Source organism: Tissierella carlieri, from assembly GCF_018917285.1.
Taxonomy (GTDB): Bacteria; Bacillota; Clostridia; order Tissierellales; family Tissierellaceae; genus Tissierella; species Tissierella carlieri.
In genome coordinates this window covers 1-115,343 of the sequence record NZ_JAHLOH010000045.1, presented here as the reverse complement: position 1 = coordinate 115,343, position 115,343 = coordinate 1, and the positions used below count along the sequence as shown (strand labels likewise).

Below are 115,343 nucleotides of genomic sequence, written 5' to 3'. Positions count from 1 at the left end.
CTTTAGATGAAAATGCTGGTGGCCCTGTTAAAGATTTAGGTGTTGCAGCAATACTTAATAAAAATGGTGATGTTGTAATTAAGGAAGCTGATATTACTGAGAATGTATCATTCTTAGAATATAAGTCTAAAGACGGTATTACTGTAGGGTTATTAGCAGCAAGAGCTAGTGATGGTACAGTTCGCACAGCTCTTAATACTTGTCAGGTATGTAATGGAAGTCCTTATGCTTATTTTGTTCAACAGGACGATCAAATACAATGTGAAAATTGTGGGAATATCTATAGTTTAGATATGATAGAGCAGGAACGTGGTGGTTGTAATCCAATTCCTATAATGGTTGAGGAAAAAACTGTGACTGGTACAGAAATTATAATACCTGCAGCTTTTCTTGAAGAAAATGCAGCTATATTTGAGAATTGGAAGAAGTTCTAATGAATAGCAACAAAATAAAGTTATTAATTGAAGGAATGACTTGCTCTCATTGTGAAATGACAATAGAAAAGAAGCTTATAAGTATGAAAGGTATTTTCAATGTAAAAGCAAGCTATGCAAAATGCGAAGTAAATATTGATTATGATAAAGACATCATAAGTATTAAAGAAATAAGGAAAGCTATAAACACGTTAGATTATAAGGTGGTTGATTTTACGAGAAAGAATCAATTTGCTAGTAATACACAGCCACTTTATATCTTGATTATAATACTTAGTGTTTATTTTATACTGAATCATTTTCAATTGTTAAATGTTACAAATTATTTTCCTCAAATACAGAGCAGTATGGGTTATAGTATGCTTTTTGTAATTGGCTTACTTACTTCACTTCATTGTGTAGCAATGTGTGGTGGGATAAATCTAGCACAGAGTCTACATTCAGCTGAAAACAGTAGATCTGTAATAAATTCAAATTTATTATACAATTTGGGTCGTGTAGTGTCTTATACTGTTATTGGGGGCATTGTTGGTGGCATAGGCTCTGTGATAAGTCTTGAAGGAAGTTTTCGTGGAGCTGTAGTCATAATTGCAGGTATATTTATGATAATCATGGGGTTTAATATGCTTAATATATTCCCATGGTTAAGATATATCAATATCAAGGTTCCAAGATTTCTAAGTAAAAGGATAAACAGTAAAAAAGCAAAAGAAAAATCATCTTTTTATATTGGATTACTAAATGGACTAATGCCTTGTGGTCCATTACAGAGCATGCAACTTTATGCATTGTCTACTGGCAGTATTGTTGCAGGTTCTTATTCAATGTTTTTATTTAGTTTAGGTACTGTTCCTTTGATGTTTATACTAGGCACTATAAGTAGTAAGTTAAATAAGAAATTTACTGATAAGATGCTTTCAATCTGTGCAATGTTAGTAGTGGTATTAGGCGTAGGTATGATAAATAATGGATTAAGTCTTTCAGGAGTATTAATTCCTCAAATTCAAACAGTTGAATCAGTAGAAAACACTGCCCAAATTGAGGGAGAATATCAAACTATAACAACAGTATTAGACTTTGGTAGATATCAACCTATAATAGTTAAAGCTGGCATACCAGTAAAATGGATCATAAAAGCAGAAACGGGGAAAGTTAACGGTTGTAATAATGAGATAATAATCCCTGAATTTGATTTAGAGATAAAATTAAATGAAGGAGATAATTTAATAGAATTTATACCTACTGAAACAGGCCAATATGGATACAGTTGCTGGATGGGTATGATACGTAGTTATATTACTGTTATAGAATGAAAAAATTGGAGATATAAATATGAAATGTTGTAGTGGAGACAAGGATAATCAAGGAGCTAAAGCGCATAGTCCTATAAAACATATGTCACATATTGTTGTGATAAAAAAGAAAATGAAACCAATGATATATTAAATTAAGATAAATATACTGAATTGATTTCTGCATCTAATATGTTTTCACTAATATTAAAATAGTCACTTCTTGAATGTTACACTCTAGAAGTGTTTTTTTGATTAAACATAAAAATATAGTTAATAATAAAAAAGTATTGACAAAGTGATATTTCTGAAATATTATATATACACCCCCAGGGGGGGAGGGGGGAGTGAATGCTGATCAAAAAAAAGCAGTACAGTCCCTTAAAACTGCTAAAGGGCAAATAGAAGCAACTATCAAGATGATTGGGGATGGCCGCTACTGTGTAGATGTATCTAATCAAATACTAGCAGCACATTCGATTTTAAAGAAAGCAGATTTATTAATAATTAGGCAGCATTTAAATCACTGTGTTCGAGAAGCCTTTGAAAAGGATAAGGGTGATGAGAAGATGAATGAAGTTATGCGTCTTTTATCTAAAATTATGGGTAAATAAAGTAATTGCAATAAAGGAGGGAATAAGCAAATGACAAATAAAACATTAAAAGTAGAAGGTATGACTTGCGCATCATGTGCGAAAGCTGTAGAAAGAGCAACTAGGAAGTTAGAAGGAGTATCAGAAGCTAATGTTAATCTTGCAACTGAAAAATTAAGTATAAGCTTTGATGAAAACTCTGTCTCTGTAGGAGAAATCCAGAAAGCTGTAGAAAAAGCAGGTTATAAGGCAATATTAGATGCTGTAACTAAAACAATGAAAATAGAAGGGATGACATGTGCATCATGTGTGAAAGCTGTAGAAAGGGCAGTAAGGAAACTAGATGGTGTTACTGAAGTCAATGTTAACCTAGCAACTGAGAGACTGACAATAAGCTATGAACCATCATCCGTAAAGATATCGGATATAAAAAGGTCAGTAGAAAAAACTGGGTACAAGGCTATAGAGGAAGAAGTTTCAGTTGACACTGATAAGGAAAGAAAAGAAAAAGAGATAAAATCACTATGGAAAAAGTTTATTATATCTGCAATATTCACTGTTCCTTTACTTTATATTGCAATGGGACATATGCTAGGTCTTCCATTGCCTATGTTTTTACATCCTAATATGAATCCTGTTAACTTTGCTTTAACTCAACTTGTTTTAACAATACCAGTTGTTATAGCAGGATATAGATATTACACTATAGGTATTAAAACTTTGATAAAGGGCAGCCCTAATATGGATTCATTAATAGCCATTGGAACAGGCGCAGCTGTTGTGTATGGTATATTTGCAACATATATGATTATTGGTGGGGAACATAGCTATGCAATGGATCTTTACTTTGAGTCTGCAGCAGTTATATTAACATTGATAACACTAGGTAAATATTTAGAGGCAGTTTCTAAAGGTAAAACATCTGAAGCAATTAAGAAATTAATGGGTCTAGCACCTAAAACAGCAATGATAATAAAAGACGGAAAAGAAGTAGAGATTTCCATAGATGAAGTTGAAGTTGAAGATATAATAGTAGTTAAACCAGGTGAAAAGATGCCTGTTGATGGGGTTGTAGTAGAAGGTACTACATCTGTAGATGAATCAATGCTTACAGGAGAGAGTATTCCAGTTGAAAAGCACATTGGAGATCCAGTCATTGGTGCAAGTATAAATAAAAATGGTTCTATCAGATATAAGGCGACAAAAGTTGGTAAGGATACAGCATTAGCTCAAATAATAAAATTAGTTGAAGATGCTCAGGGCTCAAAAGCACCTATAGCAAAAATGGCTGATGTTATATCTGGATATTTCGTTCCGATAGTTATAGTATTATCAATAATATCAGGTTTAGCATGGTACTTTATAGGTGGAGAATCAGCAACATTTGCATTGACAATATTTATAGCCGTTTTAGTTATTGCTTGCCCTTGTGCACTAGGCTTAGCTACACCAACAGCGATTATGGTTGGTACTGGTAAGGGAGCTGAAAATGGAGTATTAATTAAAAGTGGTACTGCATTGGAAACTGCTTACCAAATTCAAACAATAGTATTCGATAAGACTGGTACAATTACTGAAGGTAAGCCAAAGGTTACCGACGTAATTTCAGTAGAAGGTTTATCAGAGAAAGAATTATTACAATTAACAGCTTCAGCTGAAAAAGGTTCGGAGCATCCTCTTGGTGAAGCCATTGTTAAGGGTGCTGAAGAAAAAGGATTAGAATTTAAGAAGGTAGATTCCTTCAATGCTATACCTGGACATGGAATTGAAGTAACTATCGAAGGAAAGAATATTTTAGCTGGTAACAGAAAACTAATGATTGAAAGAAATATATCCTTAGAAAACCTTGAAGACTCTTCTGATAAGTTAGCTGGAGAAGGTAAGACACCTATGTATATAGCAATTGACAATAAGATTGCTGGTATAATAGCTGTTGCTGATACAGTTAAAGAGAACAGTAAAAGAGCTATAGAATTACTTCATAAGATGGGTATTCAGGTAGCTATGATTACTGGTGATAATAGAAGAACTGCAGAAGCAATAGCAAAGCAAGTAGGTATTGATATAGTACTTGCAGAAGTCTTACCAGAGGATAAGGCTAATGAAGTTAAAAAACTTCAAGCAGAGGGTAAAAAAGTAGCCATGGTTGGTGATGGTATCAATGATGCACCAGCATTAGCTCAAGCTGATATTGGTATAGCAATTGGATCTGGTACAGATGTAGCGATGGAGTCAGCTGATATAGTTCTAATGAGAAGTGATTTAATGGATGTACCAACTGCAATACAATTAAGTAAGAGTACAATAAGAAATATTAAGCAAAACTTATTCTGGGCTTTTGCGTATAATACTTTAGGAATACCAATAGCAATGGGTGTATTACACTTATTTGGGGGGCCATTATTAAACCCAATGTTTGCAGGAGCTGCAATGAGTTTAAGTTCAGTATCTGTATTGACAAATGCATTAAGATTAAAGAAGTTTAAACCAGTTAGGTAGTAATATATGCAAAGCAGATTTTATATAAATACAAAATAAAAATTAAGGGGAGATAATAATATGAAAAAGAAGATATTAATAGAAGGTATGAGCTGTCATAATTGCGTACATCATGTAACAGAAACTTTAAGTGAATTAATTGGAGTCTCAAATGTTAGTGTAAAATTAGAAGAAAAATATGCATTAGCTGATATTGATAGCAATGTAAAGGATGAAGATATCAAAGCAGCTGTAAGTGAAGCTGGTTATGAAATTGTTGGAATAGAAGTGATGTAATGAAGAATATAATAAAAAGGTGGCTTGAAAAAATATAAGCTGCAAATAAGGACAATTTTGGTTCACAACCATTGGATTGTTGTACAGTAGGTAGAGATAAGAAGAACGTCAAACCTATGAAAATGACACAAAATAGAAAGTAAACTATATGGCTACAGAAATTCAGCTTGAGTTTCTGTAGTATTTTTATTTAACAGGAAAACTAGAACTTTCCCATTAAATAAAAATAGGAGTATGATATATTCATAGGCTCCTTCCTTTATTGTGTGTCCAGCATGATGGTAAAATTAATTGGTGAAAGTTATATAAACTGTATCCTCGCCTAAATTGGCTACATAAGCATATTTACTATCAGATGAAATCCTAAAACCATGAGGGTCCTTTCCAGTTGCAAGATTATTAATTAGTTTATAGGTCTTTGCATCAATTATCGATATATTATTATCTTGATAATTAGTAACTAAAACATACTCTCCATCTTCAGTAAATACTATATGAGCAGGATGGCTACCTACCTCTACCTCTTTAATAAATTCTCCTCCTCTAAATTTATAGCTTCTATATCATCAACTATTTATCAGATAGTTGTGGCAATACTTACTCTCTATTGTGTGAATTGCTACACCTAAACCTACAAGCTATATTCTTTAGAATTTGTAATATTATGCTTTTATATAAATAATATTAAACTACTTTGTAAAATCTGAAGTGGCATGAATATTGCATAAATGATATATAAGGATTAATAATAAGTGATAGTAATAACTTATTATATTTGAAAGGAGAAATACGATTATGATAAAAGTGAAAGTATGCAGTCATTGTAAAACACAGGCTTGTGATTTGGGTAAAGGAGTAGATATTTTTGAAGAGTTCAAACAATACGAAGATTTATTAAGTGAAAAAGAAATAGAATTGGATATAAAAGAATGTGTCTGCTTAGGTCATTGTAAAGGTCCAGTAGTTAGAGTTAATGGGGAGATTTACATAGAGGTAGATTCGGATAAAGTAGAAGCTATATTAAATCAAATGATAAAATAACTAAGGTTATTAATATGACTAAAAGCAAAGCAATTAATGAAAAAATTGAAGGGAAGTGTTATTATGGGATGTTGTGGTGGAGGCAATCACCAAAATAATAGAAAAGTGAAGGAATGGGGAAACGAAGATTGCCAAAATAATTCTAGTGTAAGATCAAATCCTATATTAATAATAGTAGGATTGCTACTTTTGGGATTAGCTATTTATAAATTTGTAATTTAATATATTTAACTGCAAACAAAAACTAATTAAATGGGAGGGAAGATATGCATTTTTTAAATCAGTATGCTTATGGTTTATGGGGAGTAGTCCTACTTAATATCTTAATGTTCGGATGGTTTATTTATTTAGCATTCAAGCCTCAAACAAAAAAAGAATGGAGAACCTTAGGTGTTTTTACCTCATTTATGGTAGCATTGTTCGCTGAAATGTTTGGATTCCCTCTTACAATATACATATTAACCTCAATACTAGGTGATAAGTATCCAGTATTAGATCCTTTTACTCATTTAAATGGACACTTATGGGTAGCTTTTGCGAGGGGTTCTAAGATTGTATATTCAATATCGCATCCGTTAAGCAATATTTTCATCTTCACAGGTATTGCAATTATTGCAATAGGATGGAAGGGTATACATGGGGGTAATGGTAAGCTAGTAACTAGTGGAATTTATAAGTATGTAAACATCCCCAATATAGTGGTTTTATGGTAATAATATTAGGATTTCTTATTCAATGGCCTACAATAATAACAATGATGATGGCACCTGCCTTAATAATTATGTATCTAAGACTATCTAAACAGGAAGAAAAAATTATGATGGTGGAGTTTGGGGATAGATATTTAGAATATATGAATATAGTACCAAGATTTATACCTGCTATAAGGAGAATGCATTATGAAAAAGAAAATCATAATTGAAGGTATTAACTCCAGTTACTGCATAACACATGTAATTGAGATTTTGAAGAGTGTTTAATGGTATAAGTTGTGTAAGAGATCAACCCACACCTTTATGGAACGATATAGTTAAGTTAAACATATATTATATTGAGAAACTATTTATTATAAAAGGTAGAGGTGATTAATAATGGAAATAAATATGGATATGGAAATGATGATGCAATATCATCATGATTTATATAGATTTCATAGCTCTCTAGCAAATAAACATTATGAAATTTCACAAATAGAAATGCAAATTGCAGATGCAAACTATCAAATGTATATGCATATGATGGAGCAAATGCAGAAACAAAATCATAGATGTTCCAATATTAATTAGTTAAGATAAGGTATTTAGGTATCCAAAGATACGTACCATATTCTTAAGTGTCGTACTGTATATTTACATTATTACTATTTAAGAGTGAGAAGTCTATGGTGGAGAATTATGTGGTGTGTAAGAAAAATCATGATTTATTAGATAAGAAAACAGAGGATTGACTATGAGGTTATATCCTCTGCTTCTTTATTTATAATATGAAAATATCTAGTGTAAATAATCCATAGACATATGGGCTTCATCAATAGAGAGTGCTCTTTCAATCTCTATTTGTACATCATAAGAAATAGTATTATCGCAACCAATAATCCATCCATGCATAAAAGGTGGTTTAGGTTCTTGTTGAGGTATAGGTTTTATTGATTCAATGTAGTGCTTAATAACTTCAGGCAGATTATTAGGGTCTACAGATAAAATTGGTGTATGCTTTCCTAGATGACCAAATGGGGCACTAGAAGCACTATCATAAGGACTATAAATAGATGTGAAAGTAAAAGCATGGCCATCCCTATAATTTCTTCCCCATCCAAATTGACCATTAGGGCTTTTATATTTAGCAAAGTTAACAGAAACTTCATAAGGGGTAGAACCAGAAATACGATCTACGAACTTCACATTTAATTTTCGAATTTCTTCCTCAACTTTTTCGGAGATTGTATTAGTGCTACCTACAATAAAAACATTAGGATTTTCTGTACTCTGAATTACTGCACCTGTAAACCATGGTAATTGGTTTTTATCTGAAAATAAAATAACATCTCCAGAATGGGCAGCATAAGCGCAGGTGGATAGTCCTTCTCTATAATCCTCTCCAGAGATAACCATAATATTTGGTGGATATTTTAGATATTCAGCAACTCTAGCAGCTGTTTCATAAAAATTACCGCCACCTATTCTTTTGGTTCTTAATCCTAACATGTTGAGTTGCTCTTCAATAAAGTAGGGAAATTCACCAACAATAAAGACCTTTACACCATCGACACCAGTAGGGTTTAATTTAAATATCTGCTCTACTGTTAAAGGATCCAAATAAGTTTTAGGAGTATAGAGTATAGGTGCATTTCTAGGAAAATGAATAAGAGGTGTAGCAGCAAAAGCGTCTTGCCATTTTTCTTCTGCAACAAGGATAATAGCATTTGGAGGTTTGTCTGCATAAACAATATTAGATACTTTTATAGCATTTTCATTTGGAGTACAGCCACAAATTCTTACTGTATTTAAAGTTTTTTTAATTCTACAATTTTCCAATGTCAATCACTCCTATTAAAAATTTTTTTACTACATTTTATTCGTATCTATTTTAAAGGTTCCCTAAATAAACTAATAACCTATATTGAAAAATATTTGTTATTGTAGTATGTTAACTAATAATGATAAAATAATATTTGTATTAATAAAAAATTATATGAGGCGATAAATAGTATGATAAATAAGAAAATCTTTAAGGACAAATATTTTTGGATAATATCATCTTTAATTGTGGTAATCACATTTTTTCATTATTCAAACCTAATGGCAGAATGGGAAATTCATATTTTTTACAGAAAATTATACTATATTCCAATTATTCTATCGTCTTTTAGATATAGACTAAAGGGAGGACTCATTTCTTCTATTATTGTTTCAATATTATATGCACCCCATTTATCAATATTTAGGACTGGAATAAGTATAACATTATTAAATCAATATCTAGAGATTGCTTTATTCTTAACCATAGGTTTTATTACTGGAAAGCTCGTAGAACTCGATTATGAGAAACAGAAATCCCTTGAAAACAAGGTTATTGAGATCACAAAGCTACAGAACTACACTAAAAATATTGTAGATAGTATAAATAGTGGTGTATTATCTACAGATCCAAATTTTATAATTACCTCTATTAATAAAGAGGTAGAAAAAATTTTTGGAGAAAAAGATTTGGAAGGCGTTAATATAACGAGAATACTTAAAGACAAGAATATAATTGATATATTAAACCAAGCAAAAATACAAAAAATTCACTTTTCTGATATAAAAACGGAAATTAAGGTAGGAGATGAAGAAAAATATCTTGCTTTAACTATATCTCCTTTATTTAATATATTAGATAAAGTTCAAGGGTTAGTAATAATTATTCAAGATAAATCCAGAGAAAAATATCTAGAAGCCCAAACAGTGAGGACCGATAGGCTAGTTGCAATAGGAGAACTTGCATCAGGAATAGCTCATGAAATAAGAAATCCAATGGGTATAATAAAAACTATAAGCCAAACTCTAAAAGAAGAAAAAGGAGATAAAGATTTAGTTGAAGGACTTGAAATAATTATAAAGGAAGTAGATAGAGCAAATAAAGTCATAGATGGCCTTTTAAACTTTGCACGACCTATTGAAAATGAAATGAAAGAAATATCTTTAAGTGAATTATTGAAGGAAGTAGTTTTAATAACTGATAAGTACTTGAGTAAACAGAATATCAGTATGGAGCTTAATATAAATGAAGATACAAATATAATTGCAGATAAAGAAAAGCTAAAGCAAGTTTTTATTAATATAATTTTTAATGGAGTGCAGTCTATGAGTAGTGGTGGAACAATAACTATTAACACAGAAATAATAGATAATGGAGTGAATATTAGTTTTATAGATACAGGAATAGGAATAAAGAAAGAGAATTTAGAAAAGATATTTAATCCTTTTTTTACAACGAAGGAAAAAGGAGTAGGATTAGGTCTAAGTGTATCACATCGGATAATCCAAGATCATAATGGATATATAACTATTGATAGTACAGAATCAAAAGGTACTCAAATAGACATTTATTTGCCAATGAGCTAGGGAGTTGATAAAAAGTGAAAAATAAAATTCTAATAGCAGATGATGAGCCTAATATGATTTGGGCCTTAAAAAGAGCATTAAATAAAGAAGGATATGAGGTAATGAGTGTTGAAAATGGAGAGGAAGCTATTGAAATTTTCAAAAAACAAGAACCTGACTTAGTCATACTAGATCTTAAGATGCCTAAAATTGATGGAATGGATGCCCTTAGAATGATTAAAGAAATAAGCCCTAAAATGCCTGTAATTATGATAACTGCTCATGGATCAACTAAAGTAGCTGTTGAAGCAATGAAGGTAGGGGCATTGGATTATATTTCTAAACCCTTTGATATAGAAGAACTTAGAATGATAATCAGAAAGGCTTTAGAATATAAAAATTTAAACGATGAAGTAAAGTATTTAAGAGGAAAACTTAAAGAGGAAAGCTCAAAGATAATTTATCAAAGCAAAATTATGGACGATTTGCTGAAAATGGTATATAAGGTTGCTCCAACAGATGCAACAGTCCTTATACTAGCCGAAAGTGGTACAGGAAAGGAACTTATAGCAAATGCAATTCATGAATTTAGTAATAGAGAAAAAGGTCCCTTAGTTAAGATAAATTGTGGTGCACTTCCGGAGAATCTCCTAGAATCTGAGTTGTTTGGTTATGAAAAAGGAGCATTTACTGGAGCGATTTCTAGGAAAAAGGGAAAATTTGAATTAGCTCAAGGAGGTACAATATTTCTTGATGAAATAGGAGAAATAAGTGAAGCTATGCAGATAAAGCTTTTAAGAGTGTTGCAAGAAAAGGAGCTTCAGAGAGTTGGAGGAGAAGAAACAATAAAAGGTGACTTTAGAGTAATTGCAGCAACTCATAGGAATTTAAGAGAAATGGTAGATAATGAAGAGTTTAGAGAGGATTTATATTATAGATTAAATGTAATTCCTATTCATATTCCAGCCCTCAGGGAGAGGAAAGAGGATATTCCACTTTTAGTTGATTATTTTATTGAAAAATATTCTGAACAAATGGGAAAATCAAAGATGAATATAAATAAATCTGCATTAGAAAGAATGATGAATTATGAATGGAAAGGTAATATAAGAGAACTACAAAACATAATTGAAAGATGTGTTATATTATCCTATGGACATGAAATAACAGAAGATATTCTACCAAATGATATTAGAAGCATATCATATGTTGTGGACCCAAACTTCGTCTTACCAGAAGAAGGAGTGTTACTTGAAGAAGTAGAAAAAAAATTAATTATTCAAGCTTTAGAAAGAACGGGATTTAATCAAACAAAGTCGGCTAAGTTATTAGGTATAACAAGACATACTTTAATATATAGACTAGAAAAGCATAATATAGATATAAAGCAAAATTAAATTTACAATATTTTATAAGAACATCATAGACTTAAATAAGATAATATATAAACTTTAAAAAATGTATTATGTAGTAGGACTTATTTCAAATAAGCTCATGGGGAAATTAAATACTAAAGTGTGTAATGGTGAAATAAGTATAGGAGGATAATAAAGAAATAGATGTGGGAATTGGGACAATTAAAAAGCAAAAGGTGTAGCATATGCTACATCTTTTGCTTTTTGTAATTGTTTTTACCTGTTTTCAATATTGGCATGACAATTGCAATATTAAAAATTAAGAATAAATAAAATTAGCAGGAGGGCTAAATAATGAAAAAATTAATTAAAAAGTGGTTAAAAAAGCTAGAGGAAGCTAATAAGGAGAGTTTTGGTTCAGAACCATTGGATTGCTGTAAACTAGGCAAAAAAGCGAATACAGTACAAACAAGTAAAAAAACATCTCAGTAAAATTAGAGCTGATTATTTTTCAGTATCAAGGAAGTGGTCAATTTGAAATTGATGCTATATATAATACTATCAAGTATTATTTATTTAATTGTTAAGAAAGAAGAAAAATCACATGTAAATAGTAGAGATGAGAAATGTAGGAACTGTGGGATGAAAATAAATACTGATTTCTTATATTGTCCATATTGCAAGGAAGAGATTAAGAAAGTATGTGAGTGCTGCGGAAGATTAATAGATATAGATTGGAGATACTGCCCATTTTGTGAAAACAATGAACAAAATACAGAAATAATTAAGATTATTGGAGGTAAAAAGTGAAAAAAACAATTATTATAATATTTTTAGTAGCAATACTAATTTTTTCAAGTATAGTAATGGTTATTGGAAGTAAAGAAAATAATAGATACGATAATAGGGATATAAAAACAGAAAAAAAAGAGAATGTAGATTTAGATAAGCCCCAAGATAATGAAGAAGACGAAAATATAAATTTAGAAGAAGCTCAATTAACTGAAGAAAGTTTAATGAGGATTGATAGTCAGAATGGAATAGACGTGGCAGTGGTTTTCAATAATTTATTAGAAGATGATAAAGACTATATTGTATTTAAAGTTATGGTAAATAATCATAGAGTTGATTTGGAAAATATAAAATATGCAGAGCTTTCAAAGTTAAGGGTAAGCGATGGTACTGTAATTGATGAAGGCTTTCAATGGAAATTAGAAGGTGGAGGAGGACATCATATTTCTGGATATCTAAAGCTTCCAAAAACTTATGATGGAAATGATGTAATTAATGATAATGTTGATAATATTCAACTAGAAATAGAAGGAATAGGAGATGCTAGAAAGCTAACTTTTAAATGGGATAAGGATGTAATAGATTCTTATAACAATGGAGGTAGATAGTATGAAAAACAGACTTAAAATTATTACAATATTGCTAGTAGCCATAGCCATTTTATATGCATATCCACAGATGAAAAATGAAAATGAATATTTAGCATATATACCAAATGCAGGAGATGGAACTATATCTATTATTGATGTTTCAATAAATAAATTAATAGATGAAATAAAGATAGGAAATTCAGTATCCCATGGTATAGCAGTATCTTCTGATGGAAGCAAAATATATACTGGTAATATTGAAGATGGTAAGGTGTTTATTATAGATGTTAATAGTAAAGAAATTTTGAAAACAATAGATACTGGAAGAAACCTTCATGGAATAGATATTACTCCTGATGGAAAGTACTTATTCACTGCGAGTGGAGATTTGCAGGAGGGAGAAGAGTTTGATTATATCAATATTATAGACACGAAAGAGGATAAAATAATTAAAAGCATACGATCTAATGGTAAAAGTCCTTCTCATATAGATTTTACTAAAGATAGTAAGCTAGCATTTGTAAATAATGTAATGTCAGGGAATGTAAGCGTGGTAGATATAGAAAAGTTTGAAATAATATCGACCATCGATGTTGGACTAATTCCAAATGAGTCAGAGCTTTCACCAGATGACAAATATCTATACGTGGCTAATGTTCAAGATGGTACTATATCTGTTGTCGATGTAAAGGAAGGGAAAGAGATAGACAAGATAAAAGTAGGAGAGGGAACTCACGGTGTAGCTGTATCAAATGATGGAAAGTATGTATGGACTACAAATATGTACTCAAAAGATGTAAGTGTTATAGATATAGAAAATAGTAAAGTAATTAAAACAATAGAAACAGGTGGACAGGCTAATCATATTTCTGTATTGCCTAATAGTGACTTAGTCTATGTTTCAAATCTTGAATCAGAAGATATATCAGCTATTGATATGAAAAAATATGAAGTAATCAACACAATAAAAATAGGTAAGAAACCTCATGAAATAGAATTTGTAAGACTTAAATAAGATAAAAACTATACTTATAAAATATGGAGGTAGAAATTATGAAGAATGATAGACATGAACAAGGACATGGCAAACATATGCTTTTAATGTTACTTGGTTGCCTAATTCCTATAATGATAATTGCAGGATTAAGATACTTTAATATTGGAGGTCAATTTTTATCAAAACTTCCGATTTTCTTAATGTTTCTTATATGTCCTTTAATGCATATATTCATGATGAAGGGTATGATGGGACATGGCAATAAAAGTTGTCATGGAGGAATAGATAAAGAAAATAACAATGAACTAAAAGGATCTGATGAATAGAGTGGAGGGTATTATGTTAAAAGCAAGGAAGAAAGTTTTGTTTACACTTATAGGTATATTTATATTGTCAACATCTTTATTTATATATGAAATATTGGTTACACGACTTTTCTCTACTATGTTGTTGAAACACCTAGTATTTTTTACAATATCACTAGCTATTTTAGGTATAGGTGTTGGTGGATTTATTGTATATAAGTCAAAAGAAAAATTTCAATATGAGAATCTCTCTATACTATTAGGGCTGTTATATATTGGAGCTGTTGTCATGATTTATAAATTACCATATATTGAAATGCTTGCATTTTATATTTTGGTGTCAAGTCTACCTTTTGTTATAGGTGGGATGATTTTATCATTAGTCTTTCTAAAGAATAATAAGATAAGCAATAAGCTATATTTTGCAGATTTATTAGGTTCTACATTAGGGAGTATTCTGATAATTCCTTTGATGAATAGTTTTGGTTTTATAAAAACATTATTTATCATAAGTTCATTAGCTTTAATATCTAGTCTAATGTTTTCTTTAAGTTCTAATCTTAAAAAGAATAGGACAGTAATAATAGGAATTTTAGCTATGATAATAGCATTGATATTTGAAGGAAGTTTCTTAGATAGTTTGGAACTTAATTTTACGGCATATTTTACAAGTCCAATAACAGTGATAGACCATTTAAATAAGAAAAAAGATTCAGAAGTAAAAGTTCTTTATACAAAATGGGATTCTATTTCGAGAACAGATGTAGTAGATGGAAGTCAATACGAAAAGGTTATTATAACAGATGGTGGTGCAAGTGCACCAATGTTAAAATTTGATGGAGATCTAGAGAAAGTAGGATACTTAAGAGGTGAAATCGAATTTCTTCCATTTTCAATTGGGAACAATGATGATACGCTGATAATCGGATCTGGAGGTGGAAAAGATATTTTATTAGCACTTCTAGGTGGTAGCAAAAATATAGATGCAGTAGAGATAAATCCTTCAACAGTAGATGCTGCTAATAAATTTAAAGATTTCAATGGAGATATTTACAACCAAAAAGGAGTAAATGCATACATTGATGATGGGAGAAACTTTATAGAGAAAACAGATAAGAAATATAATAATATATATTTATCTATGGTAATGACCAATTCAGTTAATAATGGTGGACTTAGTATGTCTGAAAACTATATTTATACGAAAGAAGCATATGGAACTTATTTTGAACATCTAAAGGACGATGGATATTTAAGTTTTATGTTTCATGATGCCCAAGATATGTTTAAAGGAATTAATACTGGAATAGAAGTATTACTAGACATGGGGATTAAAAGGGAAGATATCCCAAATCACTTTGTTGTAGTTAATAATATTACATTAGATAAGGCTGAAGAACATAAAAATTATATAGATATGCCTATAGTAGTGTTTAAAAAACAGCCTTTCACAATTGAAGAAATACAAAATATTAATAATAGTACTAAGATACAAAATAGAGTGGTAGAAAACATACCACAAACAGTATATAGAGATGAATATTATAGATATAGTAAAGGAGAAATTGAATTATCAGATATTTATAAGGGAATACCATTTAATACAGTACCTTCAATAGATAATAAGCCATTCTTCTTTGACTATGGTAAAGGAATACCTCTAACTTTATTAACACTACTGGCTATAATGGTTTTAGCATCATGGATAATATATAAAAGGATTAGAGAAAGCGAAATTTACAAATCATCCCTTTACTTTGGAGCAATTGGTTTAGGTTTTATGCTAATAGAGATACCACTTATACAAAAGAGCATGTTGTTTTTAGGGAATCCTACTAAATCTTTTAGCTATATATTATTTTCTCTATTATTGAGCTGTGGAATAGGTAGCTACTTTAGCAACAAAAAAATATTTAATATTAAAATTAAACATAGACAGATAATATTTGTGATAATTCCTATTTTGACTATATTATTACAGATGGTTATACCACTTATGATAGATAAGTATAGGATAATAGAAGATAGTTTCAAACTATTAATATTAGCTGGATTGTTGTTCCCATTGGGTTTTTTCTTAGGAATGGCCTTCCCAAAAGGAATTACCAAATTAAATTTAAATAAACAAGAAAAACACATACCACTAATGTGGGGAATAAATGGAATAATGTCCGTCACAGGATCAGTACTAGCATTAATAATATCCATGAAAGTTGGTTTTACTGCTGCAAACTTAGCTGGAGGATTAGTATATTTAAGTATTTTTATTTTTGACTATTAAAAAAGGAAGAGACCTAGAGGAAGGATGACTTTATGAAAACAATATTAAACATAAGCCACTATTCCATAAATGTGTTTGGATTATTTATTGCAATAGGAATAATAGTTGGATACCTAATTACAATGAAAGAGGCTAAAAGAAAAGAGTTTTCTACAGATACTATTTCTGATTTGATCTTTTATGTAATCATATTTGGGATAATAGGAGCAAGGCTTTACTATGTATTAGTATTTAATCTAGATTATTATTTAAATAATCCAAATAAAATAATAGCAATTTGGGATGGAGGACTCTCAATACAAGGTGCATTAATTGGAGGGGGAATTGCAGCATTAGTATATTCTAGAAGAAAAGAGATAAACCTCTGGAGGGCAGCTGATATTATGGGCCCAGGAACAATATTAGGACAAGCCATAGGAAGGGTTGGATGTGATGTATTTGGAATTGCAATGAAAAACAAGTATTTCTGGGGAGTACTAAGAGGTAGTGAACTATTACATCCTGCTCAAATGTATGAATCAGTATTGAATTATATTTTGTTCGGTATATTATGGGCTCGAAGAAAGTCTGTTAAGTATGATGGACAACTATTTTTCACATATTTGATAGGATTTTCAATTAACAGATTTATAGTAGAGTTCTTCAGAGCTAACCCTATCTTTATAAAACCATTAACAGTTGCTCATGCAACTAGCGTTATATTGATAATAATATCAATTATCGCCTTAAGAATTTTGAAGAAGAAGGGCAACAATTCTGATAATATAAATGAAACTAGAATATTTAGTATCAATGTTGGAGAAATAGCAATAATTTTATCCATGATTATAGTTTCATTATTTCTTTATTACAATTGGATATGGAGGTAAAAATGGATAGTTAGTAATAGTCATAACTATAACTTCCTTTTATATTGATAGTGATAATAATACAGGCTAGAAAAAATAACAATGAGATAGATGTCGGTATATATATCTTTATTATCGACTATACTCACTAAGATGAAAATAACGAAAATGCTCTAGGATAAACTCCTAGAGCATTTCTATACATAAAGATATTTTCATAATTATCCTAACCTAGGATACTTTTCTTACTCATTTGCCTTTAAGCCCATTAATTAAACATCTTTTCATGTCATCAATATATTTTCTTAGTCTAGAGCAGTCAATTCATCAGCGACCTCAGTATTTCTTTTCTGCATATCCCTAATTTTATAAAGCTCAATTAATTTCTTTAATTCTTCCTGGCTTTCAGGAGATAGTTTATCTATTTCTTCAAACATTTTATTTGATGTAACATATTCTTCAGGTTTTTTTATGGAAAACCTAGAAGAATTTTTAATGTCAGTTCTTCCAAGAAGGTAATCTACGGAAACATTAAAGAAATCAACGAGTCTATTTATCATTTCAATATCTGGTATTCTTTTACCCAGTTCGTATTGAGATAAAGATTAGCTAGTAATATTTAATTTTTTAGCTAATTCCACTTGAGTAAGTTCTTTTTCTTCCCTAAGTTCTCTAAGTATATTTCCGAATTTCATAAGTATCCCTCTTTTAACATTTTGTTTATTCTAAATATAACATAACATACATATTTGGTATTATCTTTAAACAAAAAGACTAAAAAACGTTAATAAAAGCTTAACTTAAACAATGTATTTAAGTTATAATAATAGTATAACTCAACAAAGTGTTTAAAATGAATGAGGTAGATAATGTGAATATATTAAAAGAAACAAGGGAACAAAATAAATTAACTCAAACTGAAATGGCTAATAAACTTGATATTTCAGTACAAAGATATAATTCTTACGAGAGAAAGATATGATAGTATAAATGTAAAGAAAAATAATAATGAAAAGAGAGTTTATATAGGCATAGTTTTTCAGATTAACAATATAAAGTATTTTGCACCATTAGCTTCCCCTAGACCTAAGCATAGTAAAATGAAAGATAATATTGACTTTATTAAAATTAATAATGGTGAACATGGAGCAATCAACTTAAATAATATAATCCCAGTAGTTAATGAAGGAATAATTAATTACAATATTAATAAAGAGCCTAACATTACATATCGTAATTTATTATATCAACAAGTAGGGTTTATAAATAAAAATACAGAGAGAATAATTAATAATGCTAATAAACTTTATGAGAAGGTTACAAAATATAATACTTTTTTTAAATTCACGTTGTGCAAATTTCAAACTACTAGAAGAAAAATGCTTGGAATATCCAGTTTGTTTAGAAACACTTAAAGAAGTAGCAACTACTATAGATGAAGAGCTAGAGCAATAAATCTTTCATTACATAAGGAGAGAATATAATATGAAAGACTTATAGTTGATAGAAAAATAAATTGATGAAATTGAAAAATTGAGAGATTACTCAATTGGAGATTATATTAAAAACTTACCAGAGCCTAAAAAAAGATTAGTTATGAAGCAATATGAAAAAGAAAGCACTATTAGGCAGTGGAAGGCTATAGCAAATGAGAAATATTAATGAATTATACAGTTGAAAAATTATAATATGAAATAGAGATAGAAGAAGAGGAGCTAGAATTGTAGCTTCTTTTTTATTATAAAGGGGGAATTTGAATGAAAGAGTATACTATGAATTATTCAAATAACACTAAAAAGAATTTAGATGTAAAGGTTAAAATTAATAATGAACCTTCATTATTAGTAATTAGAAAGTTTTCTAGCTCTCTAAACCAAATTATTAATAATAATGAAAAGGAACGTATAGCTGATATTGCAAAGGTAAACTAATTTAGTGTTGGATGATAAGGTGGTGATGTAATAAAAACTGGCTCGATTAAACTTAAAGGTTTTTATATAAAATTTGTGGCTATTTATATCAGAAAATCAAGAGGAGATCTAGAGAAAGATCTTAAAAAACATAAATTAGTGTTAATAGATATATGTAAAAAAATGCTTGGAAATATGTATTATATGAAGAAGTTGAGTCAGGTGAAAGCATCAGTGTGCGGCCTGTGATGCAAAGATTGCTTAATGAATAATAAATGAGGTTTATGATGCTGTTTTAGTTATAGATATAGATAGACTAGGTAGAGGAGATATGGGTGATCAGGACACCATAAAGAAAGCTTTCGCTAAATCGGATACTCTAGTAATAACCGAAAATGAGATATATAATTTAAATGATGATAATGATGAATTCATATGAAATAGCTTATAAGCTAAGCAAAAAGCAGATACCAGATCCTAGAGGGGGAATATGGTATGGTACTACAGAATTTGAAGTATTACCTAAATCTGAATGGGTTATAGTTAATAACTGTCATGAAGCTGTTAAAACACAAGTAGAACATGAGAAAATACTTATATTTTTAAATAGATTAAAAAGAACAAAAAGATCTGTAGGAAAGAAACTTCCATTTACAGGTCTTATTAAGTGTGGAAAATGTAATCATACATTATCAATTATAGAAAGAAAAGATAGAAAAGGAACTTTAACAATTCAAACATGTTGGTACAAGGACGAATTTGGTAATAAGTGTGGTAATAGTGGTGGATTATTACAACTTATATATGATGTAGTGAATCGAGAATTAGAGAATTATGAAATTAAGATTCAGAACGAAGTTGATAAAGATGCTGATGCCGAAATAAATGAGATAACTAATATGATTAGCACTTATGAGAGTACAATAAAGTTAAAGCTTAATTCAATTACAAGGATACGGCAAGCATATGAAGCAGAAGCGTATACCTTAGACGAGTATAAAATAAGAAAAAAAACTGTTACTAAAGAAATTCATTTACTAGAAGATGAACTGAAGGTTTTAAAATATAGGTTGAAACATGCAAAAAGCTTAACTAATCAGCAGAGAATGAATTTAATTTATGAGTTTAAAAAGATTATTAAAAGTGAGAATCTTACCTATGAAGAGCAAAACGAATTATATAAATCAATTATAGAATCAATAGTTTGGAAAAGAGAAGGAGATAATATAGAAATAGAAGTTAACTTTATCTAGACAAACATTCCTTCATACATTACCTTATGAATGGGTATAATAAGAAAAATATTCTGAAGGGAGAGTGATGAAATGCCAAATACAGATTTTGTACCTAATAGATTGATCAATGAAAAATCTCCTTATCTTTTACAACATGCTTATAATCCAGTAGACTGGTATCCGTGGAATAAGGAAGCATTAGAAAAGGCTAAGGATGAAAATAAACCTATTTTTTTATCTATTGGGTACTCCTGATAGTGGTTAAAGAGAGCCACATGCCATTGGTGTCATTCCGATTACTATAACCGATAAAATCATTTTATTTCATAACATGTAATATTGGGAATGGTTTATTATATTTATATAAATTCTGATATTAATAAATCTTTGTAGCAAAAAAACTTTTTAATTAATATTAAATCATTAAACAGATTTACTTCATGTTTATAAATAGGAAATATACTCATATTTTGTTGTAATATTATAGGTATTATTGTATAATTCTAAGTAAATGGAAAATTTTGGATAACAATAAAAAATTGAAGATATTTTTGCTTAAAAATATAAAAACTTTGAAATTCAGAAGTTTTGCAAAAACTATAACATACTATATTTAAGGGGGGACATAGATGAAGACCGTGACACTAGACTCATTAATTCCACGGGAAGATTTTGAGATTATATCTACATTGGGGAGTAGTGGAAATACGCGAAATAAAGCCACTTTATCTATTGAGGATTTAAAGTATAACTCATTTTTCTTCTCAGCATTACGAAAACCAATATTTCAGCGTGAAACAAATGAGTGGAATACAGAAAAGGTATGTTCAATGATAGAAAGCTTTGTTAATGGAGAGTTAGTCCCAGCTATTATTTTGTGGAGAAATCAAGGTGGGTATATATTTGTAATAGATGGTGCTCATAGGTTAAGTAGTTTGAGTGCATGGATAAATGATGATTATGGGGATGGAAGTATTTCTTTAAGCTATTTTGGAAATTATATTTCACCTGAGCAGAAAGAAATAGCTCAAAAAACAAGAGATGTAGTAAATAAAACTATAGGTTCCTTTAAAGAAATATTGGAAATTAGTATGAATTGTATTATGGAAAATGATTCAAAGAAAAAAGAAATAGCTAAAAATCTAGGAGCCTTGGCATTACAATTACAATGGGTAGAAGGTGATGCTAATAAAGCAGAAGATTCTTTTTTAAAAATAAATCAATCTGCAACTAAGATAAGTGATGCTGAATTGGAATTAATAAAAAATAGAGAGAAAGCTTATGCAATTGCAGCTAGAGCTATAGTAAGAGCTGGTAAGGGATATCAGTATTGGTCAAAGTTTAGTGAATCAGGTCAGAATAAAATTTTAACATATTGTAAGAAAATTCATATGATTATGTTTGGTGAAGGAAAAAGTAATGCTGATGATATTAATTCACTAACTATTGGTGGACTGCAATCATCAAATTTGACACTTGATGTTGTAACACAAACAGTAAAAATATGTAATAATATAGATAGAATAGAAGATGCAAAAAAGGGAACTGAAGAAAATGTTGAGGAGTGTTTAAGAAATACATTATTGATTTTACAATATATTAATTCTAAAGAACTGTTTTCATTAGGAATTCATCCATTTATTTATTTTTACTCTGACATAGGAAAACATAAAGTGGCATCATATTATGGCTTTTTATTATTTATGAAAGAATTAATTGTGAAGAAGCAAATTAATTTATTTGTTAGCACACGAGGAATATTCGAACAAGTAATATATCAATATAGTTTTCTTGTTCAGCAAATTGTTAGGAAAAATAGGCAATCTAAAAGAGCCTATACACCAATAAAAGATTATTTTTTAGAAATAATGAACATAATAAAAGAAAATCCTTATTTTTCAGCTGAGGAAGTTGTAATGAAATTAAGGGAATCAGATAACTTTAAATATTTACAAATAGAAATAGTTGATAATGAAGTTGTTTCTGTAAAAAGTAATTTTTCAAGAGGAAAAAAACAACAAATTAAACTTAAAACGTTTGTTTCAACACTAGCTAAATGTCCTATTTGTAAAGGTTATATGGATAGCAAATCCATATCGGTTGATCATATACAACGAAAACAAGATGGTGGAAGTAATGCATTAGCGAATGGTCAAGTAACACACTTATATTGTAATACTACATATAAAAATTAGGTATGAACTAAATAATAGTATTGCTAATATAAATTTGATATTGAGGACTGTTGTATAACTAATTAAGTAGTTAGTTGTGTAGCAGTCTATTCTTTTTTAGATATAATAATCTAAAAGCAATATAGAAAGAATATAACAGTATAACTAGCCCAAGCAGAGTACTTAATCAGAAAAATGAAAAAAGCCTTTATCTTTTATAAAATGCATGCAAATCTATATAATGATGCCAGTGAAATGAGGAGGTTTTTAGAAAATAAAAAACGGAGGATAAACGAATCCTTATATCTATTAGGTATTTCTAACTATAAATATTTGTTATAATTTATAGGAAACCACAAGATTTAATCCTGCAGTTTTTCTTCCATCAAAATGCTATTCTAGTTTTAAAAAATTATGTGGATGAATGAGATATAGAGATTCATTTTTATAAAGAATAAATCAAAGTATTTTATTTTTTCTACTTGCCTATTATAAGGTTATAGTAGATTTAGTGAATAACTTTTATTGCTAGGTTAGAAAAGCATGTTGGGAACGGAGGAAACTTGATGAGAAAATTATTTAAAAAGGCAAAAGATTTCAATACACATAAACTTTATGAAATAAATGAATTTGTATTTGATGCAGATATAAAGAGAAATTTGAAAAAGCAAATAAAAAAATATAGAGATAAATTCGAACCACAATTTGATGAAAGTAACATAACGAATGATACTAGTATGATGCTTACGATGAAACCATTGATTGAAGAGCTTAAGTTTTACTATAATAATGACCTTTGTTTAGCAGTAGGAACAAGTCTTTCAATCGCTAAATTGAATAGATTTAATTTACGCACTTACTCATATTATTATGAAAATTCGTTATTTAGAATAGCATGTGCTTGGGAATATATTTTCATTGTGTTAAATGAATTCCTTCAAACAGGATTAGTTGTTGGTCGAGACCTTAAAGAGTGGATTGAGGAAGTTGCATATTATAAAATTGATTTTGTAGAATGCTATAATGGCTATAAGGTTATAACAACTAGATTGCCAGAAGAGACTATAGATGAAATAAGACCTAGAATTAAAAATAAGACAAAACTTTTCAATATATCGCATAAAAAAGATAGTAATTCATTTCTTAAAGCGTATAAGAAACAGTTTTCTAAGAATGATATGTTTCAGCAAATAATTGATACCTATAAGTCTGAAGAAGTAAAAGAAATATTCCAATTAAGGCATGAAGTTGTACATAGGAGACCATTAGGAGCAAAATTTTCAATTGCACCACTAGATTTTATACTAGGACAAGGTGTGAAGTGTAATCCTAATGGATGGAGCGATATTATAAGATTACCTGATTTATTAGAAAAAAATATTTATGCTCTTAAGTTTGCAATACAAAATTTGGTCAATATTATTTTTAACAATGATGTTCCAAAAAGTAAAGGTGGTAAGGACATAACCTTTTATGTTTATAAAGTTAGTTGTGTAAAATGTGAAAAAATATTTTTAATTAATGAATTAAAAGCAGATTGTTTTTTAAGTAAAAAGTTACTACTACTATGCCCGTTTTGTGGTGAGACAGATACTCAGATTGGCGACAGGCATGAGGTCCACGACAGATATTATTTTTCAAATATTAGAGAGTACAACGAAGACTTGTTTAAACATTGGTATTCTAAGATTGAAGATTTAGATAATAATGAACCAAATAATGAAGTAAATGAAGATGAAATACAGAATAAGTAAGTGACATGTTCGTGAAGTAGTAGAAGCAATTGCAAAAAAATTATTTTCTAGGTATTGCCGCGATGTATCGATCAACATGGAGCAAATTATCCAGAATGTGCCTTAATGATAGCAACAGACGAAAAATTCTTAAAGTATGCGTTAAAGGAAGTCAAGATGGTAGATAAGAATTAGCATAACCATATATGAAGAGTAGAGGTTATTATAGTGCGCCTGATATATGACTATCTAGACATAATTTAAAACCGTAATTAGATTTGTTCAATTTAAAGACATAGAAATAAGCAAACTGCTAAGAGTCTATTTGGCTATTTAATAGGAATTATAGAATCATTAATAAGTGGTAGTAGATAGAATGCTATGTACGGACATTAACCGACTTACAGACATTTGAAATAAATAGCTTAAGAGTATTAGGGGTTAGCTTGTAAATTATTTCTTTTATTTTCAGTTTATGATTAAAATTATCTGTTGGGCTAGCTATATTTAGAACAATAAAAAGGTTTAAGATTATTGGGGAGGGAAAATAGATTTAGGTTGAGAAGAAGCTCAGAAATACTGCCAGTCTTTTTTAGACAAACACTCGAAAACATGGATTTAGATGAGTTTCCAGACTCTTGTTTTCTAAAAAACTTTCCTAGGGGATGCTGTAGTGATACTTGTGATCTTCTATCAAAGTTTTACGCTTCTAATGGAATAAAAACATTTTATGTTTGGGGTATGTATGAGGAACGAACTCACGCATGGCTTAAATATGAAGACTATATTATTGATATTACAGCAGATCAATTTTTAGATGTAAATGAGAAAGTTATTGTAACAAAAGATAAGGGATGGCATTCTAAATTTAAGAATCAAATTGAAAGGCATCATGATTTTGAGAACTTTAATACATATAATAAAAGCAGGCTAGGATAGATTTATAAAAATATTATTCATAGAGTTTCTAATAATATGGATTATAAATTAGGAGTTAAATAGTTCATAAGTGATGAATAGATGTTCAGCGATGATTTAATAAATGAGCTATTTAGGAATTACATTATATATAAGAACTGTATATTATCCAGCAGTGATGAAAAATATTTAAGGAATGTTGATACGCCGTCTTGATATATGTTGTTATTTAGCTAAGGTAAAAAGGATATTTTATATCGGTAATAATTCTATAAGTATGTCAAAGAATTTTTTCGTGAAGGCAAAATACAAAAGGATCTAGAGATATCACAGATAACTTTGGCATTATATCAAAGCAAATATTAAATTGAAGAAATTTCACTCATTCTAGAGCTATGCGAAAACTAATATTAGCTAATATTATAGATACCATTTTGGGGTAACTTGGAAAATAAAATGGATGATTTTAGAAAAGGAGCGTTAACTCAGTGGAGTATTAGTGAGTTGGAATATTCTTTTAGTCTACAAATCACAATGAAAAAAGCCTACCAATCAAAGACTCATCACTTATTTGAATTTTATTATTGCTATAAGCTAAATCCCAAATTAGCAATATACTAGATTGCAGAGTTTTAGTTATAGTTTATGATGTTTATTTTCTATAGATTTAATTGAACACATGAAGTTAATTGGTATAGGTAATTTTAAAATAATTCACAGTTTCTTATGTTGCAGTACATTTTGGTATAAAGACATTTTTCCAACTAACAAATATTATGTGGAAAATAGGAACAATTATATAGGTGAATTTGATAAAAGAAATACTCTGAAAAGTAAATGTACTGAAGCTATTAATTAGAGCAAGAGGTTTTAGTGATTAATGTATTATGAAGGTAGTTTTTATAAGGTAACGAACATATAGAAGAGAAGGGGAAATATTTATGGGAAGAAAGTTAAGGAAAGCATTGTTTAATAGTAAAGAAATTAAAATAGAAGAAGCCTCCGAAGATATGAGAGGAAATTTGAAATGCCATATATGTAATGTGGAGTTAACCTATGTAAAAGGATATAAGAAAGAAATTAATGAGAAGACTTACTACATTAATCCTTATTTTAGGTTAAAAAGCAAGGAGAATGATCATTTATTAGAGTGTAAATATAATACAGAAGGTTGTTTGACAATAATGGCAAAAGAATCTAGTGACAAAATATTAGAGGATTTAGGATTAGGCAAATTTAATTTTAGACTTCATTTAATTTCAGAAAGCTTACGAGAAACTGGAAAAGCTGGGATCAAAGAAAACGGCTTGGGAGAAGATAGCACTAGTCAGAAATCAAAAGAAAAGGAATATAAGAAAAAAGAAGAGAGACTAGATTCTTATTTGTCAACTATGAAAAAAATAATGGAATTAAGGAATGCTTTAGAAGAAAATAAGGATATCAGTTCCAAAGTAACTTTAGAATTTTATAATAGTACTCTAAATAAAAAACAAAAAATTAATTGGAATAATTTTTATTACGAGATAGATGATTATGGTGCTTGCTACTTATATGTTAAAAACAAAAGACCTCAACATCCAATTTGTATAGCTGGGAAGATAAGAAGTATAACAGAACCAAAACCTGAGTATGACTTTTATTCAATAAAGCTTGAATCTCCAAAACCTGTGCAAGAAGAAGGGGCTTATAAAGTACCAGCAATAGAAATAAAAGTCCAAAATAAGAAATTAAATGATATGATCAGGAATCAAGTAGGAAAAAATATTTTAATTTACTGTAACTTCTGGGCATTAGAGCCGCAGACTTGGAAAGAAGATAAGTACTATTTTTTAAATATCAAAGGAAGTTTAGTTCATAAAAATCAAATTCTAATATTTGAAGAAAAAGATATTGAATAGGCGGTTCTGAAGAATTAATAACTGCATGAAGCTAATAGATACTTTTAGCTTCTAGTGTAAAGTTTTGTGGCAATTGTTATGGAAATGGACAAGAATATTAACATGAAAAGTAATAAAGTTAATGTTGTACACGAGAATTGATAAGGATAATATAAAAATCAAAATTGAATATAGGTGAAAAATGAAAGATTACTAACTAATTATAGTAATCTTTTTTATTTAGGATATAATACATAGAAATACAATATGAAAGGTGGTGGTATTATGGCTAAAGATAAAATACCTAATCGATTGATTGATGAAAAGTCTCCTTATTTATTACAACATGCTTATAATCCAGTTAACTGGTATCCTTGGATACCAGAAGCATTTGAAAAGTCCCAAAATGAGGATAAACCAATATTTCTTTCGATTGGGTATTCCTAGATATAAATACTTGTTGCCATTGGTGCCATGTAATGAATCGCGAATCATTCCAAGACGAAGAAGTTGCAGAAGTACTAAATAAATACTTTATTTCAATAAAAGTAGACAGAGAAGAAAGACCAGATATTGATAAGGTATATATGACATTTTCTAAAGCCATGACTGGATCTGGTGGATGGCCACTTAATATATTAGCAACACCAGAAGGAAAACCTTTTTTTGTAGGGACATATTTTCCTAAGAGAACTAGAAGCAGGATGACAGGGATAATTGATTTGCTTAATAAAATCAATAGACTATGGAAAAATGATAAAGATAAGGTATTGGAAGAATCAGAATATATCTTAGAAGAAGTAAAGAAAAGATATCTAGTAAATGAAACAGGAAATATAAAAGAGACAGTGAATAATGATGCAAAAGAGGGATTAATAAGAATATTTGATGAAAAAAATGGTGGATTTGGGTCTTATCCCAAATTCCCTATGCCACAATATCTATGGTTTCTCTTAGAACATAGTAGAAAAAATAACGATAGAGAAGCTTTGAAAATAACAGAGATTACTCTAGAAAAAATGTATAAAGGAGGCATTTTTGACCATATAGGATACGGCTTCTATAGATATTCTGTAGATGAAAAATGGTTAATACCTCATTTTGAAAAAATGCTCTATGACAATGCACTATTAGGAATTGTCTATACAAGAGCATATGAGATAACCGGAAAATCATTATATAAACAAGTGGCAGAAAAGATATATGCTTTTGTAATAAGAGATATGTCATCTATAGAAGGAGGATTTTATTCAGCGTTAGATGCAGAATCAGAAGGAGAAGAGGGAAAGTTTTATATATTTGGCTATGATGAAGTATTAAACGTTTTGGGAGAGGAGATAGGAGAATTATATTCTAAGTACTATGATATTACAGAAGAAGGAAATTTTGAAGGCTACAATAATCCTAATCTAATTTTACATGATTTGAATGAGATATCAGAGTCAGATAGATCAAATCTTGATAAAGCTAATAAGATACTCTTCGAATACAGAAATAAAAGAATTAAACCCCATAGAGATGAAAAAATACTAACTTCATGGAATGGTTTAATGATAGCTAGTCTGGCATATGCAGCTCAAATATTTAATAATGAAGGTTATTATAAAATAGCTAGAAAATCAGCAGATTTCATAATAGCAAATTCCATGGATAAAGAAGGCCATTTATTATCGACTTATATAAATGGAGAAGGCTATAATGTTGGTTTTTTAGAAGACTATTCATTCTTTATATATGGATTACTTGAGCTATTTGAAGCAACAAATGATAATAAATATTTAGACCTAGGGATAAGATTAACTGAGGATATGATAAAACTCTTCGAAGATACGAAAGATGGAGGATTATTTTTCTATAGCAATATATCAGAACAGTTAATAATGCGACCAAAGGATGTTTATGATGGTGCTATACCATCTGGTAATTCCTTGGCTATAATGAGTTTATTTAAACTATACGATTTAACTAAAGAAGAAAAATATAAAAAGATTGCCAATAAAATATTCTATGCCTTTGGAGACGATATAAACAATAATCCACTTTCACACCTATATTCAGTAATTGCAATAGAATAAAGATAGAAATCAAGGGAGATAAGAAGTCTGCAAAAAATTCTTATCTCCAAATTTCATATAATTCCTAATGAGTTTAAAAATACAATTAGCAGAAGTAGTGGTGAAATATATTTTAAAACAAAGTAATAGATAGTAATAGTTTTTGAGTTGTTTAATTTATGATTATTTGATAACTCATCTAATACACTGTCTTTATTAACAAAATAACCAACAAAAATTGCTATTAAGAGTCCTCCAACTGGTAGAATAATATTAGATGATATATAGTCAAATAAATCAAAAAAGTTCTTTCCAAAGATCGTTACATGCCCCAAAATACTACTAGGATGTACAGTTAGGGCACCTACTATAAACGTAGATAATGATACAATAATAACTGAATATTTCCTTTTAATATTCCATTTCTCTGTAATAAAGGCAATAGGAACTTCTGCCATTGATAAAGAAGCAGTAGTAGCTGCAATGGATGCCAGAATAAAAAAAGCAATAATTAGTATATTTCCAAAAGGGATATGTGAAAACACTAAAGGTATAGTATTAAATAATAGACTAGGTCCTGAATTTGGTTTCATTCCAAAAGTGAATACTACTGGAAATATTGCAACTCCAGCTAACAGAGAGACAAATGTATCTGATAATGCAACTTTAGCAGATGTATGAATTAAATTATTATCTTCTGTAAAATAACTTCCATAAGTTATCATGGTTCCCATCCCAAGAGAGAGCTTAAAGAATGCCAAACCTAGTGCAGAAAGAATAACGGATGGATTTATTTTTGAAAAGTCTATTTTAAATAGAAAGTTAAAACCTGCTTTAGCTCCTGGTAATGTTAGGGCTCTTATACAAGAGATTATTAGGAGAATAAATAACACAGGCATAAGAGTCTTTGTTATTCTTTCAATTCCATTTTTGACTCCACCAATTAATATTAGTGCAACAACTAAAATAGAAATTCCTTGCCATATAATAGGAGAATATAGACTTTCAGTAGTAGTTAAGAATTGATTCTCTACTATACTTGTTGCTTGCTCAAAAGAAAAATTAGAAAGATTTGAAAAAGCACCATTTATAGCTTTAAATACATATGAATATACCCATCCAGCAACCGCACTATAATAGAACATAATCAAAAATGCAGCAGCTACTCCAAAATAGCCAATGATTTTCCATTTTGGGTTTGCCTTAAGTTTAGTGAAGGCAGAGACTGCATTACTTCTAGATTTTCGTCCTATATAAAATTCAGATACCATTATTGGCATACCAACTAATAATATGGATAAAAAATAAATTAATACAAAGGCTCCGCCACCGTTTTCCCCTACAAGGTAAGGAAATTTCCAAATATTACCTAATCCTACTGCTGAGCCAAGTGTTGCAAAAAATACTGCTAATCCGGATGAAAATGTTTCTCGTTTTTTATTTGTGGAGACTGATTCGTTATTTGGTTTTTTCATCTTTAGTTCCTCCTGTATGAGTTTTGCCAATAGTACATTTGATATAAGGAATATTGTAATATTAATCTTAACTTACGTCAATAATTAAATTTTACCTAATTACTTAGATAAAGCATCATTTAAATAAAGTTGTGGTAAAATTTAATGGATTTAAATCTTATAATCAATAATACTTGACACCATAAGTTCACTAGCCTATTATATATAATAAAGTGATAAAGAAAGAAAGAAGGGGAACAAATGATAAATAAAATACCTACTAGAGAGGAAGCTTTAGAATTATTTAAAAAATATAATAAATCGGATAGTCTGCTTCGTCATGCTTTAGCAGTTGAAGGAACAATGAAGCATTTTGCTGAAATTTTCAATGAGCCAGATGTAGAGAAATGGACCATAGTAGGCCTTATTCATGACTTAGACTATGAAATGTATCCAGAAGAACATTGTATAAAGGTGCAAGAAATTCTCAAGGAAGAAGGATATCCAGAGGATTATATAAGAGCAGTAGCAAGCCATGGATTTGGAATATGCTGTGATATACAACCTGTTGAAAAAATGGAAAAGGTATTATATGCTATTGATGAACTTACTGGACTTATTACAGCAGTAGCACTTCTTCGTCCTAGTAGATCTGTATTAGATTTAGAGCCAAAGTCTGTAAAGAAAAAATGGAAAGATAAAGCCTTTGCGTCAGGAGTAGATAGATCTGTCATTGAAAAAGGTATAGAGATGCTAGGGATGGAAAGAGATGATGTAATTAGAGAAACTATCCTCGCTATGAGAAAAGTGGCGGAAGAAATAGGCTTAAAAGGAGAACTATAAATTTAAAAACCCAGTATTTACTGGGTTTTATTATGCTATAATTAGGGTAACAAATAGTATAAAGAAATATATAATAAGGAGACAGTATATGATAAGAGATTTAAAGGATAAGAAAACTAATATACACCCAGAAGCATTTATTGCTGAGACAGCAGATGTTTTAGGAGATGTAACTATAGGCGAAGGAAGTAGTATGTGGTATGGAGCAGTGGCACGTGGGGATATGAGCTATATAACCATTGGGAAATTCACCAATATACAAGATAATGCTACAGTACATGTGGATACCAATACTCCTTGTGAAATCGGAGATTATACCACTATAGGACATAATGCAGTAGTTCATGGCTGTAAGGTAGGCAATAATTGTTTAATTGGAATGGGATCAATAATTCTTAATGGGGCTGTCATTGGCGATAATTGTATAATAGCGGCCGGAGCATTGATTACGGAGGGAGCAGTTATACCATCTAATTCTTTAGTAATGGGTTCACCAGGAAAGGTTAGAAGGGAAGTAAGTAAAGAAGAAATAGAGACAGTAAAATATAATGCAACTAGATACGAAGAATTATGGAGAAATGAACATTTATAATAATATATTTATATTAAAGGATATATTGACTAAGAAATTTCTTGGTCAATATATCCTTTTTAATTTATTCAATTGATAATTTGTGACTGAGTTAGACCTTTTATCCTTTTTCTCGGTTCTATGATTTGTGAAATATGAATAACATATATCACAATAATTTTTTCTTAATCATTCTAATAAAATCAAGGGGGGATAATATGTTAACCAATCCAGTACTATTATCAGTATTAGTTATGACTATCTTATGTTTATTAAAGCTGAATGTATTAATCGCACTTATTCTAGCTGCTTTAACAGGCGGTGTATTATCAGGTATGTCATTAGGAGATACTATAGCTACTCTAATTGGTGGTATGGGTGGTAATGCGGAAACTGCATTATCTTATATATTACTTGGAGCCTTAGCAGTAGCCATTGGTAAGACAGGAGTTGCAGATATATTAGCTAGAAAAATAGGAAAAATGGTTGAAGGGAGAAGATCGATATTTGTACTGTTAATAGCCGGTGTAGCTTGTTTCTCACAAAATCTAATTCCAGTCCATATAGCTTTTATTCCAATACTAATACCACCATTAATTTCTGTTATGAATAAATTGAAAATTGATAGAAGGGCTGTAGCATCAGCATTGACATTTGGCCTCAAGGCTCCTTATGTAATGCTTCCAGTAGGTTTTGGACTTATATTTCATAATATAATAAGAGACGCTCTAATAGATAATGGTATGAATGTGGAAACAAATATGGTTTGGAAGTCAATGTTACTTCCTGGCATAGGTATGATAATAGGATTATTTCTTGCAGTATTAATAGTCTACAGAAAGCCGAGAGAATATAAAGATATTAAATTAGCTAAACTAGATATCAAGCATGTTCAAAATAAGGGGATGTCGAAGGAGCATATAGGAGCTTTAATTGGGGCAATTGCAGCCTTTGCTATACAAATTATAACAAAGTCACTTCCACTTGGTGCTATAGCAGGTCTAGCAATAATGATGGCATTTGGTGCGTTTAAATGGAAGGAGCTTGATGAAATGCTAAACGGTGGCATTTCACTAATGGGATTTATTGCCTTTGTAATGTTAGTTGCTTCTGGATATGGTGCAGTTATTAGAGCTACTGGAGGGGTAGAATCTTTAGTAGAAGCTGCAGCAGGTATGATGGGGGGAAGCAAAGCCATAGCAGCGTTTATAATGTTATTCATTGGCCTAATAATTACCATGGGTATTGGGACTTCTTTTGGAACAGTTCCAATAATAGCTGCAATATTTGTTCCACTATGTATGACTTTAGGATTTAGTCCTGCCGCAACTATTTGCTTAGTAGGTACAGCTGGCGCATTGGGAGATGCAGGATCTCCAGCTTCTGATAGTACATTAGGACCTACGGCTGGATTAAATGTAGATGGACAGCATGACCATATTTGGGATACCTGTGTTCCTACGTTTATTCATTATAATATCTCATTATTGATATTTGGAACTATAGCAGCATTAATACTTTAATATGACTAAGGGGGCAGGTTAACTGTCTCCTTTGCAATTATGGGAGGAATGGTTATGAAGAAGATAGTTTTGGATGGAGATAGCTTAAACTTAGATGAGTTTATAAATATTGTAGGTTTAATTATAAACTTTACTTATGGTTTTGGAAATTGTCGTAACTAGTGATGGATGAGATAATATATAAAGATATTAATCTTTGTGAAGACATGATAAAAACCCATATTTAGATAGAAATAATAGAACAAAGAATAGGAATGTTAAATAACTAATTTAATTAAATAGTTATTAATAGATTTTATATGTTATAATATTATTTAAATTTTATATAAGAAAGGAATCGTTATATATGAATAGTTTTCCAACAATAGATGAGGTTCATCAGATCCTTGACGATATAGCAGAAGAATTACCAAAGGAGTTCTTCAATAAACTTAATGAGGGTATAATCCTTTTACCAGAATATAAACTTCATCCTGAGAGTAGAGATAAAGATAAATTATATGTTATGGGAGAATATATCAATAGCATAACAGGTAGAAGGATTGCAATCTACTATGGTTCTTTTGAAAAGGTTTGTTATGGACTCTCTAGAAAAGAATTATATGATAAGTTACAGGATACTCTATTACATGAATTCACTCACCATCTGGAATCCTTAGCAGGAGAAAAGGGATTGGAAATAAAGGATGCAGAAGATATGAGGAAATATAGGGGAAAGGAATAGGGTACATATTATAGAGAGATTTCATATATGAAATTTCTCTATAGGCGGAATAAGTTATGATTATATTTATAAACATATAAATTAAAGATGTCGATTAATATTGATGTTGTGGAATTAAAAAATCTTCTTAATTTATAGAAATGATAGTTGGTTAAAGGTACTTAATTAAAAACCCCTAGAATATTAACTATTCTAGGGGTAAAATATTTACTATTTTATAACGATATTTTCAGCTTGAAGACCTTTTTGTCCTTGAGCTACGTCAAATTCTACTTCTTGGCCTTCTTCTAAAGCCTTGAAACCTTCTTTTTGGATTTGTGAGAAGTGAGCAAAAACATCATTTCCGTCTTCTCCTGTAATAAATCCAAATCCTTTTTCTGCATTAAACCATTTTACTGTACCCTTCATAATGTGTACCTCCAAATTTTATTTCTTAAACTACTGTAATAAATTAATAATAAAATTTCTACACATGTATGCAAACTGCGAGTACCTATGGAAATATATATTATGTTACTTTTTACATTTAATTTAAGTTCCTATTAAGCATAGCATAACTGTTAACTAATAGCAAGGTATATTTAATAAATAAATATTACATCATCTATTGCTACTACAAAGGCATCTACAATACTATCAAAGTATATTGAAGTAGCTGAGATTTCCAAATGTAAAAGAAAGGCCCCATTAGGCATCTTTTCTACTTCATAGCTTTTTTAGCAAATTCAGTAGTTACTATTTTGTTATAATCAGCTCTTTTATCTAGTTCTCCTGCTAATTCCATTATGTCCATCATATGATTTAATCCATCTTCTGTAATGATTAAATCTGGTTTCCAAGAATCTTGATCTCTATACCTTTCTATTAAAGTTTTTAGAATTTCTTTATCAGTATCTGGGAATTGTGGCATTACGGCATTTGCAATTTCTTCACTACTATGTTCTTGAACCCAAACCATGCCCTTATATAGAGCATTTGTAAATTTTTGAATTATTTCTGGATTCTTTTCGATGTATTCTTTGGTTGCTGAGTAGCAGGTATATGGAATATATCCTCCTTCTTTACCTATAGAAGCTACTACATATCCTCTACCTTCTTTTTCTAATGTAGCTGCTACAGGTTCAAATAATGTTACATAGTCACCTTCTCCACCAACAAAAGCTCCCGCCATTACATCAAATTGTATGTCTGTCCTAATTTCAACATCTTTATCTAGTTCTAGACCATGGCTTTTTATTACATATTCCAAAGTCATTTCAGGCATGCCACCTTTTCTGCCGCCGATTACAGTTTTGCCTTTTAATTTATCAAATGTAAAATTATCATCTTTTTCTCTGCCTACTAAAAAAGAACCATCTCTTTGTGTCAATTGTGCAAAGTTAATTACATAATTATCTCTTCCTTGATTGTACACATATACAGATGCTTCAGGTCCCATAAATCCTATTTCTGCCTCATTACTTAACAATGCAGCCATAACTTTATCTGCACCTTTTCCGTTTATTAATTCGATCTTTAGCCCTTCTTCTTCAAAGAAGCCTTGAGTTATAGCTACATATTGTGGTGTATAGAATAGAGAGTGAGTTACCTCAACTAACCTAATATTTTTTAATTCGGCTTCTTTTTTACATCCAGTTAATCCTAATGAGAGTATTAGTACTAGGATTAAAATAAAGGAAATCCTTTTAAAAAGCCCTACCATCCTATCCCTCCTTACATAATATGGGTATACGAAACTATGATTTAATGTTATAATATTCTAAAATATAGTAAAGGTTACAAATTAGTTGTTAAAGGGGGAGTCGTATGAATATACCAAATATGTTAACGATTTTAAGAATATTACTTATTCCAGTTTATTTATATTTCTTTTATTCTAGTTTTCAAAAAAATATTTTATTTGCAGGACTGATATTTATTTTAGCTGGAATTTCTGATGTATTAGATGGATATATTGCAAGAAAGTATGATATGAGTACTAAACTCGGCATAGTGTTAGATCCTATTGCAGATAAATTGATGACATTTACCATTCTAATTAGTTTTACGACAAAGGGTATAATTCCAAGTTGGATATTGATTGCATTAGGAGTTAAGGAAATAATGATGATTTTGGGTGGAGCTATATTATATTTATTTAAAGGAAAACAGGTGATGCCTTCCAATAAATACGGTAAAATTGCAACCTTGTCCTTTTATGCAGCTACATTATCTATAGTGTTTAAATTTCCTGAATTAATTTCTACAGTTTTATTTTCTTTAACTGTAGCTTTAAATATTATTGCTTTTATCAATTATTTGATTATTTTTATGAAAGTGGAGCACAATACAGGTAATGATATAGTTGACAAATAAAAAATATGTATATATAATTAAATCAATAATTTTAGATTTGCTTTGATAAAGAGGAGTAGGTAAATACCCTATACAGAGAAAGGATTCTAGGCTGAGAGATCTTAAGTTAAGTATTTACTGAAGGTAGCTTTTGAGCATTCAAGCTGAAACTAAGTAAGCTTGAAGGGTTAAACCCTTATATTTATTTAAGAGCCATGGATATTTCCATGGAATTAAGGTGGTACCGCGAATTACCCTTCGTCCTTACAATTGTAAAGATGAAGGGTTTATTTATTGTCATTCTGAAATACTTCAAATTGTTTTTTAGGAAGCATTTTAGTGGTAGAACCCTATGTTTTAAGAGTTTTAATTGTGAATTGTGAATTGTGCATTGTAAATTGTGAATTGAATGAAGGAGGAGATAAAAATGTTAGAAAATTTACCAAAAACGTATAATCCTAAAGACTTTGAAGATAGACTTTATAAGTATTGGAATGATAATAATCATTTTGTAGCTCATGTTGATAAAACTAAGAAGCCATATACCATAATGATGCCGCCGCCAAATGTAACAGGTAGCCTTCATATGGGTCATGCACTAAATAATACTATTCAAGATGTTTTAACTAGATGGAAGAGAATGGAAGGATATTCTGCACTTTGGCTGCCTGGTACAGACCATGCTAGTATATCAACTGAAGCGAAGGTAGTAGAAAAAATTAAGAAGGAAGGAAAATCTAAGGAAGAATTAGGACGTGAAGGATTCTTAGAAGAGGCTTGGGATTGGACCCATAAATATGGAAGTACAATCAAAAATCAGCTAAAGAAGTTAGGAGTTTCCTGTGATTGGACTAGGGATAGATTTACTTTAGATGAAGGTCTTAGCAAAGCGGTAGAAGAAGTATTTATTAGATTATACGAGAAGGGTCTAATATATAGAGGAGATAGAATAATCAACTGGTGTCCTAACTGTAAGACAGCAATATCAGATGCAGAGGTGGAGCATGAAGATTCACAGGGACATATATGGCATATTAGATATCCTATTAAGGACAGTAATGAATATATAGTTATAGCAACTACTAGACCAGAGACTATGTTAGGAGACTTGGCTATTGCTGTTAATCCAGAGGATGAAAGGTATAAGGATGTAATAGGAAAGACTGCTATTCTACCCCTAATGAATAGAGAGATACCAATAATTGCCGATGACTACGTAGAAATGGAATTTGGTACAGGAGCAGTTAAAATTACTCCATCTCATGATCCTAACGACTTTGAAGTAGGAGAGAGACATGGACTTGGTCAGTATATAATAATGAATGAAGATGGAACTATTAGTCCTAATGGTGGAATATACGAAGGATTAGAAAGGTATGAAGCTAGAAAGAAAATAGTTGCTGATTTAGAATCGCAAGGATATTTAGTAGAGACTAAGGAGCATCAAAATGCAGTAGGACATTGTGAAAGATGTACTACAATAGTAGAACCCCTTATTTCTAAACAATGGTTTGTAAAAATGGAGCCATTGGCTAAACCGGCTTTAGAAGCATATAAGAATGGAGAAGTAAACTTTATACCTGAAAGATTTGGAAAGATTTATACTAATTGGCTAGAAGGCATTAGAGATTGGTGTATTTCCAGACAGTTATGGTGGGGGCATAGACTACCAGTATACTATTGTGATGAGTGTGGAGAAATTATAGTATCTAGAACTAAACCAGAGAAATGTACTAAATGTAACAGTGCTCACTTGCATCAAGATACAGATACTTTAGATACTTGGTTTTCATCAGCTTTGTGGCCTTTCTCAACTCTTGGATGGCCTGAGAAGACAGAGGACTTAGAATATTTCTTCCCTACAGATGTACTAATTACAGGATATGATATTATATTCTTCTGGGTAGTTAGAATGGTGTTCTCAAGTATTGAGCAGATGGGAGAAGTTCCATTTAAAGATGTATTCTTGACGGGACTAGTTCGTGATTCTCAAGGAAGGAAGATGAGTAAATCTCTAGGTAATGGTATAGATCCATTGGAGATAATCGATGAATATGGTGCAGATGCTCTAAGATTCACCTTAGTTACAGGAAATTCTCCAGGAAATGATATGAGATTCTACACCGAGAGAGTAGAAGCTAATAGAAACTTTGCTAATAAGCTGTGGAATGCTACTAGATTTGTCCTTATGAATCTTGAAGAAGATGTAGCTAAGGAAGAATTAAGCTTAGATAGTTTAGAGGAAGAAGATAAATGGATATTGTCTAGATTAAATTCTGTAATTAAAGAAGCCACAGAAAATCTAGATAAATATGAAATAGGTATGGCTGCACAGAAAATATATGATTTTATTTGGGATGAATACTGTGACTGGTATATTGAAATGGTTAAATCAAGATTATATGGAGAAAATAAATCTAGTAAACAAACAGCTGAGCAGGTTCTATTATTTGTTTTAAAAGATATATTGAAGCTACTTCATCCATTTATGCCATTCATTACTGAAGAGATTTGGCAGCACTTACCAGGTAATGATAAACCATTGATTTTAAGCTCTTGGCCAGTATATAAGGACGAGCTAAATTTCCCTGAATCAGAAGAGGCTATTGAGTTTATTAAGTCAGGAATAAAGGGTATAAGAAATGCTAGAGCCGAAATGAATATAGTACCCTCTAAAAAATCTACACAAATATTTGTAACAAAAGATGAAAAGATAAAGAATATTATTAATTATGGTCAAAGATATTTCTTAAATCTTGCATCCGCTGAAGAAATAGAAATAAGAGGTACGAAAGATGGCATAGGTGAAGATAATATTTCAGTAGTATTGGATAGATGTGAGGTGTTTTTACCTTTAAAAGATTTAATTGATTTTGAGAAGGAAATAGAAAGATTAGAAAAGGAAAAAGAAAAACTTGAAGGTGAGATAAAGAGAGTAGTAGGGAAATTATCTAATGAGGGCTTTGTAAAGAAAGCTCCTGAAAAAGTAGTAGCTGAAGAAAAAGAAAAACAAAAGAAATATGAAGAAATGCTTGAAAAGGTAATGGAGCGACTTGAAAGTATAAAAACTAATAGATAAAGTGGGGGGTAAAATGAAGTATCAAGAGGCTTTAGAATATATTAACGACAAGAATAAATATGGATCAAGACTTGGACTAGATTCAATAGGTAAGCTTTTGAGTCTCTTAGGAAATCCTCAAGAAGGATTAAAATATATTCATGTGGGTGGAACAAATGGAAAAGGTTCCACCTCCTCCTATCTAGCTCATGCACTAGAAGCTGGAGGATATAATGTAGGTTTATTTACTTCACCTTATATAGAACGATTTAATGAACGGATTCAAATAAATGGACAAGACATACCAGATAAAACCCTTGGAAGGATAACCGGCCTTATTAAAGAAAAGGCTGATATAATGGTAGAAGAAGGCTTTGAGCACCCTACTACTTTTGAGATAGTTACTGCCATAGGCTTTATGTACTTTAAAGAGGAAAATGCAGACTATATAGTGTTAGAAGTAGGATTAGGTGGTAGATATGATTCTACTAATATCATTTCTTCACCATTAGCATCAGTTATCACAACTATAGATTATGACCATATAGATGTTTTAGGTGATACTTTAGATAAGATTGCTTATCAGAAAGCTGGTATAATAAAGAAAAATAGTATAGTAGTTTCCTATCCACAGGAAGAAGAGGCTTTGAAGGTTATAAAAGAAGTATCAGATGAGATGAAAGCAGAGCTTCATCTATGTCCAATGGAGAATATTAAAGTAAAAGAGATTTCTGATGCTGGAGCTTGTTTTGATTTTCATTATGGAGAGGTGAATATGAAAGATATTAATATCTCCATGTTAGGTGAATATCAGATATACAATGCTACTTTAGCCTTGACAACTTTATTGATTTTAAAGGAGAAAGGATTCGTAGATATTTCTGAAGAACAGATAAGGGAAGGCTTAGTAAAGACCAAATGGCCTGGTAGACTTGAAGTTATGAAGAAAAACCCTATATTTTTAATTGATGGAGCTCATAATGTACAAGGTATTGCTCAATTAAAGAAAGCTATTAGTCTATTTAAGTATAATAAGTTGATTTTAGGTGTAGGAATATTAAAGGATAAGGATTCTTCCCATATGGTTGAATTATTAGCTCCTATTGCAGATAAAATTGTAGTTACAGAAGTTAATATGCCTAGGAAACTAGATGCAGAGGATTTGGCAAAAGAGATAGCTAAATATAATGAAAATGTTTTTATAGAAAAGGATATAAAAAAGGCTATAGAAAAAACTTTAGAATTATCAGAGAAAGACGATATGATAGTATTTGGCGGTTCTTTATATTTAATTGGAGAAGTAAGAACTTTAATAAAACTACTGTAGCTTAGGCTCAGTAGTTTTTTAGATTTCACCAATATATCACTTACTGCATAAATTACTTATATACAGGGGGTGATGTGTTGACTTTCCATAAAATATTAGTAGCTAATACTGGTGAAGACAGCTTAACATTGAAAGACGGCTATAATTTTAAAACTATTTTTCTATCTAAACTTATAGAGGAAAAAGAAGATAATTCAACTCAAGAAAATAATCAGCTGGGACCATATGACATAGATATAGGAGAAGAAGGATATATATATATCGCAAACTCTTACGATAACTCTATTATGAAATTAGATATAGAAAACATAAAATTATTAGAATTTATTAAAGTAGGAAGAAATCCTACCTGTATAAAGAGATTTAAAGGTAAAATTTATGTTGCTAATAGCGATTCTAATTCCATATCGATTATTGATGAAAATACATTTTCCTTAATAGAAGATATATCTGTAGGGGAGAGACCTACAGATATTCAAATAGATGAAGATAGTCTAAAAGTCTTTATTGCAAATGGAAACTGCTATACAATAAATGTTTTAGACTTAAATAATGAAAAGATTTCATCAATAACATTAAGTAAACAGCCAGTAAAAATGGCCATAGAAGATAAAAGATTATTTGTTTTATCTTATATTAATAATGGAGTTACTAATTACAGCAATTTATCAGAACTAGAAATAGAAGACTATAAGACCATGATGAGTATAGATCTAAAAGGAATTTTTGCTAATTTCGTTAAAATAAAAGGAAAGGAAGTGTTTTACCTCTCTAATGTAGAAGATGGATATATTTATAGAGTATTTATCGATAATGAAGTAAACATTTCTAAAATTTACTTAGGTGGGATGCCAAACAATATTAAATGGGACGGAAAAACAAAGCTCTATATATCAAATATATTAAATGATGATTTAACTATAATAGATGAGTCAAACAATCAAATAATAGAGAATATTAGAGTAGGAAAAGAACCTAACGGGATTCTCCTACTCTAATGGAGTTGTTTTTTCATTTGTAAGTATGTTAATTATATTTTGATATATAAATTCTGGATTTTCTTTCCATCTATTGCAAATTAAATCAACCTGTTTTTTTGTTGCCACATCTAAGTATAAACTAAATAGGGTATCTTCATTTTCCATTAATTTTAAGTTTACTACGTATTGATTATTTTCTTTTTCAAAGTAATCAGCAACCACTTGAGTTTCAATTTTATTTTTCTTTTCAATTCTATTAAATTCTTTGTTCAATTCTTCTTTTATTTTATTTGGAATTCTATCTTCAAAATATGATAAAGCTATTTCACCTTTTTCTAAGATAGAATATACCTCCTTGGAATTTTTGTTTATTATTTCTATAAAATTAGACTCAACTAATTCACTTAAGTATTGTTGAACTAGGAAAAAATTCATATAATTTTTTTCTAAGACAAATTCAGTTATTTCAGTATTAGTGAAGACAGTAGCAGCTGATTTTATTAAATATAGTAAAAGTAATTTGTTTTGTGCTAACTCTTCAGTGTTTTCAATAAACATTATTTAACACCTCTTTTCATGTATTACATCCTTAATATTATATCATAATAAATAAGTATGGTAAATATTCACATAAACTTAGTGTTTTCAATAGTTAATCAAAATCAGTGAGAAATATTATTTAGGAATAAAATTTATAATTGATTTAATCTTCTAAATTCATCTCTAGCTTTATTTTGTAATAATTTTATTTTATTCATAAGATTTTCTTTTATGATATTGTAAAGAGAAATATTATGATTAAATAATATTTTTATTCTTTTTAAATAAGTATTGAATAAAAATCTAAAGTGAATTTGACTAGACGAATACTATGTTAATTACGGATATGATACGAATAAGATACAAATGTGATACCTTTTGATTTAAAATAGGTGATATTATGATATTGTGATAATATGTTTTAAATTCAAGAAATCTATTACAATTAAATTAATATTAGGAATTCACTAAGAGAATGATACGAATATGATACCTTTTGAGTGAAAATAGATGATACTATAATATCATGAAGTTATGTATCAAGTTTAAAAAATGCAATACAACTAAATATAGAATAGATTTATATCTAGCTCAGATAAATTTAAGTCAATGGAATGTCCCGTTGACTTATTTTATTACATTTAGATAGATATTATCATAAAAAGGAGGTGAAAAGATGAATGATAAATTAGATAGTCATAGAATAATTTTATTTGGACTGTTTTCTAGAGATCCCCCAAAGGATAATGAGAGGTGATTAATTTATATTTGAAAAATAGTTTTTCTACGATATAAAGAATATCTTTATAATGATAGAGCTTAGGTTCAGACACTTGAGGAGTTGAGTTTATGAAATTAACAGATATAAAAAGAGCTATTGACTCTATTCTAAAGGATAGTTTTTCAACAATTGAAATATATTCTACTAACACTAAAGAAGGTCTTAATAGACCTTATTTTTTTGTTGAAATTTCATCTATTATTAGAGAGAGACTTAACAGAGCCCACTATCATAGAAAAGTAACAGTGCTAATTCGATATTTTCCAAATAATGAAGAAGAATTAGAGAACCTAGAAATCCAAGAGCAATTGGAAGAATTATTTGGACAAGCTCTAAGGATAAAAGATAGGGTGATTACCTTAGATAGTGTAGAAGGACAAATAGTTGACGGTACTTTACAGTTTAAATTTGATATAAGTTATATTGATAGCTTAGAGGTGGATAAAATTTATGGATATGAAGATGCAGAATTAATGCAAAATCTTATATTAGAGGAGGAATGATTTATGGGTTTACCAGAGGTAATTATTGAATTTAGAACGAGAGGCACAAGTGCTATACAAAGAAGTTCTAAGGGTGTTGTAGCAATGATTTTAAAGGACGCTACAGGAAATTTTGATACTAAAATATATAAGTCTATAGAAGAAGTAGAGTCTGCTGATTGGACTTCTAAAAATAAAGACTATATAGATAAGGTATTTATGGGTACTCCAACAAAAATTATTATAGAGAGAGTTGGACTGGAGTCTACTGATTATAATTCAGCATTAGCAAGGCTAAAGAATAAAAAATGGAATTATTTAACCATTCCAGAGATAGACAATGCAGATGTACAAAATATTTCAACTTGGATTAAAACACAAAGAAATGTAAATAAAAAAACATTTAAAGCTGTATTAGCTAATAGTGTGGCTGATGATGAAGGGATTATAAACTTTACAACAAATGATATTGAAGTAAGTGGAACTAATTATACAACTTCTCAATATTCAGCAAGATTAGCAGGGATATTTGCAGGTATGTCATTGGATAGGAGTTCAACTTATTATGCTCTAAATGAAGTGACTAGTATTAAAGAACATGAAGATCCTGATGCCGATATTGATGCAGGACAGCTAATTTTAATTAATGATGGTGAAAAAATTAAGATAGGAAGAGGAGTAAACTCATTAACTACAACTACTGCAACCAAGGGTGAAGAGTTTAAGAAAATAAAAATAGTTGATGCAATAGATTTAATGAGAGATGACATTAGAGATACATTTGAAAAACATTATGTAGGTAAGGTTAATAATATTTACGACAATAAAATATTATTTTTAGCTGCTGTTAATGCTTATTTCAAGGAATTAGAAAGGGATAATATATTAGACCCTACCTATGGAAATATTGCAGAAATTAATATAGATGCTCAAAGAAATTACTTGCTAGGTAAGGGATATACAACAGTAGATGGCAGAAGTGTTGAAGATATGACTGAGCAGGAGATTAAAGAAGCTAATACTGGAAGTAAGGTATTTGCAAAAGCTAGTATTAAATTTGTAGATACTATGGAAGATTTAGAATTTTATATTTATATGTAAAGGAGAGATTTAGATGGCTAATAAAGTACCTGGATATAGACAAATAGCAGGAAGTTGGGGACAAATTTGGTGGGATGGAGAATTAGTGTTTGAAGTGGAATCATTTGAGGCAAAAATTACTGCTGAAAGAGAAGATGTATATCAAGCTGGTAGTTTAGATACAGATTCTAAAATGACTGGATTAAAAGGAGAAGGATCTTTTAAGGTAAAGCATGTATTCTCTAGAGGAGTTCTTAAATTGCTAAAGGCTTGGAAGGAAGGACGAGATGTAAGGAGTCAGCTGATAGGAAAATTAGCAGATCCTGATGCTTACGGTTCTGAAAGATGTGTAATTAACAATGTATGGTTTAATGAATTAACTCTAATGCAATTTGAAATGAAACAAAAATTAGAAAGGGAATTTCCTTTTGGATTCACTCCTTCAGATGTGGATTTTCCTGATAGAATAGAGGTGAAATAATATGAATAAGAATAAAGCTAAGAAAGTGACATTACAAGATTTAATAGCTAGAGCAGAACAAAGAAAGCTAGATAAGAAGGAATTAAGACAATTATATATAAAATCTTTAGATGCTACTATTACTATTATGAAGCCTGATAGATCATTGGTTTTAGATTCTATGAATATGGAAGATGAATCTGATGGAGATAGACATTTAATTTATAATTGTGTAGTAGAACCATCTCTAAAAGATCCAGAGTTGCATAAGGCGTATAAAGTAGTGTCTCCTATGGATATAGTAGATGAAATATTTGATCCCGGTGAAGTTGCTAATATTTCTAAAGAAATAGTAAGAATGGCAGGATATATTGATAGTGTTGAAGTGGTGAAAAACATAAAAAACTAATAAATGCTTCCTCTGAATTGTATATGATACACCATTACATTCAGAGGGGGCACAAAATTAATGATTTATTAGAATTGAGCAATGTTGAAAAAATGTTTTTCATTGCTAGTATGAATTTAGATATTGAAGAAAGAAATAGTATTATTTCATGATGACAAATTAGAGACCAATTAGGGTCTCTAATTTATTATCGAAAAGGTAGGTGATAAGATGGCTAGAAAAAATTATATGGAGACCGTATTAACTGTTAAAGATAATGTAAGTGCTACATTAAAAATAATTAAAAAAGAGCAAGAAGATTTCAGAAAAGATGTTGAGAAAACCAAAAAATCTATTGAGAGTACAAAAAAAACTCTTGAAAAAACCTATAATAAAAAGTATCAGATTAGATTAAACAATACAGCTGCTACAAAGAAAATTAATAGTTTAAAGAAATCATTAGCACCATTTAGGAATAAACTTGTTACTGCCATGGTTTATAAAGATATGGCTACATCAAAAATAGAATCTGCCAAGAATAAGTTGGAAGAGACTAAGGGCAAGTTAAAAGAGATCAATAATAAGTTGAAAAATTTTAGTAAGCAAATATTTTCACCAGTTGTAAAAATCAAAGATAAAACTGCTGGATTCTTCTCTAATATGAAAAAGGGTTTCTCAAAATTAAAAACCTTTTCAGGAAATGAAAGTATTAATAAAATCCTTAGTTCAGGTGCTGAACTTGAAAAACAACAAATATCAATGAAACATTTAATTGGAATTAACAATCAGGACCTAGATGAAAGTGGAGTTCAAAAAGTAACTGATGATTTTATGAAACAATTAAGAGACAATGCTAAGATTACTCCATTTTCATCTACAGAAGTAGTCGAAGCAGGGAGTAAAGCTTTAGAACTTACTGGGGGAAATACATCAGAAGCTATGTCACTTGTAAAGATAGCAGAGGATATGGCTTCTCTTAATCCTGGGAAAGACATTAATATGGCTATTGAAGCACTGGCAGATGCCAAGAATGGAGATGTATCAAAATTAAAGGAATTTAATGCAAAAGTATCGGCTGAGGAACTTCAAGAGCTGGGACTTATGGGAGTTGTAGATAAAAAACTTAAATCTCAATTTGAAGGCGGAACTGCTACGTTATCAAAATCTGCTAGTGGTATGTGGTCTACTATGACTGGTGTTGTTGATTCTACATTACAAGATTTAGGTCTTAAGGTAATAGAAAGTCTTCTTCCACATCTTGAAAAATTGGTAGATTGGATGAATGCATCTGGTCCTACAATTGATATATGGGTAGGGCATATCTCAACTGGTATAGGGTGGGTAATAGATAAAGTTGGTTTGTTTCTTGGAAAAGTACTGGAATATTTACCTATGGCAGGAGAAGTTGTAGGTAGTGTAGTAGGATGGATAACTGATAAATTTGGTTGGTTAGGTGAAAAAATATTTAATCTTAACATTGATTGGGTTGGTGCATGGGAAGGTATCAAGAGTGTAATGGGGACTGCCTGGGAGTTTATAGAACCTATATTATCTTTAATCTCAGAAGGTGTTAGATTGCTTTGGGAAGCTTTTGAATGGGCTTTCCCTGGAATACAAAGTGTAGTAGAAACTGTATGGAGCATTGTAAAACCTATACTAGAGGGATTAGGAACTGTAATTGGATGGATAGGAGATGGAATTGGAAAGCTAGCTGATTGGATCGGCGGTGAAAGAGAACCAAAATCACAAGAAAGATTGGATAGAGATAGGAGATTTAGGGAGGGAGTAAGAAGTAGACATTTCAATGGTATTGAAAGAGTCCCATATAATAACTATAATGCAATTTTGCATAAAGACGAAGCAGTTATTCCAGCTCGCAATAATCCATATATAGGAAATGGAAAGGTTAACAATCCAATAAACATAAATATAAATGGAGTAAATAAGTCAACAAACGAGATAGTAAATGAATTGGTGCCACAATTAAAATTAGCACTATCGAATATGTAGGAGGGTGATTTGATGGATATATTTATTAGTGTAAATAATAGAGAACAAGTAATCAAATTACCTGTTCTGCCTAAAGAATTTAAAATACAATCTAATATGAATAATCAAAGCTATGATACTATTTCAATAGGAGAAATAAAACTTATAGGATTGTCTTCCTTAAAGTCTATTTCTCTAAGCTCTTTTTTCCCAAACCAAGAATATTCCTTTATTAGAGATAAGACCTATAAATCTTGGGATTATGTAGAAATGATTGAAGATTGGAAAGAAAGAAGGATACCTATAAGGCTGATTATTACTGATACTCCAATTAATATGGCTTGCACTATTGAAAGTTTTGAATATGGAGAGCAAGATGGTTCTGGCGATGTTTATTATACATTGTCTTTAAGTGAATTTAAGTTTATTAAGCTGGAGAAGAGGAGTGTATAATATGGGCCATGAACTTTGGTGTGTTAATGGTAGCAGTATGACAAATATAACTCCTCTTGTAGGTTCTATAACATGGAGAAGTAATATAAATGAGTTAGGAGAACAGCTTGATTTTGATATTGCTCTTAATGATGATAGGTATTTTCCAAAAAGTCCGATAGATTTAGGTTCACTAATCATATTAAAAAATGGAGAAAAGGAAGTAAATAGGACTATAGTTGTTACCGAAAATAAAACTGGCAGAGGTTCAATTCCCTACAATTGCTTTGATTATGCCTTTTACTTGAATAAATCTGAAGAGACTTATCAGTTCAATAAAATGAATTCTAATGCAGCAATAAATGAGGTTTTGGCAAGAGCAGGAGTACCTGTTGGTGGAGTGGACATACCCAGTATATTATTAACTAAGATATATGCTGATAAAGTTCACAGTGAGGTTATAAAAGACATTCTTGATTTAGTAGAAAAAGAAACTGACGTAAAGTGCAGGATAGAGATGAAGGAAGGAAGATTATTTATTTTTAAGCAAAATGATAAAATAATTAATCCTATTTTTAAACTAGCGACTAATTTACCTTATGAGTCGGCTACTAATGCAATAAGTAATCCTTCTAGAAAAAGAACTATAGAAGAAATGAAAAACTCCATTAAAGTAATTATAAATAATGAAGATAAAATTAGATTAATCGATACTGTTCAAAATAGTGAATTAATAAACCAATATGGATTACTGCAAAAATTAGTGCAAATCGATAAGGAAAACATTAGTGAAGCAAAGGTTGTTGCGCAGAATATGTTAAAGGATTTAGGAAAGGTATTTGAAGAAAATAGCATAACTATACCAGGACATGATGATATAAGAGCAGGAAGACTAATTGAAATAGAAGAACCTTTAACTGGTATGAAAGGTAAGTATTTGATAGAAAATGCCAATCATACTGTAACTAATGGAATACATTTATGTAGTGTCAATCTAGGGGTGATATAGTGGAAGGAATAAGTGAGTTAGCTAAAATGTTTAAAGAAAGAGAATCAATAAAATATATGGGACCTATAGTTGGGACTGTATTATCTCAGCCTCCTGAAATAAAAATCCAGATAGATAAGAATATAATACTCGATAAAGGTAATCTTGTTGTAGGGGCTAGTATTCTAAAGGAATATAAAAGAAAGATAATTATAGAAGGTGAGAAGATTAAATTTAATCAAAGCAATCCTCCAACATATATTGGAACTACAGATATTATCAATGATGGAGGGATGGGTGCTTCAAGTCATACTCATAAGATAGTAGATATAAATATAAATACTCCTGTAAGAATTGAAGCCACCAAAGAATCTTCATATATTGAAACAACAGATACTATAAAGGAAGGGGATAAAGTAATATTAATTCCTTCACAAGATGAACAAATATATTTTCTTATTGACTGGGCGGTGAGATTATGATATTTCCTAAAATAACTGAATTAGAATTACCAAAACAAGATTCTAATATAATAAAGGATTTGGGTAAGACTTTCTTATATGATTTCCAAAAAAGAGAATTTATACTAAAGGATGGTAAGTCTATAGAAGCAGTAGGAAAAAAAGGCATTGAAATATGGATTGAAAAAGTCCTTAGAACTCAAAAAAATAGATGGAAAATTTATGATGAGGTGGATTATGGGATTACTATAGAAGATTTAATTGTGGGACACAGCTATCCTAAAAGTTTTCTTGAGAGTGAACTAAAGAGAGAAATAACACAAGAAGTATTGAAACATCCTAGAATAGAAAGTCTTACGAATTGGGATTTTATAAGAGTAAATGATAAATTAAGAGTTATATTTACTGTAAATTTATATGATGGTGATTTTATAAAGCAGGAGGTGAGCTTTTAACATGGAAAGTGTAAAAGAAATACACAATAGGATGCTTGAAAATATAAACAAAGAATACGATAGGAGCGAAGGCTCTTTTTTTTATGATGCTACAAAGCCTGCCGCTATAGAGTTTCAAAAGAAAGATAAAGAAATAAAAGAAGTTGAAAACAAACTAGATATAGAGAACCTATCAGGAGAAGACTTAGAAAGGTTTGTTAACCAAAGGACTGGCATAGAAAGAAAGTCAGCAACAAAGGGAACTATAACTGTAGTCATAAGCGGTTCTCAAGGTTCTAGCATTAAAAAGGGTGATTTAGTTGGTAGTGATACAGTAAATTTTGTGTTGCTTGAAAATAAAGTGATTGGAGAAAATGGAGTAATAAGTGCATTAGCTGAATGTGAGGTAGTTGGAACTATAGGGAATGTACCAGCAGGAGCTATAAAGCATTTTCCAATAACTATTTCAGGATTAACTTCTGTAACTAATACTGAAGTGGTTATGAATGGATATGATGATGAAAGTGATTATGATCTAAGGCAAAGGTATTATGAAAAGATTCGTACTCCTTCAACATCAGGAAACAAATATCATTACCTCAATTGGACAAAAGAGGTCGTTGGTGTTGGAGAGGCTAGGGTCTTTCCTCTATGGCAAGGCGATAATACTGTAAAAATAGTAGTAATAGACTCAAATAAGCAACCAGCTAGCACAGATTTAATTCAAGAAGTACAAAAATATATTGATCCAGAGATAACAGGTCTTGGGGAAGGTCAGGCACCTATAGGTGCTTTCTGCACTGTAGCATCTGCAAAGAGAAAAGATATTAATATATTAGTTACAATTACTAAAGATATGAGCAATTCTCTAGAAGAAATTAAATCTAATATAAGTGAAAGCATAGTTAACTATCTCAAAGAAATAGCATTTAAAAAGAATTTAGTCAGTTATGCACAAATAGGGTCTTTAATATTGGATGTAGAAGGAGTATCGGATTATACAGATTTAAGAGTAAATGAAGGTATTGAAAATATATTAGTAGAAAATGAAGAAGTGGCGATATTAGGCGAGGTGGTAATAAGTGAGTAAAATGCTAAAGTATTTACCGCCATATGAGAGAGAATCCAAAGTATTTCAGGAGATTATGAAAGCTGAGGAGATTGAACTTGAGAAGATTCATACTGAGATAAAAGATTTAGAAAGACAATTTTTTATCGACACTGCAACTTGGGGATTAGCTATATATGAAAAAGAGTTAAAGCTACCAATTAGACCAAATAAATCATTAGAAGAACGTAGAAGTATTATAAAAGCTAAGATGAGGGGCATGGGTAAGGTAGATGCTGAAATGATAAAGGCTATAGTTGAAGCATTTACTAAAAGTAGTGTAGAGGTTACCTTTGATGGTAGAATCAATATTATATTTAACAATGAAAAAGTAATACAGTTAAATATAAGTGATATGTTTAATGCAATAGATGAGGTAAAGCCAGCACATTTGGATTATGATTTCACAAGTAAATATTCAAAAGAACTAAAACTTCAAACTAAATATAAAGAATATCGAGTTCCATATCTAATATGTGGGACTTTTTTATGTGGAACTAAACCTTATGTTCAAAATGAAGGAGTTAGCTTTAAGACTAGATTAGATGTAAATACAAATAAAACAAATACTTCTCAAAGATACCTTATGACAGGAACATTTAAAAGTGGGGAGGCGAAACTATGATTACTCCAGAAGGAATACGAGAAATAGCACAATCAATTTTGGATTTAGTTGATTATGCAGAAGTACAAATGAAAGCGGAAGCTGAGCAGCTACAGTTATATAGGACATCAATAGATGTGGATACACTTAAAGTATTTATAATGCTAGATGATACTGTAGTGGGAGATATACAAAATATAAAGCTAATAGGTAGAAGTGGAAAGGTACTACTAGAGAACCCTCAAGAGATAGTTAAAAATGAAACTAAGGGACTTCTAGTAGTATTTTCTATTAAAGTTATGGAGGTGGCAGAATGACAAATATATATGAAAAGCAAATATGGATTGACCATATAACAGAAAGACCAGGCACTTTTAGAGAAGTTCAAAATACTGATGGTTCTATAACCCATATTCCAGATGAAGGAAATATACTAGAAGAGGGTAGTCCATTTAGTGCCAATAGGATGAATTATATAGAAAATGGTATCTATAACGTTAGTCGACAAAGTAATATAAACAAAGATAATATAACTAGTCTTATGATAGAGGTTGCAATTCTTAAAGGTAATGCATTAAATGGCATAGGCCATAACATGTTTATAGTTAATTTTGTTAATTTGGATAGTGTTGAGTTGGTTCATGGGGTTTACGATGAGGTAGGAAAAAGGTTGGTGATATAGATGGGTTGGGAAGAAGTGTTCCGTGAGAAAGTTTCAGTTTACCAAAATTTCTATGATATATCTTTATATATAGAAGTAAAAGGGCTAAATATTGGTTATGTTGAGATATCATCTTATAACGGTTGGAGTAGAAGGGTACCAAATATGAAAGAAGGAGGAGAGTATAGGGCTCGCTATATTGAAGGTACCATAGATGTAGTAACAGCTTCAGTAATAAATAATGGGCAGAGCATTAAAAAATATGCAACTGTGTATGAAAACGATAAAGGTAATAGGATAGAGGCTAATGGCTATGTAATCGTAGAGGAATACAATATACCACCAAAATATCCACCTTCAGCACCTTCTAGCATAACAGTGCCCACAGCAATAAAAGGTGGAGAAAGTATTAATATATCATGGGGTACAGGTTCAGGAGCAACTAGTTATTATTTATCAAGAAGCGTAAATGGTGAAGCATACTCACAGATATATAGTGGAAGTAGTAGAAGTTATACTGATGAAATTGCTAAGAGCTGGAACACTGTAGTCTATAGAGTCAGAGCATATAATAGTGATGGCTTTAGTGGCTATACTACATCACCTACAAGAACAATAATCAACAATACTTCACCTATTATTTCAGGACAAGATAGCAATTTAGGAGATAAAAACCTAGGATTCGTAATTTCATATCAAGTAGATGATTCGGATGCAGGAGATAGTCTGATAGTAACAGAAAAACTAAATGGAGCTACAATTAAAACTATCAACGGAGCACCTAGAAAGCAAGGTTTAGAAATAGAAATCACAAATGAAACTTTATACTCTTTAGAGCTAAATGGTGAAAATACTATAGAAATAAAAGTAGATGACCAAAAAGGCGGTATAGCCTACCGAAGATACACATTCAGAAGAACAAATACAGCTCCTATCATAGATGGTCAAGATGAAGACTTAGGACAAAAATTAGAACCATTTTCAATAGATTTTTCTGCATCTGATAATGAAGGCAATGAAATTACAGTAAAAACATACTTAGATGGAATCAAGAAAGAGGAATACCAGGTTGAAGATAGAGCAACAAATACATTCACTATATCTAGCGAGGATTGGTATAAGCTAGGAATAGGTACTCATTCAATTAAAATCGAAGCTATAGATGAACATGGAGCAACAGCAATAAGAAATTACACTTTCACTAGATATGATGATAAAATCCAATTCACATTAAAAAATCCAATTGAAACAGATATTACAGCTACAAAGATACTTGTAACCCCAACTTGGGTCATACCTATAGGTGCTACAGTAAAAGTAGAAGTTTGTAACAATGGATATGATGAAGTATCGACATGGGAGGATATAACTTCTCAAGTTAGCACTGGTAAACACTATATATTCACTAATGATGTAAAAACAGCTGATAAATGGGGAATAAATATAAGATTTACTATAGAAAAAGGAACTGCAATAGAAGAATGTGTTATTCATGGATTTGGAGGTGCTTTTGAATAATGATTGAAATAATTAATAAAAAACCTCTTAGAGAAATAAAAGAGGAAAAAGAAATGCAGAAAAATGAAATACAAGCGGATATATTTGAAGTAGTGGCTTGTTTGTATGAAGAAGTAGAGAAACTTAGATCTGAGGTTGTAGAGTTAAGAACTAAAGTAAAGATGATAGAGTGATAATAAATAGTGATAGTAAAATAATACATGGTTTCTATATAAGGGGTTTTGGTTGAAAAAGGAAGAATTCTATTATACCTTTTCCTATTTATATTTAATATATAACCTTCCTTTGCGAAACTAAGACTTATATCTAAGAATTTAAGATTAGAGGTTAATGCTAATATAGACAAAGTATATTATAATATTACATTTAAAAGTAGGGAGGCGAAACTATGATTACTTCAGAGGGAATACAAGAAATAGCACAATCAATTTTGGATTTAGTTGATTATGTAGAGGTACAAATGAAAGCGGAAGCTGAGCAGCTACAGTTATATAGGACATCAATAGATGTGGATACACTTAAAGTATTTATAATGCTAGATGATACTGTAGTGGGAGATATACAAAATATAAAGTTAATAGGTAAAAGTGGAAAGGTACTACTAGAGAATCCTCAAGAGATAATTAAGAATGCTGCTAAGGGACTTCTAGTAGTATTTTCTATTAAAGTTATGGAGGTGGCAGAATGACAAATATATATGAAAAGCAGGAATGGATTGATCATATAGTAGAAAGGCCAGGTACATTTAGAGAGATACAAAATTCAGATGGTTCTATAACCCATGTTCCAGAGGAAGGAAATATATTAGAAGAAGGTAGTCCATTTAGTGCCAATAGAATGAATCATATAGAAGATGGTATCTATAACGTCAGTCGACAAGCTAATATAAACAAAGATAATATAACTAGCCTTATAATAGAGGTTGCAATTCTTAAAGGTAATGCATTAAATGGCATAGGCCATAATATGTTTATAGTTAATTTTGTTAATTTAGATAGTGTTGAGTTGGTTCATGGGGTTTATGATGAAGCTATGAAAAGGTTGGTGATATAATGGCTTGGGTAAGTATTGGTTCAAGATTCGTCTACACGTGGGGAGGAAGGGTATTAAAGCTTTCTACAGTCATCAATAATAATAAAATAGCAGCACATATGGAATACGTAACAGGGGGGACTGACCCCGAAGCGCGTGAAACTGAGACGAATTATTACGATTATTATGCAGGCACTTTATATAAAGCAGATTTTGTTTGGGACGAAAAGAACGCAGATGGTTATCTTCATCTTCTAAAATATATTCCAGAGCCTCCAAGTATACCATCATCGATTTCAGTACCATCTACAATAAAAGGTGGAGAAATTATCAATATTTCATGGGGAAGCAGCTCAGGAGCGTCTAGTTATTACTTAGAAAGAAGTGTCAACGGTGGTAGTTGGGCTTCAATCTATAGTGGAGGTACTAGAAGTTATACAGATACTATTAGCAAGAGTTGGAATACAGTAGCCTATAGGGTTAGAGCATACAATAGTGATGGCTTTAGTGGCTATACCACATCACCTACAAGAACAGTGATAAATAATACTCCACCTACAATAAGTGGTTCAGATAGCAATTTAGGAGATAAAAACCTAGGATTCGTAATTTCATATCAAGTTGATGATGCAGATGTTTCTGATACTCTAATCGTAACAGAAAAACTAAATGGCTCTACAATTAAAACTATCAACGGAGCACCTAGAAAGCAAAACTTAGAAACAGAAATCACAAACGAAACTTTATTCTCTCTACCCCTTAACAGTGAAAATACTGTAGAAATAAAAGTAGACGACCAAAAAGGCGGCATAGCATATAGAAGATACACATTCAGAAGAACAAATACAGCCCCTATTATAGATGGCCAAGATGAAGACTTAGGGCAAAAATCAGAGTCATTTAGTATAGACTTTTCCGTAACAGATAATGAAGGCAATACAATAACAGTAAAAACATATCTAGATGGAATCAAGAAAGAAGAATATCAAGTTGAAGATGGAGCAACAAATACATTTACTATCTCTAGCGATGATTGGTACAAGCTAGGAATAGGTAATCATTCAATCAAAATTGAAGCTATAGACGAACATGGGGCTACAGCAATAAGAAACTACACCTTTACTAGATATGACGATAAAATCAAATTCACATTAAAAAATCCTATTGAAACAGATATGGCAGCTACAAAAATATTAGTTACTCCAACTTGGGTTATACCTATAGGTGCTAATGCAAAGGTAGAAGTTTGTAACAATGGATATGATGAAGTATCAACATGGGAGGATATAACTTCTCAAGTTAGCACTGGTAAACACTATATATTCACTAATGATGTAAAAACAGCTGACAAATGGGGCATAGATATAAGATTTACTATAGAAAAAGGAACTGCAACAGAGGAATGTATTATCTATGGATTTGGAGGTGCTTTTGAATAATGATTGAAATAATTAATAAAAAACCTCTTAGTGAAATTAAAGAGGAAAAAGAAATGCAGAAAAATGAATTTCAAGCAGATATATTTGAAGTAGTAGCTCATTTATATGAAGAGGTAGAAGAATTAAGAGCAAAAATACAAATTTTAGAAGGTGGTGCAAAATAATGATAGTAAAAGAGTATATGATTCCTGTTTATGGACTCTTAGTCAAAACTGGGAAAAGAGAAATAGAAAACCTTCCAAAGGTTTATCAAATTTCAGTGGCTGAATATTTATCTGCACAAGCCTAAAAAAATAATATAAAAATATAGAGAAGGGCTTTTCTTTTGCCCTTCTTTTTATCTACATAATTTAAGTTGATTTTATTGTATTTAAGTGGTAATAAAAATATTTTTAAATTTTAATCTTATGACTCATAATAAATAAAGAAGTGGAATTCCACTTCTTTATTTATTATGCTATTCCAAAGTTATTTTCCTGCAAGTTGGTTTTGAGCAGACTCAACTAATCTTTTTACCATGTATCCGCCTACATATCCATTTTGTCTTGAAGTCAAATTACCTTTATCCATGCTGTCATAATTTGACATACCTAGTTCGTTTGCTATTTCTAATTTCATTTGGTTTAAGGCTGCTCTAGCTTCTGGAACAACTATTCTGTTATTATTGTTATTAGCCATTTGACAAACCTCCTTTTTCAACAACTTAATTTGTTGTTGTAATATTAATATAACCTTTCAACCAATATTTATTCTGGAAATTAATTTTAAATTGTATAAATATAGTCAGTTTAGTCAATAATCATAATTTGATTTTGTTTTATGCTTATTCTGTTGTATAATTATCATAAATAATAAAATAGACAGAGGGCGAAAATATGAAACCAAAGAAAAAAATTATATTTATTTTATCTTGTTTTTTGCTACTAACTTTTACCGCATGTGAAAAAAATAGGAATAAGGATAATATGGTAGTGAATACCCCTACAGACTCTATAGTTGGGGATGATGTAGAAGAAACAAAAGAGGAAGAAATAAAAGATCAAAAAGAATTAATAGATTTATCTTTAAAGCCTAATGAAGCTGGAGAAGTGATGATTCTTATGTACCATAATATTGGTGAAGAGGAAGCTGAGTGGACAAGAACACCTGATAACTTCAGAAAAGATTTATTGACACTTTATGAGAAAGGATATAGGCCTGTAAGTTTAAAAGATTTTGTAAATAATGCTATGGATGTAGAAGCAGGCATGACACCAGTAGTAATTACTTTCGATGATGGAAATGAAAATAATTTTAGAATGATAAAGAATGATAAAGGTGAAGATATTATAGATCCTAATTCAGCTATTGGAATATTGGAGGCTTTTAAAGAGGAATATCCAGATTTTAAATCAACTGCAACTTTTTTTGTGTTTGGAACTAATGTTTTTCGACAGCCAGAATTTTTAGAGTATAAACTAAATTATTTAATAGAAAATGGATATGATATTGGAAATCATACTATTGATCATAGAGGAATGAAAAAAATAGATGATAAAGATGTGATACAGGAAGTTATAGCCAAACAAGTAAGTAATATAAATAAGATATTATCAGGATACAAAGTGAACACTTATGCACTTTGTTACGGAGAAAGACCAACAGATAAGGAACTAGAGAAATACCTAGAGAAAGGAAGTTTTGACAGTACAAGCTACGAAAATATTGCCATCTTAAATGTAGGGTGGAATCCAGCACAGTCACCAGTATCTAGTAAATTTAACCCTTTATCATTACCTAGAATTAGAGCATCTGAAATAAAGGTAGATAATGTTGGAATATATAATTGGTTAGATTACTTTGATAACAATCCGGAAAAAAGATATATTTCAGATGGAATTAAGGAAATAATTACTGTGCCTAAAGTTTTGGAGGAAACAATAAATTTGGAAAGTTTAGATAGTAAAGAATTATATATTTATGGAGAATAGAGATAAAGATCCTTCGTTTTACGAGGGATTTTTTCTATTTATAATCAACAATTATTTTCTATTGTAATATAAATTTTATTTTAGAATAAATTATATTATATAAGCATTTGGAGGTGATGTTATAATGAGAAAAACTTATTATAGGAATGATATTAATATTACAGTTAGATTATTAATCGTCCTATGTATAGCATTAGTATTTTTGGTGTATGTTTCTGTTAAGACTACAGGAAATATTGCAGCTGTATTTTCACCAACTAAGGAATTACCCATATATAGTGTAGAAACACCAGAAAAGAAAATAGCCATAAGCTTTGATGCTGCTTGGGGAAATGAATACACCAATGATATATTGGATACACTAGACAAATATAAGGTGAAAAGTACATTTTTCTTAGTAGGATTTTGGGCAGATAAATATCCAGAAGACGTAAAAGAGATAGCCAAAAGAGGTCATGATGTAGGAAACCATTCAACTACTCATCCAAATATGCCACAATTAAGTCCAGAGAAAATGGCAGAAGAATTAAATACAACAGGACAGAAGATTGAAGAATTAATTGGTAAGAAACCAACATTATTTAGACCACCATTTGGTGATTATAATGATAGCCTTATCCGTACTTGTAGAGAAAATGGTTATTATGTAATTCAATGGGACGTTGATTCCCTAGATTGGAAAGAACTAGGTGTGCAGCCAGTAGTTGATAGAGTAACAAGAAATGTAAGAAATGGTTCCATTGTATTGTTTCATAATAATGCAAAATATATTAAAGAATATTTGCCTTTAGTTATAGAACGATTACAAGAAAGTGGATATGAAATAGTACCAATTTCTGAACTAATATATAAGGAAAACTTTATGATGGATAATACTGGAAGACAGATTCAAGTAAAATAGATAATGATTTGAGGGGATATGGTGGAACAACAAATGATAATTATTGGAATAGTAGAGAACTCTAAGGACAGAATAACTTTTAAATTATTAAAAGAGATTTTCACCATGTCTGGTTATAAAATCTACTATGAAAATAAGCTTGAAAGTATGGCAGTATTAAATAAAGGAAATACCAATATGATCATAATCGATATAAAATCTAATTTAATATCTTCTATAGAAAATATTGGATTTCACTTTAATATACTTATCCATACTTTCTTAAATCCTAGAGATTATGAGAATTCTAAACTAAAGAAATTATTTAGTGAATCGGAATATATAATCATAAACTGCGATGAAGAAAGATGGACTTATCTTTTGAATGATAATATTAAACCAATAGTAATAACCTATGGATTTAATAACAAAGCAACTATTAATCCTTCTAGTTATAATATTCACGACTTAATAGAAACTAATATATGCTTTCAAAGAGAAATAAAAAGAATAGATAATACTATGATTGAGCCCTTTGAATTACCTATAAAAATTTATTCGAGAGAAAAACTAGATATTTACTCAGTTATATCAACTATTACCTGTGGATTACTTCTTGGAGTAGATAAATTTTCTATAAATACTTTTATGAATTTTAATACTCATATGGTTGAAGAAAAAAGTAACTGCAAAAAATAATTGAAAAAATTTTAACAAATTTTGCAAAAAAAGAAGGATTTTTTAAAAATTTGTCTAATAATAGATATATACGAAAGATAACTTTGCTATATCTATTATTTTTTGTTTTTGTTCATATTATTTTCATTAGTAGAATATATTAGATATAGATTAAAAAACATAGGAATAGAGGGGGACAATAGCAATGATTGATAAGATTATGGATACAAATGGTGTAAGGTTAGTTGGTAAAGTGGCAAGTGAAAAGATTTTTAGTCATGAGATGTATGGAGAAGGGTTTTATAGTATTGATTTAGAAGTACCTAGATTAAGTGATTCAATAGACTTGTTACCTGTTACAATTTCAGAGAGGCTTATGGTAGATATGGATCTATCTATTGGTCAATATGTTATAATAGAAGGACAACTTAGGTCCTATAATAGATATATTGACAACAGCAATAGATTAGTTTTAACCATATTTGCAAAGGATATTTATATACCAAATGAAGAAGAATTAATAGAAACCTTGAGAAAGCCTAATGAAATTTATTTAGATGGGTATATATGTAAAAAACCAATCTATAGAACTACACCTTTTGGCAGAGAGATAACTGATATTTTAATAGCTGTGAATAGGTCCTATAATAAATCAGATTATATACCTTGTATTGCTTGGGGAAGAAATGCAAGATTTTGTGAGAAGATGTTAATAGGGGACCATATTAGACTTTGGGGTAGAATTCAAAGCAGAGAATATCAGAAAAAACTTTCTACAGGTGAAGTTGAGAGAAAGATTGCATTTGAGGTATCGGTGTCAAAACTAGAATATGTTGAAAATGATAATAATAGATTGGTGGTATATGAACAGGAAGGATAAGATAATTTATGGATACAAAAATGATATTTAGTGCTATAATATTGATAATATTAATAAGTATTCAATATACGCTTAATCTTATATTAAGGGAGATTAGGGATATTAGAAAGATGCTAATTAAAAATCCAAATGATGTTAACTTAAGAGAGAGGAGAGAATAAGCTTGGAAGGCAGCAAAAGAGAAAGAACCCTTTATAGTAGAGAGAGTATAAGCACTAGAGTTAAAGAATTAGGAGAAATTATATCTGAGGAATATAAAGACAAGAATTTGTTAGTTGTATCATTGTTAAGAGGTAGTTTTATTTTTGCTTCAGATTTAGTTAGGGAATTATCTATACCAGTTGAGATTGATTTTATGACAACTGCTAGTTATGGACATGATGAAGTATCATCAGGAAACGTAGAAATTGTACATGATATTAGAGCAGATGTAGAAGGAAAAGATGTTTTAATAGTAGATGATATTATTGATTCTGGATATACTTTAAAGAAGGTAAAGGAAATTTTAAGTTTAAAAAAGCCAAATTCTGTTAAGATATGTGTAATGTTGGATAAGCCTAGTAGAAGGAAAGTAGACTTGGAGCCAGATTTTGTAGGGTTTAGCATACCGGATGTTTTCATTGTAGGCTATGGGCTTAATTATGGTGATCACTACAGAAATATACCTTACATTTTTACATTTGATTAAAAATTCACCTACAGGAATTATTCTGTAGGTGAATTTATTGTCATTAAATATAAATAAAAGGAGAAAAAATATGGAACGTTTCAAAAAATCGCGTATTTTACAAGTTAATGTATTATATTTATCACTTGGGCTTTTATTATTCTTTCTGGGCTCTATAGTTCAAAGTAAAGAGATATATTCTGGATTACTTATTACAGAATATATAATAATACTTTTGCCTAATCTAATCTATTTAAAACTAACAGGAATACCTTTGAAACAGTCTTTGAGACTTAATAAGATTAGCCTAAAACAAGCATGGTATATTATTTGGATTACAATTTTTTCATATCCGGTAGCAATATTTTTAAATACTCTAGTAATAACTATTTTAAGTTTTTTCGGAGAAATGGTACCAAGTTCAGTTCCTATACCTGAGAATTTAGGATTATATTTTTTAAGTATTTTTATTATAGCTTTGTCACCTGGTATATGTGAAGAAATAATGTTTAGGGGGACAATAATGAATGCTTATGAAGATATAGGAAAAAAGAAGGCAATATTATTTTCTGCAATATTATTTGGCCTTTTTCATTTAAATCTTCAAAATTTTGCAGGACCAACATTTTTGGGACTAATTTTTGGTATAATTGTCTATAAAACTAATTCCATATACTCCTCTATTCTTGGGCATACACTAAACAATGGGCTAGCTATGACTATTGGATATTTTGGGATGAAGGAACAAAGCCAAGCCATAGATGTGCCAGCATATGAAATACCTTATCAGACTCAAATGCTAATCCTATTAGCAGTGCTTAGTATATTTGCTATATGTTCTTTAATTATCCTTATAAAATTGATTAAAAAGTTACCTAAAGGTGAGGGAGGAATACAACAGGATATACAACCAAGGGAAACAAATATTCTTCATTATATCCCAATAATAGGTATTATTATTTTATTTATAATAATAAATATTAAATATTTATTTCTTTAAGAATAATTAGAGGGGTTCTTCCTAATAATAGAGCTAGGAGGGATGATATATGAAGAAGAATAAGAAGAAAGATATAATTGAAACTTTAGAGGATAAGTTAAAATATGAGATAGCTGAGGAATTGGGATTAACACAGAAAATCAAAGAAGTAGGTTGGGCTGGATTAACTGCTAAGGAATCTGGTAGAATAGGCGGATTAATGACTGTAAGAAAAAGAGAAATGAATAAGAAATCTGAGTAATTAGTAAAAGGGGGAATAGTTATGGATATCTACAATAAGTTTGCTAGTATCTATGATGAATTAATGATGGACTTTAACTATGAAGATTGGTTTAATTATATAGAAGACATATTTAAGAAATATAATAAGACGCCTAGGAAGATTATTGAAATGGCTTGTGGGACAGGAAACCTTTCTTATTATTTAGCAAGGAAAGGTTATAATTTAACTTGTTTTGACTTATCAGAAAATATGCTGTCTCAAGCTTATGGAAAGCTTAGAAAGTTTAAAAATGTAAAGCTAATAAAGCAGAATATGATTGATTTTAATTTTAAAGAATCTTTTGACTCTATTATTTCCATATGTGATAGTATAAACTATATTACTAGAAAAGAAGATTTACTTCAAACTTTTAAAAATGTCTGGAATCATTTAGAAGACGATGGTATATTTATATTTGATATAAACTCTTTTTATAAACTAAAATATATTATAGGAAATAATACCTTTGTAGAAGATAGAGAAGATGTATTCTATACTTGGCAGAATTATTATGATGAGAATAAAAATATTTGTGAATTCTACTTAACTTTCTTCTTTAGTGAAGACGGGGAAATATATGAAAGGTTTGATGAGGAACATAAAGAAAGAGCTTATAAATTAGATGAAATAGTAGAACTACTTAAAAAAGCAGGATTTAGAGATGTAGATTATTTTCAAGCATTTCAGTTTGAAAAACCAGTAGAAAAAACTGAGAGGATAAACTTTGTAGCAATAAAATGATAAATATAGGTTTCAGGAGTGATTAGGATGAAAGATTATTTAATAAGAGGTATAGATAAAACAGGAGATATTCGAATATTTGTAGCGACTACAACAAACATGGTTGAGGAGGCAAGAAATAATCATAATACATCACCTACAGCTACAGCAGCGTTAGGAAGGGCTTTAACAGCTGGATCTATGATGGGTGTGATGATGAAAAATGAAAAAGACAGACTTACATTAAAAATTTCTGGAGATGGACCTATTGGCACTATTATGATAGTAGCCAATAATAAGGTTGAGATTAAAGGATATGTAGACCATCCTTATGCAGATGTACCTAGTAGAGACGATGGAAAGTTAGATGTAGGTAGACTTGTAGGGTCTAATGGTACTATTACTACTATTATGGACTTAGGACTAAAAGAGCCTTATATAGGACAGGCTAATTTAGTATCAGGAGAAATTGCGGAAGATTTGGCAACGTATTATGTAATATCAGAGCAGCAGCCATCTGCTATTGGTCTAGGAGTATTAGTTGACAAAGATATATCAGTTAAAGCAGCAGGTGGATATATAATTCAATTATTACCTGATGTATCAGATGAAGATATAACTAAAATTGAGGAAGCAATATCAAAAACACCTCCAATATCCTCTTTAATAGATAAAGGGTTAACACCAGAAGATATAATGTATGAATTGCTAAGAGAATTTGAAATGGAAATATTAGATAGAGTAGATATTAATTATAAATGTGATTGCTCTAGGGAAAGGATAGAAGAGGTGCTTCTTAGCATAGGAAAAAAAGAAATAGAGGCTATGATTGAAGAAGATGGAGAAGGAGAAGTAGTATGTCATTTCTGCAATACAAAATATCATTTTTCAAAAGAAGAATTAGAAAAATTAATAGTTGACAAATAGAGGAAATTCATATATACTAGATATTGTTCTGTTTGCCAAGGCAAACGTGATGCTCAGATAGTTCAATCGGTATAAGCAGGGCACCAAAACGGCGAATTTCTGTTTTGTGTGCATCGCTTAATCCTTGATTGGTATATCTGGTCGGAGAAGTAAATAACTTTTGCCAACAAAGTAAAGCATGATGCCCGGATAGCTCAGTCGGTATAAGTAGAGAGCCAAAATCGTCATTTTCGATTTTGTGCGAATCACTTAATCCTTGATTAGTAGATCTATGCGAAGTAACAGAACTAATTCTGTCAATAAGGCAGAATACAATGCCCGGATAGCTCAGTCGGTAGAGCAGTAGACTGAAAATCTACGTGTCGCTGGTTCGATTCCGGCTCCGGGCACCAATATGTTCTAGGCAAATAAGCAATGATTGCTAATAGAAATTGAATTATAATATTTAATCAAAAAATAAAATTAAGTATTGACATTTTCTGTGAATCTATGCTATTATAATAAGGCAGCGAAACATGCTAGAATGTAAGATTGTACTAGATAATATGCGGAAATGGCTCAGTGGTAGAGCATCGCCTTGCCAAGGCGAGGGTCGCGAGTTCGAATCTCGTTTTCCGCTCCATAATGAGTAGCCCTAATTAATTAGGGCTATATATATGGCGCCATAGCCAAGTGGTAAGGCAGAGGTCTGCAAAACCTTTACTCCCCAGTTCAAATCTGGGTGGCGCCTCCAAAAACACATACTTGTAGGACTTAGGAAAACGGACGAAAATTAAAAAACGTCCAAAAACTGTCCAACATGAAAAAAATAAGCTCCCTGATCAGAGGGAGATTATTTGTATAAAGATCGTTTTTTAGAATCTATCGCTTGATTAAATAGTTGAGCAGTAGATTTTTTTATTTCTTCAGTAACGTGGATATAAATATCATCTGTAGTTGATACTCTTGAATGTCTTAGTCTTTTAGATATTTCTTGACTATCAGCTCTAGCTCCATAAACAATAGTTGCGTGGGAATGTCTGAGTCCATGGAAAGTAATCCTATCTATCCTTTTCTCCTCTGAAAATTGTTTGGCAAACCTTGTAAAAGCTTTTGAAATATAAGTAGATCTAAGCGGCCTACCATCTGGCCAAGAACATAACCATCTTTTAATGTTATAGTTTCTTTAGACATTTTTAGATAGAGTTCATTTATTATTTTAGTATTTAATTTATCAAGCCTAACTTTTCCTAAATTTGCTTTTATACAGCCTTTGTACCTCTTAACTGTATTATAAGTCTTCTTACCATCGATAAACGTTTCAAACTAATCATCTAAGAATGAAGAGAAGGCTATATTTCCTTTTGCACTTAAATTTCCTTCCTCAACTAAAGAGCAATAGGAGTGAGGAGGATGGTCAATTGATTTATATAAACACTTTGGTAAAAGAAAGAAGGAAATCAAGAGATGTACAGCATAGCAAATGTGTTTTATGAGATGGGGACGAAGGAAGAAAAAAAGATTTATACAAGTGAAAAACAAAGAAATAATCGGGGACAAGCCCCGACTAGTGTGATAATTTAACATTTTTTACCAAAGAAGCCACCAAGTAAATCATCACCACAGAAAATAATTACTAGTAATAGAAAGAAGAATAGCAGTGAACTATCATTCTTACCACAACCTCTGTCTCTATCACAATCTTTTCTACCGCCTATGAATTCATCCATAAAGATACCCCCTATTTAATATTCGGTTTAAGTAAAGAACCTAATACTAACATATGAAAAGTAGTGATGAAGTGTTATTAATTAATAAATTAAAAGAAGGAGATACGGATGAAAGCATTAAAGCTATGGAAAAAGCTAATTACAGGGACATTACTTAAAGAATATATAGCAAATAATATTTTGAAATAATGAGAATATCTATAGCTTACCACAAAGGAGATGTATTTGAAGAAATAATAAACATATCAAACAAAGTATATAAAAGAAAAGGAATAGCATTGGTATAGAAGGTAGCTATACCAATGAAACCAATTCGAAGAGGAAAACAAATGGTATCAGCTGACCATAAAGAAAAAAATATGTTGAATTTTATTGGATTATACAAAGGAATACCTATAGCTTTTGATGCTAAAGAAGCAAAGGAAGAGACAAGATTTCCTTTAAGTAATATCCAACCACATCAAATGGAATTTATAGAAAATTGGTACAAGCATAGAAGAATATAAGGAGCATGAAGATACAATAAAAATTATATATGAGAATAAAAATCATAAGGACCATGAGGATAGAAGGCATAAGGATAAATGCACCTATAGAGTAGAGGATATTATTCCCGCACAGGTAAAGAAAAGACTATATGAGATGGTGAGCTAAAGGCAGGAGATAAATATGAAGAAAATAAGATGTAGTAAATGTGGCAAGTTATTACTTTGGGCAGAAGGCAAAGGCGAAATAATATGTAAGAGATGCAAGACTAAGAAGAAATATGATACCGATAGTTGATATCAATAGCTTATAAAATAAGCATTTTTCCACATACTATTAAAGATGATTTTTAATAAAACAATAAATAGGAGAGTGTTAAGAGTGGGTAATAAAATAGTGGAAGGATTATCGGCAATGACAGCAACATCACAGGAAGTAACTCCAGATATATTGTTAATGGATTTTACAATTGTTAATGCTTGCTTAGTTGGAAGCCCTGATGATAAAGAAAATGAATGGATAATTGTAGATACAGGTCTTGAAAACTCAGCAGATTTTATATTGCAATGTGTTGAGAAAAGGTTTGGTAAGAATAGTCGACCACAAGCAATTATTCTTACTCATGGACATTTTGACCATGTTGGATCAGCTATTAAATTATCCGAATTATGGGATGTTCCAGTATATATCCATGAATTAGAAATACCCTATGTAACAGGAAAAAAGGATTATCCTTTAGGGGACCCTACTGTGGATGAAGGTCTAGTGGCAAAAATGTCACCAACATTTCCACATACAAGTATCGATTTAGGTTTTCGTGCTGTAGCTCTTCCTACCGATGGTAGTGTACCTGGTATCACTGGCTGGAAGTGGATACACACACCAGGTCATACTGAAGGGCATGTCTCATTATTCCATGAAAAAGATCGTATACTTATTGTTGGAGATGCTTTTTGTACGACAAAACAAGAATCTTTATCATCTGTAATAACACATAGAGAACAAATAAGTGGTCCTCCAAAATATTTAACAACCGATTGGGAGGCGGCAGAAAATTCAGTAAGAATTCTTGCGGATTTAAAACCTTCATTGGCAATAGCAAGCCACGGAAAACCTATTGAAGGTGAAGAACTTATACAACACCTAGAAGTATTAGTAAAGGATTTTGATACAATTGCTAAACCTGAACAAGGTCGTTTTGTAACTAAGCAATAGCTAATAAGAGAAAACATACAATAAATATTATATACTTTATACATTATACATTAAATTAAAAAGATAGAGGCTCTAGAAGCCCAAGGAGAAATTAAATCCTTGAGCTTTTTTTAGGGGGAGGACATGCAGGATATACAGAGAGAATTAAATAATCTTAGAAGTGAACTTAATAAAGAGCAATTATCACAGTTTAAATATCTAAAAAGTAAAATAGAAATATTAAAAAACAGATATCAGATTTAGATTGTACCTACACAAAAGACAATGTAAAAGGATCTGATAATGAACTTCTTTATATAGGGTGAAAGTTTACAATTGCAGGGTACGATTATGAAACTTATTACAATAAACTAGATAGATTTCAGATAAAGCTTAATATAAGAGTAGAGGAAACTAATATAGTATTATAGAAATCTATTCCAAAACCATGTGTTAAAATTAAATAAGGATTTACATTAAATCTCACCAGTTCCCCGGTGGGGTTTTTTTATAATCTAAACAGATATACTCATAAATAATAATAATTTAAACAATGAGGTAAGAATATGAATTCTAAAGAGTATATAATTTATAAATGTTTAAATTGTGATAGAAGTTTCGTCCTTCTTGCTAGTGAAGTAAATCATGATGAGAATGAATCAAAATATATAACTTGTCCCTCTATCGTGGAAAATATAGAAAGATTATAGTTACTGATGCGTATGACGCTATAAAGGAATGTATGGATAACAGTGTATATGTCAGAGAAGGTAGAAGGATGAGGTGGAATAAGATAACAGTACTGTTTATTTTAATTGTATATAGGGTATTTTAAATACAAGATAATTAAAATAAACAGTAGAGGAGTTGACATTATGGGATATCTTGCATGGATAATATTGGGTGCACTATCTGGTTGGATAGCAAGTATGATAATGGGTAAAAACTCACAGATGGGTGCTATTGCAAATATTATAGTTGGTATTATAGGTGCTTTTATAGGAGGATTTGTATTTAGAGTAATAGGAGCATCTGGTGTTACGGGATTAAATTTATGGAGTGTAATAGTGTCTGTAGTTGGGGCTTGCATATTATTATTTATAACTAATAAGATTAAAAGGTAATTTATATTTTAAAAGAAACCTATAATCAGGTTTCTTTTTTTACATAACATCACATGTCAAAAATTTATCGCAGAATAAATGTTTCTTTCTACTAAATGTCAAAAATAGTATAAGAAGTAGTAAAGAGTGTTTATTGCATCCATAGCATTAAGTTATGGAAAGAGAATATGGTGAGAGGTCTCATTGAGAATGAATTACACCCTAGATGTTAGATAAAAAGCTAATATTTGGAGGTGTGCTTTTCATTTCTATATTAAACAGTAAAGAGACCTTCCTAGAGGATCTCTTTATATATTGGAATATGTTTTTATCAAGAGAAAATGGGTGATAAGCTGTTAGCAAAGCATGTCTAACGCTTAATACTATTATATTAAATTAATTAAAAAAGGTGAAATAAATATTTATTATTTAGAATGAAAGTTAATTTTACAAGTGAATTGCAGAGGAAAATAGAATAAAAAAATAAAAAGCTTTGGAGTATTCCAAGGCTTTTAAAAGACCAAAATAGTAGTCACATTTTATCAGTTTCTACTCTTACAAAAAATTAGATTTTATCTAATAATATTTTTAGTTTCTTTTGAAACTGCATAAATTTGTTCTAATGGTTCATCATATGCATTATACCAACCATTTCGAATGGCCATATCTGATAACTGAAAATGACCATTTATACCAGCAGTTAATTGACTTGATAACATTTGTCTTAGTTCTGGATTTGTAGTCTCAACCAAAGCAGCAGACAACATCCCTACGCCAGCTTTAGAAGATGCAAGCATATTTAATGCAATATCCCTATCGTTCATATTATTATCATTACCTCCCATAAAGTTTTCTAGCCATGACATAATAGCTCCTCCTATTCCATATCAATGTTATTAACAAAATTATGCATTTCTTCTATACTAGCTTTTTTAGAATTTAAAGCATTCGTTAAAAAACTCTTTAATTCTGGATTTTCAACCATAGGAAGACTTGCATTAATGTTTTTATATCCTAGAATTGAGTTGCTCATCAACTCACGTAATTGTATAGTTTCATGTGGTGCTAGTGTTTTTCTATCACTCATTATTTTCACCTCCTGATAATATGATTTGCAAAATTCAAATATTTATGTAAAAGAGGGTGATACTATTATTATTATTAGATACTTTCTATACCAACAGATGCTAATTAATTGATAAATATATGATTATATTAATTTGCTTAAATTTGGTGATATAAATGTTTAGTATGCAGAGTAAAATTTAATTTCGCAAACCAATCATAGAAAATTAAAGGTATTAAACTAGGAGTTAGAGCAAAACCTAAATTGTTACATAAAAATTTAATAAATAAAAGTAACATAATTTCAGGGACAACATATATAGTTATTGAGGGAGGAATTATATATGACTGAAATCAAAAGAGACATTTATAGTGATAATTTGTATAGATATGATTATGATGAAATAGAAGAGGAATTTATTGATCAAAATATAGACGAAGATGGACTTTGTCAACAATTTGCGAATATATTAAATGCTTCTATATTAACCTCAGAAGAGGATCTATGTGTAGTAACATTTGATAGAAATATTGAAGCTGAAATCGCAGGAAGACCTACAAGGAGTCCTTTGGCATTAGCAGCATTGTTTTCTTTTGAATCTATGGATAACAGAGGTAGAACATTAAATTTAGGAGAAACAGTAATACTTCAGAGAGAAATAAATCCTTTTATAACTGCTTTAAGGGAAAGAGGAATTGAAGTAACTGCTTTGCATAATCATTGGTTATTTGATAGACCAAGACTATTTTATATTCACTTCCTTTCTATAGAAGATCCAATAAACTTTGCAAGGAAAGTTGCCGAGGCTCTTCGAATATTGAGAGATTAAATTTAGATCAGGATTGATTCCTGATCTTTCTATATTTATAGTAGCACTTGTACAAATTCATAATATACTAATATTGGGAAAAAAATTCCCGATACAAAATAAGGAAGACGAAATCAATGGATTACGAACAAATGGCTAGCAGAAAACCAATATGCAACGATCCAATTATGATAGGTGCAACATGTGTAGCTCAAATAGATGGAAGATTTTTCTTGCTTATAGAAATAGACGTTATGGGTAATGAAAGAGAAGAAGTAATAATATTTGAAATAACAGCAGCACAAGCAGCATTAATAGCATCAGGAGTAATGCGTTGTCAAATAGTTAATACAATCCCTACAGGAAGAGAAGTAAATCTTATTTGTGTGTTTGTAGTAGGTCAGAATGCATTCTTAGTGTTTAATGTTGAAAATGCAACTGATCGTCTAGTTTTAGTTAGAGTACCTTTGTGCACTATCATTTAATATAATAAATAATTACGCCTATAGAGCGATTAGACCAGAATTAATTTTCTGGTCTTTTTTATTTACACAAAAAAGAGACCTTCGAAAAGGTCTCTGCATATATCGAATACGATAGTCTTTATTATTAGCAAAGGAAGAAGGGTAACACAGCTGAGTGCAAAGAAAAAAGAGATACCCAATATCATTATATTCAATTAATTAAATTGTGTGAGACAAACATAAAAAATAAATCAATTTTTATTTGAAAAAATTCAAAAAAGAAGGATTTTCTTAAACAAATATTTGATTATAATAAGTAAAATCTAATGTAAAAGGTGATAAATAATGGTAGAGAACCTATTATTTATAGCTAGAGATTTATTACGTTCTTTAGACATTATGGAATTTACAGAAGATAAAAAAGATTATATAGCTTATGTAGCATCAAGAGTTATGGCTGTTTTGTCAATTGAGTTAGAGAAAGGCATAGTAATAGAACAGGATATTATTGGTCCTATTTTTTTGTAATAAAAGATAACCGTTCAATTTAATAATTACCTTTAGTTTATATCATAATTAATCTTAAATCTAAAAATAAAAAATATTGAAAAATAGAGGATGGCATTGGTCTTGCGATAGTAAAATTTTATATATCGGAAGCCTTTAAGTATCTGCAAAACCTTTACTCCCCAGCTCAAAATAGTATTTAGTATAAAAAAGAATCGGGCACAAGTCTCGATTCTTTTTTATGTTGAGTTTAGAAGAAATCGCAGTTACAGAATATAATCACTAATAGTAGAAAGAAGAATAATAATGAGCTATTGTTTTCACATTCTCTTCCGCCTAATAAATCTGACATAAAAGCACCTCCCATTTAAATTATAATTGGGGAAAGTAAAGGGTGTAATAATAGAATATGAGGGATAGTGAAAAAAGGTTAATTATATTTTTAAGGAGATATTATCTGGCAAAATTGAAAAGGTGATAGAGCCAATTAAAAATGAATTAGTTTTAGGCTGAATTTAAGCTTAATTATGTTGAAGATGGAAAAAGGATAGGAACTGTTATACACAGAATATGTCTAATTTATCATTAAAGGTAAATAATTAAAGGCAATTTGCTTTATAATTACATACAAGACAAATTGCCAGTATAATTTATCTAACCTATAGGATTTTCAATTAAGGTAGCAAATATAACTTCATGGAAATGACCATCATCCATTGTAGTTCTAGCTGTAACAAGATGAACATGTTTTCCGCCTCCTACAGGAATAGCGGGACCAGTTTCGGTTGCAAGCTCATGGTGATGATTTATAAAGAAATCAGTGTTTGTAAATAATCCATGCTTATGATTTCCACCTTGTATTGGGATAACTTCACTTGTAACTCCTGCAAATCTGTGATTATGACGATCTTCACCTTGTTCAGCTAATCTAGTACTACCTAAAAATTCATGAACATGAGTTTGACTACCTTCTTCTTCGGGAGGGCAACGATTAAAATTTTCAGTATCAAAATATTCATAGGATTCTATACTTGTAATATCCATTAGGAGCACATCCTTATTTATAATTTGTAAATGTATATACACAAGCAATGTTTATTAGGCTTGTATATAGTTCACATTACATTATATTAAAGCGTAGGTATATTTGATACAGAAAAATAAAATCTAAATATGGAGATATAAAGTAAGTATAGTCGATGGAATTTTAAAACTTTATGGATGATAAGCATACTATTGATGAAAATAGTTTATACGTTATAGTTTGAACAAAATATAATATCACTATTAAAATATCAAAAGAATAGTGTTCTTTAAAAAATAAATAGTATGACATTTAAACCATCTTAATCACTCATAAACTTGTATTTAAGTTAATAACATATAAATATAGCTATTAATTATAGGGGGTATCTTGATGGGATATTATGTTAGTGTAGAGACAGATGTAAAAGTTTATGTAGAAGATCTTAATCCAGAGGGTTATAAGACCATAGTTTTTTTACATGGTTGGCCTGGAAGTCATGAATTATTTGAATATCAATTTGATCAACTTCCTAAAAGAGGATATAGATGTATTGGAATAGATCAAAGGGGATTTGGTAAGTCGGATAAACCGTGGAGAGGATATGACTATAATCGGTTAGCCGATGATGTTAGATGTGTAGTTGAAACTCTTAAATTACATGATTTTATACTTGCGGGTCATTCAACAGGCGGAGCAATTGCTATTAGATATATGTCTAGACATAATGGATATGGAGTATCTAAACTTGCTCTTTTTGCAGCAGCGGCTCCAAGTCTTATAAAACTTCCTAATTTTCCTTATGGTATAGATAAAGAAACTGTAATTAAAATTATTGAGGGAACATATAATGATAGGCCTAAAATGTTGAGTGATTTTTGTGATATATTTTTCTTTCAGTATATAACTCAGCCTTTCTCTTACTGGTTCTTACAATTAGGGTTACAAGCAGCAGGATGGTCAACCGCAGCTATTGCAAATACTTGGCTAAATGAAGAGTTGTTTTATGATTTGGGAACAATAAATGTCCCAACACTGATTATTCATGGTATACACGATAAAGTCGTTCCATTTGAATTAGGTGAGGTACAAGAGAGAAGCATTAAAAATGCCAGACTTATACCATTTCAATATAGTGGGCATGGATCATTCTATGATCAGAAAGATAAATTTAATGAAGAATTGATGAATTTCATTGAGGAATAAAGTTTTTAAGATAGAGCTTACTAAATAGAAGAGTTAGAAGTAGACAGTTTATTTTAGTGCCGTATTATTCATAAAAGAATTTTACGGTATTTTTATTCTACTTATGTTAGATAACTATTGAAGGTGCGAAGACATTGTGTTGAAAATTGATTAATATTATATCTATAAAGCAAGAATTTCTATACTATATAAAATATAACTAATATGCTATAATCTCTTTGTAAGTAAGTCGTCATAGTAAAATTAGGACATATTCACTTTTGATATGCCTTATTATAATTTCAATAAATACAAATGGTTTAAATCTAAAGATGCTGCAAGGAGGGGTTAGATGTCACAAAGAGGATTATATTCATATAACTTTAATGGTAGTGAACGTATAGAGTTTAGATTAATCACGACCAAAGATTCGATTGAAGAATTAACTCAGCTTCTTAATAAATCTTATAAGATTTTAGCTGATATGGGTCTTAAATATGTAGCAGCTACACAGGACGATAGTGTAACATTAAACAGAGTGAGAAATGCCTACAAATGTTATATAGGTATATATCAGAATAGAATTGCTTCAACAATATCTCTTTATAGTCCAGAACACTCGGATAAAAGTAGTTGGTATAGTAAAGAGTTTGTGGCCAAGATTGGACAGTTTGCAGTTGCGACTGAATTACAAAAATACGGAATTGGTGGTAGAATGATGGACATTGTTGAAGAAGAGGCTAGAAAAATAAATAATGTGAGAGAGATTGCGTTGGATACTGCTGAAACGGCATATCATTTAATTGATTTTTATAGAAAAAGAGAGTACAGATATATAGAAACTATTGAATGGGGTGCAACAAATTATAAGAGTGTAGTATTAAGCAAGAAATTATATTCTTATTAAATACATATATATTAAAACTAAATAATCATTGTTTAGGAACTAATTATACGATATTTTACTAACATTATAAATCTTATATTGACTAGATTAAATATAGACTAAAAGTTCTAGAAATTCAAGGAAATAAAAAACCTTGAATTTTTCTTTTTTAAAAGTTCTTTCTCTAATATTAATAGGAGAAATCTGTTATACATTGTAATGTAATCGAAAATGTAAATGTCAAAGAGATGGTTAGTAATAAAGATATGGCATTAGCAAAATATATTTAAGATAGCATAATTCGGATTTAAACATATTCTATAAATAAGGGAATAAAAACAGTTAGCTTTGTGGTATTAAGAGAGATTAAGATGACATCAGATCTGGTAAAATTAGTCTTTATTACTAATCTAGAGGACAATGAGATGAATTAGTTTTAGAACTAGCAAAAGGAATACTAAATTATCTGGGAGTTAAGTATGTTAAAGATGAAAAATATCTAATTTTAAATAGGGTTATATGGCAAAGATGTTGAAGGAGCCTTATGAAAGACAAAGTTACTTATATTCCTGCTGGATTTTAAAAAAGAGGATATAAGGCAGGGTGGAATGATGGCAAATTGATTATTAATCATAAGGAGGTCTAACGAATTGATGAACTTAGACATATTAATAAATTTTGCAGGATTAGTGGCTGCGGTAAGTTTAATTGTTCAGTTTACTAAATCTATAGTAAAGAGGAAATTTGGAGATTCTATGGTAAGGATATATGCTCTAGTGATATCCTTAATATTAACCTTTATATTCGCTAGGTCTGGTGGAAGCATAGAAGGAATAACTCTTACTATTATAAATTCAATATTAATCACTATAACAAGTATGGGAGCCTATGAAATGATAGTAGATCCAAAAGCAGAGAAGAGCAAATAGTTATATTGATTAGATTCTAGAATAAAATCTAGAGTCTTTTTTCTGCTTTTAAATCTATTTTAATATGTTTAATAATAAAGAATATTATATAATAGTTAAGTGCAAAAATATAAATCAAGTATTTTACTGAATTTAAAACTAGATATTATTCGATAGAGTGTTATGTTTAAGGTTTATGTAGAGGTGGAAGATATTTATTTCTTAGTTCAAATCTTTATGCATCATATATGTCATTTTAGAATCAAAGATTCTAGATTTGTTATAATCTATTAGAAAGTTTTATTTTCTAAGTTAAACTTTCTGTAAACGAATTCCAAAAACTTCATAAAATTTATAAATGTTTTAAGTAGAAATCTTTTTTATATTTAAATTGAGGTGATGAGATGAATCCTTTTATTCCCCCAAAATCAGCTAATGTAGCCATAGTAGATGGCAGAATAGATAAAGAAATAGAAAATAACTTAAAAAGACTAGGTTTGAAAATAATTAAAACTATAAAATGCCATGAGGTTCATGAAAGTATTGCGTATCATCCAGATATAGTAATTCATCCAATAAATCACAATACTTTGATTATCGCACCTAATGTTTTTGAGTATTATGAAGAAATGTTAAGTAATATGGGTATTAAATTAATTAAAGGAGAAAAATATTTAGATAGTAAATATCCAGAAGATATAGCATATAATGTAGGAAGACTTATAGGAGCAGCTATTCATAATTTCAAATATACTGATGAAGTTTTAAAGTATCATTTAAAAAAGGAAAATATTGATTTTATAAATGTAAATCAAGGATATACAAAATGTTCTTTAGCTATAGTGGGAGAAGATTCAGCTATTACTGCCGATTACCCTATGTATGAAAAGCTAAGAGATTTTGGCTACAAAGTTTTGCTAATTCAGTCAGGATATGTATCCTTAGAAGGACAAAAATATGGATTTATTGGCGGAACAAATGGAAGTTTATACAATGGAAAATCTATTATATCGGGAAGTTTAAATGGACATCCTAATAAAGATGAAATTTTAAATTTTTTCATAAAAAATAATACAAATTTAATTTTTTTATCGAAAAAAAATATATTAGATATTGGTACTATAATTACTCTATATTGCCATTAAAGTAAGTCTTTATATTGTATATGTCTACTCTCTAGGTACATACTAGTAAAAGAAGGGAGTGATACAATGCAAACTATAAAAATTGGTGGAAATGTAAATAAAGACGAAGTAAAAAATTTAATAAATAGGTATTTCTCCAATTCTAAGGTAAATGTTCAAGAGGAAGACTATGAAGAAAGATATGAATTTTCGCTTTCTTTGGGAACTAAAAAAAACTTAGAAGATATTGCGTTTTATAGGGCTGTTGCTAATTTAGTGCAAGATATTATTTTAGAAATATATATTAAACCAATAATTATGAATAGAGTAGTGAAAATATGCGATGATTATTCGTCTAGTGATAAAGAGGGAATAGTTACCTCAACACATTTAGCAATATTGAACGAGAATTATTATATAAAAGAAAAGAACATGGTTAATGAAGAAATACTTAATCATTTAATAGAAAATAATAGTATTTTAATAGATGGATTTATGAACTTTAGATTAAGAAGATTCATATATATAGTAGATATTTCTGTAGAAAAAGCAATAGGTCAGTTTGAGATAGAAAGAGAGTATCTGGAGTTTTTGAGTATGCTCCAATATTTTGTTGATATACAGGAACCTAAATATGAATTAGTTAATGTTATTATTAAAGAAAACGATTATTTTTTACTAGATAAGGATAATAATATAATTGAAAATGGTTTGTTAGAATATGCGCCAGATGATCAGTGGTATGAAGATATAAGTAAAGCTGACCTTTTAGTCAGCTCGTTGATAGTTCTCTCTCCTATAAAATTAGTGTTGCATGTTGAGGAAGGTAAAGAGAAAGAATTGGTCAATGTGATTTCTCAAGTTTTTAGGGATAAAGTACAGTTTTGTGATGGATGTGATACTTGTAATTTAAAAGCCAAACTGAAAAAGGGCAAGTGAGGAGAAGTTGATTAAATCAGCTTCTTTTTTATTCAATAAGAGATTGGAAAATATTAGATTCTTTTATTTAAACATCCTTGGAAATTATTAATATATCTGTTATTATAATATAAAATGATACATAAGGAGGTATAATATGAGTAAAGATATAGTGAAACCATCGATTTTACCAGGTTTTATGGAATTAACGCCAACAGATCAAATATTATTTAATAAAATGCTAGATACAATTAGACAAAACTATGAAAAATTTGGTTTTCTTCCTATAGATACTCCTGTAATAGAAAAAACAGAGGTACTTCTGGCTAAAGGTGGAGGAGAAACAGAAAAGCAAATATATAGATTTGAAAAAGGAAGTACAGATATGTCCTTGAGATTTGACTTAACTGTACCTTTGGCTAGATATGTTGCACAACATTATTCTGAATTAAGTTTCCCGTTTAGAAGATATCATATTGGCAAAGTATATAGGGGAGAAAGAAACCAAAAAGGTAGGTTTAGAGAGTTCTATCAGTGTGATATAGATATTGTAGGAAATGGAACCCTAGATATAATTAATGATGCTGAAATACCTTCTCTTATTTATTCCACATTTAGAGATTTAGGTTTTGATTCCTTTACAATAAAAATAAATAATAGAAAAATGCTAAAAGGATTTTTTAATAGCTTAGATATAGAAGATTCTACTTTTGTTCTTAGAGCTATAGATAAATTAGATAAAATAGGAATGGCAGAAGTAGAAAAGGAATTGGAAAGTCTGGGTATTACAAATCACAATATAAGGAGAACCAAAGAATTTCTTAGTATAAAAGGTTCCAACAACGATATAATAGGAAATCTTGAGGCTTTAAAAATAGATGATGAGACATTTAAAGAGGGACTAGAAGAATTATCTACAGTAATAAAATATATTGATTTATTTGGAGTGCCTGAGAAAAATTATAGAATTGATTTAACTATGGTAAGGGGATTGGATTATTATACTGGAACTGTATATGAAACCATATTAGATGATTATCCTTCACTTGGGAGTATTTGTGGAGGTGGAAGATATGAGAATCTAGCAGAATATTATACTAAGCAGAAACTTCCCGGAGTTGGAATGTCTATTGGTTTAACTAGATTATTTTATCAGTTAAGAGAAGCTAAAATAATTGAAGCAACAGAGAAATCTCTTACTAAGGCATTAATTATACCTATGGATAGTTTTGTGGAGAAAGGTGTTGAAACCGTCAATGAATTGAGAGGAGAAGGTATATATGCTCAGATTTATCTAGAATCAGGAAAGATAGGAAAAATATTTAACTATGCAGATAAGTTAAATATCCCATATGTAATAGTAATAGGACAAGAGGAAGCTGAGAATAATACTTATTCCCTTAGAGATATGAAAACAGGGGAACAAAAAAATATTTCTTTGGAAGAAGTAATTAAGTGTTTAAAATAAAATAATAATGGTATAAATATGAATAATTACTTGACAGATAGATAGAATGATGGTAAAATGTAAGTTACTTTAATAATATAGGTGACGATGGGAAGAGTAATATATTATTTCCTTTTAGAGAGAGAGGATCGTGGCTGTAAGTCTTCTTATGAGAAAGATATATGAAAACTACCCCTGAACCGAGTCTGAATAAAAGACTTCCGCTTATTAGCGTTATTTAAATTGAGAAGTAATTAGGGTGGAACCACGAAACTTAGCCTTTCGTCCCTACATAGAGATATGTAGGGATGGAAGGCTTTTTTTATGACCTAACACAACGAACGTTAGGTCCTGACGGACACCACTGAATAATACCCTACGGGGTAGAATAAGGTTGTGAGTTGATGTAGATCAAACGCACCTACGCTGTCCGTTTTGTCTACAATTCGCTATGCTCATTGGACAAAAAGGCAACGAACGTCAACCTTAATATAGAATTTATCATTAGGAGTGTCCGCTAGGACCAAATTCATGCGAATGATAATGAGCCCTAAAGGACTACTGAATTATACCCTGCGGGGCGAATTAAGGTAGCAAATGAATTTGTGCAGTGAAACTGCGGGAAATGACTTAATTTGCATGGTAGATAATGTTTTCAATTTTGAAATTAAATAATAGGAGGTTAGATTATGGAAAGGATAAAGATTACACTACCTGATGGTGCTGTTAGAGAATATGACAAAGGTGTGTCTGTATACGATGTTACTAGAGATATATCTGAAGGTTTAGCAAGGGTTGCCCTTGGAGCGGTTGTGAATGGAGATACAAAAGGAATGCAAGAAATTATCAATGAAGATTCTACTTTTAAGGTAGTCAAGTTTGAAGATAAGGAAGGAAAGGCTATATTTTGGCATACATCAGCTCATATTATGGCTCTTGCGGTACAAAAACTTTTCCCAGGGGTTAAATTTGCTATAGGTCCTGCAATAGACAACGGATTCTATTATGATTTTGATACAGAGCATAGATTCACTCCGGAGGATTTAGAGAAGATTGAAGAAGAAATGGCCAAGATAGTTAAGGAAGGTCATATCCTTGAAAGATATGTAATGCCAAGAAACGAAGCCCTTGAGTATTTTAAGGAAAAAGGAGAAGAATATAAGGTTGATTTAATTGAACATTTTCCTGAAGACGAAGAGATATCCTTCTATAAATTAGGAGAATTTACTGATCTTTGTGCTGGACCTCACTTATATGATACAAAGAAGGTTAAAGCTGTTAAGCTTTTAAGTATTGCAGGTGCTTACTGGCGTGGTGATGAAAAGAATAAAATGCTTCAAAGAATTTATGGAACAACTTATGAAAAGAAAAAAGATTTAGAAGAATACCTTCAAATGTTAGAGGAAGCTAAGAAAAGAGATCATAGAAAACTAGGTAAAGAATTAGATTTATTTAGTATTCACGAAGAGGGACCTGGATTCCCATTCTTCCATCCAAAAGGAATGGCATTAAGAAATATCTTAGAAAATTTCTGGAGAGAAGAGCATACTAGAGCTGGATATGATGAGATTAAAACACCTTTGATATTGAACGAAAGACTATGGCATCAATCAGGTCACTGGGATCACTATAAGGAAAATATGTATTTTACAAATATAGATGATGGGGATTATGCTATTAAACCAATGAACTGTCCTGGATCTATTTTAGTATATAAATCTAAGATGTATAGCTATAGAGATTTGCCTCTAAGATGGGGAGAACTTGGATTAGTTCATAGGCATGAGCTTTCAGGAGCTCTACATGGATTAATGAGAGTTAGATCATTTACTCAAGATGATGCTCATTTATTTGTATTACCATCTCAAATAAAAGAAGAATTGATTAATATAATAAATTTAGCAGATCATATGTACAATATATTTGGATTTAAATATCATGTAGAGTTATCCACTAGACCTGAGAATTCTATGGGAACTGAAGAACAGTGGGAGATAGCAACAAATGGTCTAAGAGAAGCGTTAAAGGAAAAAGGAATAGACTATATATTAAATGAAGGTGATGGTGCTTTCTATGGACCGAAGATAGACTTCCATTTAGAGGATGCAATAGGTAGGACTTGGCAATGTGGTACTATACAGCTAGATTTCCAAATGCCAGAGAAATTTGATATGAGTTATGTGGATAAAGATAATGAAAAGAAAAGACCAGTCATGATTCATAGAACTATATATGGTAGTATGGAAAGATTTATGGGAATACTTATAGAGCATTTTGCAGGTAAATTCCCAGTATGGCTTGCACCAGTACAGGCGATTATTCTTCCTATATCAGATAAATTCAATGAATACGCTTATGAAATTAAGAAGGAAATGGCAGATAAGGGTATTAGAGTTGAATTAGATGATAGAGCCGAAAAGATAGGATATAAGATTAGAGAAGCTCAATTGCAGCAAATACCTTATATGTTAGTAGTAGGTGAAAAGGAAGTAGAAGAAAAATTAGTTTCTGTAAGAAAGAGAGACGAAGGAGATAAAGGCCAAATCAAAGTTGAAGATTTTATTTGCCAAGTAATTGAAGAAGTAAAAGAAAAGAAGAAGTAATATCATATCTCTTATATAAAAGTCATATGTTATGAGGAAACTGACAATGACACTTGTTCATTTAGAAACATGAAGAAACAGGAGAACAAAGAGTATTTTGTCAGAAGGAGTAATCGAGTGTCTGGGAAAGCTACTTGACAAATAGTTATCCTAAGTGTAAAAGCTAATTTAATATTATAGGTATTGATGAGAAGAGTAATATATTATTTCCTTTAAGAGAGAGAAGATCGTGGCTGCAAGTCTTCTTATGAGAAAGATATATGAAGACTGCCTCTGAACCGAGTCTGAATAAAGGACTTCCGCTTATTAGCGTTATTTAAATTGAGAAGTAATTAGGGTGGAACCACGAAACTTAGCCTTTCGTCCCTACATAGAGATATGTAGAGATGGAAGGCTTTTTTTATGACCTAGAACAACGAACATTAGTGAGTTGATGTAGGTCAAACGCAATAGGAACCCAATTTATACGAGCGAGGCAAGTAAATAAATTGGTGTTCGAAACTGCGTAAAACAACAAAACCAAATCTGCAGGCAAATAGTGTTTTCAATTATGAATTGTGTAAGTGGTCTATGGCTATTAATTAAATAATAGGAGGTTAGATTATGGAAAGGATTAAGATTATATTACCTGACGGTGTGGTTAAAGAATATGACAAAGGAGTATCTGTATATGATGTTACTAAGGATATATCTGAAGGCTTAGCAAGGGTTGCCCTTGGAGCGGTTGTAAATGGAGATACAAAAGGAATGCAGGAAATTATCAATGAAGATTCTACTTTTAGGGTAGTTAAGTTTGAAGATAAGGAAGGAAAGGCCATATTTTGGCGTACATCGGCTCATATAATGGCATTAGCAGTAAAAAGATTATTTCCTGAGGTAAATCTAGCCATTGGGTCAGTTAATGAAGATGGTTTTTACTACGACTTTGATAAAAAAGGGTCATTTAATAAAGAAGACCTTACAGAGATCGAAGAAGAAATGAAAAGAATAGTTAAAGAAGGTCATGATTTAAAGCGGTATGAGTTGAAACAGCAAGAAGCTTTAATGAAAATTGAAAGTTTGGGTGAATCATATAAGGCTGAGTTTATAAACGATCTACAGAAAGGCGAATTAATTTCCATATGTGTTTTAGGTGAATTAACAGATATATGTATAGGGGCACAACTTATAGATGTCAAACCAATAAAAGCAATAAAGGTTATGCAAGTAGCTGGTGCTTATTGGCGTGGCAATGAGAATAACAAAATGCTTACCAGAATATATGGCATTGCCTTTCCTAAACCTAAGGATCTTAATGATTATTTAAATATGATTGAAGAAGCGAAAAAACGGAACCATGTAAAATTAGGTAGAGAACTGGGACTCTTCATGCAATCGGAAGTAGTAGGTCAAGGCCTACCGCTCATAAAACCGAAAGGAACTTTGATTATAAAGCTTTTACAGCGTTGGATAGAAGACTTGGAAACTGAATGGGGATATAGACAGACTATGACTCCATACATGAGTAAGTCAGCGTTGTATAAGATATCTGGACATTGGGATCACTATCGAGAAGGTATGTTCCATATAGGAAATCCAGATTCTGAGGATGTACTGTCTTTACGGCCTATGACTTGCCCTTTCCAGTTTACTATTTATAATGACGATCAACACTCCTATCGGGAATTACCAATAAGATATTCTGAAACATCTACATTATTTAGGAATGAATCTTCTGGTGAAATGCATGGACTAACAAGAGTCAGGCAGTTCACAATATCTGAAGCTCATCTCATTGTGCGTCCAGACCAACTAGAAGAAGAGTTCAAAGGAGTTATGGAATTACAGCAATACATCATGAAAGTACTGGGCGTTGAAGATGACATTACTTATAGATTCTCTAAACGTGATCCTAAGAATAAGGATAAATATATTGATAATGATGAGGCATGGGATGAAACTGAGCAACAGATGAAAAAGATTCTAGATTGTCTTTCTATTGAATATTCTGAAGCTGAAGGTGAAGCAGCTTTTTATGGCCCAAAACTTGATATACAATGTCGTAATGTTTGGGGAAAAGAAGATACCATAATTACAAATCAAATAGACTTCTCTCTGCCTGAAAGATTTGATATGTATTATGTTGATAAAGATGGGCAAAAAAAACGTCCATATATCATACACAGAACTTCAATTGGATGTTACGAAAGAACTCTGGCAACTTTGATTGAAAAATATTCTGGTGCATTTCCATTTTGGCTGGCTCCAATACAAATAAAGGTGCTTCCAATTTCTGATAGATTCAATGAATATGCTGAAAACATAAGTAGTGTCTTAAAAGAAAGTGGTCTTAGGGTGGAGATTGATTATCGACCAGAAAAAATAAATTATAAAATTAGAGAAACTAGATTAGAAAAAATTCCATATTTTGTAGTCGTGGGACAAAAAGAAGAAAATGAAAATACTGTCGCAGTAACTTCAAGAGAGAATGGTAATGAAGGTCCATGGGACTTAGATATGTTTACAAAGAGATTGGTCAATGAGAATTATATCAAATATAATTACCATAAGAAAACTGACATTAAGTAATTATTTATAGTGAGAAGTGGATTGTGAGGCCGTGTCTGTAAACGAGTAAAGCCTTTTGTAGCATAGATGGTAATAACCACAAAAGGCTTTATTTTACAGTTCACCTATTATCTAGTTTGTTTACAGTTTGAAGGAAGAGTTGTAACTTTTCCTTTTTAATTGGTTTCAGTTGCACAGGGTAATGGCTTTTTATAAAGTCTAAAGATATTATCTAATTCATCACTATTTATTGTTTCTTTTTCCAATAGGTTATTAGCAATATAGTGGAGTAAATACTTATTTTCGTCTATAATTCGGAGTGCTTCAGTATATCTCTCATCGGTAATTTTTTTGATCTCAATCCTAATTATATCAGAATTATATCTCATAAAAGTTTCATCTAAGGCCATGGTGCCTAAATTACTCATACCATAGCTACATACCATTTCTCTAGCTATATCTGTTGCCTTATTTAAATCATCCTTGGCTCCTGTAGTAATCTCTTTAAATATCAATTCTTCAGCAGCCCTGCCAGCCAATAAACAAGTGATTTTATTTTTTAACTCTGATTGGGTTAGCAAATATCTTTCTTCATCTGGAAATTTAAGTACATAGCCTAAAGCCTGACCTCTTGGAACGATTGATATCTTTTGAACTATATCAGTCTCGAGAACTTTAGCAACTAAAGCATGACCTGCTTCATGTATTGCTACAGTTTCTTTCTCTTTTCTCAGAACTGTAGGATTTTTCACCTCTAGCCCTGCTAAAACTCTTTCAATAGCGGCATCAAATTCATTGATAGATATAATCGTTTTATTTTTTCTAACTGCGATGATTGCTGCTTCATTGGCGATATTAGCTAACTGTGCTCCAGATAATCCAGTGGTTTTTCTTGCGATTGTTTTAATATCGATGGATTTATCGAGGGGTTTGTTTTTAGTATGAACTTCTAATATTTGTTCCCTGGCTCGTATATTAGGATTCCCTACAAATATATGTCTATCAAATCTACCAGGTCGAAGAAGAGCTTCATCTAATAAATCTAATCTATTTGTAGCACCTATTACTATGACGGTTTCATCAGTATTAAATCCATCCATTTCCACCAGAAGCTGATTTAGAGTTTGATCCTTCTCATTGTTAGATTCTAGATTTCTTCTTGCACCTATGGCATCTATTTCATCTATGAAAATAATGCTTGGGGCTTCTTTTTTAGCTCTTTCAAAAAGTGTTCGAACTCTTTTAGCACCAACTCCTACATATTTTTCTACGAATTCAGATCCGGATGCATAGAGAAAGGTTGAATTCGTTTCTCCTGCTACTGCCTTAGCTAGTAAGGTCTTACCAGTACCGGGTGGTCCATGAAATAAAATACCTTTAGGTATCTTGGCTCCCATCTTTCTGTATTTCATAGAATTATTGATAAAGTCTATGGTCTCTTGCAGCTCTTCTTTTATTTCTTCCAATCCTGCTACATCCTTAAAAGATACATCAGATTTATCTTTGTCTCTTCCTGTATCTTTTTCAATAGATAAAACAGAGGGGACCAGCTGAGGTTTTGTATCTGTTTTGCTATAGAGAATAAATAGGACTAGAGTGATTACCCAGACTGCTAATCTATCTCCAATTCTAAAGGATGAAAAGCTTTTAGTCGGGAAAAAACCATCATAGATAAGTAAAAAGGATGCAATCAGCCCTAATACTAAAAATAGAAATATTATTTTTTTCTTTTTCAATTTATCCCCACCTTATTTATTTTTCTAAAAATAGTGTAACCATTTAATTCAATTTCTATAAAAGAAAATATTAAAGTTGTAGGAAAATAACAACAAAGGTATAATAATGATAGATAGGAAAGGAGAGGTGATTAAATGAATTACATTAACTTAATTGATGGATATAAGGAAGAAATTGTTAAATCAACTCAAGAAATTATTAGGATCAAAAGTGTGGAAGAAGAAGCTAAACCAAATATGCCGTTTGGTGAAGGACCATATAAAGCTTTAGAGTATGCATTGAAAATATCTAAGGAAATGGGATTTGAAACTAAAAATTTAGAAGGTTATGCTGGATATGCAGAATTTGGAGAAGGCAATGAAACTGTAGGTGTTTTAGTCCACCTTGATGTTGTACCTGAGGGTGAAGGTTGGACTTATCTTCCATATAGCGGAGAAATCCATGATGATAAAATATTCGGTAGAGGCACAGCTGATGATAAAGGACCGGCTATAGCTACACTCTATGCTATGAAAGCTTTAAAAGAATCTGGTTTAACTTTAAATAGAAAGATTAGAATAATATTTGGAACTAATGAGGAAACAGGATGGGGTTGCATGGACTATTATTTTAAACATGAAAACCCCCCAACAATGGCTTTTACTCCAGACGCAGACTTTCCTGTAATCCATGGTGAAAAGGGAATAATAGTATTTAATTTAGAGCAAAAATTAAATTCAAATAGCTGCTGTGGAATTAAACTCGTAGAATTAAAAGGTGGAAATGCACCTAATATGGTGCCAGATCATGCAGAAATTATTTTAGAAATTGAAGAGCCAGAAGCTTTCTATAATAAATATAGGTCTTATATAAAAGATAAAGATTATCCAACTAATATTCATTTAGAAAATAATATTGTAAAAATAACAGCTAAAGGAATATCTGCCCATGGTAGTACTCCAGAAAAAGGAGAAAATGCAATCTCTTATTTAATGGATGTTTTATCCAATTGTTTAAGTGGAGAATGTGATCTTTGTGACTTTATCAACCTTTATAATGAAAGAATAGGATTCAAACATTATGGCGAGGGAATTGGATGCGGCTATGAAGATGATGTATCTGGTAAGCTAAACTTTAATCCTGGGATGATAAAACTAGATGGAGACAAGATAATTTTAACTATAAATGTCAGATATCCTATAAGGAGCAGTGCAAAAGAAGTATATGATGGAATAAGAGAAAATCTTAATGGAACAAAAGTAGAATTGGTAGAAGGTAAGGGGGACACTAAGCCCTTATATGTACCTAAAGATAATTTCTTAGTGGAGAAATTAATGGAAGTATATAGGGCTCAAACTGGAGATTTAGATAGGGAGCCAATTACAATTGGAGGGGGAACTTATGCTAGGGCAATGGAAAATGCTGTAGCTTTTGGACCAATGTTCCCGGGCCAACCAGATGTGGCTCATCAGAAAGATGAATATATTTCTATAGAACATCTGATGAAGATAACTAAGATATATGCTCATGCTTTATATGAGTTGGCGAAATAGTTATTCTACGAAGATTTTATATCTTATATTGAATTAGCATATGATATTTTATTTGAAAATAACAGCCTATTGCTGCTATTAAAATTTGAAACTAAATTATAAAATATATTTGACAAACAACTATACCTAATGTATAATCATATGGTAAACTAAATATTGGGTTTAAGTAGAAGTGTCCGCTTCTCACCTTATAGCAATGCTCATAAGGTTTTAGATAATAAAATAGTCTTATTTATATAAGGCTCATGTTTCTATGAATTTAAGCGGGTATTCTATACCCGCTTTTAATTTTTTGAGAAAACTTAGGAGGTGCTGTACTATCAAAGAGCTTCAAATTAATGAAGAAATCAGAGATAAAGAAGTAAGACTAATTGATGTCGACGGAACACAACTTGGAATTTTACCTATTAAAAAGGCTATGGAGATATCAGAAGAGAAAAGATTGGATCTAGTGAAGATAGCTCCAACTGCTAATCCACCTGTATGTAGGATAATGGATTATGGAAAATACAAGTATGAGCTAGCGAAGAAGGAAAAAGAAGCTAGAAAGAATCAAAAGGTGATTAATGTTAAAGAAATTCGATTAACACCTAATATTGAATCTCATGACTTAAATGTAAAGGCTAAAACAGCTAGTAAATTCCTAGAATCTGGAGATAAGGTTAAGGTATCTGTTAGATTTAGAGGTAGAGAAATGGGTCATACGGAGATAGGTAAAGAGGTATTAAATGATTTTGCTAAACTAACTGAAGAAGTTGGAACTATAGAGAAGGCAGCAAAATTAGAAGGACGAAGTATGGTAATGTATTTAACACCAAAAACTGAGTAATAAAGGAGGTAACATCATGGCAAAAATGAAAACTCATAGAGCGTCAGCAAAAAGATTTAAGAGAACTGGTTCAGGTTTACTAAAGAGATTTCAGGCTTATAAGAGTCATAAGACTGGTAAAAAATCATCAAAGAGAGTTAGAAACCTAAGAAAAGGTACTTTAGTGAGTAAAGGTGACCAAAAGAGAATAGATTCAATGATACCATAAAAAACTATATTAGAAATACGGGAGGTACTATAGATGGCAAGAGTAAAGAGAGCTGTTAATGCCAAGAAAAGACATAAAAAAGTATTAAAACAAGCCAAAGGTTATTTTGGAGCGAAATCTAAATTATTCAGAACTGCTAATCAAGCTGTTATGAAATCACTTAATTATGCATATATAGGACGTAAACAAAGAAAGAGAGATTTTAGAAAACTTTGGATTGCAAGAATTAATGCTGCTGCGAGATTAAACGGAATGAGCTATAGCAAATTCATCAATGGTCTTAAAAAAGCAAATATCGAAGTAAACAGAAAAATGTTATCCGAAATGGCCATACATGATGCAGAAGGTTTTTCCAAATTAGTAGAAATTGCAAAAGGTGCAAATTAGTAAAAATTGCAGAAGCTAAGTTATAGTAAAAGTTCCATTAAGGGACTTTTATTTTTCTTTATTTCATAGTTTACTATGATTATGGAATAATAATATAGGTATATATAATTGGGGAGGAGTTATTATGGGGTTTATAAAGAGAAGACTTGAGAGATTTAAATTAGATCCCCCAAGAGTTTTAGCATTGGGATTTGGTAGCCTAATACTTATCGGAGCTATATTGTTAAATCTACCTATAGCTACACAAAATGGTGAGAGTATTGGTTTTATCAATGCTTTATTTACTTCTGCATCTGCTGTGTGTGTTACAGGTTTAGTAGTTGTAAATACTGGAGAGTTTTGGTCTTTATTTGGTCAAGTTGTAATAATTCTACTTATCCAAATGGGGGGATTAGGTTTTATGACCATGGCTACGATTGGAGCTTTGGTTATTGGAAAGAAGATCACATTAAAGGAAAGATTAGTAATAAAAGAACAATTGAATCAGGAAACTATGTCTGGACTAGTTAAATTAACTAAATATGTTATTCTTTCTACTTTTATTATAGAAGGTATGGGGGCATTACTACTATCGACTAGATTCATACCTATATATGGAACTGTGAAGGGAATTTGGTTTTCAATATTTCATGCTATATCTGCTTTTTGTAATGCTGGATTCGACCTCACAGGAGACAGTATAGCACCATTTGTAGGAGATTTTACTATAAACATGACTATATCAGCTTTAATAATACTAGGGGGTCTTGGCTTTTATGTATATATAGATATCTCCAGAAATAGGAGCTTTAAAAAGCTTAGCCTACATTCAAAGTTAGTTTTATCTATTACTGGAGTTCTACTTTTGGTAGGAATGATAATAATTCTTCTAATAGAGTATAATAATCCTCTTACTTTGAAACCCTTGAATATTTTTGAAAAACTTATTGCATCATTTTTTCAATCTGTAGTTCCTAGGACGGCAGGATATTACTCTGTTAATCTAGCAGGACTTTATGATACCACTGTATTTCTTATGATAATATTAATGTTTATAGGAGGTTCTCCTGGTTCTACAGGAGGTGGTATAAAGACTACAACTTTTGGTACTCTTATATTAACCACTATTGGAGTAATAAAAGGTAATAAAGACATTGTAGCATTTAGAAAGAGGATATCTTATGATGTCATCAATAGGTCATTGGCTATATCTACTGTAGGCATGATTTTAATACTTGGAGTATCATTTATCTTAACAGTAACAGAACCAGCGAATTTTTTAGACGTATTATTTGAGACTACGTCAGCATTTGCAACTGTAGGTTTAACAAGAGGACTTACACCAAATCTTACTGAGTTTGGTAAGGTGATGATAATATTAACCATGTATATAGGTAGGGTTGGACCTTTAACTATGGCATATGTTTTTGCTAGAAAAAGTAAGGCTGGTAATTTTAGATATTCAGAAGGAAATATTATGGTAGGATAGAGGGGAGTTATAAAAATGAAATCATTTGCAGTTATTGGATGTGGAAGATTTGGTGCGGCTGTTGCTAGAACTTTATACAGCTTAGGTAATGAAGTCTTAGCAATTGATATTTCTGAGGAAAGAATTAATGAAATATCTGATGAAGTGACTCATGCTGTTCAAGCAGATGTAATGGATGAAACAGTATTAAAGGATTTAGGATTACGAAATTTTGACGTTGCCGTTGTGGCTATTGGTTCTGATATTGAGGCATCAATAATGGCAACATTAGTTGTTAAGGAATTAGGGATTAAAAGGGTAATAGCAAAAGCTTTATCAGACATCCATGGAAAAGTGCTTACTAAAATAGGAGCTGATAAGGTAATATTTCCAGAAAGAGATATGGGGATTAGGGTAGCTCATAACTTAGCTTCTACTAATATACTTGATTTTATTGAATTATCACCAGACTATAGTATTTTGGAAATTACTGCTCTTAAGGAATGGGAAGAAAAATCTTTGGGTCAGCTAAGATTATCTACAAAGTATGGAATAAATGTAATGGCTATAAAGAGAGGAAATAGTATTAGCGTTTCCCCAAATGGAGAAGTGGTAATTGAAAAAGATGATATTCTAGTAGTGATAGGAAGCACTAATGATATTAAGAGAGTGGAACAAAAAGCTGGTGAATAATATGATAGAAATCACTAGTATCAACAATCCATTGGTTAAGGAAATAAAAACTTTATATAGAAAAAAAGGAAGAATTAAAAATAAAGCTTTTATCATCGAAGGTATAAAGATGATTGAAGAAGCAATAGATAATAGTTATCCAGTTAAAAACATTGTATATACGGATCAGTTTCTAAAGACTAAAGATGGAGAGAATTTTTTTGAGAGGATAAAGGATTTAGATAATACTATCTATGTGCCGAATAATATTTTTAAAGAAATTTCAGATACTGAAAATCCACAGGGAATATTAGGGATCGCAAAACTCGAATATGAAAATCTGAATGAAATGTATAAGAAAGAAAGGCCTTTTTTATTATTCTTAGATGAAGTACAAGACCCAGGAAACATGGGGACTATAATTAGGACAGCAGATGCTTTTAATGCAGATGGTATAATAATCACAGAGGGATGTGTAGACCCTTATAATCCTAAAGTTGTTAGGGCTACAATGGGATCAATTTTTAGAGTTCCGTTATACTATATTTCAGATGGAATTCATGAGTTAAAAAATCTGAAAGATATGAATATACGGGTATATTCAACAGCTTTAACTGGAAGTATACCAATATATGAAACTGATTTTCAGAAAGGGTTTGTTTTAATCATCGGCAATGAATCAAGTGGAGTTAGGAAAGAGATATTTTCTTTATCTGATAAACTAATAAAGATACCTATGCCTGGAAAAGCTGAGTCCTTAAATGCAGGCGTAGCAGCTTCGATTATAATGTATGAAGTAATGAAACAGAGAAGCTAATACTTCTTGAGTTTTGAAATTCTAGGTGCTATAATTGAGTAAATACTTTGAAATTTTGACCTTTATTCTTTGGAAAAGGTCTTGTTTTTTATACTATGGCAAAGGAGTAGAATTATGAAGGAAAATATGAGAGAGAAATTGCTAGAAATTAAAGAAATTGCACTAAATAGTATCAACGAAGTAGCGGGTTTAGATGAAATAGAACAATTAAGAGTGAAGTTTTTAGGGAAAAAAGGAGAACTAACATCTGTATTAAGAGATATGGGGAAATTAATAGCGGAAGAAAGGCCTATAGTTGGGCAAATTGCTAATGAAGTTAGAGATGAGTTAGAAGATGCTATTTCTTCAATGAAGGAAAAACTTACTGAAGAAATGAAAAAAACTAAAATGAGCAAAGAAAAGATAGATATAACTATGAGCACTAATAAAGAAAAATTAGGTCATAGACATCCACTTTTAGCAACAATTGAAGAGTTGGAAGATTTATTCATAAGTATGGGTTTTTCTGTAGTAACTGGACCAGAGATTGAAACCGTTGAGAATAACTTTGATGCACTGAATTCTCCAGAAAATCATCCATCTAGGGATTTATCAGATACTTTTTATATAACAGAAGATATTTTACTTAGAACTCAAACTTCTCCGGTACAAATAAGAGCGATGAAGGAGATGGGGGCACCTCTTAGAATCGTATCTGCTGGTAGAACTTTTAGATTTGATGATGTAGACGATACACACTCGCCTATGTTTCATCAATTAGAAGGTTTGGTTGTTGATGAAAATATAACAATGGCTAACTTAATTCATACTATAGATGTATTTATTAAAGAATTATTTGGCAAAGACATGGAAACTAGATTTAGACCTCACTATTTTCCTTTTACAGAACCCAGTGGAGAAGTAGATGTGACTTGCTTTAAATGTATGGGTAAAGGCTGTGATTCTTGTAATGGAACTGGTTGGAGCATGGAATTATTAGGTTGTGGTATGGTGCATCCTAAGGTTCTAGAAAACTGTGGAATTGATCCTGAGAAATATAGCGGATTTGCCTTTGGTATGGGGATAGATAGGATTACAATGGTTAAATATGGCATTACCGATATTAGACTATTATTTGAAAATGACAATAGATTTTTGGAACAATTCTAGATAGAAAAGGGAGTGGAAAGATGCTATTACCTGTAAAATGGTTAAAGGATTATATTGAAACGGAAAAAGATGCTAGGATTTTAGCAGATGGACTTACTCTGTCTGGATCACATGTAGAGTCAATCATAGCATTGAATAAAGGTGTGGATAATGTTGTTGTAGGAAAGATTATTGATATAGAGAAACATCCAGATGCAGATAAACTTTCAATCTGCAAAGTAGACATAGGTAGTGAGACCTTGCAGATTGTAACAGGAGCTACGAATCTAAGTGTAGGGGATTATATCCCTGTAGCAGTATTAGGCTCTAAGTTACCAGGAGATATTATAATAGAAAAAACTAACTTTAGAGGAATAGACTCCTATGGAATGTTATGCTCATTAAAGGAGTTAGGGTATAGTGATAATGTTATACCAAAGGAAATGAAAGATGGTATATTTATATTAGATAAGGAATATCCATTGGGAATACCTATAGTTGATATAATGGGACTAGATAGTGAAGTTATAGAGTTTGAAATTACTCCAAACAGACCAGATTGTTTAAGTATTATTGGTATGGCCAGGGAGACAGCAGCTACTTTTAATATAAATCTTAAAGAACCTCAAATCAGTATAAAAAATGAAGTTGAAGATATAAAGAATTATTTAGATTCTATTGATGTACCGTCTGATAATTGTAATAGATACTATGCTCGAGTAATAAAGGATGTAAAGATAGGAGTATCACCACTTTGGATGCAAACTAGGCTTATGGAAGCAGGAGTAAGACCTATAAATAATATAGTAGATATAACAAATTTTGTAATGTTAGAATATGGTGAGCCATTACATGCATTTGATTTAGAGAAAGTTGAAGGCAGAAAAATTATTGTAAGGGAAGCTCTGGAAGGAGAAAAGATACTTACCTTAGATGAAGTAGAGAGAAATCTGAGTTCATCTGATTTAGTTATTGCAGATGCTATAAAACCTATCGGTATAGCTGGAGTTATGGGAGGTTTTGATACTGAGATTACAAGCAGTACTAAATATGTTCTTCTAGAGGGTGCAAACTTTAATGGTAAGAGTGTAAGGCTTACATCAAAGAAATTCGGATTAAGAACAGAAGCATCAACAAGATTTGAAAAAGGAATAGATTCAAACCTAAGTCAAACTGCTGTAGAAAGAGTATGTCAATTAATAGAAGAAATAGGAGCAGGTACAGTTGTTAAAGGAAATATAGATGTATATAAAAAGGTGAAAGAGGAAAGTACAATAGCTTTAAGACCAGCTAGAGTAAAAAAACTTTTAGGAATAGATATTCCTGTAGAAACCATGATTTCTTACTTAAATGGGTTAGGACTTGAATCTAAACTTGAAGGAGAATTAATTTCTGTAAGGATACCAACTTTTAGACTAGACCTTGAAAGAGAAGTAGATCTAATTGAAGAGATTGGTAGGATTTATGGATTTCATAATATAGAGAGTAGGCCTTTAGTAGGTGTATTAACTAGAGGCGAAAAACCAAGAGCTAGAAGGATTGAGGATAGAACTAAGGCTATATTGCAGGGACTTGGATTAAACGAAGTAATGACTTATTCATTCATTAGCCCTAAAGCTTATGATAAGATAAATGTTTCACAAAATAATTATTTGAGAGATTATATAAGACTTATCAACCCTTTAGGAGAAGATTATAGTATAATGAGAACTACTCTTATACCCAATATGCTAGAATTACTTAGTAGAAACTATAATCGTGGTGTTGAAGAGTGTTCCGTATATGAAATAGGAAATACATTTATTGCAAAAGAATTTCCTATAGTAGAATTACCAGAGGAAAAGAAGATTTTATGTCTAGGTGTCTATGGAAATAAGGATTTTTACTATCTAAAAGAAGTTATAGATAAGACTTTAGGCAGACTTGGTATAAGAGATATAGAATATATTAGAGAAGAAAATGATCCTACATTCCATCCAGGTAGAACAGCGAAACTTATGTTAAATGGCGAAGAAATTGGTATCTTAGGAGAGATACATGTAGATGTTGCTGAAAACTATGATATAAAAGATAGAATATATGTTGGACAATTGGATTTTAATAAAATAGTTGAACTAACAAATTTAGAGGTTAAATATAAACCATTGCCAAAATATCCTTCAATGCTTAGAGATTTAGCATTAGTGGTTAAAGAAGATATATTGGTTGGAGATATTCAAAAGATAATCTCTAGACATGGAGAGGGATTAATAGAAAAAATTGAACTATTTGATATATATACTGGAAATCAAATTCCAGAGGGGATGAAAAGTGTGGCATATTCTATTACCTATAGATCTTACGATAGAACACTTAGAGATGATGAAGTAAATAGTATTCAACAAGCTATCATAGAAGACTTAGAAAAATCCTTTGATGCTAAGCTTAGATCATAAAAAGAGTAGAAATTTCTACTCTTTTTTCCCAAAAAAGAAGGAGAATCAATAAGAGTGTCGAATATATTAATTATAAACTATAAAGGAGTGGTATAGTTATGACGGAAAAAAGAAAAATAAATATATTAATAGATGGTCGTAACTTTACAGTAGTGGGAACAACTGATAATGAAGACTACGTTAGATCTCTAGCCCGCTATGTTGATAAGAGGATAAGAGAATTAGCAAGTAAAAATGATAGACTTTGTCAGACTAGTTCGGCTACATTGGCAGCCTTAAATATTGCAGATGAATTCTTTAAAACTAAAGCAAGATTAGAACAACTGGAGAATCAATCTAAAGACCCAATGGAGAAATATGGAAATGTAATCTCCGAATTAGAAAAGGCAAAATCTACTATTCAGAGCTTGGAAGCACAATATTTCCAGTATAAGGATGAGCTTTTGCATGCTAAAATTGAAACTGAAAATGCAACTAAGGAAATAAAGAAATATGAGCAAGCTCTAGAGATAAAAGAAAAAGAATTAGTGGAAAGTCAGAAAATGATAAGATCTTTACAGGATAAAGTATTTGATAACCAAATTGAATTAATTGAAACTAAGAAAGAATTAGTAGAAGTTCTAAAGTTATTAGATGATAAGAAAAATATATTTGTCAAGGAGGAAGTTTAGAATCTGTGAATAATAATATTGAATTACTCGCTCCAGTAGGCAGTATGGAATCCCTTTATGCTGCTATACAAAATGGGGCCAATGCAGTTTATTTAGGAGGAAAGCTCTTTAATGCTAGGCAATATGCTTCTAACTTTGATTTTGATGAGCTAAAAGAGGCTGTTGATTATGCTCATTTAAGAGATGTTAAGGTATATATAACTGCCAACATTTTAGTTGATAATTCTGAGATGGAAAATGTAATAGACTATATTAAATTTCTCTATGAAATAGACGTAGATGGTATAATTGTACAAGATTTAGGCTTAGCCAATCTTATAAGAGAATTTTTTCCTAGCTTAGATGTCCACGGAAGCACACAAATGACAATAAATAATTTGCCTGGAGCAGAGTTTGTTTATGACATGGGATTTACTAGAGTTGTACTAGCTCGCGAAACCCCTATAGATGAAATAAAATATATTCATAACAATACCCCCATTGAGTTAGAGGCATTTATTCATGGGGCTCTTTGTGTTTGTTATTCTGGGCAATGTCTAATGAGCAGCTTAATTGGAGGAAGAAGCGGAAATAGGGGTAAATGTGCACAGCCTTGTAGAATGCCATCTTCATTAATTGATAAAAATGGAGATACTATTAGAGATTGGGATAAGAAACATATACTTAGTCCTAGAGATTTAAATACATTAGAAAATCTTGAAGAAATAATAGAAAGTGGAATTATATCATTAAAGATAGAAGGAAGAATGAAGAGACCTGAGTATGTAGCTACTGTAGTGAAAAACTATAGAAAGGCTTTAGATGAAGGCACTAAAAACTTAAAACCAGAAGATAAAAAAGATGTAGAACAAATATTTAATAGAGGATTTACTAAAGGCTTGACCTTTGGAGATTTTGGCAGAGACTTCATCACCATAGAAAGGCCTGATAATAGAGGAATTTTATTAGGGAAGGTTACAAGAGCAGATAAATATAATGTATTTATATTGCTTGAAGAGGATGTAAATGAAGGCGATGGCTTAGAGTTTGTAACTGGAAATGGTGAATATAAAGGCATAAAGGCTCCATTTTATGGTAAAAAGGGAACAACAATGAAATTAGAAAAGCCTGGTTATATATTAAATGACTCTTTAGTATATAAAACTTCTAGCATCAATTTATTAAATAGTGCTAAGGCAAGTTACCAACAGGAAAAAATAAAAAGGCCTATAGATATGGAGATAAATATAAATATCGGTGATAATCCTAAGCTAATGATTATGTATAGGGGCAATATGGTTACTGCACTTGGGGAAGGGAAAGTAGAAAAGTCTGAAAGGATATCTCTTACGAAGGAAAAGGTAATAGAACAATTATCGAAATTAGGGGATACCACTTATATTCTAAACAATATAAATATTAATCTTGATGAAGGAGCATATCTACCAGTATCTATCTTAAATCTCCTAAGGAGAGAAACAATCGAAAAACTAGATAGGATAGTAGAAAATATAAATCATAGAAAGCCTATAGACGAAAAGGAATATAATATTAAAAAGAAAAGCTATTTTAAGTATCAAGGAAAGAATATGAAGCCTGATAATAAAATCAGCGTAAGAGTTAATGACATTGAACAATTTAATGATTTAGATTTAGAAAAATTAGATAGAGTGTATTTAGGATTTTATGATGGTTTGGAAAAAGCAGCTAATAAAGTACTAAATCAAGGTAAAGAAGTATATATCTGGACAGATAAGATATTATATCAGAAGGACTTAGATAAATTAGGAGAATTAATTAGTCCTATAAAGAAAAATATCAATGGCATTTCTGTATCAAATCTTGGAAGTCTAAAATATATGCAGGATAGATTTGATTTAAATATTCATGGAGATATTGGGTTAAATATATTTAATAGCTATTCCTTAGAATATCTTAAAAATATTGGACTGGGAAGTGTAACACTGTCACCTGAACTAAATCTAAATCAAATTAAGAAGATTAACGAACATTCAGATGCCTTTACAGAGACTATTGTCTATGGCTACCTGCCAGTTATGGTTACAAAGCATTGTCCTATGTCCTTAGTTAAAGGATGTAAAAATGATAAGGCCTGTGGAAGTTGCCAGTATGCGAAGGGATATGGGTTAAAAGATAGAATGAATATTACATTTAAGATGGATAGAAGAGATGGATTTACTAATATCTATAATTCTGTTCCATTAATGGTATTGGATACCTTAAAGCAGATTTACAATAGTGGAGTATCTATGGCAAGATTGGATTTTACAATGGAGACAAAGAATATTAGAAATATACAGAGAGCTTTCTATGATTATAGTAAGGGTATAATAGATGATAATTCTGCAAGAGAATTTATAGAAAGCTTTAGAGAAGATACAAGTATAACAAATGGCCACTATTTTAGAGGTATAATATAGTAAAAACTTTGATAGACATTAAAATCCCAGAGAAAACATTCTCTGGGATTTTAAAATGCCATTGCAACTGGCTATATAAACATTATCCTTATCAATACTATAATCAATCTATGTTCCCTTGCGATTCTACGACTCCGATAATGTCGAAAAATGCCTGAAAATAAATAGGCTCAATGAGTTGACAAAAAACATACATGGTGATAGTGTTTTAACAAATAAGAATATTTGATATATTCTAATTTTAATAACAATTCAAAAGTATTTATGAATGATATGGGGGTGGTTATATTAAATTAGATAAGGTGAGTAACTAGCAAGAGTCTTACATTCACACAATATAATAGGTAAAAACTTGTAAGGAGGTGAGTAGAGTGAAAAAACCATTGCTTGTATTAACAGTTTGCTTCCTGCTTATCACAGTTTTAAGCATTAATATGTCTTTCGCCAAGGATATGTATAACCCTGAAGACATAACATGTTTCTATTATTCAGATAGGAGTGATTATAGAGAGAGTTGGATTGAAGGTGTGGAAAAGAGTGTTTCAAAATTGTTGGAAAGATATGATGATAAAGTTTATGTAAAACAGTATTCAAGCTTTGATGAGTTGAAGGAATATTTTGTTGGTGACAGCACCGATAATACGTTTTACGATCCGGAAATAATTGATAAAAAAATAAGCTTTCGATATGCATATAGAATAAATAGATCTTCAGATGTCTTCGAAGCAATATTTGTGGATTGTGAAGAAAAATAAATACCAAAAAAGAAAGGAACTTAAAAGATTCAACAGTTTTGATAATAAAATAGCATGGACATTTTATTATTGGTATAATTGAACTATCGAGAACTAGAATTGTATCAGGTAGCATACCTTTGTGTCGCTTGCAAAATCCTAACTTTTGTAACAATTTTCATAATTTTCTGGTTGTTAAACAACTTAATAAGTTCGTATAATAGCTGATGAAGGTATCTTCATGGGAATCTCTTCTTTGTGATTTGACGTCACTTTGAGATTCTCATTTTTTATGATTTTTTCTTTGAAGTATCTGAAAATATGTTATTTATCTAATAACTCCCTTTTCTTTTCAGAACCTTTTTTATTGCCTACAAATGTGTTATAATTACATTATTGCAGGGTAATTTACGAGAAGGAATGATTATAAAATGAATGTAAAGACCTTAAAAACATTAGAATATAATAAAATTGTGGACTTACTTCTAGAAAAAGCTGAATCTAGCTTAGGTAAGGATAAGGTAAAAGAGATAAAACCTTTAACAAATATGGAGGATATAGAGTATCTTCAAAGAGAAACAGAGGAAGCCTATACACTTTTAATAAAGAGAGGAACACCACCGCTGTATGGAATACACAGTATAGCACCTGAAGTTAAAAGGGCCGAAATAGGCGGAGCTCTTAGTCCTGGGGGACTACTAAAGGTATCTGATTCTCTAAGAGTATCTAGGGGATTAAAAAATTATATAAAAGAGACGAAAGAAGATAAAGTATCCGATTATCCTATAATAGAAGAATTAGTTGAGGGGCTCAGGGTTTTTAAACATATTGAAGATGAAATAAATAATGCTATAATATCAGAAAATGAAATTTCAGATAATGCTAGCTCAACTCTTAGAAGTATTAGAAGACAAATAATTAGTAAGAATGAGGCAGTAAAGGATAAGTTAAACTCAATAATAAATTCCCAAGCCAATAAAAAGTATCTTCAAGATAGTATTGTAACTATTAGAGAAGGAAGATATGTAATACCAGTTAAATCAGAGAATAAAGGAAATGTACCAGGATTAGTCCATGACATGAGTGGGAGTGGGGCAACGTTATTTATAGAACCTATGGCAGTAGTTCAGTTAAATAACGAGCTTAGAGAGTTAGAGCTAAAAGAAAGAGAAGAGATAGAAAGAATTTTAAGGGAGCTTTCAAACTTAGTTGCAGAAGAATCCGAAGGGATTGGAAATAATCAAAAGATTCTTCAAGAATTGGACTTTATTTTTGCTAAAGGGAAACTTGCCCTTGATATGAAGGCGACTAAGCCAATACTAAATGAAAAAGGATATATAAATATTAAAAAAGGTCGTCATCCACTGCTTAATGTAGCTAAAATAGTACCAATAGACGTATACCTAGGAAGAGATTTCAATTCCTTGATAATAACAGGTCCGAATACTGGTGGTAAAACTGTTACATTAAAGACTGTGGGGTTACTTACTTTGATGGCTCAGTCAGGACTTCATATTCCTGCCGATTTCAATTCAGAGATAGCAATATTTACTCAGATATTTGCAGATATTGGAGATGAGCAAAGTATAGAGCAATCTCTCTCTACCTTCTCATCTCATATGGTTAATATAGTAGATATATTATCTAAAGTAGAATATAATAGTTTAATTTTATTTGATGAACTTGGAGCAGGAACAGATCCTACAGAAGGTGCAGCTCTTGCCATGTCAATACTTGATCATTTACTTAAATTAAATGTTAGAACCATTGCTACAACCCATTATAGTCAATTAAAACTATATGCATTAACTACAGAAGGTGTGAAAAATGCATCTGTAGAATTTGATGTGGAAACTTTAAGCCCCACATATAGATTGCTTATTGGAGTACCAGGTAAATCTAATGCCTTCGAAATATCTAAAAGACTTGGATTACAAGAATATATCATAGATTATGCAAAAGACCTTATTTCTAAGGAAAATGTAGAATTTGAAGATGTGCTACAGGCTATGGAAAAAGATAGGTTAGCTACAGAGGCTAATAGGGCTGAAGCAGAAAGATATAGATTAGAAGTAGAAAAATTGAAGGCAGATTTAGAAATAGAAAAAGACAGAACAAAGGAAATGAGAGATAAGATTTTAGTTAAGGCTAAGGAAGATGCTAGAAATATATTAAGATTAGCTAAAGAGGATGCTGATTCTATAGTAGGAGAATTAAGAGATATATCTAGTGAAATAGAGAAGGATAGGAATAGAAAACTTCAAGAAGCACAGGAAAAATTAAAAGCCAAATTAAATAAGGCTGAGGGAGAAGTGTCTCGTAATGTACTAAATGTAAAATCCAATAAGCCGCCAAAGAACTTGAAGGTTGGAGAAACTGTAGAGGTTCTTACCTTCAATCAAAAGGGCACAGTCCTTGATGAACCAGATGATAATGGAAATGTAAGGATTCAGGTGGGTATAATGAAAATAACTGCTCATATATCTACGTTAAAGAGAACAACTTCAGATGAAGAAGAAAAAGTCCATGGTAGTACGAAAAAAATAATGGGGTCTAAGTCTAAAGATATTAGGACAGAAATTGACTTAAGAGGAAAAAATCTAGATGAAGCATTTTTAGAGTTAGATAAATATTTAGATGATGCATATATTGCAGGCTTAAAGCAAATTAATATAATACATGGTAAAGGTACTGGAGTGCTTCGAGATGGGATAAAAGGATATTTAAGAAGTCATAGACATGTCAAAGCTTCTAGATTTGGTACCTTTGGAGAAGGCGGAGATGGCGTTACAGTAGTAGAGATTAAGTAAAATAGTTTTTAATATTTGGAAAAGATATTTGTGTCAAAAACAAATATCTTTTTTATTATAAGAAAACTTAAGAAAAAATGAACCATATATAATATGGTGACGATAACAGTATGAGGAGGCGGTGGTGATGAATGTATCGGATGTAGAAGAACTAATTGATCTATATGGAGATATTATTTATGGATTTTGTAGGAGACTTGCAGTAAATAAGTCCGATACAGATGATTTATATCAACAAACTTTTCTAAGAGCTGTAGAAATTCAAGAAAATATAGATATAGACAATAATCCAAAAGGATTTTTAATTTCTCTTGCAGTAAGTATATGGAAAAATACTATTCGTAAAAATGCTCGGCGTCATAGGATTGCACCAACAGTTAGTATAGAGGGAAATGATTTATGGGATATATCAATCAATAGCATTAGTACAGAAGATATAGCTATTTCAAATGAGTTAATAGGTCAAGTAAATATTATAGTTTCTAACCTAAGTGATAAATTTAGGATACCGATTATTATGTATTATAATGGAGATATGTCTATATCAGAAATTGCAACAACTTTAAAGTTACCACAGGGAACAATTAAAAGTCGTTTACATAAAGCTAGATTAATTATAAAAAAGGAATTGGAGGGGAAAGGCTATGAAGGATATAGATAAGGGAAGTATTGACTTTCTACTAGAAAAATCCCTTGCATCATATGATAAAGTTGATGAAAAGTTAAATCAAGAATTAAAGAAAAAATTAAGATATGGAAACTCTAAAGAGAAGACTATATCCATATGGTGGCTTCCAATGGTTATTTCTATCTTTATAACCATAGCAGTATCAACAATAGCTTTCATTTATATTCCATATGGAACTTTACAGGTAATGATTATGGTATTTGGATTATTGACTATGATATTTAGCATAGTATTGACAGCTATTGGAGTTAAATACTTTGAACTTAAGAAAGGAGCTGTGATTTGTCTATGAATATGTTTATACTGTTTGGAATATTAATATCATTTATTGTTGTGACATTTGCTTTTTTAGGTACATGGACATATAGAGATGCAAAAAAAAGGAATTTAAATGCAGGCTTATGGACTGCTATAGTATTATTGGTTCCCAACTTAATGGGGTTAATAATTTACTTCCTAGTAGCTCGTAAGGATGAGATGATCACATGTAATAAATGCGGTAGTATGGTGCCGGGATCATCCAATTATTGTATGACTTGTGGAAATGAGTTCAAAGAAGATATTAGATATTACAGGGAAAATAGAGAAAGTAATTCGAAGGGACTTATGATAGGGTTTATTATTTATTTCATAGTTATTATTATAATCTTTATGGGTTTTGTTCTGATAGTATTTAGAGATGGTGACTTGAAAGCACATAGTGGAATATCAATAGGGTCAATAGAAAATAATATAGGGGATAAATGGAATGTATCATATATTAGTTCTACTAAAGAATTTACCCGTAAAATAAAAATAGAAGATAATAATCCGAGTAGACTCTATATTGAATCAGAGTGTGGTAAGGGTAAGCTTTCATTACGTTTAGTACAAGGAGATATAGAAAGAACTATAGATTTATCACCTAAAAATGATAGCTATGAATTTGATTTATCAATATTTAAAGATGGAGAAGTTAAGTTATATCTAATTGGGAATAATGCTAAGAATGTAAAGTTCAAATCATACTGGGAATAACATAATTATTTAATTTAGCTTTGATAAAATATTCATATAGGAAAAGCAATAAAGAAATTACAGGTGGTGAGTTAGTGAGAATAGGAAAATTTGCTGAAAGTAATAATCTTACTATTGATACTGTTAGACATTATATGGATTTGGGATTAATTATACCTGAAATGCAGGGAGGCCAATATTATTTTGATGATAGATGTAAGTCGGACTTAGAAGATATTCTAAATTTAAAGGGTATGGGATTTACATTAAATGAAATTAAATCTATATTTATATTTAGGAGACTAGGAAATCTTACTCCATATGAACAAAATCAATATTATAAAACATTTTTTGAAAGCAAATATAAGAGTATAGGAGAGGAGATAGATAATCTCAAAGAGATTAGAAATAATCTTAAAATTAAAATACAAGAACTACACAATATTAGCATAGAACGAAAGAACAAAATAGGTATTGATTTTAGAAATCTAAACATGTTTAAATGTTTAAAATGTAATGGTGATTTAATACTCTCTAAAGGAAGTGTAGATAGCAATCAAGTAATTGATGGAAAGTTAATATGTAATTGTGGTTTAGAATACGATATTGATGATGGAATATTAATAATTAATCATGAACCTATAGATCATGGATTGAAATTTGATTATAAATATATAGAGGAATATATAAGCTTAACTGATATAGAGTATTTAGATAATGTATATAAAAATTTAGAACTGATGCATAAGAAAATAGAGTTTGATAATTTTAAGAACAAAACAATATTAGAGTTAGGATCTGGTAATGGTTTTTTCTTAAGGCATATATATAATGAATTACCTGATGACTCCATTTATATAGCTGTTGATAATGATATTGGGAGACATAAATTTTTGAAAAGTATGCTAGAACTTATAGATTCCAATAAAAACATAATATTTATATGTTCTGATTTTACTAAGATTCCTATAGGAAATAAATCTATCGATATTATTGTGGATTTTTCAGGAAGTAGTAATTATGGATTTTCAAAGGAGCAATTTTTGTTGAATGAAATAGATAACTATATTAAAGAATCTGCTTGGTTGATAGGTTCATATATAATATTTAAAAACTTTGGTGTGAATAGTAAAATAGATGATAAATATAGAAAAAGTTTTATTTTAAAAAATGTAAAAGAAAAAATAAAGAATCTAAACTATGAACTTATTTATGAAAAAGTTTCAGAACCTTTAGGGAAAGGTGGAAAATACGAAAACTATTTTGTAAAAGGAGAAGAAGTATATTCTTATTTATATTATGGAAAAAGATAGGGTTAACCCTATCTTTAATTATTTGTGCAAACAAAAAGACTTGGAAAATATATTGACATTGTCTAAGGGGTACTATTTAAGATGTGGTCAGGAGGGATCAATATGAAAAACAAAAAGGAGAGATTAAATTTCATATTATTTTCATTAGGTAAATTTGTATCTATTTTTGGTGCATCCATTTATTCTTTTGCCATGGGGCTTCATGTATTAGAAATTACAGGTTCAGGTCTTAGTTTTGCTATGACTCTAATAGTTAGTATAATACCCATGCTAATTATCAATCCGTTTGCTGGAGTTGTAGCTGATAAATTTGATAAAAAAAAGATAGTAGTTTCCATGGATATATTAAATGGAATATTTCTTATACTGTTATATATGGTTAGTAGTATATATGGTCTAAATTTATTAATTATATATATAAGTACATTTATTACTACAATTTTTACTACTATATTTGGCATATCTATGGAATCAGCAATTCCTAATATTGTATCAGAAAATATGCTGATGAATATTAATTCAATTAGCAAGATCATAGACTCTACATCTTCCATATTAGGACCAATGATTGGAGGAGTAGTATTTGCCCTAATAGATATCAGATATTTTATTCTATTTAGCGGAATATGCTATATATTTTCGGGAGTGTCTGAAATGTTTATAGATTTTAAACATAATTATAATGGGAGTAATAAAAGAGAAAACAACATTAGTTTTGTAGAAGATATGAAAAATGGATTAGAATATATTATAGAAAGAAAAGATATAATAGGAATTTTTAGTGTGTTTATTAGCTTGAATTTTTTTATGGGTTTATCAATCACAATACCTTTGCCTTATATAATTAATAATGTATTGACATTAGACTCTAGGAGTTTGGGAATAATTCAGAGTGCATTTCCAATAGGAATGATAATTGGTGCATTGATAATCAAAAAGATCATGCAAAGAGCTTCCTATAAAAAGATTTTAATATTTGCTAGTTTAGCATTAGGTATATGTACAAATTTATTGGGAGTTCCAATAGTGTTTAAAAACTTATTATTTACTAATACTATATATACTTTCTATTATTGTGGAATAATGATTGTTTTCGGAGTCGCAATTTCTTTTATAGATATACCGATTATGTATATGCTACAAAAATTGATACCAGATGAATATAGAGGACGAGTTTTAAGTATAGCTATGAGCATGGTTAAAATTATACTGCCATTAGGATTGATACTGTCTGGATTCTTACTGAATATAATACCAGCTTATTTTATAACCACTGTGGGGGGAATAATGTTGTTCACCACTAATGTATTAGTTTTAAATAAGAAAAAATCATTATTCTGTAATATAAGTGAACAGGAACAATATTAAAGTTCATACACTAATAGAGTAGTTTTAAATATTACTTGTATTTATACAGATAATATTGTATATTATATAGTAATAATTATATATAATTCGTCGATTGAGAGAGTAGAATATTTAACCGTGTTAAAGCGAGCTGGGTTGGTGGGAGCCAGTACAATAGGAAATATTTGAAGAGAACTCAGGAGAATATATCTGAAAAGAGTAGGATATTACGCTAGTAGCGTTAAAATTTCGAGTGGGCATTTGCCAACAAGAGTGGTATCACGGGGTAGCTCTCGTCTCTTATAATAGAGACGAGAGCCTTTTTTATGACCTAACACAGCGAACGATAGGTCCTAAGGGACACCACTGAATGATACCCTACGGGGTAAATAGAGGTTGTGAGCTTTAGTAGGTCAAATGCAACGAACGCCAAATTCATGTGAGCGAAGCGAGCCCTAAAGGACTACCGAATTATACCCTGCGGGGCAAATTAAGGTAGCAAATGAATTTGTGCAATGAGACTGCGTGATATGACCTAACACAGCGACATACAATCAAATAAAAAAGAAACAATTGTGAATTGAATAATAGGAGGTTGAAAATATGTTAAACTTTAGAGAAGAAGTTGTTAAATTAATTAAATCAGAAGTGGATTCGCTTACAGAAGAAGAAATATCTTCTTTAGTAGAAGTGCCACCATCATATGATATGGGTGATTATGCTTTCCCAGTGTTTAGATTAGCTAAGGCTTTTAGAAAAGCACCACCTGCTATAGCTGAGGAATTAGCAAGTAAATTTGGAGAAAATGAGTACTTTGAAAAAATAGAAAATAAAGGTCCATATCTAAATTTCTTTATAAATAAAGGTAAACTTACAGAAGTTACTTTAAATGAAGTGAGAGAAAAAGGGACTAAATACGGTTCTTCAGATATGGGTAATGGTAAGACGGTTATAGTAGAGTATTCATCACCAAATATTGCAAAGCCTTTCCATATTGGCCATATTAGAACAACAGTTATAGGAAATGCTTTATATAAAATATATACTTTCTTAGGATTTGATACAGTTGCTATCAATCATTTAGGTGACTATGGTACTCAATTTGGTATGCTTATTTCTGCATATAAGAAATGGGGAGATAAAGAAGTAATAGAGGCTGATCCTATAAATGAATTATTAAAATTATATGTTAGATTTAACGCAGAAGCAGAAGAACATGAAGAATTAAGAGATGAAGCTAGATATTGGTTTAAAGAATTAGAAAATGGAAATGAAGAGGCTCTGGGGTTATGGGAGTGGATTAGGGAAATAAGCTTAAAGGAGTTCAATAAGGTATATGATATGTTAAATATTAAATTTGACTCCTATGCTGGAGAATCTTTCTATTCCGATAAGATGCCTGCAGTAATAGAGGAATTAAGAGAAAAGAACTTGATGAAGGAATCTCAAGGAGCTTATTTAGTGGATTTAGAGGAATATGGTATGCCACCAGCACTTATTATGAAATCTGATGGCTCAACTTTATATACTACAAGAGATATTGCAGCTGCCTTCTATAGAAAGGAAACCTATGATTTCTACAAAAATATATATGTAGTAGCTTCGCAACAAAATCTTCATTTTAAAGCTTGGATGAAGGTAATAGAGCTTATGGGATATGAGTGGGCAATTGACTGTGTCCATATACCATTTGGTATGGTTAGTCTAGAAGATGGTACTTTATCTACTAGAAAGGGTAGAGTTGTTTTCTTGGAAGATGTATTAAATACTGCAGTTAAAAATACTTTGGATATAATAAATGAAAGAAATCCAAAATTGGAAAATAAAGAAGAAGTAGCGAAACAAGTTGGAATAGGCGCCGTAATATTTCAAGAATTATTTAATCAAAGAATTAAAGATTATGTATTCTCTTGGGATAGAACATTAAGTTTTGAAGGAGAAACCGGTCCTTATGTTCAATATACCCATGCAAGAATAAATTCTTTACTTGAAAGAGGAAAGTTTAATATAGAGAATAATGTAAATTATAGCCTTCTTAATACTGAGGAAGAGATAAATATAACTAGACTATTATATGATTTCCCTAAAGTAGTACTAGATGCTATGGAGAAAAATGAACCTTATTTCATTACAAGACATATAGTCGAAATAGCAAAAGCTTATAATAAGTTCTATAATTCTTGCCCTATAATCACAGATGATATAGAACTTAAAAAAGCAAGACTTATGTTATCCTTTACAGCTAAGACTGTATTAAAAACAGGATTAGATCTATTAGGAATAGAAGCACCAGAAAGAATGTAGATATATATGACTAAAATGAGCTTTGAAAGATTGTTATTAAACTTATTTCAAGAAGATTATAATGAGGGGAAGAGATATGGTTATATATCTCAATTATCTATAATAACTACGAAGTCTTTAATTCCTATGATGAATGAAGAAGGAGTTAGAATTGACTATACTAGATTTTTAGAAGAGTTTAAACTATGGTTAAACTATAGAATTGGAGAAAACTCTTCCTTGTTAAATACACAAGGAAGAGTAAATCCAAGTTTATATTGGAATGATAAAGATGATTCTATAATAAGTAGAATAATACCTCTAGTTCTTGCAAATCAAAGATATGAAATAATAGAAGAAGAAACTATAAGAAATATACTATTTACATCTGGAAATCTTCAATTTTTATTTGAAACAATAGCTATTGTACATTTATTGTATTTAGTTCTTAGAGATGAGGATAATATAATAGAAAAGCTGAAGGAAAATATTATTGGATTTTCTCAAACTAATTATATGGATAAATATAAAAAGCATTATAGAATAGAAATTGAGAATTATTCAGGCAATTTCAAGGTAGAGTTTGAAAGAGAAAAAATACATCTATTGAATTTTTTAAATGGTATAATAAATAATAGGTATTTGAGTCTAGAGGATATTCTTAAGGTTTTAGATAAAGAAGAGTCAAAGACATTAATAGGCAAAGTATTGTACGACTTTTTATATGATTCAAATAAGGAATATAATCTTCCTAGATTTTATATTAATCTCGGTGAATATATTATATCTTTAAGAAAATCTAGAATAGACCCTGATAAGCTAAAGATAAAAGAATATATTTTACCAGATATATTTAATTTTAATGAAGGTGATGTTTTTTTTCATTCTTTACTTAAGGAAGCTAAGGTAATAAAAAAAGAAGTAAAGGATGACACCTTAACTTCTTTAATTCAGACTAAAACTGGTATGTACTTATTTAAAAGATAGACCCTTAGGGGTCTATTTTCTTAGATACTCTAAAAAATCTTTTTCGTCAATTTCCGCTAAAGAGCTTAATTCCTCCACAATACTGTCTTTTAAACTTAAAAATTCATTTATTTTAGTATTGCTACCTGTATATTCCAAGGCTTCAATAATTAATAGCATATCATCTTTAGACATTTCTTGGATAGAAATTTTATCGAATTCTCTCATGATTTATCTCCTTTCTTGTCGTATTATACAATATATTCTATAAGACTTTTGTCAAAAATTCAATGACTAATCTTATCTTTTCGTAAATTCTCTGTATAAGACTAAAAACTAATGATATAATGTATTTAATATAATAAAAGGAAGGTAAATAGATGAAAGTAATATTAAGTACATTAAATTCTAAATTTATTCATTCCTGTTTAGCTATTAGGTATTTACAGGGGTATGTTGAGGATTTAATCCACATTGATATAAAAGAATATACAATAAATCAAAATATAGATTTTATAGCTTCAGATTTATATAAATTGGAGCCTGAGATTATTGGATTTTCAACTTATATTTGGAATTTAACAGAGACATTGAAAATATGTAAGATTATGAAAATAGTAAATCCCAAAATAAAAATAATTTTAGGGGGACCAGAAGTTTCTTTTGATGGAGAAAAGATTTTAGAAGATAATAAGTTTATTGATTTTATTATTTATGGTGAAGGAGAAGAAACGTTTAGGGAGTTTATAAAAAAATTAATTGACGGCGATGAAGATTATGATGATATAGAGGGATTAATCTATTCTCAAGGAAATAGAATTATTAAAAATCCTCCTAGAACTTTGATTAAAGATTTAAACATTATACCGTCTCCGTATAAAAATATAGGAGATGAGTTTGAAAATAAAATAGTATATTTTGAATCTTCAAGGGGATGCCCATTTAACTGTGAGTTTTGTCTTTCGTCAACTATTAAAGGAGTAAGATATTTTGAGATTAATAGGGTTAAGGAAGAGTTGAACAACCTAATTGAAGGCAAAGTGAGGCAGGTAAAATTTGTAGATAGAACCTTTAATGCTAATAAAAATTATGCAATGGAGATAATGAATTTTATTATAGATAAGAATCCAAAGGATATAAACTTTCATTTTGAGGTCACAGCTCATCTATTAGATAGAGAAATGCTAGATTTTTTGTCTGGCGTAAAAGAAGGATTGTTTCAATTTGAAGTAGGTGTACAATCTACTAATTTAGATACTATAGATGCTATTGGAAGAACTACTGACTTTGAGAAATTAAGAGATATTACTAAGGAGATAAAATCACATAAAAATATTCATCAGCATTTAGATTTAATTGCAGGACTTCCATATGAGGGGTATGATTCTTTTAGGAAATCTTTTAATGATGTATATGAAATAAGACCTCAAAAAATACAATTAGGTTTCTTAAAATTACTTAAGGGCTCTGGATTAAGAAAGGATCAAGAGAAATATGGATTTAAGTATCTGGATGAACCTCCTTATGAAGTATTGGAAAATGATTTTATTAAGTTTAAAGAAATAATAAAATTAAAGATAATAGAAGATTTAGTAGAGAGGTATTATAACGAAGGATATTTTGAGCATACGCTGGAATTCATAGTTTACAATCATTATACTAGCCCATTTGATTTTTATGAAGATTTCTCATATTACTGGGAATTTAAAAATTACCATAAAGTATCTAATAGTAGAAATAGACTATATGAAATATTAATAGAATTTTATAAACATAAGGGATTTAATAATATGGTAGTGTTTAATGAACTTCTAAGATTTGACTTTATAAAGAATAATAAGGGATCTAGATTTCCAAATGGAATTTTAGGATTTAAAGAGGGTATAAAACAAAGTATTATTCATGAAATTCTAAAGAATGAGAAAGTAATGGAGGATTACTTAGAAGATTATAAAGATTTACCTACCAAAAAGATAATTCAAGATATTGCAGTTGAAGCCTTTAGCGTTAATATTTTTAAAATCATAGAAGATGGTTATAATTCAACAGACTATAAGATTAGAACTGATATATTGTTTGTATATCAGAAGGGAGTTATAAATAGATGTAAAACATATGATATAAGCAATATAATAAAGGAGATGATTTAATTTGGATATAATAAAGGATTTTCTAATGATTAATAATCAAACTTTTAAGAAAACAATAAGTAGTCTAAAAAGCAATTGGATGATAATATTTACTGGGATAGTATATATAATTTTGAATACAGCTATTTTTACTGTAGTCTTGAGTATCTTTAGAGGGGTGTTATCTATTTTTGCAGGGATTATTTTGGCTATAGTTAGTGCTGGTTTAATTTCAAACTACTTGTACTTGCTATATAACATAATAAATTATAATAGAATGACATTTCAAGATTTTAAAGATGGATTCAAATATTTTCTTAGAAAGGTATATACTATATTCTTTTTTGCTTGGATAGGAAGTTATTTACTATCCCTTATTCAAGGGATGCTAGGATTTAATGCTTATATTTTAAATATAATAATAATGGTATCTATATTGTTTCTACTTAATTCATTGCCTGAAACTCTATATTTAAAAGTTTTAGACCCTATGGACAGTATTGTGTATTCTATTGATTTTATGAAAGAAAATTGGCTAAACTGGTTGTTGCCAAATGCGATATTTTATGTAGCTCTTTATTATCTAACAGGTAATATTGTTACAGACCTATTTACAACTCATCTATCTTTTGGGTTCAATTTTGGTACTTCTAGTATCATAAAATATCTGTTAGGACAGGGAGTGTTTTCATTCATGATGATCTATAGAGGACATTTATTTAAATTATTAAGTACTAGTACTAGAAGAAAAAGAATGTTTATGAATAAGTTTTAAGAATAGAGGGTGAAATATGGATTTTATTAATGAGTATTTTAGAAGGAAAACAGACAAGATTACATTTATTGAATTGAAAAAAAATACAACAACAAATATTAAGGGGTATCCTATAGATAAAGATATTCCCCTCCCAATAATAACTGATGTTCTAGTAAATGAAATTATAGAAGGTAATATGGAAGAAGAAATAAAATTAGTTCATGTAATAGATGGAATTATTTATTTAATGGGAATAGATCCTCTGTTTATGTATATGGAAGATTATAAGAATATACTCATGTCCTATAATGAAAGAGCAGAAGATTATATTTTTTATCAAGGAATTAAGAGTATAGAAGATGATGATTATGATAGAGGAGCCATTTATTTTAGGGCATTAAAATATATTAATCCTGAGAATGTTAATGGGATATTTAATTATGCCCTCGCATTAGAAGAAATATCAAAAAGATATCTGGAAAAAGAGCAAGAGGAGAAAGGAATACAGTTTCTAGAAAAATCTACGAATGAGCTAGAAACTATATTGGATATAGATGATAAATATCCATTAGCATACTATAAATTAGGATATCATTATAAATTTTCAGAGCAATATTTAAAAGCAAAGCTTATTTGGACAAGATATTTAACTCTAGATAAGGATGAGTTAAGGCTACAAGAGATAAGGGGAGAGATAGAACTTATTGAAAATGATGCGGCTTTAGAGACAGGATTAACTTACTTATCCCGAGAATACTTTGATAAAGCCTTAGATATATTTCTAAAATTAATGCCTAAGTTTGAAAAGTGGTGGGAACTTAAATATCTAATAGGTGCATGCTATAAAGGACTTTCAGACTATGAAAAGGCAATTGACTATTTTCAAGGAGCATTAGAGCTTTATAAAGTTGATTCTGATGTTTATAATGAATTAGGAATATGTTTATTTACTATAGGGGATATGGATGACGCTATAGATGTATATACAGAAGGAATTGAAAATATACCAGATGATTATAAACTTTTATTTAATAGAGGATTATGTTATCTGCAGTTAGGACAACTAGAAGATGCCTATAGAGATATAGAAAATGCAGTAGATTTAAATCCTAATGATGAAAATATGAATGCTCAGAAAGAGATTTTAGACAATCTGATTAATAAATAATATTTAATATGGAGGGGTAACAATGAAAATCAACAAATTAGATGAATTATTAAATTTGAAGCACGAAAAACCTATGAAGTTGGTAGTAGTAGCTTGCCATGATGAAGAAGTTCTCGCCGCTGTTCTTGAAGGTAAAAGACTAGGCATAGCTGAACCGATATTAATTGGAGATAAGGAAAAAACAATTGAGATTGCTAAGGAAAAAGGATTAGATATAAGTTCTTATACAATAATAGATGAAAAAGATTTAAATATGGCAGCAGAAATAGGGGTTAAAATGGTATCAAGTGGGAAAGCTAATTTTATAATGAAAGGTTTAGTTGATACTTCCATATTATTAAAAGCTGTACTAAATAAAGAATGGGGACTTAGAACTGATTCGTTACTATCTCATGTAATGCTATATGATATACCTAATTATTCAAAATTAATATATTTAACTGATGGTGGAATGAATTTACAGCCTACCTTAGAGGATAAGGTAAAAATCATAGAAAATGCTGTAACAGTAGCAAAGGCACTAGGAAAAGAAGAGGTCAAGGTTGCTTGTTTAGCGGCTAAAGAAAAGTTAGATCCTAAAATGGTGGCTACTGTGGATGCTAGTGAGTTAAAGTATAGATATGAAGAAGGAAAGTTTTCAAAGGGAACGATTGTCGATGGGCCTATGGCATTGGATTTAGCTGTATCTTCATCATCAGCTGAGATAAAAGGATATAAATCAAAAGTTTCAGGTGATGCAGATGTTTTATTAGTACCAAACATTGAAATGGGTAATGGAATTGGAAAGAGCATTACTTATTTTGCTGGTGGAAAATCTGCAGGGGTAGTAATGGGTGCAAAAGCTCCTATAGTATTAGTATCAAGAGCAGATGATCATGAAGCCAAATTGTATTCAATTGCATTAGGCAGTTTAGTAGCAGCATATAAAGGATAGTAGATAACTAATAAAAGAGTGGATGAATCGTAGGGAATTACCTATATATCATCTGAATTAAAAGATTTTGTTAAAAACTTGAAGAAATTTCAAAATAGATGTTGACTTTAGATTAAAAACCGTGTATTATAATAAAAGTCGGCTGCGACATTGAACAAAACAAATCAAATTAAAGGTTTGAAAAAAGTTCAAAAAAACAGTTGACAAGTCTCTCGAAAGAGAGTATGATAGTAAAAGTCGGCTGTGACAAAAACCTTTATAAATCAACAAAATGATTTAAAAAAAGTTTTAAAAAACAGTTGACAGCAAACGGAAAGTTTGCTATAATAAGTAAGTCACCTCGTAAGGGGGTGCAAGAACCTAGACAACTAAACAGTGTGAGTAACTTTGAATTATAAAACACACAAGTAACAAATTAGCTTTTTAAAGCTAGCTAAATTTTGAGCTAATCAGACTTTTTTATGAGAGTTTGATC

122 protein-coding genes, 3 tRNA genes, 3 pseudogenes and 5 other annotated features (1 of these 133 running past the window's edge) are annotated in these 115,343 nt (G+C 30.4%); of the genes and pseudogenes, 113 read left to right on the top strand and 15 right to left on the bottom strand.

Translation table 11 applies throughout. The annotated features are described in order from the left end of the window. From KQI38_RS15910 to KQI38_RS22860, 6 genes and pseudogenes are all read left to right on the top strand, one after another. Window positions 1-434, top strand: the 3' portion of a protein-coding gene (locus tag KQI38_RS15910; protein ID WP_216561147.1) for a DUF2318 domain-containing protein. The gene continues 187 nt to the left of window position 1, outside the view; only the last 434 of its 621 coding nucleotides appear in the window; its start codon lies off the left edge, out of view; its stop codon occupies window positions 432-434. Beyond that, the gene (locus KQI38_RS15905; protein WP_216561145.1) at window positions 434-1,747 is read left to right on the top strand and encodes an urease accessory protein UreH domain-containing protein; all 1,314 of its coding nucleotides are present in this window, start codon (window positions 434-436) and stop codon (window positions 1,745-1,747) included. Before KQI38_RS15910 ends, KQI38_RS15905 begins: the two co-directional genes overlap by 1 nt. A 326-nt stretch (window positions 1,748-2,073) precedes the next feature. Continuing rightward, entirely contained in the window at window positions 2,074-2,340 is a 267-nt protein-coding gene (locus KQI38_RS15900) for a metal-sensing transcriptional repressor (RefSeq protein WP_216561143.1), read from the top strand. Window positions 2,341-2,370: 30 nt separating this feature from the next. Then, complete coding sequence (locus tag KQI38_RS15895; RefSeq protein WP_216561141.1) at window positions 2,371-4,818, top strand: heavy metal translocating P-type ATPase; 2,448 nt, start codon at window positions 2,371-2,373, stop codon at window positions 4,816-4,818. 60 nt (window positions 4,819-4,878) lie between these two features. Beyond that, window positions 4,879-5,094: a heavy-metal-associated domain-containing protein gene (locus tag KQI38_RS15890; RefSeq protein ID WP_216561139.1), complete on the top strand. Its 216-nt coding sequence runs from the start codon at window positions 4,879-4,881 to the stop codon at window positions 5,092-5,094. A 41-nt stretch (window positions 5,095-5,135) separates the two neighbouring features. Next, window positions 5,136-5,237: pseudogene (locus tag KQI38_RS22860) on the top strand (LDCC motif putative metal-binding protein); the annotation flags it as partial. A 144-nt stretch (window positions 5,238-5,381) separates the two neighbouring features. Here the strand turns inward: KQI38_RS22860 and KQI38_RS22855 are convergent. Next, window positions 5,382-5,624 (bottom strand): YncE family protein, encoded by a 243-nt coding sequence (locus tag KQI38_RS22855; RefSeq protein ID WP_216561166.1) that lies wholly within the window; start codon window positions 5,622-5,624, stop codon window positions 5,382-5,384. A gap of 265 nt (window positions 5,625-5,889) precedes the next feature. Between KQI38_RS22855 and KQI38_RS15880 the strand changes: the two genes are divergently transcribed. The 5 genes from KQI38_RS15880 to KQI38_RS15860 all read left to right on the top strand — a co-directional run bounded on the left by KQI38_RS15880 (window position 5,890) and on the right by KQI38_RS15860 (window position 7,421). Next, window positions 5,890-6,135 carry an NAD(P)H-dependent oxidoreductase subunit E gene (locus KQI38_RS15880; RefSeq protein ID WP_216561137.1) on the top strand — a complete coding sequence of 82 codons (246 nt, stop codon included), beginning with the start codon at window positions 5,890-5,892 and terminating at the stop codon, window positions 6,133-6,135. Between the two features lie 36 nt (window positions 6,136-6,171). Then, complete coding sequence (locus tag KQI38_RS15875; protein ID WP_216561135.1) at window positions 6,172-6,357, top strand: hypothetical protein; 186 nt, start codon at window positions 6,172-6,174, stop codon at window positions 6,355-6,357. A 44-nt stretch (window positions 6,358-6,401) separates the two neighbouring features. Then, a complete protein-coding gene (locus KQI38_RS15870) occupies window positions 6,402-6,848 on the top strand; it encodes a hypothetical protein (protein ID WP_216561133.1) in 447 nt (148 codons plus the stop codon). Further along, entirely contained in the window at window positions 6,842-7,057 is a 216-nt protein-coding gene (locus KQI38_RS15865) for a methyltransferase family protein (protein ID WP_216561131.1), read from the top strand. Before KQI38_RS15870 ends, KQI38_RS15865 begins: the two co-directional genes overlap by 7 nt. A 169-nt stretch (window positions 7,058-7,226) precedes the next feature. Further along, on the top strand, window positions 7,227-7,421 hold the full coding sequence (locus tag KQI38_RS15860) for a hypothetical protein (RefSeq protein ID WP_216561129.1): 195 nt from the start codon (window positions 7,227-7,229) through the stop codon (window positions 7,419-7,421). Window positions 7,422-7,628: 207 nt separating this feature from the next. Here KQI38_RS15860 and KQI38_RS15855 read toward each other — a convergent pair whose 3' ends face one another. Next, entirely contained in the window at window positions 7,629-8,669 is a 1,041-nt protein-coding gene (locus tag KQI38_RS15855) for a cell wall-binding repeat-containing protein (RefSeq protein ID WP_216561127.1), read from the bottom strand. A 174-nt stretch (window positions 8,670-8,843) separates the two neighbouring features. Between KQI38_RS15855 and KQI38_RS15850 the strand changes: the two genes are divergently transcribed. The 9 genes from KQI38_RS15850 to lgt all read left to right on the top strand — a co-directional run bounded on the left by KQI38_RS15850 (window position 8,844) and on the right by lgt (window position 17,406). Then, entirely contained in the window at window positions 8,844-10,238 is a 1,395-nt protein-coding gene (locus KQI38_RS15850; RefSeq protein ID WP_216561125.1) for an ATP-binding protein, read from the top strand. Window positions 10,239-10,252: 14 nt separating this feature from the next. Then, window positions 10,253-11,614, top strand: coding sequence for a sigma-54-dependent transcriptional regulator (locus KQI38_RS15845; protein WP_216561123.1), 1,362 nt, complete (start codon window positions 10,253-10,255; stop codon window positions 11,612-11,614). 312 nt (window positions 11,615-11,926) lie between these two features. Continuing rightward, the gene (locus KQI38_RS15840; protein WP_216561121.1) at window positions 11,927-12,064 is read left to right on the top strand and encodes an LDCC motif putative metal-binding protein; all 138 of its coding nucleotides are present in this window, start codon (window positions 11,927-11,929) and stop codon (window positions 12,062-12,064) included. Window positions 12,065-12,115: 51 nt separating this feature from the next. Next, on the top strand, window positions 12,116-12,382 hold the full coding sequence (locus KQI38_RS15835) for a zinc ribbon domain-containing protein (protein ID WP_216561119.1): 267 nt from the start codon (window positions 12,116-12,118) through the stop codon (window positions 12,380-12,382). Continuing rightward, window positions 12,379-12,972, top strand: coding sequence for a hypothetical protein (locus KQI38_RS15830; RefSeq protein ID WP_216561117.1), 594 nt, complete (start codon window positions 12,379-12,381; stop codon window positions 12,970-12,972). The genes KQI38_RS15835 and KQI38_RS15830 overlap by 4 nt, the downstream gene beginning before the upstream one ends. 1 nt (window position 12,973) lies before the next feature. Continuing rightward, window positions 12,974-13,969, top strand: coding sequence for an amine dehydrogenase large subunit (locus tag KQI38_RS15825; protein ID WP_216561115.1), 996 nt, complete (start codon window positions 12,974-12,976; stop codon window positions 13,967-13,969). A gap of 38 nt (window positions 13,970-14,007) precedes the next feature. Next, window positions 14,008-14,277 carry a DUF2933 domain-containing protein gene (locus KQI38_RS15820; protein ID WP_216561113.1) on the top strand — a complete coding sequence of 90 codons (270 nt, stop codon included), beginning with the start codon at window positions 14,008-14,010 and terminating at the stop codon, window positions 14,275-14,277. Window positions 14,278-14,290: 13 nt separating this feature from the next. Then, on the top strand, window positions 14,291-16,537 hold the full coding sequence (locus tag KQI38_RS15815; RefSeq protein WP_216561111.1) for a spermidine synthase family protein: 2,247 nt from the start codon (window positions 14,291-14,293) through the stop codon (window positions 16,535-16,537). 32 nt (window positions 16,538-16,569) lie between these two features. After that, the gene (gene lgt, locus KQI38_RS15810; protein ID WP_216561109.1) at window positions 16,570-17,406 is read left to right on the top strand and encodes a prolipoprotein diacylglyceryl transferase; all 837 of its coding nucleotides are present in this window, start codon (window positions 16,570-16,572) and stop codon (window positions 17,404-17,406) included. Window positions 17,407-17,690: 284 nt separating this feature from the next. Here the strand turns inward: lgt and KQI38_RS15805 are convergent. Further along, window positions 17,691-18,080 (bottom strand): annotated as a pseudogene (locus KQI38_RS15805) (helix-turn-helix domain-containing protein). Window positions 18,081-18,238: 158 nt separating this feature from the next. Between KQI38_RS15805 and KQI38_RS15795 the strand changes: the two are divergent. From KQI38_RS15795 to KQI38_RS15745, 13 genes and pseudogenes are all read left to right on the top strand, one after another. Next, complete coding sequence (locus KQI38_RS15795) at window positions 18,239-18,367, top strand: helix-turn-helix domain-containing protein (RefSeq protein WP_256312364.1); 129 nt, start codon at window positions 18,239-18,241, stop codon at window positions 18,365-18,367. Continuing rightward, a pseudogene (locus tag KQI38_RS22850) lies at window positions 18,321-18,689 on the top strand (type III toxin-antitoxin system ToxN/AbiQ family toxin); the annotation flags it as partial. The gene KQI38_RS15795 and the pseudogene KQI38_RS22850, both read left to right, overlap by 47 nt. A 4-nt stretch (window positions 18,690-18,693) precedes the next feature. Next, the gene (locus KQI38_RS22045) at window positions 18,694-18,840 is read left to right on the top strand and encodes a hypothetical protein (protein ID WP_246565884.1); all 147 of its coding nucleotides are present in this window, start codon (window positions 18,694-18,696) and stop codon (window positions 18,838-18,840) included. 78 nt (window positions 18,841-18,918) lie between these two features. Next, window positions 18,919-19,047 carry a hypothetical protein gene (locus KQI38_RS22415; protein ID WP_256312365.1) on the top strand — a complete coding sequence of 43 codons (129 nt, stop codon included), beginning with the start codon at window positions 18,919-18,921 and terminating at the stop codon, window positions 19,045-19,047. Between the two features lie 95 nt (window positions 19,048-19,142). After that, complete coding sequence (locus tag KQI38_RS15785; protein WP_216561101.1) at window positions 19,143-19,316, top strand: hypothetical protein; 174 nt, start codon at window positions 19,143-19,145, stop codon at window positions 19,314-19,316. Window positions 19,317-19,720: 404 nt separating this feature from the next. Continuing rightward, a complete protein-coding gene (locus KQI38_RS15780; protein ID WP_216561099.1) occupies window positions 19,721-20,548 on the top strand; it encodes a recombinase zinc ribbon domain-containing protein in 828 nt (275 codons plus the stop codon). Window positions 20,549-20,620: 72 nt separating this feature from the next. Next, a complete protein-coding gene (locus KQI38_RS15775; protein WP_216561097.1) occupies window positions 20,621-20,785 on the top strand; it encodes a DUF255 domain-containing protein in 165 nt (54 codons plus the stop codon). Between the two features lie 374 nt (window positions 20,786-21,159). Beyond that, entirely contained in the window at window positions 21,160-22,725 is a 1,566-nt protein-coding gene (locus tag KQI38_RS15770; protein ID WP_216561095.1) for a GmrSD restriction endonuclease domain-containing protein, read from the top strand. A gap of 545 nt (window positions 22,726-23,270) precedes the next feature. After that, on the top strand, window positions 23,271-24,458 hold the full coding sequence (locus tag KQI38_RS15765; RefSeq protein ID WP_216561093.1) for a hypothetical protein: 1,188 nt from the start codon (window positions 23,271-23,273) through the stop codon (window positions 24,456-24,458). A 537-nt stretch (window positions 24,459-24,995) separates the two neighbouring features. Continuing rightward, complete coding sequence (locus KQI38_RS15760) at window positions 24,996-25,376, top strand: hypothetical protein (protein ID WP_216561091.1); 381 nt, start codon at window positions 24,996-24,998, stop codon at window positions 25,374-25,376. Between the two features lie 920 nt (window positions 25,377-26,296). Next, complete coding sequence (locus KQI38_RS15755) at window positions 26,297-27,253, top strand: hypothetical protein (protein ID WP_216561088.1); 957 nt, start codon at window positions 26,297-26,299, stop codon at window positions 27,251-27,253. Between the two features lie 264 nt (window positions 27,254-27,517). Beyond that, window positions 27,518-27,679, top strand: a complete 162-nt coding sequence (locus tag KQI38_RS15750) for a DUF255 domain-containing protein (RefSeq protein WP_216561085.1) — start codon at window positions 27,518-27,520, stop codon at window positions 27,677-27,679. Between the two features lie 32 nt (window positions 27,680-27,711). Beyond that, window positions 27,712-29,307, top strand: a complete 1,596-nt coding sequence (locus KQI38_RS15745; RefSeq protein ID WP_216561162.1) for a thioredoxin domain-containing protein — start codon at window positions 27,712-27,714, stop codon at window positions 29,305-29,307. 53 nt (window positions 29,308-29,360) lie between these two features. Here KQI38_RS15745 and KQI38_RS15740 read toward each other — a convergent pair whose 3' ends face one another. Continuing rightward, on the bottom strand, window positions 29,361-30,761 hold the full coding sequence (locus KQI38_RS15740) for a sodium-dependent transporter (protein ID WP_216561083.1): 1,401 nt from the start codon (window positions 30,759-30,761) through the stop codon (window positions 29,361-29,363). A 240-nt stretch (window positions 30,762-31,001) separates the two neighbouring features. On the opposite strand from KQI38_RS15740, the gene KQI38_RS15735 reads away from it, so the two are divergent. The 4 genes from KQI38_RS15735 (at window position 31,002) to KQI38_RS15720 (ending at window position 34,401) form a co-directional block, all read left to right on the top strand. Further along, on the top strand, window positions 31,002-31,583 hold the full coding sequence (locus KQI38_RS15735; RefSeq protein ID WP_216561081.1) for an HD domain-containing protein: 582 nt from the start codon (window positions 31,002-31,004) through the stop codon (window positions 31,581-31,583). Between the two features lie 88 nt (window positions 31,584-31,671). Further along, window positions 31,672-32,175, top strand: a complete 504-nt coding sequence (locus KQI38_RS15730; protein WP_216561079.1) for a gamma carbonic anhydrase family protein — start codon at window positions 31,672-31,674, stop codon at window positions 32,173-32,175. Between the two features lie 197 nt (window positions 32,176-32,372). Further along, on the top strand, window positions 32,373-33,677 hold the full coding sequence (locus KQI38_RS15725; protein ID WP_216561077.1) for a Na+/H+ antiporter family protein: 1,305 nt from the start codon (window positions 32,373-32,375) through the stop codon (window positions 33,675-33,677). 346 nt (window positions 33,678-34,023) lie between these two features. Then, window positions 34,024-34,401 carry a metallopeptidase family protein gene (locus KQI38_RS15720; protein WP_216561075.1) on the top strand — a complete coding sequence of 126 codons (378 nt, stop codon included), beginning with the start codon at window positions 34,024-34,026 and terminating at the stop codon, window positions 34,399-34,401. A 210-nt stretch (window positions 34,402-34,611) separates the two neighbouring features. Here the strand turns inward: KQI38_RS15720 and KQI38_RS15715 are convergent, their stop codons facing one another. Both KQI38_RS15715 and KQI38_RS15710 read right to left on the bottom strand, forming a co-directional pair. Next, entirely contained in the window at window positions 34,612-34,809 is a 198-nt protein-coding gene (locus tag KQI38_RS15715; protein ID WP_158220161.1) for a cold-shock protein, read from the bottom strand. Window positions 34,810-35,101: 292 nt separating this feature from the next. Beyond that, complete coding sequence (locus KQI38_RS15710; protein ID WP_216561073.1) at window positions 35,102-36,103, bottom strand: ABC transporter substrate-binding protein; 1,002 nt, start codon at window positions 36,101-36,103, stop codon at window positions 35,102-35,104. 104 nt (window positions 36,104-36,207) lie between these two features. Here KQI38_RS15710 and pgsA point away from each other — a divergent pair, with 104 nt between their 5' ends. The 4 genes from pgsA (at window position 36,208) to KQI38_RS15690 (ending at window position 42,118) form a co-directional block, all read left to right on the top strand. Then, window positions 36,208-36,756 carry a CDP-diacylglycerol--glycerol-3-phosphate 3-phosphatidyltransferase gene (gene pgsA, locus KQI38_RS15705; RefSeq protein ID WP_216561071.1) on the top strand — a complete coding sequence of 183 codons (549 nt, stop codon included), beginning with the start codon at window positions 36,208-36,210 and terminating at the stop codon, window positions 36,754-36,756. Window positions 36,757-36,789: 33 nt separating this feature from the next. After that, window positions 36,790-37,004, top strand: a binding site (T-box leader). A gap of 158 nt (window positions 37,005-37,162) precedes the next feature. After that, the gene (locus KQI38_RS15700) at window positions 37,163-39,814 is read left to right on the top strand and encodes a valine--tRNA ligase (protein ID WP_216561069.1); all 2,652 of its coding nucleotides are present in this window, start codon (window positions 37,163-37,165) and stop codon (window positions 39,812-39,814) included. Window positions 39,815-39,827: 13 nt separating this feature from the next. Continuing rightward, window positions 39,828-41,120 (top strand): bifunctional folylpolyglutamate synthase/dihydrofolate synthase, encoded by a 1,293-nt coding sequence (locus KQI38_RS15695; protein WP_216561066.1) that lies wholly within the window; start codon window positions 39,828-39,830, stop codon window positions 41,118-41,120. Between the two features lie 77 nt (window positions 41,121-41,197). Further along, on the top strand, window positions 41,198-42,118 hold the full coding sequence (locus KQI38_RS15690; protein WP_216561064.1) for a YncE family protein: 921 nt from the start codon (window positions 41,198-41,200) through the stop codon (window positions 42,116-42,118). Here the strand turns inward: KQI38_RS15690 and KQI38_RS15685 are convergent. Continuing rightward, on the bottom strand, window positions 42,110-42,658 hold the full coding sequence (locus KQI38_RS15685) for a DUF4364 family protein (protein WP_216561062.1): 549 nt from the start codon (window positions 42,656-42,658) through the stop codon (window positions 42,110-42,112). The genes KQI38_RS15690 and KQI38_RS15685 overlap by 9 nt on opposite strands. 831 nt (window positions 42,659-43,489) lie before the next feature. Between KQI38_RS15685 and KQI38_RS15680 the strand changes: the two genes are divergently transcribed. The 20 genes from KQI38_RS15680 to KQI38_RS22410 all read left to right on the top strand — a co-directional run bounded on the left by KQI38_RS15680 (window position 43,490) and on the right by KQI38_RS22410 (window position 56,786). Further along, on the top strand, window positions 43,490-43,924 hold the full coding sequence (locus KQI38_RS15680) for a phage tail terminator family protein (protein WP_216561060.1): 435 nt from the start codon (window positions 43,490-43,492) through the stop codon (window positions 43,922-43,924). A 3-nt stretch (window positions 43,925-43,927) separates the two neighbouring features. Next, window positions 43,928-45,004, top strand: coding sequence for a phage tail sheath C-terminal domain-containing protein (locus KQI38_RS15675; protein WP_216561058.1), 1,077 nt, complete (start codon window positions 43,928-43,930; stop codon window positions 45,002-45,004). 13 nt (window positions 45,005-45,017) lie between these two features. Continuing rightward, window positions 45,018-45,464 carry a phage tail tube protein gene (locus tag KQI38_RS15670; RefSeq protein WP_094903326.1) on the top strand — a complete coding sequence of 149 codons (447 nt, stop codon included), beginning with the start codon at window positions 45,018-45,020 and terminating at the stop codon, window positions 45,462-45,464. A 1-nt stretch (window position 45,465) separates the two neighbouring features. Next, the gene (locus KQI38_RS15665; RefSeq protein WP_216561056.1) at window positions 45,466-45,852 is read left to right on the top strand and encodes a phage tail assembly chaperone; all 387 of its coding nucleotides are present in this window, start codon (window positions 45,466-45,468) and stop codon (window positions 45,850-45,852) included. Between the two features lie 210 nt (window positions 45,853-46,062). Further along, the gene (locus tag KQI38_RS15660; protein WP_216561053.1) at window positions 46,063-47,841 is read left to right on the top strand and encodes a hypothetical protein; all 1,779 of its coding nucleotides are present in this window, start codon (window positions 46,063-46,065) and stop codon (window positions 47,839-47,841) included. Window positions 47,842-47,853: 12 nt separating this feature from the next. After that, a complete protein-coding gene (locus KQI38_RS15655; protein WP_216561051.1) occupies window positions 47,854-48,273 on the top strand; it encodes a hypothetical protein in 420 nt (139 codons plus the stop codon). Between the two features lies 1 nt (window position 48,274). Further along, window positions 48,275-49,261: an XkdQ/YqbQ family protein gene (locus KQI38_RS15650; protein WP_216561050.1), complete on the top strand. Its 987-nt coding sequence runs from the start codon at window positions 48,275-48,277 to the stop codon at window positions 49,259-49,261. Beyond that, entirely contained in the window at window positions 49,261-49,722 is a 462-nt protein-coding gene (locus KQI38_RS15645; protein WP_216561048.1) for a DUF2577 family protein, read from the top strand. The genes KQI38_RS15650 and KQI38_RS15645 overlap by 1 nt, the downstream gene beginning before the upstream one ends. After that, entirely contained in the window at window positions 49,719-50,156 is a 438-nt protein-coding gene (locus KQI38_RS15640) for a DUF2634 domain-containing protein (RefSeq protein ID WP_216561046.1), read from the top strand. The genes KQI38_RS15645 and KQI38_RS15640 overlap by 4 nt, the downstream gene beginning before the upstream one ends. 1 nt (window position 50,157) lies before the next feature. Continuing rightward, window positions 50,158-51,225: a baseplate J/gp47 family protein gene (locus KQI38_RS15635; RefSeq protein WP_216561044.1), complete on the top strand. Its 1,068-nt coding sequence runs from the start codon at window positions 50,158-50,160 to the stop codon at window positions 51,223-51,225. A gap of 1 nt (window position 51,226) precedes the next feature. Then, entirely contained in the window at window positions 51,227-51,868 is a 642-nt protein-coding gene (locus tag KQI38_RS15630) for a putative phage tail protein (protein WP_216561042.1), read from the top strand. Continuing rightward, a complete protein-coding gene (locus KQI38_RS15625; RefSeq protein WP_216561040.1) occupies window positions 51,865-52,164 on the top strand; it encodes a hypothetical protein in 300 nt (99 codons plus the stop codon). The genes KQI38_RS15630 and KQI38_RS15625 overlap by 4 nt, the downstream gene beginning before the upstream one ends. Then, window positions 52,161-52,529, top strand: a complete 369-nt coding sequence (locus KQI38_RS15620; RefSeq protein ID WP_216561038.1) for a hypothetical protein — start codon at window positions 52,161-52,163, stop codon at window positions 52,527-52,529. The genes KQI38_RS15625 and KQI38_RS15620 overlap by 4 nt, the downstream gene beginning before the upstream one ends. After that, window positions 52,530-54,026, top strand: a complete 1,497-nt coding sequence (locus KQI38_RS15615; RefSeq protein ID WP_216561036.1) for a fibronectin type III domain-containing protein — start codon at window positions 52,530-52,532, stop codon at window positions 54,024-54,026. Further along, window positions 54,026-54,199: a hypothetical protein gene (locus KQI38_RS15610; RefSeq protein ID WP_216561034.1), complete on the top strand. Its 174-nt coding sequence runs from the start codon at window positions 54,026-54,028 to the stop codon at window positions 54,197-54,199. The genes KQI38_RS15615 and KQI38_RS15610 overlap by 1 nt, the downstream gene beginning before the upstream one ends. Before the next feature lie 215 nt (window positions 54,200-54,414). Continuing rightward, window positions 54,415-54,714, top strand: a complete 300-nt coding sequence (locus KQI38_RS15605) for a hypothetical protein (RefSeq protein WP_216561032.1) — start codon at window positions 54,415-54,417, stop codon at window positions 54,712-54,714. Continuing rightward, on the top strand, window positions 54,711-55,079 hold the full coding sequence (locus tag KQI38_RS15600; RefSeq protein WP_216561030.1) for a hypothetical protein: 369 nt from the start codon (window positions 54,711-54,713) through the stop codon (window positions 55,077-55,079). Before KQI38_RS15605 ends, KQI38_RS15600 begins: the two co-directional genes overlap by 4 nt. Then, on the top strand, window positions 55,079-56,497 hold the full coding sequence (locus KQI38_RS15595) for a hypothetical protein (protein ID WP_216561028.1): 1,419 nt from the start codon (window positions 55,079-55,081) through the stop codon (window positions 56,495-56,497). The genes KQI38_RS15600 and KQI38_RS15595 overlap by 1 nt, the downstream gene beginning before the upstream one ends. Then, on the top strand, window positions 56,497-56,661 hold the full coding sequence (locus KQI38_RS15590) for a hypothetical protein (RefSeq protein WP_216561025.1): 165 nt from the start codon (window positions 56,497-56,499) through the stop codon (window positions 56,659-56,661). The genes KQI38_RS15595 and KQI38_RS15590 overlap by 1 nt, the downstream gene beginning before the upstream one ends. Beyond that, the gene (locus KQI38_RS22410) at window positions 56,661-56,786 is read left to right on the top strand and encodes a CD1375 family protein (protein WP_256312379.1); all 126 of its coding nucleotides are present in this window, start codon (window positions 56,661-56,663) and stop codon (window positions 56,784-56,786) included. The genes KQI38_RS15590 and KQI38_RS22410 overlap by 1 nt, the downstream gene beginning before the upstream one ends. A gap of 179 nt (window positions 56,787-56,965) precedes the next feature. On the opposite strand, the gene KQI38_RS15585 is transcribed toward KQI38_RS22410, so the two are convergent. After that, window positions 56,966-57,175: an alpha/beta-type small acid-soluble spore protein gene (locus KQI38_RS15585; protein ID WP_216561023.1), complete on the bottom strand. Its 210-nt coding sequence runs from the start codon at window positions 57,173-57,175 to the stop codon at window positions 56,966-56,968. A gap of 197 nt (window positions 57,176-57,372) precedes the next feature. Between KQI38_RS15585 and KQI38_RS15580 the strand changes: the two genes are divergently transcribed. From KQI38_RS15580 to KQI38_RS15520, 13 genes are all read left to right on the top strand, one after another. Further along, window positions 57,373-58,467: a polysaccharide deacetylase family protein gene (locus tag KQI38_RS15580; RefSeq protein WP_216561021.1), complete on the top strand. Its 1,095-nt coding sequence runs from the start codon at window positions 57,373-57,375 to the stop codon at window positions 58,465-58,467. A gap of 124 nt (window positions 58,468-58,591) precedes the next feature. Continuing rightward, the gene (gene pdaB / locus KQI38_RS15575) at window positions 58,592-59,368 is read left to right on the top strand and encodes a polysaccharide deacetylase family sporulation protein PdaB (protein WP_216561019.1); all 777 of its coding nucleotides are present in this window, start codon (window positions 58,592-58,594) and stop codon (window positions 59,366-59,368) included. A 33-nt stretch (window positions 59,369-59,401) separates the two neighbouring features. Continuing rightward, entirely contained in the window at window positions 59,402-60,046 is a 645-nt protein-coding gene (locus KQI38_RS15570) for a hypothetical protein (protein ID WP_216561018.1), read from the top strand. 184 nt (window positions 60,047-60,230) lie between these two features. Next, on the top strand, window positions 60,231-60,905 hold the full coding sequence (locus KQI38_RS15565) for a single-stranded DNA-binding protein (protein WP_216561016.1): 675 nt from the start codon (window positions 60,231-60,233) through the stop codon (window positions 60,903-60,905). 8 nt (window positions 60,906-60,913) lie between these two features. Beyond that, window positions 60,914-61,066 (top strand): hypothetical protein, encoded by a 153-nt coding sequence (locus KQI38_RS15560; protein WP_216561014.1) that lies wholly within the window; start codon window positions 60,914-60,916, stop codon window positions 61,064-61,066. A gap of 2 nt (window positions 61,067-61,068) precedes the next feature. Beyond that, window positions 61,069-61,593 (top strand): hypoxanthine phosphoribosyltransferase, encoded by a 525-nt coding sequence (hpt, locus tag KQI38_RS15555; protein WP_216561011.1) that lies wholly within the window; start codon window positions 61,069-61,071, stop codon window positions 61,591-61,593. Between the two features lie 70 nt (window positions 61,594-61,663). Continuing rightward, a complete protein-coding gene (locus KQI38_RS15550; RefSeq protein ID WP_216561009.1) occupies window positions 61,664-62,572 on the top strand; it encodes a CPBP family intramembrane glutamic endopeptidase in 909 nt (302 codons plus the stop codon). Between the two features lie 49 nt (window positions 62,573-62,621). Further along, window positions 62,622-62,813: an alpha/beta-type small acid-soluble spore protein gene (locus tag KQI38_RS15545; RefSeq protein WP_216561008.1), complete on the top strand. Its 192-nt coding sequence runs from the start codon at window positions 62,622-62,624 to the stop codon at window positions 62,811-62,813. Between the two features lie 21 nt (window positions 62,814-62,834). Then, window positions 62,835-63,575, top strand: a complete 741-nt coding sequence (locus KQI38_RS15540) for a class I SAM-dependent DNA methyltransferase (protein ID WP_246565883.1) — start codon at window positions 62,835-62,837, stop codon at window positions 63,573-63,575. 27 nt (window positions 63,576-63,602) lie between these two features. Further along, a complete protein-coding gene (gene hslO, locus KQI38_RS15535) occupies window positions 63,603-64,481 on the top strand; it encodes an Hsp33 family molecular chaperone HslO (protein WP_216561006.1) in 879 nt (292 codons plus the stop codon). A gap of 316 nt (window positions 64,482-64,797) precedes the next feature. Further along, window positions 64,798-64,873: transfer RNA gene (locus KQI38_RS15530), tRNA-Phe, on the top strand. A 155-nt stretch (window positions 64,874-65,028) separates the two neighbouring features. Beyond that, window positions 65,029-65,103, top strand: a tRNA-Gly gene (locus KQI38_RS15525). 36 nt (window positions 65,104-65,139) lie between these two features. Beyond that, window positions 65,140-65,214: transfer RNA gene (locus KQI38_RS15520), tRNA-Cys, on the top strand. Between the two features lie 99 nt (window positions 65,215-65,313). Here the strand turns inward: KQI38_RS15520 and KQI38_RS22845 are convergent. Further along, window positions 65,314-65,634 carry a tyrosine-type recombinase/integrase gene (locus KQI38_RS22845; protein WP_216561156.1) on the bottom strand — a complete coding sequence of 107 codons (321 nt, stop codon included), beginning with the start codon at window positions 65,632-65,634 and terminating at the stop codon, window positions 65,314-65,316. A 406-nt stretch (window positions 65,635-66,040) separates the two neighbouring features. After that, entirely contained in the window at window positions 66,041-66,190 is a 150-nt protein-coding gene (locus KQI38_RS15510; protein WP_216561004.1) for a hypothetical protein, read from the bottom strand. A gap of 296 nt (window positions 66,191-66,486) precedes the next feature. Here KQI38_RS15510 and KQI38_RS15505 point away from each other — a divergent pair, with 296 nt between their 5' ends. From KQI38_RS15505 to KQI38_RS15490, 4 genes are all read left to right on the top strand, one after another. Then, window positions 66,487-66,696, top strand: a complete 210-nt coding sequence (locus KQI38_RS15505; RefSeq protein ID WP_338114479.1) for a Holliday junction resolvase RecU — start codon at window positions 66,487-66,489, stop codon at window positions 66,694-66,696. Between the two features lie 361 nt (window positions 66,697-67,057). Then, window positions 67,058-67,891: an MBL fold metallo-hydrolase gene (locus KQI38_RS15500; protein WP_216561000.1), complete on the top strand. Its 834-nt coding sequence runs from the start codon at window positions 67,058-67,060 to the stop codon at window positions 67,889-67,891. Between the two features lie 545 nt (window positions 67,892-68,436). Beyond that, window positions 68,437-68,580: a hypothetical protein gene (locus KQI38_RS15495; RefSeq protein ID WP_216560998.1), complete on the top strand. Its 144-nt coding sequence runs from the start codon at window positions 68,437-68,439 to the stop codon at window positions 68,578-68,580. Between the two features lie 165 nt (window positions 68,581-68,745). Further along, window positions 68,746-68,994 (top strand): GlsB/YeaQ/YmgE family stress response membrane protein, encoded by a 249-nt coding sequence (locus tag KQI38_RS15490; RefSeq protein ID WP_216560996.1) that lies wholly within the window; start codon window positions 68,746-68,748, stop codon window positions 68,992-68,994. A gap of 551 nt (window positions 68,995-69,545) precedes the next feature. Here KQI38_RS15490 and KQI38_RS15485 read toward each other — a convergent pair. Next, window positions 69,546-69,839: a spore coat protein gene (locus KQI38_RS15485; RefSeq protein ID WP_201259982.1), complete on the bottom strand. Its 294-nt coding sequence runs from the start codon at window positions 69,837-69,839 to the stop codon at window positions 69,546-69,548. 11 nt (window positions 69,840-69,850) lie between these two features. After that, complete coding sequence (locus tag KQI38_RS15480) at window positions 69,851-70,060, bottom strand: hypothetical protein (RefSeq protein ID WP_094903374.1); 210 nt, start codon at window positions 70,058-70,060, stop codon at window positions 69,851-69,853. Window positions 70,061-70,382: 322 nt separating this feature from the next. On the opposite strand from KQI38_RS15480, the gene KQI38_RS15475 reads away from it, so the two are divergent. From KQI38_RS15475 to KQI38_RS15465, 3 genes are all read left to right on the top strand, one after another. Continuing rightward, on the top strand, window positions 70,383-70,868 hold the full coding sequence (locus tag KQI38_RS15475; RefSeq protein ID WP_216560994.1) for a DUF1259 domain-containing protein: 486 nt from the start codon (window positions 70,383-70,385) through the stop codon (window positions 70,866-70,868). A 116-nt stretch (window positions 70,869-70,984) separates the two neighbouring features. Then, entirely contained in the window at window positions 70,985-71,332 is a 348-nt protein-coding gene (locus tag KQI38_RS15470; protein ID WP_216560992.1) for a hypothetical protein, read from the top strand. 324 nt (window positions 71,333-71,656) lie between these two features. After that, window positions 71,657-71,839, top strand: a complete 183-nt coding sequence (locus KQI38_RS15465) for a hypothetical protein (RefSeq protein ID WP_216560990.1) — start codon at window positions 71,657-71,659, stop codon at window positions 71,837-71,839. 633 nt (window positions 71,840-72,472) lie between these two features. Here KQI38_RS15465 and KQI38_RS15460 read toward each other — a convergent pair. Beyond that, window positions 72,473-72,862 (bottom strand): YmaF family protein, encoded by a 390-nt coding sequence (locus tag KQI38_RS15460; protein WP_216560988.1) that lies wholly within the window; start codon window positions 72,860-72,862, stop codon window positions 72,473-72,475. Window positions 72,863-73,235: 373 nt separating this feature from the next. Here KQI38_RS15460 and KQI38_RS15455 point away from each other — a divergent pair, with 373 nt between their 5' ends. The 8 genes from KQI38_RS15455 to thrS (KQI38_RS15420) all read left to right on the top strand — a co-directional run bounded on the left by KQI38_RS15455 (window position 73,236) and on the right by thrS (KQI38_RS15420) (window position 84,481). Beyond that, a complete protein-coding gene (locus KQI38_RS15455; protein WP_216560986.1) occupies window positions 73,236-74,048 on the top strand; it encodes an alpha/beta fold hydrolase in 813 nt (270 codons plus the stop codon). A gap of 331 nt (window positions 74,049-74,379) precedes the next feature. Next, window positions 74,380-74,934, top strand: a complete 555-nt coding sequence (locus KQI38_RS15450) for a GNAT family N-acetyltransferase (RefSeq protein WP_216560984.1) — start codon at window positions 74,380-74,382, stop codon at window positions 74,932-74,934. Window positions 74,935-75,566: 632 nt separating this feature from the next. After that, complete coding sequence (locus KQI38_RS15445; RefSeq protein WP_216560982.1) at window positions 75,567-75,842, top strand: hypothetical protein; 276 nt, start codon at window positions 75,567-75,569, stop codon at window positions 75,840-75,842. Between the two features lie 383 nt (window positions 75,843-76,225). Further along, window positions 76,226-76,966 carry a DUF6873 family GME fold protein gene (locus KQI38_RS15440; protein ID WP_216560980.1) on the top strand — a complete coding sequence of 247 codons (741 nt, stop codon included), beginning with the start codon at window positions 76,226-76,228 and terminating at the stop codon, window positions 76,964-76,966. A 66-nt stretch (window positions 76,967-77,032) separates the two neighbouring features. Next, window positions 77,033-77,884, top strand: a complete 852-nt coding sequence (gene ytxC, locus KQI38_RS15435; RefSeq protein WP_094904330.1) for a putative sporulation protein YtxC — start codon at window positions 77,033-77,035, stop codon at window positions 77,882-77,884. A 136-nt stretch (window positions 77,885-78,020) separates the two neighbouring features. Then, window positions 78,021-79,331 carry a histidine--tRNA ligase gene (hisS, locus tag KQI38_RS15430; RefSeq protein ID WP_216560978.1) on the top strand — a complete coding sequence of 437 codons (1,311 nt, stop codon included), beginning with the start codon at window positions 78,021-78,023 and terminating at the stop codon, window positions 79,329-79,331. Between the two features lie 75 nt (window positions 79,332-79,406). Then, window positions 79,407-79,603: a binding site (T-box leader), on the top strand. 396 nt (window positions 79,604-79,999) lie between these two features. Continuing rightward, entirely contained in the window at window positions 80,000-81,913 is a 1,914-nt protein-coding gene (gene thrS / locus KQI38_RS15425; RefSeq protein ID WP_216560976.1) for a threonine--tRNA ligase, read from the top strand. A 174-nt stretch (window positions 81,914-82,087) separates the two neighbouring features. Further along, window positions 82,088-82,284 (top strand) — a binding site (T-box leader). Window positions 82,285-82,516: 232 nt separating this feature from the next. Beyond that, on the top strand, window positions 82,517-84,481 hold the full coding sequence (gene thrS / locus KQI38_RS15420) for a threonine--tRNA ligase (RefSeq protein ID WP_216560974.1): 1,965 nt from the start codon (window positions 82,517-82,519) through the stop codon (window positions 84,479-84,481). A gap of 155 nt (window positions 84,482-84,636) precedes the next feature. Here thrS (KQI38_RS15420) and ftsH read toward each other — a convergent pair whose 3' ends face one another. After that, window positions 84,637-86,196, bottom strand: coding sequence for an ATP-dependent zinc metalloprotease FtsH (gene ftsH / locus KQI38_RS15415; RefSeq protein ID WP_094904334.1), 1,560 nt, complete (start codon window positions 86,194-86,196; stop codon window positions 84,637-84,639). 135 nt (window positions 86,197-86,331) lie between these two features. Between ftsH and pepV the strand changes: the two genes are divergently transcribed. From pepV to KQI38_RS15315, 20 genes are all read left to right on the top strand, one after another. Then, complete coding sequence (pepV, locus tag KQI38_RS15410) at window positions 86,332-87,729, top strand: dipeptidase PepV (RefSeq protein ID WP_216560972.1); 1,398 nt, start codon at window positions 86,332-86,334, stop codon at window positions 87,727-87,729. Window positions 87,730-87,887: 158 nt separating this feature from the next. Beyond that, window positions 87,888-88,025, top strand: a sequence feature (ribosomal protein L20 leader region). Then, on the top strand, window positions 87,983-88,558 hold the full coding sequence (gene infC, locus KQI38_RS15405) for a translation initiation factor IF-3 (protein ID WP_216560969.1): 576 nt from the start codon (window positions 87,983-87,985) through the stop codon (window positions 88,556-88,558). Its footprint overlaps the feature before it by 43 nt. A gap of 16 nt (window positions 88,559-88,574) precedes the next feature. Then, entirely contained in the window at window positions 88,575-88,766 is a 192-nt protein-coding gene (gene rpmI, locus KQI38_RS15400; RefSeq protein WP_094904337.1) for a 50S ribosomal protein L35, read from the top strand. A 33-nt stretch (window positions 88,767-88,799) separates the two neighbouring features. Further along, the gene (rplT, locus tag KQI38_RS15395; protein WP_094904338.1) at window positions 88,800-89,153 is read left to right on the top strand and encodes a 50S ribosomal protein L20; all 354 of its coding nucleotides are present in this window, start codon (window positions 88,800-88,802) and stop codon (window positions 89,151-89,153) included. A 124-nt stretch (window positions 89,154-89,277) separates the two neighbouring features. After that, the gene (locus tag KQI38_RS15390; RefSeq protein WP_216560967.1) at window positions 89,278-90,621 is read left to right on the top strand and encodes a TrkH family potassium uptake protein; all 1,344 of its coding nucleotides are present in this window, start codon (window positions 89,278-89,280) and stop codon (window positions 90,619-90,621) included. 15 nt (window positions 90,622-90,636) lie between these two features. Continuing rightward, the gene (locus KQI38_RS15385; protein WP_216560965.1) at window positions 90,637-91,293 is read left to right on the top strand and encodes a potassium channel family protein; all 657 of its coding nucleotides are present in this window, start codon (window positions 90,637-90,639) and stop codon (window positions 91,291-91,293) included. Then, entirely contained in the window at window positions 91,256-92,089 is an 834-nt protein-coding gene (gene rlmB / locus KQI38_RS15380) for a 23S rRNA (guanosine(2251)-2'-O)-methyltransferase RlmB (RefSeq protein WP_246565881.1), read from the top strand. Before KQI38_RS15385 ends, rlmB begins: the two co-directional genes overlap by 38 nt. Before the next feature lie 126 nt (window positions 92,090-92,215). After that, window positions 92,216-93,238, top strand: coding sequence for a phenylalanine--tRNA ligase subunit alpha (pheS, locus tag KQI38_RS15375; RefSeq protein ID WP_216561151.1), 1,023 nt, complete (start codon window positions 92,216-92,218; stop codon window positions 93,236-93,238). A 20-nt stretch (window positions 93,239-93,258) separates the two neighbouring features. Further along, window positions 93,259-95,652, top strand: a complete 2,394-nt coding sequence (gene pheT, locus KQI38_RS15370; protein ID WP_216560962.1) for a phenylalanine--tRNA ligase subunit beta — start codon at window positions 93,259-93,261, stop codon at window positions 95,650-95,652. A gap of 98 nt (window positions 95,653-95,750) precedes the next feature. Then, window positions 95,751-96,323 (top strand): cell division protein ZapA, encoded by a 573-nt coding sequence (locus KQI38_RS15365; RefSeq protein WP_216560960.1) that lies wholly within the window; start codon window positions 95,751-95,753, stop codon window positions 96,321-96,323. Between the two features lie 5 nt (window positions 96,324-96,328). Then, entirely contained in the window at window positions 96,329-98,743 is a 2,415-nt protein-coding gene (locus tag KQI38_RS15360) for a U32 family peptidase (RefSeq protein ID WP_216560958.1), read from the top strand. Window positions 98,744-99,114: 371 nt separating this feature from the next. Further along, window positions 99,115-99,498: a hypothetical protein gene (locus KQI38_RS15355; RefSeq protein WP_216560956.1), complete on the top strand. Its 384-nt coding sequence runs from the start codon at window positions 99,115-99,117 to the stop codon at window positions 99,496-99,498. Window positions 99,499-99,908: 410 nt separating this feature from the next. After that, complete coding sequence (locus KQI38_RS15350) at window positions 99,909-102,287, top strand: endonuclease MutS2 (RefSeq protein ID WP_216560954.1); 2,379 nt, start codon at window positions 99,909-99,911, stop codon at window positions 102,285-102,287. Between the two features lie 127 nt (window positions 102,288-102,414). Continuing rightward, window positions 102,415-102,948 (top strand): RNA polymerase sigma factor, encoded by a 534-nt coding sequence (locus KQI38_RS15345; RefSeq protein ID WP_094904200.1) that lies wholly within the window; start codon window positions 102,415-102,417, stop codon window positions 102,946-102,948. Then, window positions 102,932-103,267, top strand: coding sequence for a hypothetical protein (locus KQI38_RS15340; RefSeq protein ID WP_216560953.1), 336 nt, complete (start codon window positions 102,932-102,934; stop codon window positions 103,265-103,267). The genes KQI38_RS15345 and KQI38_RS15340 overlap by 17 nt, the downstream gene beginning before the upstream one ends. Beyond that, the gene (locus KQI38_RS15335) at window positions 103,264-103,992 is read left to right on the top strand and encodes a hypothetical protein (RefSeq protein WP_216560951.1); all 729 of its coding nucleotides are present in this window, start codon (window positions 103,264-103,266) and stop codon (window positions 103,990-103,992) included. The genes KQI38_RS15340 and KQI38_RS15335 overlap by 4 nt, the downstream gene beginning before the upstream one ends. Before the next feature lie 20 nt (window positions 103,993-104,012). Then, the gene (locus KQI38_RS15330; protein WP_246565880.1) at window positions 104,013-105,284 is read left to right on the top strand and encodes a MerR family transcriptional regulator; all 1,272 of its coding nucleotides are present in this window, start codon (window positions 104,013-104,015) and stop codon (window positions 105,282-105,284) included. A 102-nt stretch (window positions 105,285-105,386) separates the two neighbouring features. After that, window positions 105,387-106,652, top strand: coding sequence for an MFS transporter (locus tag KQI38_RS15325; RefSeq protein WP_216560949.1), 1,266 nt, complete (start codon window positions 105,387-105,389; stop codon window positions 106,650-106,652). 81 nt (window positions 106,653-106,733) lie between these two features. Beyond that, window positions 106,734-106,935 (top strand) — a binding site (T-box leader). A 299-nt stretch (window positions 106,936-107,234) separates the two neighbouring features. Beyond that, window positions 107,235-108,935, top strand: coding sequence for an arginine--tRNA ligase (gene argS, locus KQI38_RS15320; RefSeq protein WP_216560948.1), 1,701 nt, complete (start codon window positions 107,235-107,237; stop codon window positions 108,933-108,935). A 6-nt stretch (window positions 108,936-108,941) separates the two neighbouring features. After that, a complete protein-coding gene (locus KQI38_RS15315) occupies window positions 108,942-109,901 on the top strand; it encodes a hypothetical protein (protein ID WP_216560946.1) in 960 nt (319 codons plus the stop codon). Window positions 109,902-109,913: 12 nt separating this feature from the next. Here KQI38_RS15315 and KQI38_RS15310 read toward each other — a convergent pair whose 3' ends face one another. After that, the gene (locus tag KQI38_RS15310; RefSeq protein ID WP_216560943.1) at window positions 109,914-110,108 is read right to left on the bottom strand and encodes a hypothetical protein; all 195 of its coding nucleotides are present in this window, start codon (window positions 110,106-110,108) and stop codon (window positions 109,914-109,916) included. Window positions 110,109-110,260: 152 nt separating this feature from the next. Here KQI38_RS15310 and KQI38_RS15305 point away from each other — a divergent pair, with 152 nt between their 5' ends. From KQI38_RS15305 to KQI38_RS15290, 4 genes are read left to right on the top strand one after another with little or no spacing between them, the layout of a single operon-like run. Continuing rightward, window positions 110,261-112,030, top strand: a complete 1,770-nt coding sequence (locus KQI38_RS15305) for a B12-binding domain-containing radical SAM protein (RefSeq protein ID WP_216560941.1) — start codon at window positions 110,261-110,263, stop codon at window positions 112,028-112,030. A 1-nt stretch (window position 112,031) separates the two neighbouring features. Beyond that, window positions 112,032-112,784, top strand: a complete 753-nt coding sequence (locus KQI38_RS15300) for a hypothetical protein (RefSeq protein ID WP_216560939.1) — start codon at window positions 112,032-112,034, stop codon at window positions 112,782-112,784. A gap of 16 nt (window positions 112,785-112,800) precedes the next feature. Next, window positions 112,801-113,934 carry a tetratricopeptide repeat protein gene (locus tag KQI38_RS15295; RefSeq protein WP_216560938.1) on the top strand — a complete coding sequence of 378 codons (1,134 nt, stop codon included), beginning with the start codon at window positions 112,801-112,803 and terminating at the stop codon, window positions 113,932-113,934. Between the two features lie 22 nt (window positions 113,935-113,956). Continuing rightward, complete coding sequence (locus KQI38_RS15290) at window positions 113,957-114,868, top strand: bifunctional enoyl-CoA hydratase/phosphate acetyltransferase (RefSeq protein WP_094904212.1); 912 nt, start codon at window positions 113,957-113,959, stop codon at window positions 114,866-114,868. The last annotated feature ends 475 nt before the right edge of the window (window positions 114,869-115,343 follow it).

Coding starts and splice junctions, on each gene's coding strand:
- KQI38_RS15905 (WP_216561145.1), top strand. CDS start 434: ATGAATAGCAACAAAATAAAGTTATTAATTGAAGGAATGACTTGCTCT.
- KQI38_RS15895 (WP_216561141.1), top strand. CDS start 2,371: ATGACAAATAAAACATTAAAAGTAGAAGGTATGACTTGCGCATCATGT.
- KQI38_RS15890 (WP_216561139.1), top strand. CDS start 4,879: ATGAAAAAGAAGATATTAATAGAAGGTATGAGCTGTCATAATTGCGTA.
- KQI38_RS15880 (WP_216561137.1), top strand. CDS start 5,890: ATGATAAAAGTGAAAGTATGCAGTCATTGTAAAACACAGGCTTGTGAT.
- KQI38_RS15875 (WP_216561135.1), top strand. CDS start 6,172: ATGAAAAAATTGAAGGGAAGTGTTATTATGGGATGTTGTGGTGGAGGC.
- KQI38_RS15870 (WP_216561133.1), top strand. CDS start 6,402: ATGCATTTTTTAAATCAGTATGCTTATGGTTTATGGGGAGTAGTCCTA.
- KQI38_RS15865 (WP_216561131.1), top strand. CDS start 6,842: ATGGTAATAATATTAGGATTTCTTATTCAATGGCCTACAATAATAACA.
- KQI38_RS15860 (WP_216561129.1), top strand. CDS start 7,227: ATGGAAATAAATATGGATATGGAAATGATGATGCAATATCATCATGAT.
- KQI38_RS15850 (WP_216561125.1), top strand. CDS start 8,844: ATGATAAATAAGAAAATCTTTAAGGACAAATATTTTTGGATAATATCA.
- KQI38_RS15840 (WP_216561121.1), top strand. CDS start 11,927: ATGAAAAAATTAATTAAAAAGTGGTTAAAAAAGCTAGAGGAAGCTAAT.
- KQI38_RS15835 (WP_216561119.1), top strand. CDS start 12,116: ATGCTATATATAATACTATCAAGTATTATTTATTTAATTGTTAAGAAA.
- KQI38_RS15825 (WP_216561115.1), top strand. CDS start 12,974: ATGAAAAACAGACTTAAAATTATTACAATATTGCTAGTAGCCATAGCC.
- KQI38_RS15820 (WP_216561113.1), top strand. CDS start 14,008: ATGAAGAATGATAGACATGAACAAGGACATGGCAAACATATGCTTTTA.
- KQI38_RS15815 (WP_216561111.1), top strand. CDS start 14,291: ATGTTAAAAGCAAGGAAGAAAGTTTTGTTTACACTTATAGGTATATTT.
- lgt (WP_216561109.1), top strand. CDS start 16,570: ATGAAAACAATATTAAACATAAGCCACTATTCCATAAATGTGTTTGGA.
- KQI38_RS15795 (WP_256312364.1), top strand. CDS start 18,239: ATGAATGAGGTAGATAATGTGAATATATTAAAAGAAACAAGGGAACAA.
- KQI38_RS22045 (WP_246565884.1), top strand. CDS start 18,694: ATGAGAAGGTTACAAAATATAATACTTTTTTTAAATTCACGTTGTGCA.
- KQI38_RS15785 (WP_216561101.1), top strand. CDS start 19,143: ATGAAAGAGTATACTATGAATTATTCAAATAACACTAAAAAGAATTTA.
- KQI38_RS15780 (WP_216561099.1), top strand. CDS start 19,721: ATGAATTCATATGAAATAGCTTATAAGCTAAGCAAAAAGCAGATACCA.
- KQI38_RS15775 (WP_216561097.1), top strand. CDS start 20,621: ATGCCAAATACAGATTTTGTACCTAATAGATTGATCAATGAAAAATCT.
- KQI38_RS15770 (WP_216561095.1), top strand. CDS start 21,160: ATGAAGACCGTGACACTAGACTCATTAATTCCACGGGAAGATTTTGAG.
- KQI38_RS15765 (WP_216561093.1), top strand. CDS start 23,271: ATGAGAAAATTATTTAAAAAGGCAAAAGATTTCAATACACATAAACTT.
- KQI38_RS15755 (WP_216561088.1), top strand. CDS start 26,297: ATGGGAAGAAAGTTAAGGAAAGCATTGTTTAATAGTAAAGAAATTAAA.
- KQI38_RS15750 (WP_216561085.1), top strand. CDS start 27,518: ATGGCTAAAGATAAAATACCTAATCGATTGATTGATGAAAAGTCTCCT.
- KQI38_RS15745 (WP_216561162.1), top strand. CDS start 27,712: ATGAATCGCGAATCATTCCAAGACGAAGAAGTTGCAGAAGTACTAAAT.
- KQI38_RS15740 (WP_216561083.1), bottom strand. CDS start 30,761: ATGAAAAAACCAAATAACGAATCAGTCTCCACAAATAAAAAACGAGAA.
- KQI38_RS15735 (WP_216561081.1), top strand. CDS start 31,002: ATGATAAATAAAATACCTACTAGAGAGGAAGCTTTAGAATTATTTAAA.
- KQI38_RS15730 (WP_216561079.1), top strand. CDS start 31,672: ATGATAAGAGATTTAAAGGATAAGAAAACTAATATACACCCAGAAGCA.
- KQI38_RS15725 (WP_216561077.1), top strand. CDS start 32,373: ATGTTAACCAATCCAGTACTATTATCAGTATTAGTTATGACTATCTTA.
- KQI38_RS15720 (WP_216561075.1), top strand. CDS start 34,024: ATGAATAGTTTTCCAACAATAGATGAGGTTCATCAGATCCTTGACGAT.
- KQI38_RS15715 (WP_158220161.1), bottom strand. CDS start 34,809: ATGAAGGGTACAGTAAAATGGTTTAATGCAGAAAAAGGATTTGGATTT.
- KQI38_RS15710 (WP_216561073.1), bottom strand. CDS start 36,103: ATGGTAGGGCTTTTTAAAAGGATTTCCTTTATTTTAATCCTAGTACTA.
- pgsA (WP_216561071.1), top strand. CDS start 36,208: ATGAATATACCAAATATGTTAACGATTTTAAGAATATTACTTATTCCA.
- KQI38_RS15700 (WP_216561069.1), top strand. CDS start 37,163: ATGTTAGAAAATTTACCAAAAACGTATAATCCTAAAGACTTTGAAGAT.
- KQI38_RS15695 (WP_216561066.1), top strand. CDS start 39,828: ATGAAGTATCAAGAGGCTTTAGAATATATTAACGACAAGAATAAATAT.
- KQI38_RS15685 (WP_216561062.1), bottom strand. CDS start 42,658: ATGTTTATTGAAAACACTGAAGAGTTAGCACAAAACAAATTACTTTTA.
- KQI38_RS15680 (WP_216561060.1), top strand. CDS start 43,490: ATGAAATTAACAGATATAAAAAGAGCTATTGACTCTATTCTAAAGGAT.
- KQI38_RS15675 (WP_216561058.1), top strand. CDS start 43,928: ATGGGTTTACCAGAGGTAATTATTGAATTTAGAACGAGAGGCACAAGT.
- KQI38_RS15670 (WP_094903326.1), top strand. CDS start 45,018: ATGGCTAATAAAGTACCTGGATATAGACAAATAGCAGGAAGTTGGGGA.
- KQI38_RS15665 (WP_216561056.1), top strand. CDS start 45,466: ATGAATAAGAATAAAGCTAAGAAAGTGACATTACAAGATTTAATAGCT.
- KQI38_RS15660 (WP_216561053.1), top strand. CDS start 46,063: ATGGCTAGAAAAAATTATATGGAGACCGTATTAACTGTTAAAGATAAT.
- KQI38_RS15655 (WP_216561051.1), top strand. CDS start 47,854: ATGGATATATTTATTAGTGTAAATAATAGAGAACAAGTAATCAAATTA.
- KQI38_RS15650 (WP_216561050.1), top strand. CDS start 48,275: ATGGGCCATGAACTTTGGTGTGTTAATGGTAGCAGTATGACAAATATA.
- KQI38_RS15640 (WP_216561046.1), top strand. CDS start 49,719: ATGATATTTCCTAAAATAACTGAATTAGAATTACCAAAACAAGATTCT.
- KQI38_RS15635 (WP_216561044.1), top strand. CDS start 50,158: ATGGAAAGTGTAAAAGAAATACACAATAGGATGCTTGAAAATATAAAC.
- KQI38_RS15630 (WP_216561042.1), top strand. CDS start 51,227: ATGCTAAAGTATTTACCGCCATATGAGAGAGAATCCAAAGTATTTCAG.
- KQI38_RS15625 (WP_216561040.1), top strand. CDS start 51,865: ATGATTACTCCAGAAGGAATACGAGAAATAGCACAATCAATTTTGGAT.
- KQI38_RS15620 (WP_216561038.1), top strand. CDS start 52,161: ATGACAAATATATATGAAAAGCAAATATGGATTGACCATATAACAGAA.
- KQI38_RS15615 (WP_216561036.1), top strand. CDS start 52,530: ATGGGTTGGGAAGAAGTGTTCCGTGAGAAAGTTTCAGTTTACCAAAAT.
- KQI38_RS15610 (WP_216561034.1), top strand. CDS start 54,026: ATGATTGAAATAATTAATAAAAAACCTCTTAGAGAAATAAAAGAGGAA.
- KQI38_RS15605 (WP_216561032.1), top strand. CDS start 54,415: ATGATTACTTCAGAGGGAATACAAGAAATAGCACAATCAATTTTGGAT.
- KQI38_RS15600 (WP_216561030.1), top strand. CDS start 54,711: ATGACAAATATATATGAAAAGCAGGAATGGATTGATCATATAGTAGAA.
- KQI38_RS15595 (WP_216561028.1), top strand. CDS start 55,079: ATGGCTTGGGTAAGTATTGGTTCAAGATTCGTCTACACGTGGGGAGGA.
- KQI38_RS15590 (WP_216561025.1), top strand. CDS start 56,497: ATGATTGAAATAATTAATAAAAAACCTCTTAGTGAAATTAAAGAGGAA.
- KQI38_RS22410 (WP_256312379.1), top strand. CDS start 56,661: ATGATAGTAAAAGAGTATATGATTCCTGTTTATGGACTCTTAGTCAAA.
- KQI38_RS15585 (WP_216561023.1), bottom strand. CDS start 57,175: ATGGCTAATAACAATAATAACAGAATAGTTGTTCCAGAAGCTAGAGCA.
- KQI38_RS15580 (WP_216561021.1), top strand. CDS start 57,373: ATGAAACCAAAGAAAAAAATTATATTTATTTTATCTTGTTTTTTGCTA.
- pdaB (WP_216561019.1), top strand. CDS start 58,592: ATGAGAAAAACTTATTATAGGAATGATATTAATATTACAGTTAGATTA.
- KQI38_RS15570 (WP_216561018.1), top strand. CDS start 59,402: ATGATAATTATTGGAATAGTAGAGAACTCTAAGGACAGAATAACTTTT.
- KQI38_RS15565 (WP_216561016.1), top strand. CDS start 60,231: ATGATTGATAAGATTATGGATACAAATGGTGTAAGGTTAGTTGGTAAA.
- KQI38_RS15560 (WP_216561014.1), top strand. CDS start 60,914: ATGGATACAAAAATGATATTTAGTGCTATAATATTGATAATATTAATA.
- KQI38_RS15550 (WP_216561009.1), top strand. CDS start 61,664: ATGGAACGTTTCAAAAAATCGCGTATTTTACAAGTTAATGTATTATAT.
- KQI38_RS15545 (WP_216561008.1), top strand. CDS start 62,622: ATGAAGAAGAATAAGAAGAAAGATATAATTGAAACTTTAGAGGATAAG.
- KQI38_RS15540 (WP_246565883.1), top strand. CDS start 62,835: ATGGATATCTACAATAAGTTTGCTAGTATCTATGATGAATTAATGATG.
- hslO (WP_216561006.1), top strand. CDS start 63,603: ATGAAAGATTATTTAATAAGAGGTATAGATAAAACAGGAGATATTCGA.
- KQI38_RS15510 (WP_216561004.1), bottom strand. CDS start 66,190: ATGGATGAATTCATAGGCGGTAGAAAAGATTGTGATAGAGACAGAGGT.
- KQI38_RS15495 (WP_216560998.1), top strand. CDS start 68,437: ATGAATTCTAAAGAGTATATAATTTATAAATGTTTAAATTGTGATAGA.
- KQI38_RS15490 (WP_216560996.1), top strand. CDS start 68,746: ATGGGATATCTTGCATGGATAATATTGGGTGCACTATCTGGTTGGATA.
- KQI38_RS15485 (WP_201259982.1), bottom strand. CDS start 69,839: ATGTCATGGCTAGAAAACTTTATGGGAGGTAATGATAATAATATGAAC.
- KQI38_RS15480 (WP_094903374.1), bottom strand. CDS start 70,060: ATGAGTGATAGAAAAACACTAGCACCACATGAAACTATACAATTACGT.
- KQI38_RS15475 (WP_216560994.1), top strand. CDS start 70,383: ATGACTGAAATCAAAAGAGACATTTATAGTGATAATTTGTATAGATAT.
- KQI38_RS15470 (WP_216560992.1), top strand. CDS start 70,985: ATGGATTACGAACAAATGGCTAGCAGAAAACCAATATGCAACGATCCA.
- KQI38_RS15465 (WP_216560990.1), top strand. CDS start 71,657: ATGGTAGAGAACCTATTATTTATAGCTAGAGATTTATTACGTTCTTTA.
- KQI38_RS15460 (WP_216560988.1), bottom strand. CDS start 72,862: ATGGATATTACAAGTATAGAATCCTATGAATATTTTGATACTGAAAAT.
- KQI38_RS15455 (WP_216560986.1), top strand. CDS start 73,236: ATGGGATATTATGTTAGTGTAGAGACAGATGTAAAAGTTTATGTAGAA.
- KQI38_RS15450 (WP_216560984.1), top strand. CDS start 74,380: ATGTCACAAAGAGGATTATATTCATATAACTTTAATGGTAGTGAACGT.
- KQI38_RS15445 (WP_216560982.1), top strand. CDS start 75,567: ATGAACTTAGACATATTAATAAATTTTGCAGGATTAGTGGCTGCGGTA.
- KQI38_RS15440 (WP_216560980.1), top strand. CDS start 76,226: ATGAATCCTTTTATTCCCCCAAAATCAGCTAATGTAGCCATAGTAGAT.
- ytxC (WP_094904330.1), top strand. CDS start 77,033: ATGCAAACTATAAAAATTGGTGGAAATGTAAATAAAGACGAAGTAAAA.
- hisS (WP_216560978.1), top strand. CDS start 78,021: ATGAGTAAAGATATAGTGAAACCATCGATTTTACCAGGTTTTATGGAA.
- thrS (WP_216560976.1), top strand. CDS start 80,000: ATGGAAAGGATAAAGATTACACTACCTGATGGTGCTGTTAGAGAATAT.
- thrS (WP_216560974.1), top strand. CDS start 82,517: ATGGAAAGGATTAAGATTATATTACCTGACGGTGTGGTTAAAGAATAT.
- pepV (WP_216560972.1), top strand. CDS start 86,332: ATGAATTACATTAACTTAATTGATGGATATAAGGAAGAAATTGTTAAA.
- infC (WP_216560969.1), top strand. CDS start 87,983: ATGAATTTAAGCGGGTATTCTATACCCGCTTTTAATTTTTTGAGAAAA.
- rpmI (WP_094904337.1), top strand. CDS start 88,575: ATGGCAAAAATGAAAACTCATAGAGCGTCAGCAAAAAGATTTAAGAGA.
- rplT (WP_094904338.1), top strand. CDS start 88,800: ATGGCAAGAGTAAAGAGAGCTGTTAATGCCAAGAAAAGACATAAAAAA.
- KQI38_RS15390 (WP_216560967.1), top strand. CDS start 89,278: ATGGGGTTTATAAAGAGAAGACTTGAGAGATTTAAATTAGATCCCCCA.
- KQI38_RS15385 (WP_216560965.1), top strand. CDS start 90,637: ATGAAATCATTTGCAGTTATTGGATGTGGAAGATTTGGTGCGGCTGTT.
- rlmB (WP_246565881.1), top strand. CDS start 91,256: ATGATATTAAGAGAGTGGAACAAAAAGCTGGTGAATAATATGATAGAA.
- pheS (WP_216561151.1), top strand. CDS start 92,216: ATGAGAGAGAAATTGCTAGAAATTAAAGAAATTGCACTAAATAGTATC.
- pheT (WP_216560962.1), top strand. CDS start 93,259: ATGCTATTACCTGTAAAATGGTTAAAGGATTATATTGAAACGGAAAAA.
- KQI38_RS15365 (WP_216560960.1), top strand. CDS start 95,751: ATGACGGAAAAAAGAAAAATAAATATATTAATAGATGGTCGTAACTTT.
- KQI38_RS15350 (WP_216560954.1), top strand. CDS start 99,909: ATGAATGTAAAGACCTTAAAAACATTAGAATATAATAAAATTGTGGAC.
- KQI38_RS15345 (WP_094904200.1), top strand. CDS start 102,415: ATGAATGTATCGGATGTAGAAGAACTAATTGATCTATATGGAGATATT.
- KQI38_RS15340 (WP_216560953.1), top strand. CDS start 102,932: ATGAAGGATATAGATAAGGGAAGTATTGACTTTCTACTAGAAAAATCC.
- KQI38_RS15335 (WP_216560951.1), top strand. CDS start 103,264: ATGAATATGTTTATACTGTTTGGAATATTAATATCATTTATTGTTGTG.
- KQI38_RS15325 (WP_216560949.1), top strand. CDS start 105,387: ATGAAAAACAAAAAGGAGAGATTAAATTTCATATTATTTTCATTAGGT.
- argS (WP_216560948.1), top strand. CDS start 107,235: ATGTTAAACTTTAGAGAAGAAGTTGTTAAATTAATTAAATCAGAAGTG.
- KQI38_RS15315 (WP_216560946.1), top strand. CDS start 108,942: ATGACTAAAATGAGCTTTGAAAGATTGTTATTAAACTTATTTCAAGAA.
- KQI38_RS15310 (WP_216560943.1), bottom strand. CDS start 110,108: ATGAGAGAATTCGATAAAATTTCTATCCAAGAAATGTCTAAAGATGAT.
- KQI38_RS15305 (WP_216560941.1), top strand. CDS start 110,261: ATGAAAGTAATATTAAGTACATTAAATTCTAAATTTATTCATTCCTGT.
- KQI38_RS15295 (WP_216560938.1), top strand. CDS start 112,801: ATGGATTTTATTAATGAGTATTTTAGAAGGAAAACAGACAAGATTACA.
- KQI38_RS15290 (WP_094904212.1), top strand. CDS start 113,957: ATGAAAATCAACAAATTAGATGAATTATTAAATTTGAAGCACGAAAAA.